Source organism: uncultured Hymenobacter sp. (assembly GCF_964243305.1).
In the GTDB taxonomy this organism is placed as follows: domain Bacteria; phylum Bacteroidota; class Bacteroidia; order Cytophagales; family Hymenobacteraceae; genus Hymenobacter.
The window spans coordinates 115344-229446 of record NZ_CAXTEF010000002.1 but is presented as its reverse complement, the minus strand read 5'-3'; the positions used below and the strand labels follow the sequence as shown (position 1 = coordinate 229446).

Below are 114103 nucleotides of genomic sequence, written 5' to 3'. Positions count from 1 at the left end.
TTTTAAAGAGTGGCCTACGAGGTGCTTGGGTTGGCGACCTTTTGCGCGTATTGCTCTAAAAGTGATAAATTCTGATAGACAGGGCAAACCAGTGCAACAAATTGCGTTGCTATTTCATTGCTATCAGAATATATGTCAAGCCAATAGCCTTCTTCGTCAAATTCTAGATGGTCAAGAAGCTGTGGGGCGTATTCTTCGACTATCAATGCGGCTATATCAACTAAGTTGCCATTGAAGTAAGGCGGCGGTGCCGAGTTGTATCTGTCAAAAAGGGTTTTGTAGGATAACAGTTCAGGTAAGTCAAACGCTGCTAGAATCTGGTACTGCTGCTCAGATGCATCACCTGCTACACCTTTAAGCGGTGTTATTTTGAATGAGTAATGATACTCCATGAGAACGCTGTTTCTTACCTAATATATAGCCAACAAAATACCCCGAAGCAGCCCGCCCAACTCTGCAAACGGAAACCGTTTAAAAAGTCAGCCTGACACTTCGGGGTATTTTCGGGCCGGCCCTGACGGCCGGCAACAACCTGCCTTACTCGGTGGCTTTGCGCACGTCGGCGGCGCGGGCGCCTTTGGGGTCGTTTTCGATTTCGAACTCCACCCGGTCGCCTTTTTTCAGGGTTTTGAAGCCTTCCATCTGAATGCTGGAGTGGTGGACGAACACATCATTGCCGCCGTTGTCGGGGCGGATGAAGCCAAAGCCTTTGTCGTCTTTAAAAAATTCTACGGTGCCGGTAATACGAGCCATGAGGAAATGAATGGTTGGGTTTCGGGCGAAAAGGTACGAATAAATCTGATTTTTCATCTTCCGGCCTCTGGCTCTCCGGGCTAGCCCGCGCTCACGGTGCGGCGGTAGAGCAGCCAGCCCAGCACGCCACACACCAGCACCAGGGCCGTGATGAGCAGGTCGCGGATGCGGCGGGCCGATTCGGCGGCCTGCACGTCGGCCAGCAGGTCGCGCTGGCGCAGGGCCTGCTGCCGCGACTTCTGCTCCAGGTTGAGCACCTGCTCGCTGAGTTCGTGCAGGCGGTCGGCGGCGGCGCTGCGGTCGTCGAGGTTGATATTTTGCAGGCCGGCGTTGGCGGTGGCGAGCTGACGGTTGACGCTGGCCAGCTGGCCGTTGGCGGCGGCGAGGCGGGCGGCGGCGGCGCGGGCGCTGGCCTTCACGGCGGGCACAATCTCATCGTCTTTGGCCACGATGCCGCGCAGGGTTGCTACCACTTCCTCCAGGTCTTTCTTCGACGGATTATTGCCAAACAGGCTGTTGCGCTGCTGCTCGGCCGCCCGGTAGTGCCGAATCAGGCTCTCGCGCTCGGCCAGCAGCCGCGGCAGCGGGTCGGGGGCGGGCGGGGGGGTAGGGGGCACCACGGCCGGCGGGGCCGCGGCGCCCGGCAGCGGCTGCTCGGCGGCGGGTACCCCGGTGGGCACCTGCTCCTGAGCCAGGGCCGCCGTCGCCGACAGCAGCATTCCCAAGAGGCTTAGCGCCGGCCCGCGCAACCAGCAGGCGGGATGGGTAAAAGAGAATAAACGCATCATAAAAGGCAGCGGAAGGAGGAAGGAAAAGATAAGCCGTCGACCGGCAGCAAGTTGCAAAAGTCGCTCAGTCGGCTCGAAATCCGGGCCCGCGGCAGTGGCCGGGGGCGCGGTTGCGGGCCGGGCGGCTATCTTTAACGCTTCTCCGGCCTCACCCGCCCTTTTCGTACTCCAGGATGCCCGACCGTTACTACCCCACCCTGGCCGCGCTGGCGGCCAATCCGTTGGCCGCGCCCGCCGAGCAGCTGCCGCGCCTGCGCAAGCTGCTCGACCAGGTGCTGCGCGAGGAAGCCGAGGCCGGCAACCGCATTTTCACCGACCTGAGCCAGGCCATCGGCCTGGCCGCCCACCACCGCCGGCTGCCCGCCGCCCTGCGGCGTGAGCTGCAAGCCCTGCGCCTGGCCGCCAACCTCGTGCTGCACGAAAGCTACCCCGGCACCCCGGCCGAAGCCGGCGCCGGCTTCGCCGCCCTGGCCGAGCTGGTGGAGCGGCTGACTGGCGTGGCCTACGACGGCGCCCGGCTGGCGGACCCGGCTTCGCGCTCACCGGCCGCGCCCGTGGCCATCCCTACCCCCCCCGCCGCCCCAAACCCGGCCGACCGGCTGGGCGCGACGGCCACGTTCCGGGCCACCTGGCCGGCCAATGCGGTGTGGCGCGTGCAGGTGCTGGAAGCAAGTCAAATCAGCCAGCAGCTGGTCGTGGAGCTGGAAACGCCCGCGGCGGGGCAGCCGGCTGGCCCGTTTCGGGTGGCGCTGCCGGCCGCTTACCTCGGGCTGCTGCCGCTGGCCGCGGCGCTGCATCCGGTGCTGCACCTGCTGGGGCCGGTGGCCTTGAGCGAGGGCCTGATTCAGCCGCGGCGGGTGGTGCTGGAGCCGGACTATCTGATTAACGTCACCACCATCGCCGAGTGCGCCCAGCAGGAGGGATGCGTGCCGGAGTGGGCCCTGCTCAAGGCATTTCAGGCCGATGAACCCTCGCGCCCGCTGGTGCTGGGTAATCTGGTCAATATGCTGCTCGATGAGGAAGTTAGCCACGCCGCCCGGCAGGCCAGCGCCTTGGTGGGGCAGGGGGGGGTAGGGAATGAAGAGCCGCAGCCGGCGGATTTGGCTACCGCAATGCCTCCCGATGTGGCCGCGGAGTTTGAGCTGGAAAGCTTTCTGCGCCAAAAGCTCTTCCGCGCCGCGCCGCTGCACCTGAGCACGCTGCCCGAATTTCAGACCCGCACCGGCGTGCCCGAGCTGCTCCAGGATTTGCGCCGCCACCACCGCACCCTGCGCGAGGCGCGGGCGCAGGGCTTCACCGCCCCGAGCCGCACCGGCTACCAGCAGGCGCCGCTGCGGCCCGAAGACTGCGCCCTGGAGCCGGCGTTTCTCTCGGCCACGTATGGCTTGCAGGGGCGCCTGGATTTGCTGCACGAAAGCGCCACCGGCTACGACCTGATTGAGCTGAAAAGCTCGACCCGCGTGCCCTGGGCTCAGCCCTGGGCCAACCACGCGGCGCAGGCCCAGCTCTACCGCCTGCTGCTGGAATCAGTCTACGGCGCCGAAGAAGGCCGGGGCCGCACCAGCATCTTGTACTCGAACGCGCCGGCCGGGCAGCCCGCCGTGCGCCGCGTCGACCAGGACGCCACCCTGATTGACCAGCTGCTGGCGGCTCGCAATCAGCTGGTAGGCACTGAGTTGCTGCTGGCCCGCGCCACTGGGCCCGCCGCCACGGCCCGCCTGCTGGCCCCGGTGCTCACGCCCGATGTGCTGAAGCTGCCCGGCTTCGGCCGCGAAAAGGCCCAGCGCACCGCCGCCGCCTGGGCCGGCGCCGACGCCGTGGAGCAAGCCTACTGCCTGGAGCTGACCCGCTTTGCCGCCCGCGAGATGCGCCTGACTTTGCTCGGCGAGGAAGCCCGCCCCGGCGACGCCGGCGGGCAGGCCGGCCTCTGGCGCCTCGACCCCAAGCGCAAGCAGCAGAATTTCACCTTGCTCGATGAGCTGATTTTAGTTGAAGACCACTCCGAAGCCAACGACGATGCCCGCCAGGGCTTGGGCCCGCACCTGGTTTTCCAACGTCCCGCCGGCGGCCCCGAGGTGAACTTCCGCGCCGGCGATACGCTGCTGCTTTACCCCTGCCGCCGCGCCGAAGCCAGCGCCGAACCAAGTGCCGAAACGTCCGCCATTCCCTACCCCCCCGTTGCCGCCGCACCCCACCTGACCGTACTCGATGCGCAAGTAGTGAAGGTGGTGTTGGCCGAAGACCTGGGCGCCGACGGCCGGGTGGTGCTCTCGGTGCGCAACCGCCGCCTAGCCCCGCGCTACCTGCGCGGCCATGCCCGCTGGGCGCTGGAGCCGGATACTTACGACACGTTTCGGCGCGAGTGGGCCGGGCTGACCGCGTTTCTGAGCTTGCCCCAGGAGCGCCGCGCCCGCCTGCTGGCCCGCCGCGAAGCCGGTCCGCGCCGGGCGGCGGAGCTGCCGGCCCTGCTGGCGCCGGCCACATCGGCAGCGGCGGTGGTGGCCCGCGCCCTGGCCGCGCCCGACTGGTTTGTGCTCTGCGGGCCGCCCGGCACGGGCAAGACCCGCGCCGTGCTTAAGGAGCTGGCCGTCAGTCTTTATAAAGAAGATAAGCAGGTGCTGCTGGCCGCCTACACCAACCGCGCGGTGGATGAAATCTGCGAGCAGCTGATTGCGGCCGGACTGCCTTTCATCCGGGTGGGCTCGCGGCTAGGCACGGCGCCGGTGTACCGGCCGTATCTGCTCGATAACATGCTGCGCGACTGTGCCAGCCGGCAGGCCGTGCGCGAGCGCCTCAAGGGCTGCCCGTTTTACGTGGGCACCGTGGCCAGCCTGCTGGGCAAGCCGGAACTGTTCACCCTCAAGCAGTTCGACGTGGCCGTGGTCGATGAGGCCAGCCAGGTGCTGGAAGCGCCGATGGTGGCCTTGCTGAGCAAGGTTCCCAAGTTTATTCTCATCGGCGACCACCGCCAGCTGCCGGCCGTGGTGGCCCAGGATGCCGCCGCCAGCGCCGTGAGTGCCGAGGTAGCCGACTTATTGGAACGCGAGCTAAGCCTGAAAAACCTGCGCAACTCCTACTTCGAGCGGCTGTTTAAGCGTGCCGAAGCGCACTGGCCCCACGCCCACGGCACGCTGGCCGACCAGTACCGGATGCACGATGAGCTGGCCCAGCTCGTCAATCAGGACTTCTACGCCGGCCAGCTACGCTGCCCCGCCACTTGGCAAACCGCGCCGCTAAGCCAGGCCCGCGCCCACTGGCCTACCCCCCCCGCCGCCGACGAAGTGCCGCCCGACGCCCTGGCCCAGGCCGTGCGCACACGGCGCCTGCTGTGGCTGCCCACGCGCCGCGCCGAGGTCGATTTTTCGATGAAGGAATCAACCCAGGAAGCCGACCTGGCCGCCCGCGTGGCGGCGCAGCTGGTGGCGGGCTACGGCGCTGATTTCGACCCCGAAACCTCGCTCGGCATCATCGCCAGCTACCGCAATCAGGCGGCCCTCATCCGCCGCCGCCTGGCCGAATTAGCTGAAAAGCTGGCTTGCCCGGCGCTGGCCCGCGTTGCCGTGGACACCGTGGAGCGCTACCAGGGCTCGCAGCGCGAAGTCATCATCATGAGCTTCTGCTGCCACCACGAGCACCAGCTGGAGCTGCTCGTAAGCCCCGACGACGAGGGCCGCGTCGACCGCAAGCTCAACGTGGCCCTGACCCGCGCCCGCCAGCAGCTCGTGCTGCTCGGCAACGAGGTGATTCTGGGCCGGGCGCCGCACCACGCGGCCTTGTTTGAGCGGGTGCGGGCGGCGGGCGGCGTGGTGACGGCGGGCTAGCCGTTCGGCCAGCGGGGAGGGGGTAGGGAATCAGCCGGGCAGCGCGGTCAGCACCCGCTTAATCAGCTCGTCGGGGCTGCCGTTGTGCCAGCGCCACACGATGACGAGGTCGTGCTCGGGGTCAATCCAGATGGTATTCTGGCCCGCGCCCAGGGCGGCGTAGCTCGTGGCGGGCGCGGCGGGCCAGGCCTTCTTTTCGGTGTTGAGCCACCAGAGGTAGCCGTAGTCGGGCCCGACCGGGCCGCGGGTGGTAGCCTGCCGCACCCATTAGCTAGCCATTGCAAGCCGCTTGGCTCGCGCCGCCACATAGCGCTTGTAGCGCCTCATCAGGACAGCGTGCGCCTTCTTCTCGACCAGTTCGTGCAGCAGCACACCACCGAGCAGGTTAATCAGCAGCGCCAGCGGCGCCACCCGCCAGTCGGTGTGGCTCAGGCGACCCGAGGCCAGGAGCGGGTCGAGCACGAATACGAGCGGCAGCTGCGCGATGTAGAAGCTGTAGCTGATGCGGCCCAGGTACTGCATGGGCCGGCTTTCGAGCCAGGCAAAGGCGCGGCTCTGGCGGGGCTGGGCCAGCACGGCCAGCAGCGCCACCACGGTGGGCACCACGAGCCAGTTGTGGGTGAGGCGGCCCGAAACCAGCGGCCCGGCAAAAGCCAGATAAACTGCCGTGAGGGCCAGCAGCGCCACCGCCACGCCCGGCCGCACCCGCCAGCCGAACCGAAACACCAGCAGCGCGCCCACAATGCCCGCCACGAACTCCGCTAGCCGGCTCGGCGGAAACGGAAATACCAGCTCGTAGCGCAACAGGCCCGCCCCCTGCGCCACGCCCAGCGCCGTGCTCAGCAGGGCCAGGCCGCCCAGCAACGCCAGCAGCGCCCCGCGCCGCCGGACGCGCAGCAGCAGCGGCAAGAGCAGCGGAAACAGCAGGTAGAAGAAGAACTCGTTGGCCACCGACCACGCCGCCATGTCGTACCACTGCATCGAGACCCGCGGGATATACGTCTGCAAAAACGTGGCGCTCAGTCCCACCAGCTTCCATGATGGAAGTGTGCCCTGCGCCTGACTGATAAACAGGCAGATAAGCAGGCCCACTAGAAAAACCGGGTAGATGCGGGCCAGCCGCTTGTAGAGAAAGCCCAGGTAGTAGCGCTTGCCCCGGAAATGGGGGGTAGGGAAATCCTTCAGATGGCTGTAGGTGAGCACGAAGCCGCTGAGCACAAAGAAGACGCAGACCCCCAGCCGGCCCTGCTGAATGACGTTGCCCAGGCGCGCCGGCAGGTAGGCGAGGGGCGTGCGGTGGGGCATGTCGAGGTGAAACACGAACACGTAGAGCGCCGCCAGAAACCGCAGGCCCGTCAGGCCTTTCAGCTCGCGCAGGGGGGTAGGGAAGTTAGCGGACATTCACCAGCTCGACCTCGAAGCGCAGCACGGCATTCGGTGGGATGGTGCCGCCGCCCTGCGCGCCGTAGCCCAGCGCCGACGGAATCAGCAGGATGGCTTTCTCGCCCTTGCGCATCAGGGCAATGCCTTCGTCCCAGCCCTGAATGACCTGCCCGCGCCCCAGCGTGAAGTCGATAGGCACGTTGCCATGCCGGGAGGAGGCGTCGAACACGGTGCCGTCGAGCAACTGGCCGGTATAAAGTACATCCACGGTGCGGCCCGGCTGGGCTTTAATGGCCGTCGGATTCGTGACTAATGGCACGTAGTACAGGCCCGAAGCTTGGCGCTGGGCAGTAGTCAGGCGGTTGTCAGCCACGTATTTTTTGATGGTATTCTCATCGCGCTGGCCGATGTCTTCGTCTTTCTTGCAGGCGGAAAGCAGCAGCGCAACGGCAGCTAACAGCAGGGTCAGGTAGCGGGCAACGAGGAGGGATGGACTTTTCATAGTTTATTTCTTTAAGGTGGAAAGCAAAAACTGGTCATCACCTCAGGCACTCGGCAGCGGAACAGGCTGCACTGTGGGCTGGAGCTTGGGCTTGTAGAAATACAGAATCAGAATGGGCAATAGCGTCAGCTCGGCCACGACCCCGAAGAGCAGGGTAAGCCCAATGAGAAAGCCGACGTAAAACGTTCCGTCGAAGGACGAAAACAGCAAGGTCGAGAAGCCACCCACCAGAATCAACGACGTGACAATCACGGCTTTGCCAGCTAATAAGTAGGTGCGCCGCACGGCCCGAAACAGGTTGGGCTCGTGGCCCAGCGTGAGGCGTAATTTGCTGATAAAGTGGATGGTATCATCAACGGCGATGCCGAAGGCGATGGTGAAGATGATGCTCGTGCTCACCTTCATGTTGACGCCGGCCAGGCCCATGACGCCCGCCACGATGAGAATCGGCACCAGGTTGGGCAGCAGCACCACCAGCGTCATGCGCAGCGACTTGAACAGGGCCAGCACGATGAGCGTGACCATGAGCACGTCGATGCCCATGCCGGTTATCATATTCAGGGTCAGGTCCTGGTTGTTTTTGTCGATGAGGTTGGCCGAGCCGGTGAGCCGGGTTTTCAGGACGGTAGAATCGAGGCTGGCCTGGGTGAAGCGGTGCAAATCGGCATTGAGCCGGCCGGCCGCGATGCTGCCCACGTCGGCCATGCGGCCCATGAGGCGGCCGGCGGAGGCGTCGGGCAGGGCGAGGGCGCTGAACTCGGGCTTCTTGCGGAAAAGCTTGATTTTAGTCTGGATGCGGCGCAGCTCGGCGGGCGTGTCGGGCAGGCGATACTCGGCCAGCCCGCCGCCGTTCAGGGCCTTGCGCACGGACTTCACCAGCGTCACGGGTGAGGCCTGGTAGCGCAGACCATAAGTGGTTTGCAGATACGTTTCGAGCTTTTCGGTCTGGCGCAGCACGTCGAGGTCGAAGACTTTCCTACCCCCCACCGGCTTCAGTTCCAGCTCGAAAGGCCGCACGCCGGCGAAGTTTTTTTCAAAAAAGCTGAAATCGAGCCGCACCGGGTCGTTTTTCGACAAGTCATCAAGCAAAGAGGAGTTGATGCGCAGCCGCGAGGCGGAGGCCACCGCGCCGACGATAATGAGGGCAAACACGGCCACAATCAGCTGCCGCCGCCGCAGCACCGCCGCGAACAGTCGCCCCAGCACGCCGTCCCAGCTGTGGCCCTCCTGGCGCGGCACCCGCAGCTCGGGCTTGCGCAAGAGCACCAGCATGGCCGGCAACAAGGTGAAACTCAGCACGAACGCCAGCAACACCGAGATGCCCGTGAACAGCCCAAAGTTGTATATCGGCCGGATGTTGCTCGTCATCAGGGTGAAAAAGCCCAGGCTCGTGGTCAGCGCCGACAAGCCCGAGCCGAACCCGGATTCCTTGATGGTGACGCGCAGGGCGTCTTTTTTGCTGGCCCCGTAGCCCAACTCGCTCACGTAGCGGCTGATGATGTGGATGGTATCGCTCATGCCCACCACGAAGAGCATCAGCGGCAGCAGCGCCGTCATCAAATCGATGCTCACCCCGCAGGCCGTCATCAGCCCCAGCCCCCAGATAATCGTGCCCAGCACCACCACTAGCGGCAGTACCACGCCCCACCAGGTCCGGAACGTGAGCCAGAGCAGCGCCGTGACCAGCAGAAACGAGAGGCTCATGAACACGACCATCTCCCATTTGAGCCGCTCGACGAACACCGACTGCGCGACGAGCTTGCCGGCGAAGTGCACCCGGTTTTCGGTGAAGCCCAACCCGCGCAGGCCCGCGTTCAGGGCCGTGAGCAGCGAGTCGCCGGGCGGCTTTTTCAGGTCCGGCACGGTCTCGAAGACCAGCGTTACGGCGCGGGCGTCGGGGCTGAACAGGTTGCCCACCAGGCCGGGGGTGCGGTAAATCAGGGTCGAGTCCTGGGCGCGTTGGGCCGGGTCGAGGGGGTAGGCGGCCGGGTGCAGGTACGGCAGGCTGAACACGCCCAGGCCCTCGACCACCGGGTTGGCGATGGTGGTGGGCGAGGTCACGCCGCGCACGTAGCGCAGGCGCCGGGTCAGGCGGGTGAGCGAGTCGACGCGGGTGATAAAGCCGGGCTCAAAGACGGTGTGGCCGGGGTCGGCTTCCAGGCCCAGCAGCACGTAGTCGTTGTCGTTGCCATAGCGGTGCGAGTAGTCGAGGTAGTAGTCCAGGTCGGGGTCGCCGACGGGGAAGAAGTCGTTGAAATTGTAGTTGAAGCGCAGCTGCGCCACGAAGAACAGGGCCAGCGCCGTGACGAAACCCAGGGCGCTGAGGGTGAGGTAGCTAATCCGGCGAAGCGGCATCGGAGGGTTGGAAACGCGGAGGGGGGTAGGGAGGGCGCCGGGCCAGGCCGGCGCGGCGCCCGAATATGCGCCCGGCGTTGTACTTTAGGGGCGTGACAAAAGCCAACCCGGCCTTTTCGGCTTTTGTTTCCCCAACCCAGCTTCTCCCATTTTTAACTTTCACTAAATCCGATGAAAAACGCCCTGCTCGCCCTCGCCCTGTTTGCCTTCGCCGGCACCGCCTCGGCCCACGACGGCCCCCCCACCAAAGGCAAGAAAACGGCAAAAGCCGGCGCCAGGAAAGAAGCCTGCGCCAAGATGGCCGCCGGCACTTCCTCGTGCTGCATGAAAGGCGGCGCCACGGCTACGGCCGCCGCCAAAGCCCCGGCCGCCGCGCCAGTTGCCAAGTCGCTGTAAGCAGTAGGTTGAAACTTAGTCTAATAAAAAAAGCCGCCTACATAGGCGGCTTTTTTTGTGCTGCTGGAAGCCAGCTGGCATCCCGCGTCAGGTCGGCAGGCATGATGTCCAACTTATATCGGAATAGTGCCTGAATGTGTGGCACAATCTCGGTTCGATTTACAGTTGTTGGGTGGCGCCGAAATTTGAGATAATGTTGGCAAGTCATTTTCTCAACCACTTCTCTAATAGTCGCAGATTGAAGCGTGTTGCCAAATTTGCTTGCTGCCTCTGCACCGGCAATTACTAGTAATATCGCCGAGAATCCTACCCCAGGGCCGGCAAAGAAAGCAGCCAGCGAAGCCAGCCCCGCCAGAACAAGCACCATCACAGTCGTGTCAGAAGGGCCAATAAATGACGGCTTGACACCCAGCGTAGCCTCAATAGAGTCAGTAATTTGTTGCCGTTGGCGCCGGCTGGCTGGGAGCAGGTCCGCCAGGCGCGTAGTGGGCGTGATGGTGGCCGGAGCAAGGTGGGAAGACAGGGCCCGGCGCAATTGATAGAATGCCTGTTGCGAGGTGCAGTCATCGGCGGGCGCAAGCTCGATTTTCGCAAGGACAGCATCACAAAGCTTACCGAAGGTGCCAACTTCTCGCAACTCACTAGCCTCAAAACTGAAACCAAACGACTTTTCAATCATACCGATTACGTCTTCAAGGTCTTCGGTATCGGTTTCGTTGAGTTGGTAAGTTGCCATGTTGGAAAGAAAAATGGGGGTAGGAAGGCAAGCTGCCAGAATCAAGCTGGCTCACACTGCAAGTTATAATTTTGCAACACTTTACACGTCCAGCTTATGCGCCAATACCTCGACCTGCTCCGCCACATTCTGGACCACGGCACCCGCAAAACCGACCGCACCGGCACCGGCACGCTCTCGGTGTTCGGGCATCAGATGCGCTTTAATCTGGCCGAGGGCTTCCCGCTGGTCACGACCAAAAAGGTACACCTGAAAAGCATTATCCATGAGTTGCTGTGGTTTCTCAAGGGCGACACCAACACGGCCTATTTAAAGGCCCACGGCGTCAGCATTTGGAACGAATGGGAGGACGCAGAGGGCAACTTGGGGCCCGTGTACGGCCGGCAGTGGCGGGCTTGGCACAAGCTGTACGAAGTCGCCCCTCGGCGTTTTGAGCGGCCCGCTCCCCGCATCGAAACTTCGTTTGATAAGGTCATCCGCCTCGACACTTCCGAAGAATTTGATTTGTTGGGGCAAGAATTTGCTTCGGCCCGCTTTGGCAAATACGTAGTGGTGCGCAGCCTCCGGGTGCCGCGGACTGACGGCAGCAGTCTGTCGCGGATTGCCCTCGACGTTCAGTTTTTAACCACCGGCTACGTCGCCACCAACTGCACCGTGCAGGCGGTGCGCGCCGGGCAGGTGCGCGACCTCTATGCGCCCGACTTTCTTGGCGTAGCGGCTACGGGCGATACCAGCCGCTTCGACCCGGCCATTGTTGAGCTGGTGCGGGAAACCTGGAAAGGCATTATCAAGCGGTGCTATGATCCCCGGCACATTGGGTTTGCCAATTACGGCGGGGCGGGAGTTTTCGTCGACAACCGCTGGCTCGTGCTGGAGCATTTCATTGAGGACGTGCAGCGCCTGCCCAACTGGTGGTTGAAAGTGGATTATCCCAGCGAGTATTCGTTGGACAAGGATTTTCACGCCACCAACAAGTATTCCCGCGAAACGTGTTTGTGGCTCAGTAAAGAAGAACAAAACCTGAATACGTCGCGCACGGCCCCGTTCGTGGCTACCACCCCGCAAGGAGAAGAGTTGTATTGCCTGAGCATTAGTTCGCTGGTAAATAAGTTCGGGTTAAAATCCGTGTGCATCAACAACTGCCTGCGCGGCAAAGCGCAGATGCACCACGGCTGGCAGTTTCGGCGCGTAACCTCCGATGGGGTAATACGCATTCGTATTTTCGACCAAATAAAGGAAGTGGTCAGTGCCATCCGGCATACGCCTCATTCGCGTCGCCTCATTATCAACGCCTGGAATGTGGGCGACTTGGAGGAGATGAAGCTTCCCCCATGCCACATGAACATGCAGTTCTACGTGGCCGACGGCAAATTGTCCTGCCAGCTCTACCAGCGCTCGGCCGACGTGTTTTTGGGCGTGCCCTTCAACATCGCTTCCTACGCTCTACTCACGCTCATGATGGCCCAGGTTACGGGCCTGCAACCTGGCGAGTTCATCTGGACCGGCGGCGACACCCACTTGTATCTGAACCACTTGGAGCAAGCCGAGCTACAGCTGACCCGCGCGCCGCGCCCGCTGCCGCAGCTGCGAATCAACCCGGCGGTGACCGATATTTTTAGCTTCCAATACGAGGATTTCCAGTTGGAGAATTACGAGCCCTGGCCGGCCATCAAGGCGCCGGTGGCGGTGTAGCTTTAGCGCGAAGTTTAGAAGAAGTAAAAAAGTAAGTTTCGCGAAGGGGCATCGACTTCGCGAAACTTACTTTTTTACTTCTTCTAAACTTCGCGTGAAATAATGGCTGCGCAACTCGTCAAATAGTACGCTGCCCACGCGCCGCACGGCCCGCACCGCCGCCACGTTGGCCGTGAAAACGGCGTCGGCCGCTAGCAGCTCTTTTTGCAAAAACAGCCCTTCGCGGCACTCCCGGCCAGTCGCCCGCGCCGCGCGCAGCACCTGGGCCCGGCGCACGCCGGCCACGCAGCCGGTTTCCAGCGACGGCGTAAATAAAACCTCGTTCTTCAGCCAGAAGATGGCCGCCGCCCCGGCTTCGGCCACGTGGCCGGCGGCGTCGCAGAGGATGATTTCATCGAGGCCGCGGCGTTGCCGCTCGTGGGCGGCGCGCACGTAGAGCCAGGCTTGCGGGCCTTTGCAGAAACTAAGGGGGGTAGGGATGGAGTAGGTTTCTAAGGCAAAATCAGCTCTGGCAATGGGTGCTTCGTCAAGCACAAAAGCTTCGGCGGTAGCCAGCCACTCAACCTGGTCGGTCAGGGGCGTGTAGCGACCACCGCCCGCGCGCCAGACTTGCAGGCGCAGGCGGGCAGCGGGCAGGCGCTGGGCCGCCACGAGGCGGGCCAGCGTGGCGCTCAGCGCTTCGTCCGAAGCCAGAGAGGGGGGTAGGGAAAGATGCAGCGCGGTGGCGGCTTGCTGCATCCGGGCCAGGTGGTCGGCGGCCAGGCGCAGGCGGTTGTTTTCCCAAATCAGCGTTTCAAAAAAGCCGTCGCCGAAGGCCAGGCCGCGGTTGGGCAGGGGTAGGGCGGCCGTGGGCAGCAGTTCGTCGTTCAACAGCACCATAGCTGGCAAGGTATAGCTGGCTGCTTTTAGCTTAAACCCAAACAAAAAAGGGACGAGCCGGCTGGCTCGTCCCTTTTCCTGCTTTAGCTGACCAGGGTGGCTATGCCTCAGCCAATCAAGGCCTTCTACCGCACCTGAATGCGGCGCACTACCGTGCCTTCGCGGTAAGTTACGCGCAGTAGGTAGGTGCCGGCGGGCAGCGCCTCTACGGCCAGCGTGGTCGCGGCGCCGCCGGTTAGGGCCTGGTGCCGCACGGGCCGGCCAAGCGCGTCGAGCAGGTCCAGGGTTTCGGGGTGGGCGGCGGGGTCGGGTTGTACGTGCAGCAGGGTGTGGGCCGGCACGGGCCAGGCGGCGGTGCGCTCGGCCACGGCGCGCGGGGCCGCCACGTGCAGCACGTTGGCCGCTGTGAGGCGGGCCAGGGCCACGGCCGGCTCCCCGCTCAGGCTGCTAAAGTCTCCGCCCGTCACGAGGGCGCCATCGGGTTGTACCAGCAAAGTTCGGACGCGGCTATTCGGGACGGCCGTGGCCGCGAAAGACGCATCGGCCTGCCCGTTAGGCAGCAGCCGCGCCAGGTTGGCGGGCACGCTGGCGCCGACGAAGAGCCCGCCGGCCAGCACCCGGTTGTTGGGTTGCAGCAGCAGGGTGTTGATGGTGCCCGTCGTGCCGGGCGGCACAAAGCCGGCATCGAGCGTGCCATCCGCATTCAGGCGCGCCAGGTTGGCGCGGTTAGCCCCGCCATAGCCCGTAAACCGGCCGCCCACCAGAACTTTGCCATCGGGCTGCACCACGAGGCTGTTGAGGCCGGAGAAAGTTGCAGCGTTCGTGAAAGCCGCGCCCACGAACGTGGCATCCACGGCGCCCGTGCTTCCCAGGCGCACCACGGTGCGGATATCGGTGGTGCTGCCATTAGGCCGGTAGGAGCCGGCCACCAGCAGCTGGCCGTTGGGTTGCAGCGCCATCGCCTGAAAAGTAGTCAGCTGGCCGGCACTGCTGCCGCTGAGGGCAAACGAGGCGTCGAAGGTGCCGTCGGCGAGCAGCCGCACGACTGACGAGCTAGCGCTGCTCAGGCTCCTGCCCACCAGCAGCCGGCCATCGGGCTGCAGCAGCAGGCGCAGGGGCCGGCTGGCGTCCGGGGCAGCCACGAAGCTGTTGTCGCGGTTGCCGGTCGGCAGAAAGCGGAGCACCGCAAGTTGAGTGGCGGCCAGCACGCGGCCATCGGGTTGCAGGGCCAGGTCGACGATGGTCTCATCGACGCGGTTGTCGGTGGCAAACGTGGCGTCGGGGGCGCCGCTGGCCTCAAAGCGGGCCAGGCGCCGCACCACCCGCCCGTTGATTTCCGAGAAGTTGCCGCCGGCCACCAGCTTGCCATCGGCTTGCCGCACCAGGGCGCTCACCGAGCCGGGCGTTTGCAGAAGCGGCTGGAAAGTGGGGTCCACCGTGCCGGTGCTGGTCAGTTGCACTAGGGTGCGGTCGGAAACGCTGCTGAAACTGGTGAAGCTGCCCCCGACCAGCACTTTGCCGCTGGCCAGCCGGGTGAGGGAGGAGGGGGCGCTGTTGGGGCCGGCGCCAACGCCAACCTGAAAGCTGTTGTCCAGGCTGCCGTCCGGGTTGAGGCAGGCTACACGGGGAAAGCCGGCAAAGTCCAGCCCCAGGCTGTTGATAAACAGAAGCTTGCCATCAGGCTGTAACTGCAGCGCATCCCCGAAGTAGGAGACGGTGCTGTAGGCGCGCAACTCGGCCGGCGGGTTAAAACTCGGGTCGAGCGCGCCGTTGGAGAGCAGGCGGGTTAGGCCCTGGTGTCCGTTGGCGATAGTTTGGAACCCGCCCGCCACCAGAATGCGCCCGTCGGGCTGCACGGCGATGTTGAGCACCTCGCTGCTGTTGCCCAGCGCCGCCGTGAAGCTGGCGTCGAAGCTGCCGTCGGCGTTGAGCCGGGCCAGGCCGGGGCAGGGATGGCCATCATAGGTCTCAAAATAGCCGCCAATGAGCAGCTGCCCGTTAGGAAGCCCGGCGATGGTTTCGACCTCGTTGGAGGCACCCTGCCCGGCGCGGAAGCTCGGGTCCACGGCGCCGGTGGCCGTCAGGCGCACGATGCCGTTGGCTACGGCGCCGTTAAAATGGTCGAACGGCCCGACCACAACCAGTTGCCCGTTAGGCAGCGGCAGCGCATCATCCACGAAAATAGAGCCGTCATTGGCAGTGGCGCCCGTGCCGGGGTTGAAGGCGGCATCACCGGTGCCGTCAGCGTTCAGGCGCAGCACCGATTCGCGCGTGAGGCCGCCCGCTGCCAGTTGAACGCCTAGCGAAATTAACACCAGCTGGCCGTTGCTGAGCACGCGCGGCCGGTAGGCCAGGGACGCCGCGCCCACATTCCGCTGGAAGTCTGCATCCAGCGTGCCATCGGCATTGAAGCGGCTCACGTTCGAGGCCGCCACGCCATTTATGCGCGAGAACGACCCGGCCACAACCCGCTTGCCATCAGCCTGCTCCACGGCCGAAAACACCGTGGCAGGGGCGTAGATGCTGGAGGTCGTGAAAGCTGGGTCGAGGCGCTGCGCGGTGGCGGGCAGCGCGCCGGTACCGGCCAGCAGTAGCCCCACAATGGAGAGTTGAAATTTAATCATTAAAACAGGTTGTTAATGAGAAAAAAGAAGCGTCGAAAGCAAAGATGCTCAGACAAATATACTTTTTAATGTAGCAAAAAGCGCTTGCCTGGCAGCGCCTTCACTACGCCCCGAAACTCCAGCGCCAGCAGCAGCGAAGCCACGGCGTGAATAGGCAGCTGCGCCTTCCAGGCCAACTCGTCCATGTGCACCTCCTTGACCGTGGCCAGCACGGTGATGAGGGCGAACTCCTCAGCCGTGAAGTCATCGGCCGAGTAGGAGGGGGTAGGGCGGAACTTGCCCGACTGGTGCAGGGCCGCGTCCCAGTTGAGCTGCTCTTCCAGGTCCTTGGGACAGGAATACAGCGCCGCCTTATTACTGCGAATCAGCGCGTTACAGCCCTCGGAGGCCACCGAGCCCAGGTTGCCGGGCACGGCCAGCACGTCGCGGTCGTAGCTCAGGGCCAGCTCGGCGGTGATGAGCGCGCCGCCCTTGATGGCCGCCTCCACCACCACCGTACCATCGCTCAGGCCGGCAATAATTCTATTACGGGCCGGGAAATTGTAGCGGTCAGGCGGCGTGCCGAACGGAAACTCCGTCAGCAGGCCGCCCTGCTCGCGCATCTTCTCGGCGGTTTTGCGGTGGGCGGCGGGGTAGATAATGTCCAGGCCCGTCGCCATGACGCCCACGGTGTCGAGGCCGTGCTGCAAGGCGGCGCGATGCGCCACGATATCAATTCCATAAGCCAACCCGCTGACTACCAGCGGCCGGTGCGGCAGCAAACCCGCCACCAGCCGCTCGGTTTGTTCGCGGCCGTAGTCCGTAGCCTGCCGCGTGCCGACAATGGCGACAGTTTTGGGCGCGTTCAGGTCGGCCGTGCCCTGGTAGTAGAGGATGACGGGCGCGTCGGCCAGTTGCTTGAGGCGGGTTGGGAAGCGCTTGGAGGTGTAGAAAATGATTGCGACGTTATCCTTTTCCGCCTTTTTCAGGTCGGCTTCCGCTTTGCGCAGCGCGGCTTCGCGAGCCTTGCCAGTGAGCGCCTGCACGGTCACGTCGCCTACCCCCGGAATGCGGCGCAGCTTGCCAGGGGGCATGGTGAGCACGGCCTTGGCCGAGCCGCCGTAGCTCATCAGCTGCCGCGTGAGTTGCGGGCCGATGCCGGGCAGCAGCGTCAGGGCGAGTTCGTGGAAAAGGGTATCGTCGTGAGGCATTGGTTGAAATGGCGCGGGGCTGCGCCCCGTGCCTATTATTACCCGGCCTCCGGCCGGGCCGCGCCGGTAGCAGCGTTAGGCGGTAGTTGTTCTGGTCTAATCGTTCTGTGGGCCAGAGGCCCACTCCTGGTCGGCACGGGGCGAAGCCCCGCGCCATAGCTACTGCGGCGCGCTCTTGCCCGCCGCGTCCACCTCCTTGCGCAGCTGCACCAGAAAGGCGCGCACCTTCTCCAGGCTCTGCACCACGTCAATTTTTTCCTTGAGCTGCGGGCCCTTCTGCTTAAGCATATCGCGGGCGCCGGGAATGGTGTAGCCGCGCTCCTTGACCAAGTGATAGATGGTGCGGAACACGTCGATGTCGGCCGGCGTGTAGAGACGGTTGCCCTTCTTGCTGCGGCGCGGGCGCAGCTCGTCAAACTCGGTTTCCCAGAACCGAATCAGCGACTCGGCCACTTTGAACTGGGCAGCCACTTCGCCGATGGTGAAGTACTGTTTTTCAATCTCGCGCTCTTTGTAGGGCATAGGCGGCGCCAGCGTTGGGCTGGCGGATGGGGGGTAGGAAAACGGAAAAACGAACTACGGCGCAGCGGCTACCTTTGCGAAACTACCTTTCGGCTGGTCTGCGAAAGCGGAAAAGCAGCTCGAAAAGTAGCGATAAATCCGGCTGCGGCCAGGGTTTTCAGTTTGGTTTCCGCCGTTCATATTTCCTTCCCGCGCCAGGCCCCGCTTGGTCGTCTTTCCCCTATGCCGCTTCCCTCCGCTTCCGCCGTCCGCCAGCAATTCCTGGATTTCTTTGCTTCCAAAGGCCACCACATCGTGCCTTCGGCCCCGATTGTGGTCAAGGACGACCCGACGCTGCTCTTCATCAACAGCGGCATGGCGCCGTTCAAAGACTACTTTCTGGGCAACAAGCCCGCGCCATTCAAGCGCATCGCCGACACCCAGAAGTGCCTGCGCGTGAGCGGCAAGCACAACGACTTGGAGGAAGTCGGCTACGACACCTACCACCACACCATGTTCGAGATGCTCGGCAACTGGTCGTTTGGCGACTACTTCAAAACCGACGCCATTGCCTGGGCCTGGGAGCTGCTGACGGAGGTTTATAAACTACCGAAAGACCGGCTCTACGTTACCTATTTTGAGGGTGACCAGGGCGACGGCCTCGGCCCCGACACCGAGACGCAGGACCTGTGGCGGCAGTACGTAGCCGAGGAGCGCATTCTGCCCGGCAACAAGAAGGACAACTTCTGGGAGATGGGCGACGTGGGCCCCTGCGGCCCCTGCACCGAAATCCACATCGACCTGCGCGACGAAGCCGAGGTAGCCCAGCAGTCCGGCCGCGACTTTGTGAACGCCGACCATCCGCAGGTCGTGGAAATTTGGAACAACGTGTTCATGGAGTTCGAGCGCCGGGCCGACAAGAGCCTGCTCAAGCTGCCCCAGCAGAACGTGGACACCGGCATGGGTTTCGAGCGCCTGATGATGGCCGTCTCGGGCGTGAAGTCGAACTACGACACTGACGTGTTTCAGCCCCTGATTCAGTTCATTGCCCAGGAAGTGGGCGTGGAGTACCACGGCACCGCGCCGGCCAAAGTCACCGACCAGCCGGCCACGGAAGACGAGAAAACCGACATCGCCATCCGCGTCATCGCCGACCACATCCGCACCATCGCCTTCACCATCGCCGATGGGCAATTGCCCAGCAACGTCAAGGCCGGCTACGTCATCCGCCGCATCCTGCGCCGCGCGGTGCGCTACGCCTTCTCGTCGCTTAATCAAAAGCAGCCCTTCCTCTACAAGCTCGTGCCGGTGCTGGCCGACCAGATGCGCGGCATTTTCCCCGAACTGAAGCAGCAGACGCAGTTTGTGCAGCGCGTGATTGAGGAAGAGGAAATTGCCTTTTTGAAAACGCTTGAGAAAGGTTTGTTGAAGTTGTTCGATATAATCACTGACATGTTCACTGATTATGCTGGCAGGACTATTTCTCAAGGAGAAAACTCGAATCCTGACACCAACATAATTCGAGCGAATTATATATTTAACAAGTATCGTTCGGAGTTAGCACAAGGATTAAATCTTAGTTGGGAGTCTCAAAAAGCCAACTCCATTCTAAGCCATAGTCAATCACAAGGAGATAAGGACACGGCTCAGTTAGATAATGAGTACGAAGAAATAGTAAATCAATTTTCGCAATCGCAACCTGGAATTAGCGGCGAAACCGCGTTCGAATTGAGCGACACCTTCGGCTTCCCGCTGGACCTCACGGCACTTATTGCCCGCGAAAAGGGCTTGAGCGTGGACGAAGCTGGTTTTCAAATAGAATTGCAAAAGCAGAAAGCCCGCTCGCGCAACGCCCAGGAAACCGAGCAGTCGGATTGGACCATCGTGCACGAATCCGAGGAGCAGCCCGCCTTTGTGGGCTACGATGTGGCCGAGGCGCCGGCCCGCATCCTGCGCTACCGGCAGACCGACAAAAAAGGCAAAACCGAGTACCAGGTGGTGCTCGACCAGACGCCGTTCTACGCCGAGAGCGGCGGACAGGTGGGCGACACCGGCTACCTGGAGTCGCCGCTGAGCAAGGTGCGCGTCATTGACACGAAAAAGGAAAATGACCTCATCGTGCACACCCTGCTGGAACTGCCCGAGGACGTGAGCGCCGACTTCCTGGCCCGCTACGACGTGGCCCGCAAGGAGCTGATTCGCAAAAACCACACTGCCACCCACCTGCTGCAAGCCGCCCTACGCGAGGTGCTCGGCCCCCACGTGCAGCAAAAAGGCTCGTTGGTAAACGAAAAGCTGCTGCGCTTTGACTTCTCGCACTTCACCAAAGTAACCGACGACCAGCTGCGGCAGGTCGAAACGCTGGTGAACGAGCGCATCCGCCAGCAGATTCCGCTCGATGAGCGCCGCAACGTGCCCATTCAGGAAGCCAAAGACCTGGGCGCCACGGCCTTGTTCGGCGAAAAGTACGGCGAGTTCGTGCGCGTCATCACCTTCGATAAAGACTACTCCGTGGAGCTGTGCGGCGGCACCCACGTGCGCGGCACCGGCGAAATTGGCTTCTGCAAAATCACGAGCGAAAGCGCGGTGGGCGCCGGCGTGCGCCGCATCGAGGCCGTAACCGGCCCCGCCGCCGAAGCCTACGTGAACCAGCAGCTGACCCTGCTGGACCAGGTGCGCGACGCGCTGGGCAACCCCCAGCACCTGCTCACGGCCCTGGAAAAGCAGGCCGAAGAAGTAGCCGCCCTGCGCAAGCAGCTTGAACAGTTTGAAACCCAGCAGCTGGCCGGCCAGCGCCAAACGCTGGCCGCGCAGTTCAAGCAACTGCCCAACGGCCTTCACTTCCTGGCCGCGCAGGTACAAGCTGGCTCGGCCGATGCGCTCAAGAAGCTGGCCTACGAGCTGCGGCAGGCCGCACCCCCTGCTAGGCCCGCCCCGGAGGGCACCGGCCTAGTCCTGGTGCTGGGCGCCGAAATAGAAGGCAAGCCCCAGCTGGCCGTGATGCTGGACGACGAAACCGCCAAAGCCGGCAAGCTCAACGCCTCCACGCTGGTGCGCGAGCTGGCCAAGGATATTCAGGGCGGCGGCGGCGGGCAGCCGTTTTTCGCCACGGCCGGCGGCAAGAACGCGGCGGGGCTGGCGGCGGCCATTGGGCGGGCGGAGGAGTTGGTTAATAATACCTTCAGGTAAACTGCTGAACTTATATCATGTCATGCGTGAACCTATTATTATCAAAGCTATAGCTTTCTCGATGCTAGCCGTGGACGTGGCCATTTGGTTGTTTCTTCAACTAGAGAGTAGTAAGGATACCCTTGTGGTGGGTTCAAGTTTACTTAGCGTGTCTTTAATGTGCGTATACCAATATTATCCTATTGAGGGAATAAAAACCCTATCAAGATTTTTATCAGCGGCGTCGACAATTTATTATATATTATGCACTTTATTTATTTTCTATTACCTCAGAGCTACCCGAACAAGTTTAGACTTTAATTACTCAATCTTTCTTTGGATATTACCAATATTATTTAATGTCATAACATATTATAATAGTTATTTTTACAAGAGATAATTTCACTCTCCGAACTCAATTTTCATTATGGCTTGGAACTCAATTAGTGAGCGGCTGACGACGTTGCCTCTCATACTGGCTGGCCCTATCCTGCGCCGGGTGGAAAAGGACATTGTGCCGGTATGGGTGCCATTGCAGTCATGCACGGTTTGCATGTAGAAGATGACCTCGCGCGGCTTCTGCTTCCTGATTCAAAGTAGTGTAGAATGTCAAATTTTAGTTTTATGCAAATCGTATTCGACGTATCCCCGGACCGCGTGAACTTCGCCCTTGAAGTGCTGCGCAGCTTGTCGTTTGCCCAAAATCCGCGTCCGCTGGAAGGCTCAGCCGTAGCCGACGATACAACCGACTACCTGCTGGCCTCGCCGGCCAACACTGAGCGGCTGCGGCTGGCCTACGAGCAGTTTGACCGGGGCGAGCGGATAGACTTTACGCCGCCCGCCGAATGACTTTCGCGCTGGCGTTTTTGCCCGTTGCCTGGGAAGATTATCAGCACTGGCAGCAGACGGATAAAGCGGTGCTGCGGCGGCTCAATGCGTTGCTGAAGGAACTACAGCGCACCCCGTTTGCCGGCACGGGCAAGCCGGAGCTGCTGCGGTACGACCGCGCCGGCACTTGGTCGCGGCGTATTACGGACGAGCACCGCTTGGTGTACCGCGTGGAAAGCGACGTAGTCTGAATTCTCCAATGCCGCTACCACTACGCGGCGAAGTAGCAATGGCGAGTCAGGATAAAACCACTGAAATAACAAGCAGCCGCTTACTTTGCCCTCGCTATGATAGAAGCAGACCTCGTTAAAAAGCACGGCAAAAAGCTGTTGGGTATGGCAGAGCACGGCCACCACGCGCCCACCTGGCGGGAGCGTATCCCCGAAATCCTGCTCGAAATCGGCATCATCGTCTTTGCCATCACGCTCTCCATCTGGCTGCACAGCTGGCACGAGCACTCCCTGGAGCGGGCCACGGCGCGCAAGTTTCTGACCGGCCTGCGCGCCGATTTGGTGCAGGACCTGCGCGAGCTGCGCTCGGACTCGGGGTCGTTTGTCACGCAGCGGCAGGGCTTTCGCTACTACCGCACCCTGACGCCCCGGACGCTGCGCCCCGACAGTCTGCTTTTCTACCGCTGGACGCTGCGCAACAGCACGGGCCTGGTGCCCAACAGCTCCCGGTTTGAGGGTCTCAAGTCGTCGGGCAAACTGGATGTCATTGAGAATGAGGAGCTGCTGACCAATATTCTGGACCACTACCAGGAGCAGGTGCCGGCCCTGGTGAACAGCACCACGCTCTACAACGACTACAAGCAGGCTCATTTAAGTAGCTACCTCGACCAGCACCTGCAACCCGACGAGGGAAATATCAGCGCCGTGATGGCCACGCTGCCGATGCAGAACTACCTGAGCCGCGACGGTGCCATCAACAACATTCTCGAAAAATACCACCAGGTGATGAACCACAGCCGCCAGCTTATCCGGCAGATTGATGCCCAGCGGTAGCGGCATTTAAACCGGATATCTGTAATGCTTAAGGCCGGGGCAGCGATGCAGCTACGGCCCCTACATTTGGCTTGCACTTACCGCCCCGCGCCCCATGACTGCCCTCGTCCTTCTCGGCCTCGCCATCCTCATCCTGTTTCTCTCGTTTGTCATCGTCCAGCAGGGGCAGGTGGCGGTGGTCACCATTTTCGGCAAGTACCGGCGCATCATGCTGCCGGGGCTGAACTTCAAGATTCCGTTTATCGAAACGGTGTTCAAGCGGATTTCCTACCAGAACCGCTCGCTGGAGCTGAACTTCCAGGCCATCACCGCCGACCAGGCCAACGTGAACTTCAAGGCCATGCTGGTCTACGCGGCCTTTAACCAGAGCGAGGAAGCCATTAAGAACGTGGCGTTTAAGTTCGTGGACGACAGCAGTCTGATGCAGGCGCTGGTGCGCACCGTGGAGGGCAGCATCCGCGCCTTCGTGGCTACGCAGCGGCAGGCGGCGGTGCTGAGCCTGCGCGGCGAAATCGTGCTCCACGTCAAGGACCAGCTTGATACGACGCTGGAGGGCTGGGGCTATCATCTGATTGACTTGCAGCTCAACGATATTGCCTTTGATGAGGAAATCATGCGCTCAATGGCAAAAGTCGTGGCCTCGAACAACCTGAAAGCTGCTGCCGAAAACGAGGGGCAGGCGCTGCTCATCACCAAAACCAAGGCCGCCGAGGCGGAGGGCAACGCCATCAAAATCGCGGCCGAGGCGGAGAAAATCGCGGCGCAGCTGCGCGGGCAGGGCGTGGCCTTGTTTCGGGAGGAAGTGACCAAGGGCCTGGCCCACGCCGTGCAGGAAGTGACGGACAATAACCTCGACCCGTCGCTGGTGTATTTTTCGATGTGGACCGAGGCCATCAAGCACTTTGCTGAGCAGGGGCAGGGCAACGTCATCTTCCTCGACGGCTCGAACGAGGGCATGAGCAAAAACCTGGAGCAGATGATGGCCATGCAGCAGCTCAGCCGCCCGCTAAAGTAGCGGCGCGAACCTGCCGGCCGCGGCGCCCCGGCGGGGCTTTCGGGCGCAGGAGGGGGGTAGGGAAATAAAAGAACTGAGCAAAGTCCTGCCGGAGCATATTAAAGTGCCAGGGTTGTCTTATATTTGGCCAGTTCGTTCCCTCTATATTCCCTACTCCCGCATGAAGAAAAACGCTACCCTGGCCGCGCTGGCGGCCCTTTTGCTGGCCGGCGCCGCCCAGGCCCAACAAGTGGCCGTGCCCACGTTCACCGACCCCGGCGCCTACAACAACTATATCGTGGGCGAGCAACGCGAGCTGCTCAAGAAAAACCTGCGCTACATCAGCAAGTCGGCCCACTCGGATAACGAGAAAAAGATTGCCAACCGCCGCCTCGATGTGGTGAAGCAGAACGAGCTGGCCCTGGCCCGGCTGGCCCGGCTCAAGGCCTACGACGGCGACAAGGACTTCAAGGACAAGGCCACCGAGGCGCTCTATCAGCAGCTGAAAGTGTACTCCGTGGACTACAAGCAGGTTGATTTTCTGGCCGCGACCCGCACGCAGAGCTACGAGAACATGGAGGCCTACTTCCGGGCGATGGAAGTGGCCGAGGGCAAGCTGGCCGCCGTCAACGATAGCGTGAACGCCGCCCAGCAGCGCTTTGCCCGGCACCACGCCATGACCATCAGCCGCGACCCGGAAGTGGAGCGGCTGGATAAGTATATCGAAGCCGTTTCGGCCGTCAACGCCTACCAGCACCAGGTTTATCTGGCCGAGTTCCGGCTCGAAAAGGCCAACGCCCGCGTGAGCGATGCGCTGGCCGCGCAGGATGCGGCGGCGTTTGAAACGGCTCGCCAGCAGTTAGTTGAAGATGCCAAGGCTGCCCAAACGGCGCTGGCCGCGGTGCCTGCCTTCCAGGGCAAGGACGCGCTCTATCGCGACGCTACCCGGCGCATGGCTGACTTCTACGGCGGGCTGGCCGCCAACCAGTACGTGCGGGTGAAGGAACTGGTGGAGAAGAAAAATACGCTCAGCAAGGCCGAGGCCACGGAATTCAACAGCTTCGTGGCCTTTTATAACAAGGAAAGCCAGCGCGTGGGGCAGGCGTATAATCAGGCGGCCAATGCGTTTCAGGCAACTTACATCCCGGTGTTTAACGACTAGCAGGGGGGTAGGGAATTGAGAAAGAGAAAGGCGGTCATGCAGAACGCAGCGCAGCGGAGTGAAGCATCTCGCCAGAGAGAGTAATCATTACTCACAACGGTTGAGTTAGCTCACCACGCGAGATGCTTCACTCCGCTGCGCTGCGTTCTGCATGACCACCTTATTTCTTTGGCGCTCCGCCCGGCGCATTCCCGTCCAACTTGCGACCTTTGCCGGACTATGGACGAAACCCTGCTTGCCCAATACCAGCCCGTCATCGGCCTCGAAGTGCACGCGCAGCTGCTCACGCACAGCAAAATGTACTCCTCGGATGAGAATGAGTACGGCGCGCTGCCCAACTCCAACCTCTCCGTAATTACGCTCGGCCACCCCGGCACGCTGCCGCGCGTCAACCGGGCGGCCGTGGACTTCGCCATCAAGATGGGCCTGGCCACGAGCTGCCAGATTACGCGCGAAAACCTGTTTGCCCGCAAAAACTACTTCTACCCGGATTTGCCCAAGGGCTACCAGATTACCCAGGACAAGACGCCGATTTGCCACGGCGGCCACGTCGATATCCGGCTCTCGGACGGCTCAACCAAGCGCATCGGCATCACCCGCATTCATATGGAGGAGGACGCGGGCAAATCCATGCACCTGGCCGGCGAAACCGAAACCCTGGTGGACCTGAACCGGGCCGGCGTGCCGCTGATTGAGATTGTGAGCGAGCCGGATATTCGCACCGCGGAGGAAGCCTACGCCTACCTGGCCGAAATCAAGAAGCTGGTGGTGTATCTGGGCGTGTGCGACGGCAATATGGAGGAAGGCTCGCTGCGCTGCGACGCCAACGTGAGCGTGATGAAAAAGCAGGCTGCGGAGTTCGGCACCAAGGTCGAGGTCAAGAATATGAACTCGTTCCGCAACGTGCAGCGCGCCATCGACTACGAGGTCGAGCGGCAGATTGACATCCTCGAAGCCGGCGGCGAAGTCGATTCCGAAACCCGCGGCTTCGACGCCACCACCGGCACCACCGGCGGGCAGCGCAGCAAGGAAACCCTCAACGACTACCGCTACTTTCCCGAGCCGGACCTGCCGCCGCTGGTGATTGACGATGCCTGGCTGCACCGCGTGGCAGCCGAGCTGCCGGCCCTGCCGCAGCAGCTCTACGCCCGCTTCACCGGCGAGCTGGGCCTGAGCGACTACGACGCGCAGGTGCTGACTGACCAAAAGGAGGTGGCCCTGTATTTTGATGAGCTGGCGCGGCTCCTACCCCCCTCTTCCGCCAAAGCGGCGGCCAACTGGGTGATGGGCCCGGTGAAATCGTATCTGAATGAGCAGGCCCTGGAAATGGTCGAATTTCCGCTTGACCCCGGCCAGTTGGCCGGCATTATTGAGCTGATTGATGCGGGGAAGCTGAACTATTCGGTGGCCTCCAAGCAGCTGTTTCCGCATCTTTTGCAGCACCCGCAGGCCAACGCCACGGGCGCCGCCCAGGAGCTGGGCTTGCTCATCGAGTCCAACGCGGGCGAGCTGGCGGCGCTGGTGCAGCAGGTGCTGGAAGCCAACCCAGCCAAGGTGGCCGAGTACCGGGCCGGCAAAAAGTCGCTCACCGGCATGTTCATGGGCGAGCTGATGAAGCTCACCGGCGGCAAGGCCGACCCCAAGCTGGCTAATCAGCTCCTGCGCACGGCGCTGGACGCGCCACAGTAGGCCGGGCGCCCTTGTTGGGAACCCGGCCGCGCTATTTTTGCTTTTCCCGACGCCGGCGGACTACCCGCCGGCTTTCTTTGCTAATGAACCGATTTATGAACCTTACCCTCGTGGCCGCCACCGTGCTGGGCCTCATCAATGCCTGCCAGAACGCCTCGGCCGCGGCCGGCTACGAAATCAGCGGGCAGCTTAAAAATGCGCCGGCCGGCACGGTGCTGCACCTTTCCGAACTGAACACCAACCAGTTTGTGGAGCGAGCCACGGCCAAAACCGACGTCAGCGGCAAGTTTACCTTCAAAGGCACGGCGCCCACGGCCGGCGTCTATCAGCTGCGCCTGGATGAGCCCAACCAGGTGCTGCTGTTGCTCGACAACCAAACCAAGGTGCAGCTCAGCGGCGATGCGCGCCGCCTGCCGGCCACCTACACCGTGCAGGGCAGCGCCGACGCCGCCGTGATGCAGCAGCTGGCGCGGGTGCTGACGGGCAGCCAGGCCCCGCTGGAAAAGCTGAAAACCCGCTACCAGTCCGCCAGCCAGGCCGGCAAATCTGATTCGATACGCGCGATTGAGCGCGCGTTCACTCTCATTCAGGAGCGCAGCAACGTTCAGATAAAGAGCATCATCCGCCGCAACGCCGGTACGCAGGCCGCCGGCTTCGCAGCCATGACCTTTGTGGACCCGGACACCGACTTCGCTTTTGCCGACTCCATTGCCGTCCGGCAGCGCACGGCCCAGCCCAATTCGCGCTTCACCAAGGAGCTGGCCGCCCGCCTGGAGCCGCTGCGCGCCACGGCGCCCGGCACGGCGGCCCCGGAAATCAACCTGCCCACGCCGGCGGGCCCCAAAGTAGCCCTAAGCAGCCTGCGCGGCAAGTACGTGCTCGTGGACTTCTGGGCCTCCTGGTGCGGGCCCTGCCGCCAGGAAAATCCCAACGTGGTGGCGGCTTATAACAAGTTCAAGGACAAGGGCCAAGGCTTCACCATCTACAGTGTCTCGCTCGACCAGGAAAAGGCGCGCTGGACCAAGGCCATTGCCGCCGACGGCCTCATCTGGCCCGGCCACGTCTCGGATTTGGCGGGCTGGAGTTCGGTGGCCGGCGAGGCCTACGGCGTCAAGTCCATCCCGCAGTCGTTTTTGCTCGACCCACAGGGCCGCATCATCGCCAAAAACCTGCGCGGCGCCGCCCTGGAAGCCAAGCTGGCCGAGGTGCTGAAGTAGTTAGTTGTCCGTTGCTGGTTGTCCTTTGTTAGTACCCAAAGCCTGGGCGGCTAACCCCAGGAGCAACGATAGTATAGAACGAGAGAAGCCCGGCCCGCATGGTCGGGCTTCTCTTGTTCTATAAGTCTGACAACTAGCAGTTAGCAACGGCCAGCTAACTCATAAACATGCGCTGCAGGCCGGTCCAGAGGCGTTTTTTCAGGCTCGTGTCGTATTCGAGCAGCTCGACTTCGGCGGCGGCCAGGTAAGAGAGATTGAGGCTGGTGAACTGCACGGGCTCGTAAATCTGGGTGGTGCGCACGGCCACGTCGAGCAGGTTGCGGCCGAAAGCCAGCACCCGGCCGGCCCCGATTTCGCGGCGCAGGCTGCTGAGCGCCACGGGCAGATGCGACTCGACATTGACCAGCACCACGTCGGCCATCACCAGGCCCAGGGCTTGCAGCAGCTTATTCAGAAACACGTTGCGCGGCAGCTTCCGGAACTGCTCGGCCGGCAGCCGGAACAAGAGCACCACGCCCTGCGCATTGTCGCCGAGCGTGCTGAACGTGGTGAGCATCACTGGCGGCACGGCCGGGGCTGGGGGCGGCGCGGCGGCCGGCGCGGGAGGGGGTAGGGATGCCGCAGCTGAAGCCGCAGCCGGGGCGGGCAGCGCCGCTTGGGCCGCGGCCGGGGGCGCGGTGGCGGGCAGGCTGGCCAGCGACGGCAGCTTGGGCGCGGCCGGGCCCGGCGGGGGGGGTAGGGAAGCGGCGCCAGCGGCAACAGGCGCGGTTGGGGCCGCGCTGAGCGGGGCCGCAATGGGCGCCGCGGGCAACTCAACTGGCTTGGGCGTGGCCCCCGGCGCCGCAGCCGGCAGCAGGCTCGCGCCAGGCGCCGGCTGCGGCGCCGAAATGGCCGGGGCGACCAGCGCCGCCGCTGCGTTGGCTGGTGCCGGTTGCGCGGCCTCAGCCGACGGCACGTAAAGCGTCACGTCGGTGTAGAAATTCTGGAGAAAAGCCAGCCTGCGTTCCTGCGACATAGTGAAATATATACTAACTACTTGAGCTGTTTAGGAAGTCGGCCAAAACACCCCAGAACGTCCTGCTGAGCCCCGCGAAGCATCTCGCGTGCCGCACTAATTCAATCGGGTGGGTAAGCTTATTTACTTCTCCGAGCGAGATGCTTCGCGGGGCTCAGCAGGACGGTCTTTCGACATGACGTCTTTCGACTTCCTAAACAGCTTCATTAGCTAACAGCTGATAGCTAATAGTTTAGGAACAACTACTCCAACTCAAAAATAGCCTTTAGCTCGCTGGCTTCGGTGGGCTTCATGCGGCCGGCCAGCACGAGGCGCAGCTGGCGGCGGCGCAGCGCCCCGTGGTAGAGGCTGATTTCTTCTTCGGTTTCGGGCGTGGCCTCGGGCACGTCGATGGGGCGGCCCGACTGGTCGACGGCCACGAAGGTCAGAAACGCCTCGTTGGTTTTCACCTTCGTGCCGCTGGGAATGTCCTCGGCCCACACGTCGATGTGGACTTCCATGCTGGAGCTGAACGCGCGCGTGACCTGGGCCTGCAGGGTGATGACGTTGCCCAGGCGAATGGCGTCGCGAAACGAGACATTGTCGACGGAGGCCGTCACGACGATGCGGTTGGAGTGCTTCTGGGCCGCGATGGCGCCGGCAATGTCCATCAGGTGCATCATGCGGCCGCCCATCAGGTTGTTGAGCGTGTTCGTGTCGTTGGGCAAAACCAGCTCAGTCATGATGACGAACGAGTCAGCGACGGGTTTCTGCTTGCGCATTTTCTGTCAGGGGTAGAGGGTAGGAGGGTAAGCGGGTAGGGCGGCGATGAACGGCAACTCCCCTCCTTTTTTAAGGAGGGGACGTTTTCACGAAGTGAAAACTGGGGTGGTTACTTTCGTTGAACAACAGCCGAACGGCTGGCGGTAGGGTAGGCGTCGTCGGGCGGGTATCGTTCAACGAAGGTAACCACCCCAGTTGAGCCTGTGGCTCAACGTCCCCTCCTTAAACAAGGAGGGGAGTTGGACGTTCTCCCGGCTCCCTACCCCCCTTGCTCAGCCCCAACCCTCCTGGCCTTTCAGCGGCACGAAGCGAAACTGCTCGAACTCCTCGCGCACGAAGCCGGCCTCGCTCTCGCGGGTGATGCGCACCATGCGCTGGCTGCTGGCGTCGCCCACGGGAATGACCAGCTGCCCGCCCGCCGTGAGCTGGCGCAGCAGCGCCGGCGGCGGCGCGGGCGCGCCCGCCGTGACCAATATCCGCTCGAATGGCGCCCGCTGAGGCAGGCCCAATGAGCCGTCGCCGCAGTACAGTTCGGCGCCGGTGGCCAACAGCTCGGGCTGACCGAGCAGGCGCTGGCGGGTGCGCGCAAACAAGACCGAACTCAACTCGATGCTGCACACGGAGGGCGTGAGCTGGAGCAGCACGGCGCACTGGTAGCCCGAGCCGGTGCCCACTTCCAGTACCCGCTGGCCGGGCTGCACGCGCAGCAGCTCGGTTTGGTAGGCCACGGTGTAGGGCTGCGAGATGGTCTGGCCCTCGCCAATCGGGAAGGCCTTGTCCTGGTAGGCGTGGGCCTCGAACTCGGGAGCGAAGAAGAGGTGGCGCGGCACCACGGCCAGGGCCCCGAGCACCCGCTCGTCGCGGATGCCGCGCTGGCGCAGGGCCTCGACCAGGGCGCGGCGCTGGCCGCGGTGGCGGTAGGTGTCGGCGGAAGGTTGAATGAGCCGGGTGGGGTGAAGCAGGCTGGAGAAGAGCAGATGCAGGGCAAGCAAAAGGCAGCCAAGCAGGCGCAAATAAACGCGCTGCCTGCCAAGCGCCCGCCCCGCGCCGCCAAAACGCCCAAGCTGGATGCAACGAAAAAACCCGCCGCGGCATCAGGTGGGTTACATTCCCTACCCCCCCGCCGTTGGCCAGGCCGCCGAAGGTGCGGCGGGCCTACGCTCTGCCTGCCCGCGCCCTTGCCCGGCCGGCCCAACTTCCCGGCGGGGCCCGCCCGCGCTACCTTTGCCCCGCGTGCGGCAGCCGGCCGGGCTGACGCAAAAGACGCAAGATTAATCCCTACCCCCCGCTTTGCAGCTTCTCCGCCGCGTTCAGTTCATTAAGCTCGTGGCCGCCGACTTCGGGGCGGCGCTGCTGGCCTGGATGGCGTTTTTTCTTTTGCGCAAATACCTGCTCAGCGAGATGACGCCCGGCTACCGCTTCGGCGAGGGCGACCTGTTCTACCTCTCGGGCGCGGCCCTGATGATTGCCCTTTTCTGGACCACGCTCTACGCCCTGATTGGGGAGTACCGCGACATCTTCCGCAAGTCGCGCCTGAGCGAGATAATTCGCCTGGCGCGGGTGTCGGTGCTGGGCGTGGTGGTCATCTTCTTTGCCCTGCTGCTCGACGATGGCGTGAGCAGCTACCGCCTCTACTACAAGACCGTGGCGGCGTATTTCCTGCTGCACTTCGCCCTGACGGCCATTTTTCGCACCCTGGCCGTGAGCAGCGTGCAGGGGCTGGTGCGGCGCGGCATCATCACCTTTCCGACCCTGCTGGTGGGCTCCAGCGCCCTGGCGCTGGACACGGCGCGCGAGCTGCGGCGCACCGGCCGCCACCTGGGGTTGCGGCTGGTGGGCTTCGCGCCGGTCGGCGATACGATTGCGCCCGATTTGGCCGCTGAGCTGCCCGCCGCCGGCCCCTATCAGCAGTTGCCGGCGCTGGTGCAGGCCCTGAAAATCGAGCAGGTCATTATCGCCATCGAGCCCCGCGACCACCTGCTGATTCAGCACATCCTGACGTTGCTGGAGGGCACGCCCGCGCGGGTCAGCATCCTGCCCGACCTCTACCAGATGCTGCTGGGCTCGGTGAAGGTCAACCACGTGTTCGGCACGCCGCTCATCGAAATCAAGCACGATTTGCTGCCCGTCTGGCAGGCCGTGCTCAAGCGGGTGCTCGATGTGGGGGCCTCGGCCCTGTTTCTGCTGCTGGCCTCGCCGGGGTATGCCGTCACGGGCCTGCTGGTGCGGCTGTCCTCGGCCGGGCCGGTGTTCTACCGGCAGGAGCGCATCGGGCGCCACGGGCAGCCGTTTCGCATCATCAAGTTCCGCTCGATGTACGTCGATGCCGAAGCTCAGGGCCCGGCCCTCAGCTCCGACCACGACCCGCGCATCACGCCCTGGGGCCGCTTCATGCGCCGCGTGCGCCTCGACGAGCTGCCCCAGTTCTGGAACGTGCTGCGCGGCGACATGAGTTTGGTGGGCCCGCGGCCGGAGCGGCAGTTTTTCATCGATAAAATCGTGGCAATCGCGCCCCACTACCGCCATCTGCACCGCGTCCGACCCGGCCTCACCAGCCTCGGCCAGGTCAAGTACGGCTACGCCGAAACCGTGCCCCAGATGGTGGAACGCCTTAAGTTCGACATTCTCTATATCGAAAACATGAGTTTGGCGATGGACTTCCGGGTGCTGCTCTACACGCTCAAGATTATCGTGGAAGGCCGGGGCAAATAGACCACAGATTGAGCGGATTTTAACGGATAGAACGGATTTTTTGTGGTTTCGCCTGTTCTATGCCCGTCTCTTGCATTTCGTAAAACGATAGAGCAAAAACCACAAAAAATCCGTTCTATCCGTTAAAATCCGCTCAATCTGTGGTCTATGTTCACCGGAATAATTGAAACCCTGGGCGCCGTCGAAACCTTCTCCGACGAAGGCACCAACCGCCACTTTACCATTCGCTCGCCCTTCGCTCGGGAGCTGAAAATTGACCAGAGCGTGGCCCACGACGGCGCCTGCCTCACGGTGGTAGCCGTGGATGAAGCGGCCGGCACGCACGTCGTGACGGCCATTCAGGAAACCCTGCGCAAAACCAACCTGGGCCAGTGGCAGCCCGGCCGGGCCATCAACCTGGAGCGCTGCCTGGCCGCCGGGGGCCGTTTCGACGGCCACATCGTGCAGGGCCACGTCGATGCCACGGCCGCGTGCGTGCAGGCCGACGACCAGCAGGGCTCCTGGCTGTTCCGCTTCCGGCACGCGCCCGGCCCGCAATATCTGACGGTGGAGAAAGGCTCCATCACCGTCAACGGCACCAGTTTGACCTGCTTCAACAGCACCGACAATGAGTTCTCGGTGGCTATTATTCCCTACACCTACGAGCACACCAGCTTCCGGGAAATCCGGGTGGGCTCGGTCGTGAACCTGGAGTTCGACATCGTGGGCAAGTACGTGGCCAAGCTGCTGGGGCGCGGCTGAGTTGAGCTGAAAGCAGGGGGTAGGAAATTTGGTAACCTGCTGGCCCAGGCTGCTTTGGGGCGGTTTCGCTTGCACCAGCTTGCGCACTCGAAATTGGGCAGGAGCGCTTGAATTTAGGTGAGTTGGTCTGCAACCTTCGCGGAGGGCCGGCGGTCAAGCGATAAACTGCCTACTTACCTACCCAACATGAAATACTTGTGTATTGCGGCGCTGGCCTGGGCGCCGCTGCTACTGGCCTGCTCTAAATCGGCCCCGGCTCCGAAGCTGCCCACCGGCCAGGGTTGCAGCGAAATCAGCTTCATTCCAGTGAGCGGACACAGCTTGAGCAGCGCTGAGGTACGAACGGCTAATAGCCTGTTCGCCAGCAACAACATCGATAGCCGCCACTTTCGCTACACGCGGTACGCGCGCGAATTGGTGCAAACCTACTTCCCGCCTTATGCCAGCTTTGACGAGCAGATGGTCAGCGTGGAGGAATACACCAACGGGCTGCGAGTCTTTACCGGGCAATCTAATTTCCTGTTTAAAAACGGCGTGTTCTCTTCCCGGGCCGGCGAGCCCACTGGCGGCACCAGCCTCGGCACCTCGGCCCAGCTGAAGGCGGGCCAGCTCCGGGGATTGTTCGTAGCCACTATCACCAAGTTCGACGCCGCCCGGCTGGGGGAGGTGCAGCGCCAGTGCGTGAGCGCTGAATTTGGGTATTATGACCTGAATGCCGGCACCAGCAACGCGCCCGAAAACCTGGTCAGGGCGTGGCGGGTGAGCATAAAGAATCAGGCGTACCCGTTTGCCTATTATCAGGATGGTGAGGGCCAGCTTATCTATTATGACAATGGAGTTCGCTCGTTCCGGTAGCCGGCGAGCGGTATGACGGCGGCGGCTCGCTTAGCTACTTGCGCGCCACAAGGTGCGGCTTGCTATGCTCGGCAATTGGCTGGCGGCCGGTGGCCGGATGTTTGTAGTTTGAACTGCTGGGGTAAAGCGAGGGGGGTAGGGATTCGGCCGGGCAACTTGCGGGCCGGCGCTGCGTTGAGCGCAACATCATTTCACCATTTCTCTAGTACCCGCCATGAGCAAACGCGAATTAATCGAGCCCCACGAGGGCGACAAGCGCTACGTGCGCCGCGACGAAGACGGCCAGTTCACCGAGTCCGATGACCTGAACCGCTCCCTTTCGCAGGACAATAAGCGGGATGCGGAAACGACCAGCAAGCCCGGCCAGGGCGACCAAGGCGACCGCCACACCGGTGATGAAAGCCGCAAGTAGAACGCCTGGGGCTTAACGAAGAATGAGGAATTGCTATGGCAGCAATTTCTCATTCTTCGTTAAGCCCCAGGCGCCGGTCCCAGCGGCGAAATAGTGTGGCGCCGGCCGCGCCGAGCAGCGCGCCAACCAAAGCGCCGCCCAGCACATCGGACGGGTAGTGGGCGCCGAGATAGAGACGGCTGTAGCTGAGCAGCGCCGCCCAGCCGAACAGCAGCGCTCTAAACCAAAAAAACCGCCTACCCCCCCCCGGCAGCCCCAAGGCCAGAAACACGGCCAGCGCTACGGAGTTGGCCGCGTGCGAGGACAGAAACCCGAATTGCCCGCCGCAGCCCGCCGGCAAATGCAGCAGCCCCTGCAAGCTGGGCTCGTGGCAGGGCCGCAGCCGCCCGAAATAAGGCTTGAACAAGCGCGAGGTAATGACATCGGCCAGGCCTACGGCCAGCAGCAGCAGCGGCAGCAGCCGCCACGCCCGGCGCCGGAAATACCAGCCCAGCCACAGCAGCAGCGCGGCATAGGCCGGCAGCCAGCTCAGCCGGTTCGAGGCGAAGCTCATCAGGGCGTCGAGGGCGGGCGTGTGGTACTCGTTGGCCCACAGCAGCAGGCGCCGGTCGAGGTCGATTAAATAAGCAATAATTTTAGATAACAAGTCATAATTTCACCTTCCGAAAGGTAAGTGAAATCCTGCGTTGACGGGGCTGCCGTACCCCATTGACTGTATCAAACTTTAGGGGTTTTATACCATGCTGCCAATCAAATCGGGCAGCGTGTTGAAGCACTACGGCGCTGCCGCGCTCTAGAACCTGGTCGTAGCGCTGAGTTGGGTCAGCTAATTGGGTGAAGTTCATGACGCAGGCCGAACCGAGGCTTATGGACACAATTGTATCCTCAAAGCACGGCATACAGTCGATGTGAGGCGCTATACCCTGACCGGGCAAATACTCATTGACGATAACTTGGTCTGGAGGACTAGTGAATATGCCCTCGGCGGCAAGCTGGCGAGCGTAGTAATCGCAACACTCTGGTAAAGCGCCGAGATACATCGAGTAGTCGATGCGGCGAGCTTTGTAGTCGTAGCGGTAGCCGTAATGCTGGACTCGGCGTTTAAGGTCGTCGAGCCACGGAGAAGCATCGAGCAAAGTCAGCAAGCGGGCTTCAAGGGGTGGAGAGACGTATCCCGGTAGGTAACGCAAGCCAACAGGGACTTGCTGCCGAGTTTCTACAGATGTTCTAACTGGGCTGAAAAGCGAGTAGCTCATAGGTAACCTCCTCTTCGCTTGGTGTTCCGAAGGAACTGGTTTGATAATAGACCGATTGGGTAGTATGCACCAACGAATGGGCGAAACTTATTTCTTGCCGCCAGGCGTAGTACTTGGCGTTGCGGTCAGTTCGATTAGGATTTTGAAAGAGAAAATACATCTTTGCGACCGGGCATTGCCGTCGCAACTCATGAACAAACACGGCTAAATTCATTGGGTTCAATGAAGAGCTAGCGAAAAGATACGACGCATTGATGATAACGGGGTTAGTAACCTGTATCTGCTCAACTAGGGTACCTAGGGCATCGGCCCACCGCGTGAAGTAGGTAAAGTGACTGCCATCGGCGAACAGACCGCTTGTCTCGAAAGTGCGTGCTTTATCGAGCATAGCCTGGGCAATATCAACGCCGACGTACCGGATGGGTAATGGCTGGTTGAACCGCTCACCATATAGGTCAGCCAGTGCCAGGGCGGAGGTCATAGGACCGCAACCTAGGTCAAGGAAAACCGGATGAGAGCCAGAGGTTGCTAGAAGCGAAGGTAATGAGTCAATGAGCTGCCCAAAAACATATCGACTAGTAAAGAAATGCTTCCGTAGGTTATAATAGCAATAAAGCAAAACCCGGTCTGCTGGGGCGGCAGGTGGTGAAACCGTGCGGCACTCGACAGCAAAATCAGCTTTACCGTACTCTAAAATGTGGGCGCGGATGTCAGCACTGGAATAACCTAGTGGGGCCGCGTGCCCACGGGTACGCGGGTCTTGGTTTACAGGATTAAGAATGTGGCGGCGAAAAATATCCTGGATAAATGCCGTGGGGAACAAAACAGTAGCCGCGTCAGCTGGGCGGATTAAAAGACTGCCGCCGGTTCTGCCTGCCAGCAACTCGGCCAAGGCAGGGTGCTGGAGAAAAGAATATGACTGCTGGTGCGTTGGGTCGCGGAAAAGGTTGCAGAAGGCCACATCTTCCGTTAGAAAATTGTATTGTTGAAGTTGGCGATGTCCTTGTTCTAGAAAGTTGTGGGCAACCTGCGTGACGGCAATTGTATGGTCAGCTTCCCCCTCAAATTGCGCTCGCAACAGTAAATCCATTACTTCGCGGAATACAGCGGTATAGTCGCGCTGAATGTTCAACAAGTTATTGAACAAGCGTTGAGCACGTAGGCGGAGGGTTATAGAGGAGGTTGGAGGCAATACATCAACCTCTATCAGGTTGAAACTGCCTGCTCGCTCGAAAACTGTGGCAAAAAGTAGCTGGGCTTGAGCGACCGGTGAGGTGAACTGCCAGCTAGCCTGCTGCTCCTCGTAAGGCGGGCAGGTGGTGAAGGCAGTGTAGCAGCGGTAGGCTTGTTGTAGTCCAGCTGGAGAATGTACATCAAGCGTATAAAGCGCCAATGTGAGGGCCTGCTGCTGGGTTTCGATTAGTTGGTCAAGGTCAGTGGTTGTACCACATGCGCGAAACAAAGGAGCAAATTCCTCGGTACTCATAATCTAGAGATTCATTCAGATTTGAGCAGTTGGCGCAACAGCGCCTGCTCGGCTGGGGTAAAGCTGGGGAGCAAAAGTTGCTGAAATTGCGTAGCATCGAATAAGCGCATCATTTTTAGTAGCGCGGTTTCATATACGGAACGTTCAGCGGCTACAGAGGTAGTGGGACTTAGATGTAAATTGGGCGCTACACGTGATTGCTCGGTGGAAGGCGGCACTCGGTTAGCTTCAGGTGTGGGAGCGGCACCGGCAACAGAAGCGGCCCGTAGCGGCAAGTCAAGTGTTGCAGCAGTGGGGGAGTCGGGTTGTAAGTAGTTGAGCGGGTCGTTGATAGGATGCCCCTCAGCGGCAAAGCGGAACACCGTTTCAATAATTGCGCGGTCAGAGAAAAGGCTAGGGTTGAAGCGTAGCCGATGTAATGGCTGCGCCAGGGCTTTCAATTCGGGGTCATGAATAGTTAAATTGGGGTCTTCACGGGTTAGACGGACGTAACCGTAGTAAAGGCCAAGAATAGCTAACAACCATTCCAATAGCGGTGTGGCATCAGTGAAAAGCCTACGGTTTACAGCTGTACCCAAAGCATCAAGAACCGCTTGCTTGTTGCTGTTGTCACGAGCACGGTTCGGGAACTGGCACAAAAGCACGAGCGCGGCGTAAGGTGCCTGTGGAAATTGGTCCAGGCCAGTGTTAGCGATAGCGGCCAACGCATTCTGGTAGTTAGTGCGAGTCTGGCTTAGCTTGGTAAGTTGGTCTCGGGTAGCAAGTAGGTAGTTCAGGCCCGACAGGGCTTTATCGGCAGCTGTCACTTGCCCGATTAGGCGGTCTAGCAGTTGCGTTGCCCACTCAAATGTGGCTTCAGCCCCATTATAGATGTCTGCTACCAAGGCAGTCATGAGCAATTGGCCAGCCGACCTAGGCAGCGAGTCACTTAACCTAAATAATGTTTTGAATAGGGCATCATTACCCTTTGCCGGCTCCACAAAGTTGATGGCGGAATTCAATAAGCTTAGAGCAAACGGCAACTCGATTGGATAATCCTGAACAGCCTGCCGGACGTTGGCTTGCAGTAAAGGAGCGTGTTTGAGGTAACTGAACAAGCCTAGCTGCTGGTCGAATTGCGCTAGGTTGCTAGTCCAACCAGATGCGGCAGAAGTAGCAGGTGGTTGGGGCGCGTCAGCCTCGTTCGGAAGAATAACGATGGCTAGCGGTGTCGCAAGAGTGTCGAGGTAGGCAACGTGTTCTTGGGGTAGAAAGAAATTTTTATACGTTTTAGCGTCGGCCTCAGCTTCCAGATAGGCATCTGCGTTAGCAAATAGCAGGCGGCGAATGCGGGAAACAGGCAACGGCTCAGCCAGGGCGAAGACAGTACCGAGTGATACGATATGGGAGATTTCCTCCGGCCGAAGCGTTAATTCAACCAGCACATCCTGCTCGGTAAAGCTACCAGGCTGGCCGAGGGTCAGCGGCAGGAAATCGGGATAATGGGTTAGCAGGTCAGGGGGCCGCCGTTGATGTAGCTCTGGGTCGGGGTCGAGGGCTACCGGCAGGAAGACGGCCCGGCTAAGGTAGGTGCCTAGCTTGCCGTGCGACAACTGCAGATAGTAAGGGCCAGTGGGCAGAACAATGGGCTCTTTAGTAGCAACTGGGTTGGGAATAGTTGCTGACTCAACAGGGTCGGGTGCGTCGCCCGTAATAATAGCAAGCAGTCCAGATTGGGCAGACGGAATTTCTGTAGCCGTGTCCGAAACCTTTTCGTCAGGCGCAGCACGGCTCGCATCAGCAGCGGGCGCTTTGGCGGGTGCGGCATGAGTAAGCGGCTCGTTGCTTCTATCCGATTGGTAATGAGAGCTTACTTCGAGAGCCGTTGGCAACTCATGCGGCGGCTGCCCAAGTGAGGGGAATAGCTCTGGGGCTGTTTGGGTGCGCGCGGTTCGGGCAGGCTTTACTGGTTTAGGTGATGTAAACACTGCCTCTTCGCGAGGGGAAACCAAACCGGAATGAAAAGGTGTGGGAGCTGCTAAGGGCGTAGCAGGTAATGCTGGGACGACCTCCACCTGAGCACGCTGAAATTCATCCAGCTGGTTTTTCAACTCAGCTCTGCTCAAGTCCTTGCCGCTACTACCCTGAATGACTAGGTCTCTCGCTTGACATAACCCCTGCAATATTTCCAGGCTGGCGTTGCCGAGATAAAGAGATTTTGAGCGAGGCATAGAGCGAGAATTAAAGCCGCAAGGTACCGCTATCAGAGGGCACGGTGAACGTAGGTATCGGGGCCGAAACCCTTTAGCCAGGTAGGCTTGTCCTGACCACTGTAAAGTAGGTAGAGCTTTTCGGTAGCGCGGGTACAGCCGACATAGTAGTGCTCAGGTGTTTCAATTTTTGGTCTAATCAGGGCGTATTCCATGCTAGGCATGATGACTACCTGAAATTCCAACCCCTTGACCGACTTGTATGTGGTGACCACGAAGTTTTGCATATTATCTCCTTCCTGTTCACGCTCATACTCGCTCATATCGCTATGAAAGCGGCTGATATGTAAGTCTAGTCGGTCTTTTTTAAGACGAACTTGGATTTTGCGATACCAAGCATCTACCTCATGCGTGTAGAAAAATAGGATGGCGACGTTGACTGATTCGTTGTCAATTAATAGATTATAAATTCGCTCAATAGTGTCGGCCTCATTTTCAGTTTGCAGAATGACTGGCCGGCGGTCCGTGCCGCCTTTGCCTTTGGGCATATGTTGCAAGGCGAGCGTGTCGCGGTTGCTAGGAGGCACAAATTGCCTGGCAAAGTCATAAGTTTCAAAATAATTGCGGTAATTAAACTGTAAAGCGTATTCGCTCACCTCCTGATGGTCGGTCAGCGCCAAGCAAATTTCTTTGCTAGTTGAGCCTTTATCATAAAACATTTGACCAGTGTCGGCGCCTACCGACAGGCGCTTGGTCAGCCCAGGTAAAGCCTCGTAGAGCGCACAGGGTAGGTCTTGCCCTTCGTCCACAAATATCTCGTCAAAGCGTTCCTTCTGCCCTTCCATTGCAGTCCGCATCTGAGCTACAGTATGCCGCTCAGGGTCAATATTAAAGTTGTCCGTAAGCCAACGGTACATAGTTTTTACTACTGGTTGAAGGGCGGGGTCAGCTATACCAAGCAGGCTATAGCGCAGAAGATGCTGATACGTAAGTAGCATGACGGACTTGCCTTTGTTGGCTTCGCGAGTGGCGCGGAGCAACGTGACGGTGGTTTTACCACTACCGGGGGGACCAGTGATGAGTAGGTGCCGGGGACCGTTGAACTTGATAGCCTTCAACATCTGGTCACCTCCGACTGAGCGGAGTAAATCCTCTTCAGTGATGACGTTAAACTTCTTGAATGGCATAAAATGTTGAATGCGAAAGTATCTGCGTTCGGCGTGTGGACCATCTGTTTTTTTATTAATCTACACCCAGTCCACGCCTTTGCGCAGCCAGGCCAGCGTCCGGCCCTCGGGCGAATCGGGGGCGGGCGCGGGCGGGTTGTAGGCCCAGCCGGTGCGGGGCGGCAGGCTCATAAGAATGCTCTCGGTACGGCCGCCGGTTTCGAGGCCGAAGCGGGTGCCGCGGTCGAAAGCCAGGTTGAACTCGGCGTAGCGGGCGCGGCGCAGGCTCTGCCAGGCTTCTTCCTTTTCCGAGTAGGGCAGGGCGTGGTTTTCGGCCATTAGTTGCGTGTAGCAGGGGCCGAACAGCTCGGCTACGTCCTGCCAGAAAGCCAGCAGCCCGGCGGCGCCGCCATCTTTGCCCACGGTCAGGCGGTCGAAGAAGATGCCGCCCACGCCGCGGGTTTCCTGGCGGTGGGGCAGGAAAAAGTAGTCATCGGCCCAGCGCGTAAACTTGGGGTAGTAGGCCGGGTCGTGCTTATCACAGACCGTTTTCAGGGCTTGGTGAAAGCGGCGGGCCTGGTTTTCATCGACGTAAATCGGCGTCAGGTCGATGCCGCCGCCAAACCAGGCCTCGCCGTTGCCGGCCTCGAAGTAGCGCACGTTCATGTGGATGATGGGCACGCGCGGGCTGCGCGGGTGCAGCACCACGCTCACGCCCGTGGCGTAGAAGTGCGGGTCGGGCATGTGGAGCTGCCGGGCGGCGGCCTCGCTCATCTGGCCCCAGACGGCCGAAAACCCTACCCCCCCCTTTTCCAGAATCCGGCCCTGCTCCAGCACTTTGCTGCGCCCGCCGCCGCCGCCTTCGCGCTGCCAGGGGTCGGTGAGGAAGGACCGCGGGCCACCGTCGGCGGCTTCGAGCTGCTGGCAGAGGCGCAGCTGAAAGTCGGAGAGCCAGGCTTCGATGCCGGGGCGGCGGGTCGGGGAGGAGGGGGTAGGAGACACAGGCGGCGCGAATTAGCTTTCCCGCAGAGGAACGCTGAGGAAGACGCAGAGGGGCGCAGAGGTGGGCGCCACGCTCGGCGGCCAAAGATACGCCGGGCCGGGGAGGCGTACTTTTGCCACCCCACCCACCTTGCCGTTCCTGATGCCCGAACCTGCTGCTTCCGCGCCCGCTGTCATTGTCGCCAACGCCGCGACGGCCCGCGTTTCGTCAGCGGCCAGGGCGGCGGCGGCGGCCTTTGCCTCCCCGGCTGCCGCGGCTGCCGCGCCCGCTGCTCCCGCCAATGCCCCCGCCCGCGAAATGTTCACCCGCGCCTACCGCCTCCTGCACACGGCCGCTGCTATGGCCGACCTCTACGAGGAGCAGAAAGCCGTGGCCGCCCGCTACGTCCACGCCACCGCCCGCGGCCACGAAGCCGTGCAGCTGGCCGCCGCTTTTCTGCTCACCGAGCACGACTACGCCGCCCCTTACTACCGCGACGATGCCTTGCTGCTGGGCCTGGGTTTGCGCCCGTATGAGCTGATGCTTCAGCTGCTGGCCAAACGCGACGACCCCTTCAGCGGCGGGCGCACCTACTACAGCCACCCGAGTTTGCGGCGGCCCGGCTTTCCGGTTATTCCCCACCAAAGCTCGGCCACGGGGATGCAGGCCATTCCGGCCACGGGCATGGCGCATGGTATCAAATACCTTGAGGCAGTTGGCAGTGAGCAGTTAGCAGTGAGCAGTGAGCAGGGGATAGAGAAAGGCCCCCAATTGTCAGATTCACTCAAGAAACACTGCTCACTGCTCACTGCTCACTGCTCACTGGTCCTCTGCTCCATCGGCGACGGGGCCATGACCGAGGGCGAGGTGTCGGAAGCCTTGCAAATGGCCGTGCTGCACCAGCTGCCCATCGTGTACCTGGTGCAGGATAATGACTGGGGCATCTCAGCTACCGGCCGCGAGATGCGGGCGATGGATGCCTATGAGTTTGCCGCCGGCTTCCCCGGTTTGCACCGGCTGCGGGTCGATGGGGCCGATTTTGAGTCATCATACGATGGGCTCAGCGACGCTTTTGCCCACGTGCGGGCCCGGCGCGGGCCGGTGCTGGTGCACGCGCGCTGCCCGCTGCTGGGCCACCACACCAGCGGGGTGCGCCGCGAAAAATACCGGCCTGCGGACAACCTGGCCCGGCACAACACCCTCGACCCGCTGCCGCGCCTGCACGCGCGGCTCGTGGAGCTAGGCTACGAAACCGCTGCTTTAGAAGCTATTGCCGCCGAGGCCCGCGCCCTGGTCGCGGCCGATTTTGCCGCTGCGCTGGCCGCGCCCGACCCCGACCCGGCCACCTTCGCCGACCACGAGTTTGCCCCACCCGCCGTGCTCGTGGAGGCCGGTGAGCGCCGCCCGGCCGGCGCCGAAAAAGTCCTGCTGGTCGATGCCGCCCTGCACGCGGTGGACGACATTTTGCGCGAGTTTCCCGAAGCCCTGTTCTACGGGCAGGACGTGGGCGGCGAGTTGGGCGGCGTGTTCCGCGAGGCGGCTTTATTAGCCAAAAAGTACGGCGATGGGCGCGTGTTTAACACCCCCATTCAGGAAGCTTACATCGTGGGCAGCACCGCCGGCATGGCGGCCGTGGGCGCGCGGCCCATCGTCGAGATTCAGTTTGCCGACTACATCTGGCCGGCGCTGAATCAGCTGGTCGAGGAGCTGAGCAAATCCTGCTACCTGACGATGGGCAAGTTTCCAATTCCGGCCCTCATCCGGGTGCCCATCGGCGCCTACGGCGGCGGCGGGCCCTACCATTCGGGCTCCATCGAAAGCACGCTGCTCACCATTCGGGGCATCAAAGTCGTGTACCCGAGCAACGCGGCCGACATGAAAGGGCTGCTGCGCGCCGCCTTTCTCGACCCCAACCCGGTGATTATGCTCGAACACAAGGGCTTGTACTGGAGCAAGTTGCCTGGCACCGAAGACGCCAAAACCTGGGAGCCGGCCGCCGGCTACGTCATTCCGCTGGGTGTGGCCATTGTGGCGCAGGCGGCGGCGGCCGAAAAGCAGCGCCGGGGCGAAACCTGCCTCGTCGTCACCTACGGCATGGGCGTGTACTGGGCCAAAACCGCCAGCCAACAATTTCCTGGGCAGGTCGAAATCCTGGATTTGCGCACCCTGAATCCGCTGGATATCGACGCCGTGCGCGCGGCCGTGCGCCGCCACGGCAAGGTGCTGGTGCTCACCGAGGAGCCCTTGCTCAACTCGTTCGCCGAGAGCCTGGCCGGCCGCATTCAGCGCGCGTGCTTCCAGCAGCTCGATGCGCCGGTCTTCACGCTGGGCGCCGCCAATTTGCCAGCCATTGCCCTGAATGTGGAGCTGGAAAGGATGATGCTGCCGAGCGCGCCGAAAGTGGCGGCGGCGCTGGAAGAATTGCTGGCGTATTAGGAAAATGGCGGGTTGCGCCAGACAAGGGGGGTAGGGAATTGGCGCTTGAGCACGAGCTGGCGCGGAGTTGGCGCGGGGCTGTGCCCGTGCCGCCTGGTCGCCGGCCTCTGGCCGGAATACTGCCAGTGCCGGAAGAATACTACTCGGCGAACAACCTCCGAGACTAGGAGCCGATGACCGCCTGGTGGCGCGGCCCGGCCGGAAGCCGGGTAGCAAGCAGTCACGGGGCAGAGCCCCGCGCCAATTCGGGCGGTAGAGATGCTTCGCTGCGCTCAGCATGACGTTCAATTGGTTTTCACCGACCTTTCCCTATCCCCCTTTAGAATGGATACCCAATGCCCAGATTGAAGGCGGTGGGGTTCTTGGTGTTCTGGCCGAAGTTGCGCAGCGCCCACTGCTCGCCGCTGGGCGCGGTGGGGTCGAAGATGCGCGTGGCCACGTCGAGGCGCAGGATGAGAAAGGTGAAGTCGAAGCGCACGCCAATGCCGGAGCCCACGGCAATCTGCTGGTAGAAGGAGTTGAGCTTGAACGTGGCGCCGGGGCGGCCGTCGTCGGCTTGCAGGCTCCAGACGTTGCCCACGTCCGTAAACAAGGCGCCCTTCACGAAGCTGTAGACCGGAAAGCGGTATTCGACGCTGCCTTCCAGCAGCAGTTCGCCGGGCTGCTCGCTCACGAAGTCGCGGATGAGGCGCACCGTGGGTGGCGTCGTGTTGGGGTCAATAATAATGGGTTCGCCGTTCTCGTTGCGCTCCGCGATATAGCTCGTGTAGGAGCCCGGCCCAAGGCGACGCGGACCCCAGGCGCGCAAGCTGGTGGAGCCGCCTGCGAAAAAGGAGCGGTCGTAGGGAATAACGAGTTGACCATCCTCGGTGCGACTGAGCGCGTGGGCCACGCCGCCGTTGAGGCGGTACACGAAGTAGGTGCGGGGCGTGAGGTGGAAGTAGCGGCGGTAGTCGGCGCTGAGACGGGCGAAATTGTACACCTGCAGACCTTCATCGCCGTCTCTGCGGGTGGCTTCGGCCAGGCGCTGGCGGTAGAGGCCGCGGGTGAGGCCGCCGACTTCGGCGCTCAGGCGCAGGTAGCGGGCATCGCGGGTTTGGTTAAAGTCGTTGGAATTGTAGAGGGAAGTGAGGGCCATGCTCGGCACAAGCTGCCGTACAAACGAGCGGTAGAGCGGCGAGCCCCGGCTTTGCAACTCGTCGAGCGCGGCCTGGTACTCATCGCTGATGTTGCTGGCATTAATCAGACTAATTACCACGGGCGAAAGCACGAACTGGTGAAATGCCGAGCGCTGCCAGAGGTAGTCGTAGCTGAACTCAATATTGGTGCGCGTGTATTCGGGCCGGTTCACGTAGGTGTCGCTAAGCGAAAACCGCGTTTTGGGATTGTACTGGGCCAGGTAGCTGCCTTGGCGGAACGGCAGCAGAAACTGCGGCAGCAGCAGCGAGGCCGTAGCGCCGAACTGCGCGGCGTAGCGGCTCTGGTCGGTGTTGACGCGGCCATCGGCCAGCCGCACGTACTGCCCCTCAAAGCCCACGCGGGCGCCCAGCTCCAGCAGTTCAGCCCCGCCAAACGGGTTGCGCCACTTCAGGCGCACGTTCAGGAAGGGGCCGAGCTTGTCGGCCACGAGCGTGCCGCCAAACTCAGTTGTTTCCTGAAATCGCTTGGCCGGCGCGGCATTCACCACGGCATCGAGCAAGCCCTCGTCGGGAGAGGTATGAGGTATGAGTTGGGAGTTATGAGCTGCCGAGTCGGCGGAGGCAGAGGGGGTAGGGACTGGGCTGCCGCCGCGCTGGTTGCGCAGGGCATCGGCGCCGGCCCCGGCGCGGGTAGGGCTGGCGCCGGCCGGCACGCTCACGCCCAGCGCGGTGCTGGTGGTGGTGTCGGTGGGCGCCTCCACTTTGCGGTAAGTGACGGTGTTGAAGCGAAACATATCCAGGTCGGCCAGCTGGCGCTGGGTGCGCTGGGTGTTGAGCAGGCTGAAGCGCTGGCCGGGCCGCAGCGTGAGCTTCTGGCCCAGCACCCGCGTGCTGTAGGCGAGCCGGTAAGCGGCGTAGCGCACCGAATCGACGAGGGTGGTGTCGCGCGGCGGGCGGGCGGGGCGCCCGCCCAGGCCGCCCGCCGTGCCCGCGCCGTCAGCGGCCGGGGTTCGGCCCGCGGGGGGGGGTAGGGAACCGGCCTGGCGCAGCGTGTCGGCCGCGCTGCGCGGCAATGGCGCGGGCGCGGCCGGCGCGGCGCCCACGCCGGTGCCGGTTGTGGCCTGCCGCAGCACCCGGTTGGCGCCGTTGTCGGTCACCATCGTCACGCGGCGCAAGCGGTACACGCGGTGGCCCTGGCCGGGGCCGGGGTTGGCAATGAGCGTGCGCAGCCGCACGGTGAAGGGCGCGAAGCTGGTGTCGGCTTCGAGCGTGATGTACTGCTGGCGAAAGTCGTAGTAGCCTGCGTTCTTGAGCTGCGTTTCCAGCCGCTGCCGCTCCTCCCCGATGCGGTCTTCGTTGTAGGTCTCGCCCACTTTCAGCAGCGTCTCGCCCTGGCCCTGGCGCAGCACCCGCGCCACCCCGGAGTCGGGAATAGTGGTGGTGAGCTGCGCGAGCACAAAGGGCCGGTTGCGCTCCACCTCGTAGACCAGCGCCACGCGGCGGTAGGGCACGGCCCGGTCGAGCGAGTCGTGGGGCCCGCTCCGCCCGATGCCCAGCGCCCGCAGCCCGCGCACCACCACGCTGCGCCGGTAGCGGGCCGTGTCGATGGCCCGCACCCGGCTGCGGAAATAGCCCTGCGTGCGCAGGTAGGTGCTCATCTGCTCGACGGTGCGGCGGGTCAGGGCCGAGTCGTAGACCACCGGCGCCTCGCCCAGGCGCATGATGGCGTTGCCCTTGTCCAGGGCCAACTGCCGGCGGTTGAGGGCCCGCTCGCGGCGGGCCAGCAACTGGCCTATCTGGGCCGAATCGGTGCCGGCCTTCGCCACCTGCTTCGTAAAGTCGTCGCGGATGGCCTGCTGCTTTTTAAGGATGCGCTCGCGGTTATAAAACGTGTAGCCGAGCTGGTAGATGGCCAGCTTGGGCAGCGGGAAGCGGCTGTTGGGCTCCTGCTGCACCAGCGTCAGCAGGCGGTCCTGCTCGGCCTGCGTGGCCTGGCCGCGCACCTCCACCCGGCTCAGCAGACGCTGCCGGGGCGCCAGCAGCCGGAAGGGCGAGCAGGCGGCCAGCCCCAGCAGCAGTAGCGCCAGCAGCAACGCCAGCCCCGGCAGCGGCCCGCGCCGGTCCGGCCCTGGCCGGAGCCGGCGTTTGAGCCGTTTCTTTGCCGGCTCACCGGGCAGGGGGGGGGTAGGGATTTTCAGCGGCAGCGGCACGAATGGTTTCAAAAGCAGTGGCAAAATACGTGCAGGCGCTGCACCACAAAAAGTACCGGCAGCGCTACGGCGCCTTTCTGGTGGAGGGCGGCAAGAGCGTGCGCGAGCTGCTAAGTTCGGGCCTCGCGGTGGAACACCTGCTCGTGAGCCCCGAGTTTGCCGCCCAGCTTGGCCCGCTGCCGCCCGCCGCCCCGCCGCCCGTGCTGGCCTCGGAAAGCGAATTAACCCAGCTCAGCACGCTCAGCACCAACCTGACGGCCCTGGCCGTGGCCCGCCGCCCGCCCGAGCTGCCCCTGCCCCCAACGCTTACCCAAACCCGCCTGGTATTGGCCCTCGACGCCGTGGCCGACCCCGGCAACCTGGGCACGCTCCTGCGCCTGGCCGACTGGTACGGCCTGCCCGGCGTGGTGCTCGGTGCCGGCTGCGCCGACGCGTTCGGGCCCAAAACCGTGGCCGCCAGCATGGGTTCCTTCGCCCGCGTGCCAGTCTGGGAGCGGGAGCTGGCCGACTGGCTGGCTTCCCTACCCCCCGCCGCGCCGGTCTACGGGGCCGACTTGCAGGGCGACAACGTGCACCGCCTGGACCTGCGCCCCGCCGGCGTGCTCGTCATGGGCAGCGAGTCGCACGGCCTGACGCCGGCCGTGGCCGCGCGCCTGAGCCGGCGCCTGCACATTCCGCGCGCGCCCGGCGGCGGGGCCGAAAGCTTGAACGTGGCCATTTCGGCCGGCATTCTGCTCGACAATTTCTTTCGGGAGCTGTAGTGCGAAGTAGCGCGGACTTTGTAGTCCGCGAGCTGAACAGCTCGTTCACTCGCGGACTACAAAGTCCGCGCTACTTCTACTTCCTACCCCCCTACAGTCCATTTAGCCCGCTCAACGTCAGCCCGAAGCTGAGCACCTGCGTTTGCGGACCGCGGTTTTCCTTGAACAGCTCGTTGAGGTTGTATTTGGCGAATAAGGTGAGGCTTCCTACCCCCACGTTGCCCAGCAAGCCATACTGAAACTCCTCCAGGTTGAACGAGCCGCGGTCCTTGTCCTTGATGGCGTCACCGTCCTGGTAGTACTTGACTTTGGTGTGCTGACCCAGCAGATAGCCCGCGAAGCCGCCCGCGCCGAGTTTGAAGGCCGGCCGGCCCTTGGCGTTGCGCAGCTGCATGGTCAGCAGCAGCGGCACGTTGAGGGTGGTGGTGGTGAGCTTGGATTTTTGCAGCTCGCGGCCCTCGGTTTCGCCCACCACCTCGGTGCGGCCGTTGGCACTCACCCAGCGGTTGTTGCCTTGCAGCATGTAGTTGTTGAAGGCAAATTCCGGCCCCAGGCTCAGGTACATCGGGCTGCGCCGGCCGCCCAGGCGCTGGGCGTAGCTCAGGCCAATATTGAGGTAGCGCGAGCCCTCCGGGCGCAGTTCCAGCGTGCCGGGCGCCAGGCCGGGCGCCGTGGCGTAGGCTTTTTTATTGACCAGCGCGTTCAGACCCACATCGAGGCGGAAGTCGCTGTTGTGGCTGCGGTTGAGGCGCTTTTCGCGCTTAATTGAGTCGGCACGGTGCTTGGACATAAATTCGCCGTCCTGGAACGTGTAGCTTTTTTTACCGTCGGTGTCAATGGTCACATTCATGCCGAACTTCTTGTTGAGCAGCACTTCCACGCGGTTGCGGTCGGGGCGGCTCTTGCGCGTGGTGACGCGGATTTGCTCGGGCAGGTTCTGGCCGGGCTGGTCTTTGTCGGGGTAAAAGTCGATGGTTACGCGCTCGGTTTTGGCCGTTTTGGCCGCCGCCTCGGCCTGGTCAATATAAGTGCCCAGGCGGCTGGTGAGCGAGTCGAGGTGGTAGTTCTTGAGCTGCCGCAGCTGGGCGGCATCGCGCACGAGCAGGGTCATGACCACGCCGTTGGGCAGCCGGACGGTGATGGTATCCTGAGGGGCGGCGGCCGGCCGTAGCGTGGGTGCAGCCGGCGGCGCGGCCTGGGCCGGGCGCAGGCTCAGGCCCAGTAAGAAGGCGGATACGAGCAGAATGGCAGGTTTCATAAAAAGGAGCCGAAGTGTAAAGGACAGGTTAGGAAAAAAGGAGGGGGTAGGGCCACCGCCGGGGCGGCCGGTCAGCAGCACAAACCAGGTTGAAAAGCCGCCGCGGCTACAGCTCCAGCGTTTTGCTCACGGTATGCTCGCCCACGCGGGCCTGCACGGTGAGGTTGCTGGGCAGCTGCTGGAGGACGGTGAGGCCCTGCCGGGCGGTGCGCACCACCCGGCCGGCCCCGCCCAGCACCTCACCCAGGCCGCCACGCAGCCCCCGGCGCCGGCCGGCACCGGCCGAAGCCGCCGCGACCGGCGTCCCGGTGCCCGCGGTGGCAATGGCTGGCGCGCCGGGCCCGCCGCCCCGGCGCACGTCCACCTCAATCACATTGGCCAGGTGAGGGGGGGTAGGCGCCATCGGTAAAGCGGCCCGGCTTGCGGCGGGCGCCGGTTGCGGCGCCGGGCTTGCCGCCAAGCCCGGCTGGCTGCTGCCTGGGAGGGTAGATGCGGCTGCGTCGGGCCGGGTTGCCTGGGTAGGCGGTGGGGGCGAAGAAAAAGTTTTGGCTGCTACTACCGGTTGCGCCGTCGCCGGCTGCCCGGCGCGTGACACCTCGCGAGCGGCGGGCGCGGCGGCAAGCAGCGCAGCCGGAGCGCTGGCTCTCAAGGCCTTCGGTTGCCGGCCGGGCCGGCCGGATGCCAGTGACGGCCGTTGCTTCGCCGGCTTAGCTTGCGCAATTGCCGCACTTCTGGCAGCCGATTCCTGCGCCGCGACCGGGCCAACTCCGACTACTGCCGGGCCACCGGGCTGGGAAGCGGCGCTCGCTGGGTCGGGGGTGGGTCCGGCTTCGTTTTTGGACTCGGGAGTCTGGGTAGTTCCCGCCGCTTTTGGCTGCGCCCTCGCCACAGCCGGGCGGTGGGCGGTGGCCGGGCGCCAGCTGCCCCAGAGGCTAGCGCCGCCCGCCACTAGCAGCAGCGCCACCACGGCGGCCAGCGCCAGCGGCCACCAGGCGGCGCGGCGCCGACGCCGGGGCGGGTGCAGCTCGTCTTCCAGCCGCTCCCACAGCGCGCGCGGCGGGGGCGTGCGGTGGTCGGCCAGGCCACCGCGAAACAGCTTGTCAATATCGTCGGGTTGCATAATATTCTTTGGTGGTGGAGGTGGAAGCGGGGGCCGGACCGGCGCCCAGCCAGCGCTGAAGCAGGGCCCGCGCCTTGCTGAGCTGCGATTTGCTGGTGCCTTCGGTGATGCCGAGCAGCTGAGCGATTTCCTGGTGGCCGTAGCCTTCCACGGCGTAGAGGTTGAACACGGCGCGGTAGCCGGGTGGCAAGTGCGCGAGCAAAGCCAGCAAGTCATTGGCCTGGAGCTGGGTGTCGGCCGTGGCGGGCGTCGAGAACCGGTGCGGGTCGGCCTCGTCCAGGGCCACTTGCAGGGCCTCGCGCTTGCGCAGCTGCCCCAGCGCCTCGTTCACCATGATGCGCCGCACCCAGCCCTCGAAGCTGCCCTCGTGCCGAAACTCCGGCAGCGCCCGAAACATCTTGGTGAAGCCGGCCAGCAGGGCTTCCTCCGCATCTTCCGGGCGCTTCAGATAGCGGCGGCACACCGAGAGCATCAGCCCGGCCAGCTGCTCGTAGAGCTGGCGCTGGGCGCGGGGCTCGCCCCGGCAGCAGGCGGCGATGAGGTCGGCTTCAGTCACGGCGGCGAAGGGGGTAGGGATTAAGCCAGGCGGGGCAAGGTGGCGGGTTCGGGGCGCTAGATGGGGGTAGGGAACGCAGGGTTGCCTGGGGTCGAAAAAAAGTATGTCCAGGACCCCGTGAGGCGGTCCGGTCCGACGCCCCAGGCGTCGGACCGGCGGCCATTCAATTTGTGAGAACAATTCCTGCCCCTTCTTTCGCCTCAACGGCCCGGCCTTCACCCGGTCGGACGCCTAGGGCGTCGGACCGGACCGTCTCACGGGGCCAACACCGTCAGCCGCAGGCCCGACGGGTGCTGCCGGTCGTGGTACACCGAAATGGTGGCCGGCTGAAAATCCTTGGCCTCCGCCTGCATGATGTTGACGAAGGTTTGCGGGTTGCGGTCGATGAGCGGAAACCAGGAGCTTTGCACCTGCACCAGCAGGCGGTGGCCTTTTTTAAAGGTGTGCAGCACGTCGTTCAGCTCGTACCTGACTTCCGCCACGCGGCCGGGCTGGAAGGCCTCAGGCCGCTCGAAGCCGTTGCGGAAGCGCCCGCGGATGGGCTCGGCGCGCACCAGGCGCTGGTAGCCGGCGCCGCTGGGTTTGGTCGAGTTGGGCGCGTCCGTCGGCAGCACGTCGATGAGCTTGACGATAAAATCGGCGTCGGTGCCGGTCGTGCTCACGAACAGGTCGGCCGTGAGCGGGCCGGCCAGGGTCAGGTCCTCACTCAGCGGCGCGGTTTGGAAGCTCAGCACGTCGGGGCGCTTGGCCGCGAAGCGCTGGTCTTCAATCATATACTCATTATTGCGCTCGGCGTGCACGCCCGCTGTGTAGGGCACGGGATTGGCCGGGTCGCTGCGGTAGGTGCTGGGTCTGGCCGGTCGCACAACTGGCTTAGTGAGGTGCGGACTTAGTATTTGATTTTTAAGGGCTTGCCGCCCCGGTGTTCCGGCAGTGTCAGTGAAAGCCAGCGTGAGGCTACCAGCCGGGTTCAGGTATAACATTTGGGTCTGGGCGGCGGGGGGCGGCCAGGCGGGGTAGGCTTTCCACTCGTTGGTGCCGGTGTCAAACACCGTGGCTTCGGCGGGATTAAAGCGGCCTTTATCTTTCAGGTAGAAGTTGAAAAACGGCGTTTCCAGGCTGTCGCGGAAGTGCTGGGCGGTATTTTCGCCGAAATCGAGCGGCCCGAACCGGCGCCACTCCGGCCGGGCCCAGGCGCCGTGGGTCCAGGGGCCCATCACGAGGCGGTTGGTGGCGCCGGGGTTTTGCTGTTCGATGGCCTGGTAGGTGCTGAGCGCCCCGAACAAATCTTCGGCATCAAACCAGCCGCCCACCACCAGCACCGCCGGCTGCACCTGCGTGAGCGCGGGGCGGATGTTGCGCGCCTGCCAGTAGGCGTCGTAGGTCGGGTGGGCCAGGTACTCGTTGAAGATTTTACCCTTTTGGTTGAAATACTGCGAGCCATTGGCGTTTTTAACTGGGCCCAGCTTCAGAAAAAACTGGTAGGCATCTTTAAAGTCAGCCGTGAAAACCGGCTTGTAGTCGGCCCCATCCGCTTGGCGCTGCCCGTCAAAATACTTCAGGAAGCTGAAGTTGTCGAGCAGGTAAAACGCGCCCTTGTGAAAGGCGTCGTCGCCGATGAACTCATCCGTCACCGGCGCCTGCGGCGACACCGCCCGGATGGCCGGGTGCGCCTGGGGCAGCGCCGCCGCGGCGTAGAAGCCGGGGTAGGAAATGCCCAGGATGCCCACGCGGCCGTTATTATTCGGCACATTCTGGAGCAGCCACGCCACCGTGTCGTAGGTGTCGGTGCTCTCGTTGGGGGCCGGGCCGGCGCGGGTTGCGGGGGCATTGGCGCCGGGCAGGGGGGTAGGGATGCTGGCGGGCCGGGCGGGGGTCATTTCCTCAAACTGCCCCTCGCTCTTATAGCGCCCCCGCACATCCTGATACACGAAAATAAACTTTTCCCGCGACAGCTCGGCGCTGGGGCCCGGTCCGCTCGGGCGGTAGTTGTCGGCGCCGTAGGGCCCGGCCGAGTAGGGGGTTCGCTCCAGCAGGAAGGGGTAGGGGCGGCCCGGCGCGGCATCGAGCGGCACATAGATTACCGTGTGGAGCCGGGTGCCGTCGCGCATGGCAATCGGGTGCTCCAGCTTGCGGTAGTGCTGGCGCGCGAAGGCGGCAGTGGTGGCGGGCAGGGGGGTAGGCGCCTGGGCCTGGGCGCCCGGCGCCGGGTCCGTCAGGGCCGCGGCCAGCAACGCCGGCAGCAGAATACGAAACATGGGGCAGGGCGGAAAAGGCGCGGCGGCCGGCGCCGTAATTGGAAGGATAAGAGCCGCCCAATACTACTGCCCGCCGGCGGCAACTCCCGCCCGGCGCTGCCGCTTCCTGCCCCCTGAGCCCGCCTGGAGCGAGCTTAGTACTGCCCCACCGAGAGCATGACCAGCGTGCAGGCTTCTTCGGTCTCGATGCCGCGGGCCTGAGCCAGGCGCTCCAGCTCCGGGTTTTCGGTGCCGGGGTTGAAGATGATGCGCTTGGGCCGCAAGTCGAGGATGTAGTCGTACCAGGCGGGCTGGTTCTGGGGCCCCACGTAGAGCGTGACCGTATCCACGTTCTCGGCGGCGGGCCGGTCGGTATGGATTGCCAGACCCGCCACCTGGCCCCGGCGGATGCCCACCGGCACCACCTCGTGGCCGTGGCTCTTGAGTTGCTGCACGGCCCGGAATGAGTAGCGGGCGGGGTTGTCGGAGGCGCCGAGCACCAGGGTTTTCTTGACCACGGATTTAATGGATTAAACGGATTGAAACGGGTTGGGAGACGAACAGAGGGGAAGAAGGCAGGCGCAGCGAGCTACTGAAGTATTTTTGGAGGATGCTGAGTCTGATTTGATATTTGGCTTGCGGCTAAACGGCCACCTGATGAATGCGTTTCGGCCCGCCTCATCTGAACTCGCCCCCTGGAACTAAGTCGGCTCCTGGCTTACTCATTTGTAGTTACTCAAATGAGTAAGCAGGGAAACAGCTCAGAAACCAGCCGCAATGGCTTCCGCCACCCGCTCACCGTCCATAGCCGCTGAGACGATGCCGCCGGCGTAGCCGGCGCCCTCGCCGCAGGGAAACAGGCCGCGCAGCGTCGGGTGCTCCAGGCTGCTGGTCGCGCGCGGGATGCGCACCGGCGCCGAGGTGCGGCTCTCGACGCCCACTATCTGGGCCGCGTTAGTTGAATAGCCTTGAATTTTGCGCCCGAAATTCTGGAATCCCTGGCGCAGGCGCTCGGCCAGCGCCGGGCCGAGCACGGCGTCCATCTCCACCGAAAGCAGGCCAGGCTGGTAGGAGGTTTCGAGCAGGGTAGGGGAAAGCTTCTTTTGCAGAAAGTCGCCCAGGCGCTGAGCCGGCGCCAGCTGCGTGCCGCCGGCCAGCGCGCAGGCGCGCTGCTCCAGCTCCTGTTGCAGGCGCAGGCCGGCCAGCGGGCCGTGCTCCCGCAGGTTCATGTCGGTTAGCTCGACGGCCGCCACGATGCCGGAGTTGGCAAAGCGCGAGTCGCGGCGGCTCGGGCTCATACCGTTCACCACTACCTCACCGGGCGCCGTGGCGGCCGGCACGATGAAGCCGCCGGGGCACATGCAGAACGAGAATACGCCCCGCTGCTCATTCCTGACCTGCGTTTGGTGCACCAGCGCGTAGGAGGCGGCCGGCAGCAGGCCCCTTTCGGGACGGCGGTACTGCGCTTCGTCAATGAGGCTTTGCGGATGCTCGACGCGCACACCCAGCGCAAACGGCTTGGCCTCGATGAGCACCCCGCGCCGGGCCAGCAGCTCGTAGATGTCGCGGGCCGAGTGGCCGGTGGCCAAAACTACGGCATCGGCTTCCAGGGCCTCGCCGGTGGCCGTTACGACGCCGCGCAGGCGGTTTTGGTCGATGATAAAGTCCTCGACGCGCGTCTCAAAGCGCACCTCGCCGCCGGCCGCCGTGATGGCGTCGCGCAGGGCCTGCACCACGGCGGGCAGCTTGTTGGTGCCGATGTGGGGGTGGGCATCAACCAGGATATCGGAAGTGGCGCCGTGCTGCACGAGCCGCCGCAACACCCGGCCCACGTCGCCGCGCTTGGTGGCGCGGGTGTAAAGCTTGCCGTCGGAGTAGGTGCCGGCCCCGCCCTCACCGAAGCAGTAGTTGGAATCCGGGTTCACCAGGTGCTCCTTGTTGATGGCGGCCAAATCGCGGCGGCGGGCCCGCACATCCTTGCCCCGCTCCAGCACGATGGGCCGGATGCCCAGCTCAATGGCCCGCAGCGCCGCAAACAAGCCGGCTGGGCCGGCCCCCACGATGAGCACCTTGCGCGTTGCTTTTTCAACATTTGGGTAAACAAACCAGGGCCCAAATAAATTGGTTGGCGGCGCCGAGCGGTACACGTCGGCGCGCAGGCGCACCAGCGGCTGGCGGCCCCGCGCGTCGATGGAGCGGCGGCGCAGGTGCACGAAATCGGCCTGGCCGGGGTGCAGGCCGGCGCTGGCCAGGATGGCTTCGTAGCGGGCCAGCTCGTCGTAGGCTACCTCGGGGGGAAGCAGTAATTCCAGCTCCTGCGGCGAAGCGGGGGTAGGTTCAGACATAAAGCAGGGGGTAGGGAAGGAAGTTAACCTTCAACTGGAAATGCTTTGCGCGGGGCAAAGTTGCATCTCAACAGCGCGCCGCCCTGATTGGTGCGCCGCGCAAGCTGGCAGGCTGGCAGCAAGCTGCGGCTTGCGTGGCGGCGCGAAGGCTGCCTGGGCCTGGCCAAGGGTGGCTGGCGGGCCCCCTAAACGAGGATGAGGTGCTCCACCTGCCTTAGCTGCTTCGCCCGGCCTACTTAATCCGGGCGCTGACGACGGTCAGCCAGGGGTAGCCTGGGCCCAGCGTAATGCAGGCGCTTTGCTCGTCAGCCGCGATTTTCCGGATTCTGACCAGCAGCACCTGAGGCTGGTTGAAGTCCGGGCCCAGGCCGTAGGCATAGTAGGCATTGCCGCCCCGCGAGGTGGTACCGGTTATCTGCTCCACCTCGGCCAGCTGGTTTTTAAACCGAAGCATTGGTTGGCCGCAATCTCCGCCTACGCCGAGCGCTTCTGCCTCGTACTCCTCGACCGATACCACGAGCGGTTCGACTTCTTTGTCAGGTTGGCAGCCCATCAGCAGGCTGATTAGGATTAGCAGCAGCGGGGAGCGTTTCATGGCGGCTGAAAGCAGGATGTGAAGCCATGACCTGCCGCCCGGTAGTTTGGTTGCACCAGCTTCTAATACTAAAGTGCCAAGCAATCCGCGCCGGGGTGATGCGGTGCGGATTCTGTAGCGCGAGCGCGCGAGTTGAACACCAGCCGAACAGATAACGGCTAAATGAGTCTCTGCCCTCCGCTCGCGGACTACAGAAGTCTACGCTACCTCACCCCGGCGCGGACTTAGGGAGCAGGATACGGCCGCCTATTCCGTCTTGGCTTCCTGCTCTTCCTGGGGCTTGCCAATCCACACCGACTTTTGATTAACAAATTCCCGCATACCCAAATGAGAAAGCTCACGCCCATAACCCGATTTTTTTACGCCGCCGAAGGGCAGTTCCGGCATCGACTTCACCAGGCCATTGACGAAGACGGCGCCGCTTTCCACTTGCCGGGCCAGGGCCTCGCCGCGGGCCAGGTCGCGGGTCCAGATGGCGGCGCCCAGGCCGAAGCGCGAGTCGTTGGCCAGGCGCAGGGCGTCGGTGGCGTTGCGAGCGCTGAAAATGAGGGCCACGGGTCCGAATAGCTCTTCGTGGTAGGCGCGCTGGCCGGGGCGGATGTTGGCGAGAATCATGGGGCGGAACAGGGCGGTGCCGGGCCTGCCCTGCCCGCCGGCCAGCTCAATGCGGGCGCCCTGCGCCACGGAGTCCTCTACCTGTTGGGTTAGCTCGTCGGCCAGGTCGGGCCGGGCCAGCGGACCATACTGCGTGGCGTCGGCGAGCGGGTCGCCGGTCTGCATCTGTTCCAAATGTTGCTTCATCATTTGAATAAACAGCCGCAGCACCGGCCGCTCCACGATGAAGCGTTTGGCGGCAATGCAGCTCTGGCCGGAGTTTATCATCCGGCTCTGGGCGGCCACGCGCGCGGCAGCTTCCAGGTCGGCGTCGGCCAGCACGATAAAGGCGTCGGAGCCGCCCAGCTCGAGCACGGTTTTCTTAATATGGGCGCCGGCCACGGCCGCCACGGCCGCGCCCGCCGGCTCCGAGCCGGTGAGCGTGACGGCCCGCACCCGGTCGTCCTGCACCAGCGCTTCTACCAGGTCGGCGCCGATGAGCAGGGTGCGGAAGGCGGCGGGGGGTAGGCCGGCATCGTGGAAGATTTTTTCCAGGGCCAGGGCGCACTGCGGCACGTTGGAGGCGTGCTTGAGCAGGCCCACGTTGCCGGCCATCAGGGCCGGGGCGGCAAAGCGCACCACCTGCCAGAACGGGAAGTTCCAGGGCATGACGGCCAGCACCACGCCCAGCGGCTGATGGCTGATGAAGCTGCGGCCGGCGTCGGTCTGAATCACCTCATCGGCCATAAACTCTTCGCCGTGAGCGGCATAGAACTCGCAGCAGACGGCGCACTTCTCGACCTCGGCCCGGCCGTCGGTCACGGGCTTGCCCATTTCCAGGGCCATGAGGCGGGCCAGTTCGGTCTGGCGCTCGCGCAGCAGGGCGGCGGCGCGGCGCAGCACGGCGGCCCGCTCGGCAAAGCTGGTCTGGCGCCAGGCGGCGGCGGCGCGGTGCGCCTGGGCGAGGATGCGCTCGGTCTTTGATTTAGAAAACGCCGCGAAGCGCCGCAGCACCCGGCCGGTATAGGGATTAATAGACGCAATAGCCATCGGGAAGGAAAAGGAAAAGGAATGGGAATGGGGAAGGGGTTGGGAAGGAGAGCCGCGAGCGGGCCTCAAAATCAGGACAGTAAACAAGCGAGCGGTGGGTGGGCCAGCACGGGGCGCGGCTTTGGCGGCGCGGCCGGCAGCCGCGGCTCCGGCCGGATTTCAGCCGGGCCTGCGCTTCTTAACTTAGAAGCTGTTTGAATTAGGTTTTTAGACCTGAGACGTGAGAATTATTTTGGCTACCCCCTGCTGGCACCTACTTTCTCATCTCTCAGGTCTAACGTCTCAGGTCTTGGTGAAATCAAGCAAAAAGATTAATTCAAACAGCTTCTTAAACGGCGGGCGGGGGTGGGTGGCCGGCGAAAAAAGCGGGTGCCAGCCCTGAGCCCGTCGCCCCGATTTATTAGTTTTCATATATTTATTTTTAATATTGCCTTCTGATTTTCCCGCCCACCGGGCCGGCCCAACTTCGGGCTTCGGCTTCCGTACCTTATTTTCGTTACGGCTAGCCGTAGCCGGGCGGCGCCCGGCCGCTCACTATTCTCCGCTTTCTGTGTCTGCTCTCACGCCCATCTCTACGCCCACTGCCGCCGAAGAAGAGCTGGTGCGCCGCTTATATGCCCGCGACGAAACCGCCCTCACCGTCTTCTACGACCGCTATGGGGAGGCACTCTACGGCGTGATTCTGCGCATCGTGAAGACGGAGGAAGTGGCCGAGGACGTGCTGCAGGAGTGCTTGGTCAAAATCTGGCACTCGTTTGCTTCTTACGACCCCGGCCGGGGCCGCCTCTACACGTGGGTGCTCAATGTCAGCCGCAACCTGGCCATTGACAAAATCCGCTCCCGGCAGCACCGCGTAGGTTCGCTTACCCAGGGACTCGACGGTAGTCTGGCCGCCCAGCGGCAGGAGGCCCCCGCCACCTTTCGTCCCGAGCACATCGGCTTGCAGGAAATTACCCTCAAACTAATTCCCGAGCAGCGCCAGATTATTGACTTGCTTTATTTCGGCGGCTTCACCCAAAGTGAGGTAGCCGAGGAACTGAACCTACCCCTGGGCACTGTTAAAACCCGGGCCCGCACCGCCCTGAAAGTACTAGCTAAATTGATTCGATAAGACTGTGGAAAAGGTGACTGCTTATATCGAATCCGGGGTGCTGGAACAATACGTGCTGGGCGAATTGTCGGCCGCGGAGCGCGCCGCCGTGGAGGCGGAGGCGCAGCGCGAGTTCGCCGTGCGGCAGGCTCTCGACGAGCTGCGCGCCGGCTTGGAGCTTTATACGCAAGCCCACGCCCAAACCCCGCCCGCCGGCCTGCGGGAGCGGGTGCTGGAGCGGGCCCTGCGCCAGACCCGGGACCAGGGCGTGCCGGCCCCTGCCGCCCCCGATGATGCCAATGACACGACTTCCCCGCTGCGCGTCAGCGCCCGCCAGGAAGCAAACGGGGCACCCTCGGTCCCTACCCCCCCCCTGGCCGCCACAGGTGGCGAGACGCCCAGGCGCCCGCTCTACCCGGCCACCCCGGCCGCGGAAACGGCTACGCGGCCACCGAACTGGGCCATTGCGGCTTCGGTGGCGCTGCTGCTGAGCTTGGCGGGCAACGCAGTGCTGTATTCGCGCTGGCAGCAGAGCGACGCCGCCCTGGTGGCCGTGCAGCAGGAGCAGGCCAGCTTCGCGGCCACCTCGCAGGCGACCAACCAGCAGCTGGCCGAAACCCGCCAGGAAGTAGCCGTGCTGCGCGACGAGCGGTTTCGGGTGGTGGCGCTGGCCGGCACCAAGGCTGCGCCCACGGCCCGCGCCCGCGTGTTCTACAACGCCGCCACGCAAGCCGTATTCGTCGATGTGCGCCGCCTGCCGGTGCTGCCCGCCGACAAGCAATACCAGCTCTGGGCCCTCGATAAGGGGCAGCCCGTGGACGCCGGCATCCTGGCCACGGCCACGGCCACCGGCGCGGGGATGCAGCAGATGAAGAATGTGACCCGCGCCCAGGCTTTCGCCATGACCGTGGAGCCGGCCGGCGGCAGCCCCACCCCCACGCTCAGCACCATGACCGTGCTGGGCGAGCTGAAGGCGGGGGAGAGCTGAGCGGAATTATAAACTATAAATTAGCCGGCGGCGATGGCCGGTTGATAAATTCCCTACCCCCCTCTACCTTCGCAAGGCTCCGGCCGGACAACAAGCAGCGGCCCCGCCGTTGGGGGTGTTCGGCCGGGCTTTTCGTTTTCCTACCCCCCGCCATCCGGCTACTATTCCCCGGTGGGCGCTGTCCGCCAGGTCATAACTTATAATTGTCGTAATTTATAAGCTACAATTTTTAATTTATTCTTATCACCATGCACGGTACCGTTCTTGCCTTACTCAAGCGCTACGTCCAAACGCAATATGACCACAGCACCTGGGTGCGGCTGGTAGAGCGGTCGGGGCTGGAATCGGGAGATTTCGACCACAAGGAAGTGTACCCTGATGAGCACGTGTATGCCCTGGTGGGGCAGGCGGCCGAGATGACGGGCATTCCGGCCGGCGAGCTGCACGAGAAATTCGGCGAGTACCTCGTGCCCGACCTGATGCACATGTACCAGAAGCTGGTGCGGCCCGAATGGCGGACGCTGGACATGATTGAGCACACCGAGCACACCATGCACGCCAAAGTGCGCCAGGAGCACGCCCGCCACGCGCCCCCGGTGCTGGAAGTGAGCCGCCTCAACGAAAACGAGCTGCTGATAACCTACGTCTCGGCCCGGCGCATGAGCGGGCTGGCCGTGGGCATCGTGCGCGGGCTGGCCACGTATTTCGACGAGGCCGACCGCATCGACGTGCTGCCCACCACCAGCGAGGACGGCGAGCGGGTGCAGATTCACGTTAGAAGGAATTGATAATAAGTAATGAGATGGTCATGCAGAGCGCAGCGAAGCATCTCGCCAGGAGAAGTAATCCGCTTGACCTCACGATTGAATTAGTCACCCACGCGAGATGCTTCGCTGCGCTCTGCATGACCGCCTAACTGCTCATTATTAATTGAAATAGAAGATGCTCGAAACAGGCCAACCCGCCCCCGACTTTACCTTGCCGGCCCCCGATGGCGGCGCACCCTTCCAGCTCAGCGCGTTGCGCGGGCGCCACGTGGTGCTTTATTTTTACCCCAAGGATGACACGCCCGGCTGCACCACGCAGGCCTGTGGCTTTCGCGACCAGTACGAGGAGTTTCTGGACCTGGGCGCCGAGGTGGTGGGCGTCAGCTCCGACTCGGCGGCCTCGCACGCGCAGTTTGCCCAGAAGCACCGGCTGCCGTTTCCGCTGCTGGCCGACACGGGCGGCGCCGTGCGCAAGCGCTACGAAGTGCCCCGCGCCCTGCTGGGCCTGCTGCCGGGCCGCGTCACGTTCGTAATTGACAAGGAAGGCATCATCCGCTACATCTTCAACTCGCTCAGCGGCGCCGCCGACCACGTGGCCAACACCAAAGCCGTGCTGAAGAAGTTATGAGTTAGAAATTATGAGTTATGAGTTGCCGTTCTGCCAACCCATAACTCATAATTTCTAACTCATAATTCATCTAATGGTGATGATGCCCGCCTTCGCCGGGCTTGCCGAACAGGTTGAGCAGCGTGCCCAGTACGTAGAGTACGGTCCAGCACACGTAGAGCCAGCCGAAGCCGGCGGGCAGGGGCTGCTCGGCGTAGAAGAAGCGCAGAATAAGCTGGGCGGCGGCACTCATCAGCAGGCCGGTGAAAGCGATGAACTGGTAGCTGTTGAGGGCCGAGGGGCGGTAGAGCTTGGAGAAATCCATAGGGGGTAGGCGGGCGGCAAGGCAGGCGGCTTGGCCGCAAAAGCAGATGGCAAGGTAAACCGGGCGGCGCTAACCCTAAGCTAACCCTGGGCCGGGGCCTGCGTAAGCCAGGTAAATCTTCCTCATCTTATTTTACTTTTCCGCCCCATGATTTTAGACAACATCTTAGACGACTTATCCGGCAATGGCACCACGCCCGACGAAGGCGAACACGCCCAGATTACGGAAAACAAGAATTTTCCGGTGAATGAGCAGCTGGAAAAACAAAAGGAGTACCAGCAGGACCAGAGTAACAACAAAGCCAGCAACGACCCCACCGCCGACCGCTACACCGGCGCCAACGGCTACACCGAGCGCTCGAACCAGAAAGACCAGCTCGAAAACCTGCACATCGGCGGCGGCGAAGGCCAGGCGCAGGGCGGCAGCGAGCACAGTGGCGCCGGCGAGCAGGCCCAGGGCCCCGGCTTCGAGGCCGAAGGCAGCTACGAGCTGGACCACGCCGGCAACATCCGCACCCGCGAGCAGGAGTTTGGCGAGAAAGCCCCCGGCGGGGCGGCCACGCCCGCCATCGGCGGCGAGACCATCAGCGACCAGTAGTAAATCAGCCGGGACTGGCCCTGCTTCATGGCCTCCGTACCACCTGGTGCGGAGGCTTTTTTGTTTGGCGCCGGGCGCAGGCCGTGGCAAGTAGAACTGCGGTAAAGTTCTATTAAGCGTCGGACTTGAACCGTAGCGAAAATTAGCTTTTCGCCAGCCTTATTGATTGGTAAATACTTAGATTTCACTTATATTTCGCAAATAATAACATTCTGGATGTCTTATACTACCAGCTAGCTGCTTTCCTCTGGTTTATTCTTAAATTATTACTATTTACTGCTCCAGCATTTCTCTTCTGATTTCCTCACTTCCCAACTTCTTTTATGACCCCTGATTCATTACCCTCCACTACCACCGAGAGCCTGCCGGCTTACAACCCGCAGCTCGATGCCGAGGACGCGGCCCTCTCGTCGGGCAACACCCGCCTGGGCATCATCGTCGGTGCGTTGTTTACGCTGGGCGTGCTCACCTACGCGCTGGCGCCGGCCAGCAGCGGCGGGGGCGGCGGCCTGGCCGCCGTCGCGCCCTCGTTTCTGCTGGAGGGGGCCAGCGTGACCGCCAGCCGCGAGGCGGAGGCCGCGCCCGCCCCAGCCGCCCCGGAGGAAGAGGCCGTTGCCCCGAAAACTGCCGTGGCTGCCGCCGCGACGGGAGCCCCCAAAACCGCGGCCCGGCCGGCGATGGCCGCGGCAGCTGCGGCCACGCCGGCGGCGCCCAGCCCTACCCCCCTCGTTGCAGCGGAAGTGGCAGCAGCCCCAACCGCGGCGCCGGTCCCGGTGGCCGAGCCCGTCCGCTCAGCGCCGGCCACGCTCACACTCTCGGGCCGCATTCTCGATGAGGAAGGCAAGCCCCTGGTGGGGGCCACCGTGCTGCTCAAAGGCTCGGGCAAGGGCACCAGCACCGACGCCAACGGCCACTACGAGCTGGAGGCGCCCGCCGGCGACAACAGCCTCATCTTCGGCTACGGCGGCTATCAGGACGAGGAAATGCATACCCGTGGCGCCCAGCCCACGAACGTGACCCTGACGCCCACGCCCGGCGTCAAGCGCCGCCGCCGGTAGGCAATCAGCAATGACTAATTCATAATTAGCAATGAGCTATTAGTTCTGATTGACTATCTCCGCTCTAATTAATAGAGGGGCAGGGGGTAGGAAAATAGCAAAGCCCCGGTAGGACCCAATCATCAGCGCAGGTGCCGATGATTGGGTCCTACCGGGGCTTTGCTGGTGTAAGGGGGGGTAGGGGGTTTTACCGCTGGGTCGCCCGGCGGGGAGGCATTACCAATTGTTCAGTGCTCATCGCTAATTGCTCATTGCTTTAGCGGGCGAAGCGCTTGCCGAACAGGAAGAACACCGGCACGCCCAGCGCTACCAGCCCCAGCCCGCGCTGCGAGAACTCGGCCGTGTCGGGCGCCACGAGCAGAATCAGGCAGAAGGCCGAGGCCGTGACCACGTAGAGCAGCGGCACCACGGGGTAGCCCCAGGCGCGGTAGGGGCGCGGCGCGGCGGGCCGGGTGCGGCGAAGCACGAAAATGCCGATGATGGTGATGACGTAGAACAGAATCACCGAGAACATGACGTAGTTGAGCAGCTGCCCGTAGGAGCCGCTCAGGCACAAGAGCGAGGCCCACAAACACTGCGCCCACAGGCTGCGGGCCGGCACGCCGGCCGCGTTGAGCCGGGCCAGGCCGGGAAAGAACAGGCCGTCTTTGGCCATCGCATAATAGGCCCGCGCGCCGCTGAGAATGATGCCGTTGTTGGCGCCGAAGGTGCTGAGCATGATGAGCACGGCCAGCACGATGGCCCCGGCCGGCCCGAGCACCGACTCGGCCACGGCGGTGGCCACGCGGTCGTCGGTGGCGTACATGATGCCGCGGCCGGCCACGGTGGTCGCGTCGGGCGAGCCCGCCAGGGGCAAAACCAGCAGGTACACCACGTTGCTCAGAATGTAGAGCGCCGTGACGATGGCCGTGCCGATGGCCATGCTGCGCACGAGCGTGCGCTCGGGGTTCTGGATTTCCTCGCCCGCGAAGCCGATGTTGTTCCAGGAATCGGACGAGAACAAGGAGCCGGTCATGGCCATGCCGATGGCCACGACCAGGGCAGTGCCGGAGATGGGCGTGCCCGCGCCGCCTGGGAGGCCCGTGGCGGCGCCCGGCGCGGCGTGGCGCGTGGCGGTCCAGAGGTCGGCGAAGTTGACCTGGATAGCTTCGTGGTTCAGCCCCAGCGTGGCGCCAAGCAGAATGAGCAACCCCAGCGCCACGAGCTTGGTCGAGCCGAGCACGTTCTGAATGAGCTTGCCGGCGCGCACGCCGCGGGCGTTGATGGCCGTGATAAAGACAATGAGCACGATAGCCAGCAGCTGCACGGTGCTGAAATCGAACGGCCCGGCTTTAAACAGAATATTCTTAACTGAAAAATACGGCAGCAGCACGCCCGTGAACTTGGCAAACGCCACGGCCACGGCCGCGATGACGCCGGTTTGAATGACCAAAAACAAGCTCCAGCCATACAGGAACGCGACCAGCCGGCCGAAGGCCTCGCGCAGGTACACGTACTGCCCGCCCACTTTGGGGAACATGGCCGCCAGCTCGCCGTAGCTCACGGCGCCGGTGAGGGTGATGAGGCCGGTGAGCAGCCACACCACCAGCACCCAGCCTGCCGAGCCGACCTGCCGGGCAATGTCGGCCGTGACGATGAAAATGCCCGAGCCAATCATGGAGCCCGTGACGAGCATGATGGCATCGAAGAGGTTGATGGCGCGCTGGAAATGCGGCGGGGCAGTAGCGGGCTTCGGGGGCGAGAGCTGCGGTTCGGTCATGGGGTAGGAGTAGCCCGGTGGTTAAAGCAGGGAAGATAGGGCGGGGCGTAGGAAGTGGAAGAAATGCGGACGTTAATTTGCGCGAAAGCCCACCGGGCCAAGCTGGTACGACCCGGCTAAACCCGGCGCGACCCTGCGCGAGCTAACGCGCGCTTCGTTCAGCCGTATCCGCTGCCCGGCGCCGGCTGCCGTTCTTTGCCTTTGCTGCCGCCTACCCCCCTTATTTCCCGCAAGTGTCCCGCAAGCTGCCGGCGCTGCTCACGGTCCTCGTGCTGCTGCTCGCCCTCACCACGTACGTTTATTACCGCCGCACCCTGGCCGCCGTGCCGCTGGATGCCTACGCCCTGGTGCCCGACGACGCGGTGCTCGTGCTCAGCACCTCTGACCACCCGGCCCTGGTGCGCCACTTGCAGGAAGCCCAGCTCTGGGACAACCTGACGGCCATCGGCTACTTCCAGCAGGCAGCCGGGCACCTGGCGCTGGCCGACAGCCTGGCCGGCGGCGGCAGTGCCCGCTCGGGCGGGCTGCTGCGGCTGCTGGGCCGCAAGCTGGTGGTGACCTCGCTGCACGTGACGGGCCCGGCGCGCTACGACTTGCTGTTTCAGGTGCCGCTGACCACCGTGCGCGAGTACCGGCAGGTGCGCAGCCTGCTCGACGCGCTGGGCCGCGACCGCCGCTACCGCCTGGCCCGGCGCGAGCTGGACGGCCACGAGCTGAGCCTGCTCACCGAAATCAGCTCCGAAACCAGCCTGACGGTGGTCAACTACCGCAACCGCCTGCTCGTCAGCAGCAACGCCGGCCTGGTGGAGGCGGCGCTGCGGCGGGCCGCCCGCCCGCCCGGCCCGGCCAACCCCACCGTGGCGGCCGACTTTCAGGAGCTGGACCTGCTGCGCGGGCGCGGCATCGATGGCACCCTGTTGATCAATTACCGGCGCCTGCCCACGCTGCTCGATGTGCTGCTGCAGCCCGGCCGCCCGCCCGCCGCCGACTACCTGGCCTCGCTGGCCCGCAACGGCCTGCTGCAAGTGCGCCTGGGCGGCAACCGCGTGCTGGCCCAGGGCTTCTCGAACCCCGAAACCGCCACCGACGCCCTGCACCAGCGCCTGCGCGGCGTGCCCACCGGCCCGCTGGCGCTGGCCGACATCATCAGCACCCGCACGGCCCTGCTGCTGCACCTGGCCGCCCCGCCGGGCCGCCTGCGCCCGCCCGCCGCGCCCGCTGCTTCAGGAGTTAGCGCGCTGGCTTCGGGCGTTCCGTTGGGGGTAGGGCTGAGCGCGGGGCTGAGTGCGGGGCCGGGCGCCCTGGCCGGGGCCGCGCCGGGGGCGGCGGCTTTCGTGGCCCGGCACGAGGCCGTGCTTGACAGTCTGCGCGCCACGCTCGGCCCGGAGGTGGCCGTGGCCTACCTGGCGGCGCCGGCGCCGGGCCGGCCGGCGGGGCAGCTGGCCCTGGTGCGCTGCCCGGCGCCGGCCCGCACGGCCCGGTGGCTGGGGCGCGAGCGGCGGGCGGCGGGCCTCTCGCCGGGCTTCACCCGCATTGGGCCCTACGCCCTCTACGCGGCAGGCTTCGAGGCCCGCGCCGTGCTGGGCAAGCTGGCCGAGGCCGGGCGCGGCGCCGAGGCGGAGGCCGGCCAATCGTTCGGGGCCGATAGCCGGGCAGCGGCGCTGGTGGGCAGCTACCTGGTGCTGGGTCCGGCCCCGGTGCTGCAAGCCTACTTGCAGGACGTGGCCGGCGGGCAGGTCTGGACCCGCTCGCCCGGCCAGGTGGCATTTCTGAATGAGCTGCTGCCCCAGGCCCGGCTGAGCGTCATCGTGGATACGCGCCAGGCCTGGAACGCGCTGCTCGGCCTGCTGCGCGAAGACCGCCGCGCCGGCCTGCTGCGCCACGAAACCCTGTTCAAGCGCCTGCCCCAAATGGCGTTGCAGCTGGCCCCCGCCGCCGAGACCGCGCCCGGTGCCCACTACTACACCCAGCTTTTGCTGCGCCACCCCCAGCAGGGGCCGGCCGCCACGCTCGCCAACGCGGCCACGGCCTCGCCGGGGCTGGCCTTCAAGCGCGGGCTGCGGGGCGCGCCGCTGCTGCTGCCGCTGGCCGGCGGCGCGCCCCGCCCGGCCGTGCTGCTCACCGATTCGGCCGGCGTGGCGCACCTCGTGAGCCCCGACGACGTGGTGCTGTGGTCCGACACGCTGGGCGCCGTGCCGGTGGCGCCGGCCCAGGCGCTGGCCCTGCGACCGAATGAGCCGCCCCACCTGCTGCTGGCCACGCCCCGGCAGCTGCACCTGCTCGGCGCCGCCGATGGCCGCGAGGCTCCGCACTTTCCGCTCAACCTGCCCGACTCGCTGCAAGCGACGGGGGTAGGGATTGCCGTCGCGGGGCCGGGCGGCGCTGCGGGCACCGCTGCGGGCACCACTGCGGGCGCCGCCGCGCCGCGCCTGCTGGTGGCCGCCGGCCGCCGGGCCCTGCTGCTGCTCGACGCCGACGGCCGCCTGTTTCCGGGCTGGCAGCCCAAGCGCCTGGATGCGCCGCTGGCCGGCGCGCCGCTGCTCTTGAGCGTGGGCGGGCGCGACGTGGTGCTGGCCCTGCTCGAAAACGGCTACGTCTATGCCTACGACCAGCAGGGCTCGCCCTGGCCGGGCTTTCCGCTGAGCGTGGGCGCGCGGCTGGCCGGCGGCGCCTGGGTGCGGCCCGGCGCCACGCTCAGCCGCACGCGCATCTCGGTGGTCAACCAGCACGGCGAGCTGGTCAGCTTCAGCCTCAGCGGCGAGGGGCTGACCCGCCGCCGCGTGGCCACCTGGAGCCGCACGGCCCGCTTCCGGCTCGTGCCGAGCCAGTCGGCGCCGGGGGGGGTAGGGAATGGGGCCGTCAGCCCCAGCGTCGTGGTGGTGCGCGAAGACGGCGGCCAGCTAGCCGTGTTCCGGCCCGAGGGTGGCCCGGCCATGCTCACCCAGGGCTTTCTGACGTCCGATGAAAAGCGGGTGCAGTTCTTTGACTTCGGCCGCGGCCGGCAGGTGCTGGCCCTCACGGAGCCGGGGCCGGGCCAGGTGTTTCTCTACGACGGCCAGGGCCGGCGCCTGAGCCGGGAGGCGCTGCCCAGCACCGGCAGCGGCGTCGGGCTCAGCCCGCCCGCCACGCCCGGTGGCCGCTACCAGCTCCTGCGCGTCGTGGGCCGGGAGCTGCGCCGGGCCGAGCTTTGAGGCAATAAGCAATTGATAATGAGGAAAGGAACGTCATGCCGAGCGCAGCGAAGCATCTTGCGGGCAGCACTAATCAGCCTGACCTCACGATTGGATTACTTTCCCGAGCGAGATGCTTCGCTGCGCTCGGCATGACGTTCCTTGGCTCATTATTAATTGCTCACTGATTCGTCAGCCAGCCTTTGCGCCAGAAGTAGTAGAGCTGGCCGCTGACGATGAGCAGCAGCAAGCTGATTAAAACCGGGTAGCCGTAGGGCGTCCAGAGTTCGGGCATGTTGAGCGGATACTCTTCGCCTTTGGGGCCGTGGCGCTGGAAATTCATGCCGTAGAGGCCCACGATGAAGCTCAGCGGGATGAAGATGGAGCTGATGATGGTGAGCACCTTCATCACCTCGTTCATGCGGTTGCTCTGGTTGGAGAGGTAGAGGTCGGTGAGCGAGCTGATGTTGTCGCGGTAGCTCTCGGCCAGGTCCAGGGCCTGGATGGCGTGGTCGTAGCAGTCGCGGAAGTACACCTTTATTTCTTCGGGCACGACCTCCTCGGGCAGGCGCAGCAGCTCGGCCATCTTGTCGCGCTCGGGATAAACGAGGCGGCGGAAGCGCACCACGTCCTTCTTGGTGCTCAGAATGGCGCTCAGCAGGCGCGGGGCGCGCTGGTCGCTGAAAATCTGTTCTTCCAGGGCCTCGATGTGGTCGCCGATGGCCGCCATCGTGGGGAAGTAGTTGTCCAGCACCACGTCGGTCATGGCGTAGGCCAGGTACAGCGAGGGGCGGCGCTTGATGAGGCTCGGGTTGGCGCGGATGCGCTGGCGCAGCGGGTCGAGGCAGTCGCTGTAGTCGTCCTGAAAGCTGAGCACGTAGTTCGAGCCGGTGAAGATGGAAAGCTGGTCATCGTCAATGCCTTGTTCGCCCACAAACTCGGTCATGCGCGAAACCAGAAACAGGCGGTTGTCATCAAACACTTCCAGCTTGGCCCGCTGGTAGTCGCCGAGCACGTCTTCCATTTGCAGCGGGTGCAAATCAAATTCCTGCATCAGGCGCTCCATCAGGGGCAGGTCGCCGTAGCCGCGCACGTCAACCCAGTGGCGCAGCTCGGGGCGGGCGCGCAGGCTGGCGAGCAGCGGGTCAAGTTCGGAGTATTCCTGTTCGCGCAGCGTGTTCTCGTCGTAGGAAAATAAAAACAGACGCGGCGGCAGCGCCCCCGGCCGGATGGTGAGCGTGCCGGGGCGCTCGCCCACGTTCTGCTCGCGCGCCTGGCGGGTGGCCTGCTGGTCGGTAATGCTCAGGCGCGGAGGGGCGTCGGCGGCCGGGGCGGTGGGGGCAGCAGCAGAAGGGTTCATGCGCAGGGGAGGGGGTAGGGAAACGGACGGGTCGGGGCGGCCGAACTTACGCAAAATGGCGCCGTTGCCCCGGCGCCCGCCGCGCCGCCGCGCCGGCCCGGCCGGCGGGCAGTGCCGTACTTTGGCGGCGAAACGCGCATTTTTGCCGCCGTGTTTCACCTCGGGGCACCGCTTTCCCGCGTAAAAATCCGAATAGGAATCTACTGTCCGCATCAGCGTTTAATTTGAAAGCACCCGCTTCCGCCGCCGATGGCGCGCCGCCTGCAGCGGCGCGGGGGGCCGGGCCGGCGACCCCGGCCTGGCAGCTCCACGTGGCCGAAAGTGGCCCCAGCGGCGACCCCGCCGAGCCGCGGCTGCCGCTGGCTTTCGCGCCCTTCCTGTTTTTAGAGCCCGCGCACCTGGCCCTGGCGCGGCCGGCCGGCCCGGTGCTCAGCTTCTATCTAGAGGAGCCCGGTGCCGGCCTCACCGTGGCCCTGCTGCACGTCGAGCTGAACTGCGGGGAGCCGGGCCGGGCCAGCAGTCCAGGGCAGGCGCCGTTTGGCGGCGTGCAGGCCACGGCCGGGCTGCCGGCGGCGGCGCTGCACCAGTTGCTCGACGGCGTAGAGGCGGTTTTGCGGCGGCGCGGGCAGCGGCGCCTGCACCTGCGCGGCCACGCGTTTTGCTACGACCCGGCCAATGCCGCCCGCCTGGCCGAGGTGCTGCGCCAGCGCCGCTACCCCGTGGTGCTGGCCGAGCAGAACTACCACCTCGACCTGCGGCGCGATTTCCTGACGCACCTGACGTACAACGAGCGGCACTGCGTGCGCCGCTGCCAGCGCGCGGGCCTGGTGGTGGAGCAGGAGCCGCCGCTGCTGCTGCCGCTGGCGTATGAGTTTATGCTACAGTGCCGGCAGGAGCGGGGGCACGGCCCGGCGCTGCCGCTGGCGCGGGTGCAGGCGCTGTTCGCGGCGTTTCCGCGCCAGCACCTGCTGCTGTCGGTGCGCACGCCTACCGGCGAGTGGGCCGCCATCGGCGTGGCCATTCAGGTTAGCCCGCAGGTGCTGTATGAGTTCTACGTGGCCAGCCCGCTGCGCTTCAATCAGCTAAGCCCGGCCGTGCTGCTGCACGGCGGCCTGCACGCCTTCGCCCAGGCTAGCGGCCTGCGCGTGCTGGATTTAGGCACCTCGACCCTGCCCACGGGCCCCAATGCCTCGCTGCTGCGCTTCAAGCGGCACCTGGGCGGCGTGGCCGGCCTGCGCCTGAGCTGGGAAAAACCCTTAGCAGGGGGGTAGGAGAAAGCGCAAAACGCCTGGGCGCTGCTGCTTATTTAGTGAATTAAAAGAAAGTCAGTTGTCCGGCTTATGCCTAGCTCATCCTGGTTGCGGTGCCAGCTCTAGCCGCTTTTCCTTCGTTGCTGACGCGCTGGCGTGACTTCGTGCGGGCCGGCGCCGGGGCTGGCGGCGCGGTGTTGGCCCGCGCCGTGGGTGCGCTGGCCCTCAACAAGCTGCTGGCCGTGTACGGCGGCCCCGGCGGCCTGACCTTGCTGGCCCAGTTCCAGAACCTGCTGGCCCTGCTCACGGCCCTGCCCAACGACGGCGTGCACGTGGGGCTGGTCAAGTACCTGGCCCCGCTGCGCCCTGGCCGCCCCCGGCACCGGGCCTGGCTCGGCGCGGCCCTGCTGCTGAGCGGCGCCACGGTCGGGGCCGGCCTGCTGGGCTTGGCCGCGCTGACCGCTCTGGGCCCGGAAAGGGGGGGTAGGGCGGCGGGCGGCGGGTTGGCCGCCGGGCTGCTGTTTGGGCTGGCCGTGCTGGCCGTCACGGGCCAAACCTTGCTGGGGCAGGCGCTGCTGGCGGCGGGCCGGCGGCGGGCGTTCGTGGTGGTGGCGGTGTGCATTAGTGCGTTGGGCACCGGCGCGGCGGCGGGTGCGCTGGCGCTGGGGTGGTCGGTGCCCCAGGTGCTGCTGGCCTACCTGCTGGGGCAGAGCCTGGCCCTGCTGCCGGCCGTCGGGCTGGCCCGGCGCGCGGGCTTGCTGCCGCTGGGCCCGCTCTGGCGCGGGCAGCCCAGCCGGGCGGCGCTGCGGGCGCTGGGGCGCTTCGTGGGCACGGCGGCCAGCGTGCTGCTGTTCGGCAAAGCCCTGGACTTTGCGGTGCGGGCCCTGCTGGTGCAGCGCTTTGGCCTAACCCAGACCGACCTGTGGCAGGCCGTGGGCAAGCTCTCCGACAACTACACGATGGTGGTCGCGGCCGGGCTCGGCAGCGTGTTCTATCCCCAACTGGCGGCGCTGGCCGGGCAGCCCGCCGCGGCCCGCGCCTACATCAGGGCCGCGCTGCAACTGCTGGCGTTGGCCCTGGCCGCCGGGCTGGGCCTGATTTATTTGCTGCGCGACTGGCTGCTGCCACTGCTTTTCGCCCCGCACCTGTTGGCCGCGCGGGCACTGCTGGGCCCGCAGCTGCTCGGCGATTGGGCCAAGTTTCTAACCTGGGTGGCGCTCTACCAGCTGCTGGCTCAGGCCCGGCTGCGGCGCTACGTGGCGGCGCAGGCCATCTCAGCGCTGCTCTACGTGGCCCTGCTGGCGGCGCTGCTCCCCGCCCTGGGCCTGCGCGGCGCCGTGCTGGCCCATGCTAGCCGCTACTGGCTGCTGCTGGCCGGCGCCGCACTGCTGCAATTAAGAATTAAGAATGAATAATGAAGAATTTCGGCCTACTTGCTAACCCTTGAGTTTTTGCCCTACCCTCTTCACTTCGCAATGCGCGCTTGCGCCATGCCCAATTCTTCCTTCCTCCTTCCTCATTCCTTATTAAGCGCAGCGTTGCCGCCGCTCGTTTCTATTGTGGCCTTGTGCCACAACCACGCCCGCTTTCTGGCCGAGGCGCTGGATTCCATCCTGGCGCAGACCTATCCGCGGCTGGAAGTCTGGCTCGTGGATGACGCCAGCACCGACGGCAGCGCCGAAATCCTAACGACCTACGCCGCCCAAAACCCCACCTGGCACCTGCTGCTGCTGCCCGAAAACGTGGGCAACTGCCGCGCCTTCAACCAGGCGTTCCGGCAGACTACGGGCGAATTCATCATCGATTTCGCCACCGATGATGTGCTGCTGCCCGCGCGCATCAGTCAGCAAATCAACGCTTTCCAAGCCCTTGGTGCCAGCTATGGCGTCGTGTATTCCAACGCCGAGCTGATAAATGAAGCCGGCGGCTCGCTGGGCCGGCATCACCGCCCCGATGCCGCCGGCCGCCTGCACCCGCGCCCGGCCAGCGGCTGGGTGCTGGCCGACGTGCTCGGCCGCTACTTCATCAGCTCGCCCACCATGCTCATGCGCCGCGCCTGCCTGGCCGCGCTCGGCGGCTACGACGAGGCGCTGGCCTACGAGGACTTTGACTTCTGGGTGCGTGCCAGCCGCGAGTGGCAGTTTTTCTACCTCGATGAAGTCACGACCCGCAAGCGCCGCCACCCCGCCAGCCTCGGCGCCCGCGCCTACCGCCCCAGCGACCCATTTGTGCTCTCCACGCTGGCCGTGTGCCAGAAGGCGCTGGCCTTGTGCCGTACCCGCCCCGAGCGCGCCGCCCTGGGCCGCCGCCTGCGCTGGGAACTCCTCCAGACCCTGCGCTACCGCCACTGGGCCGGCGCGCGGCGGGCCCTGGGGCTGCTGGCCCGGCTTTATGGCCGGAGCGAGGGGTAGGGATTTGACGGGCCAATGCCATAATTTTTTTCCTTTTCAAAACCTCGTTTTTACGGCCTGTTGTCCTGTTATGCCGTTACATTCACGTTAAATTTTATCTGCTTTCTGCCCCATTTTCCCCTACCCCCATGTTAGCCGCTACTATGACTTCGCGCAGCGAAGTTCTTCAGCACCTCGAAGGTTTTTTGCGCGAAAACCTCGGTACGTTTCTGCGCAAGGTGGAAGACTCCTGGCAGCCCGCTGATTTTCTGCCCGACTCGCGTCAGGAAAGCTTCTTTGACGAGGTCAAGCTGCTGCGCGAGAAAGCCGCCAGCCTGAGCTACGATTTGATGGCCGTGCTCGTCGGCGACACCATCACCGAAGAGGCCTTGCCCAATTACGAAGCCTGGTTTCACGAGCTGGACGACCTCAACCGCGACCGCGACAACGGCTGGGCCCAGTGGATTCGGGGCTGGACGGCCGAGGAAAACCGCCACGGCGACCTGCTCAACCGCTATTTGTACCTCTCGGGCCGGGTGAATATGCGGGAGATGGAAACCTCGACTCAGTTCCTGATTAACGACGGCTTCGACCTGGGCACCGCCCACGACCCGTACCGGGCCTTCGTCTACACCAGTTACCAGGAGCAGGCCACCAACATCTCGCACCGCCGCGTGGGCCAGCTGGCGCGCACAGCCGGCGACGATCAGCTCAGCAAAATCTGCGGCATGATTGCGGGCGACGAAAACCGCCACGCCCGCGTCTATAAAACGTTCGTGGACAAGATTTTCGAGGTCGACCCCAGCGAGATGATGCTGGCTTTCGAGGACATGATGCGCAAGAAAATCGTGATGCCGGCCCACTACATGCGGGAGATGGGCATTGAAATGGGCAAAACCTTCGGCCACTTCACCGACGCCGCCCAGCGCATCGGCGTCTACACCTCCGCCGACTACACCGACATTCTCGACTCGCTTATCCACGACTGGAAAATCGAGCACCGCACGGGCCTGACCAGCGCCGCCGAAAAGGCCCGCGAGTACGTCATGGCCCTGCCGGGCCGCCTGCGCCGCGTGGCCGACCGGATGCCGGTGCCCAAGCTCGAATACCAGTTCCGCTGGATTGGGTGATAGTTGGAGTTATGAGCTAAAAATTATGAGTTATGAGTTGGCCGTTTAGAGGCGCCTGCTGAGGCGTTGAACGACCAACTCATAATTCATAATTTTTAACTCATAACTACTTGAACGCCCTTCCAAAACGCTACGCGGCCTTTTATTTGGGCGGCGGCTTCCTTAGGCTCGGCGTAGAACCAGGCGGCGTCCTTGTTTAATTCGCCGTTTACGCGCAGCGAGTAGTAGGAGGCGCGGCCCTTCCAGGGGCAGGTGGTGCCGGCAATGCTGTCCTCAAAGAACTCCTTTTTGATAGAATCGGCGGGGAAATAGTGGTTGTTTTCCACCACCACTGTGTTGTCGCTCTCGGCCACGACGGTGTTGTTCCAGATGGCTTTCATGAATAGGGGGGTAGGGAATGAAGGAAAAAAGCTGTGCGTAAGTGGGTTGCGGGCTGCTATTGCGCTCCGGTTGCCCCGCAACGGAAGCAAGACTGACAGACGCCGCGCCAGCGCCAATGTTTTGCGGGCGCTTGACACGCCAGAAAACGAACATCCCAGCCGGCCCCGGTGTTTGCCTGCTCCATGATGATGACGAACAACGGGCGGCGTACCTTTAAATCAGGCCCGCCTCGCGAACTGTTCACTGCCCACTGCTAATTGTTAACTGAAATTATGGCCCTCGGCTTCCGCTTCCGCGATTTTGTGCCCGAAGATGCTCCTGAGCAGGGCTTCGAGCAACTGTTTAAAATTTTTATGCAGCTCGTCACCATCACCTCCGGCGACGTGGGTGAGGCCCTACAATGGCTCAACGAGCTGGACAAGCAGTACGGCCTGACCAACGACGAGTACGGCATGGGCAACTTCATCGAGGACCTGAAGAAAAAGGGCTACATCGATGAGAATGAGCAGGAAAAGGGCGGTTTCAGCATCACGCCCAAAACCGAGCAGGGCATCCGCAAATCAGCCTTGGAGGAGATTTTCGGCAAGCTCAAGAAGAGCAGCACCGGCAACCACCGCACGCCTCACACCGGGCAGGGCGACGAGCAAAGCACTGACCTGCGCGAGTTCCGCTTCGGCGACTCGCTGGAGTCGATTCAGATGACCGAGTCCATCCGCAACGCCCAGCTCAACCACGGCATGGACGGCGACGACTTCATGCTGACCGAGGGCGACCTGGAAGTGCGCGAAAATGAGCATAAGTCGCAGACCTCCACGGTTTTGATGATTGACATCTCGCACTCGATGATTCTCTATGGCGAGGACCGCATCACGCCGGCCAAGAAGGTAGCAATGGCGCTGGCCGAGCTGGTGAAGCAGAAATACCCCAAGGATTTTCTGGACGTGATTGTGTTCGGCAACGACGCCTGGCAGATTGAGGTCAAGGACTTGCCCTACCTGCAAGTCGGCCCCTACCACACGAATACGGTCGCGGGTTTGGAGCTGGCGATGGATTTGCTGCGCAAACGCAAGACGCCCAACAAGCAGATTTTCATGATCACGGACGGCAAGCCTACCTGCTTGAAGGAGGCCAACGGCTATTACAAAAACAGCTTCGGCCTGGATAGGAAAGTGGTCAACAAAACCCTAAACCTGGCCGCCGCCGCCCGCCGCGTCAAGATTCCGATTACCACGTTCATGATTGCCCAGGACCCGTATTTGAAGCAGTTCGTGGAAGAGTTCACGGAGGTGAATCAGGGCAAAGCCTACTATTCCGGCCTCAAAGGGCTGGGCCACCTGATTTTTGAGGACTACAAGAAGAACCGCCGCAAAACGCTGTAATTCCGGACTTTACATTTTATCTGTCATGCTGACGAAGGAAGCATCTTATCACGGTTGCTTTTGTCAGCTCTCATAATGTGACTGGCGCGGACGTGATAAGGTCCTTCGCGCTGCTCAGGATGACAATTAACTTCATGCCTTCCTACTCCCAACTTTCCGCTTCGGAACTCCAACAACTAACCACTCTGAGCCAGCTGCGCGCCAGCGGTTACCAGCCCCGCACCGTCAAAGAAGAGTTGCGCGCCAACCTGATTCAAAAGCTCCAAAACAAAGAAGAAGTATTTCCGGGCATCTTCGGCTACGACGAGACCGTGATTCCCGACTTGCAGCGCGCCATCCTGGCCGGGCACCACATCAATTTGCTGGGTTTGCGCGGGCAGGCCAAGACCCGCATCGCGCGCTTGCTGATTAACCTGCTCGACGAGTTTATTCCCGTCGTGGAAGGCTCCGAGCTAAACGACGACCCCTTGCAGCCGCTGTCGGTGTTTGCCAAAAACCTGATTGCCGAACGAGGCAACGACACGCCCGTGAGCTGGATGCCGCGCCTCGACCGCTACACCGAGAAGCTGGCCACGCCCGACGTATCCGTTGCCGACCTGATTGGCGATGCCGACCCGATTAAGGCGGCTACGCTCAAGCTGCCCTACTCGGATGAGCGCGTGATTCACTTCGGGTTGATTCCGCGGGCGCACCGGGGCATTTTCGTGATTAACGAGCTGCCCGACTTGCAGGCCCGCATTCAAGTGTCGCTGTTCAATATTTTGCAGGAAGGCGACATTCAGATTCGCGGCTTCAAGGTGCGCCTGCCGCTCGATATTCAGTTCGTGTTCACGGCCAACCCCGAGGACTACACCAACCGCGGCTCCATCGTGACGCCGCTCAAGGACCGGATTGACGCCCAGATTATCACCCACTACCCCAAGTCCACCGACATCGGCAAGCGCATCACCAAGCAGGAGGCGCGCATCAAGGAGGCGCAGCGCGGGATGGTGACGACAAACGAAATTATCTCCGACCTCGTGGAACAGGTGGCCGTGGAGGCCCGCGCCTCGGAGTTCGTGGATGCCAAATCGGGCGTGTCGGCCCGCCTCACCATCTCGGCCTACGAGCAAGTCATTGCCGCCGCCGAGCGCCGCGCGCTGGTCAATGGGGAGACGAAAACCTACGCCCGCATCTCCGACTTCATCGCGGCGGTGCCGGCCGTAACAGGCAAGGTAGAGCTGGTGTATGAGGGCGAGCAGGAGGGCGCGGGCATCGTGGCCGAAAAGCTCATGGGCAAGGCCCTGCGCACGCTCTTCCTCAATTACTTCCCTGACCCCGACAAGCAGAAGAAAATCAAGAACAAGCCCAACCCCTACAAGGAGGTGCAGGACTGGTTCGGCAGCGGCAACACGGTCGATATTCTCTCCGACGCCAGCCAGGCCGACTACCGCGCCGCCCTGGAGAAGGTACCCGGCCTGCGCAACATCGTCACGTTCCTGCACCCCAACGAGGACGCCGACACCACGCTCTTCCTGATGGAGTTCTGCCTGCACGGCTTGGCCGAGCACTCACTGATTTCGCGCAACCGCCTCACCGGCGGCGCGCAGTTCAAGGACTTGCTCTCGTCCATGTTTACCATGCCCAGCTTCGGCGAGGATGACGACGAAGACGAGGACGACAAGCCGCAGAAGGGACGGCGGCGGTAGTAGTGCTCTGTAGTAGTGCTATTCAAGCAATGTTTGAAAAAGGAGAGAAGCAATTCTCTCCTTTTTCATTTGCTGCGCCCAGGACCCGCAACGACGCCCCGCAATTTCCTACCCCCTCACCCTAGACCAAGGCCCGGCGTACTTTTGCTCCGCCGCCGACCCGGCCGCTTTTGGCGATTCCCTCGCCGCTGACCTACCCCCACTCACCAATGGAACCCCTGACTCCCTTGCACGAACTCGGCGAATTCGCCCTTATCCGCCGCTTGCAGCAGCACATCGAGCTGCGCCAGCCCAGCACCGTGCTCGGCATCGGCGACGACGCAGCCATCATTGCGCCGGCCGCCGGGCAGGAACTGGTGATGACGACCGATTTGCTGGTCGAGGGCGTGCATTTTGACCTGACTTTCAGTCCGTTGCGGCACCTGGGCTATAAAGCCGTGGCCGTGAACGTGTCGGACGTGGCGGCCATGAACGCCTTGCCCACGCAATTGGTAGTAGCCCTGTCCATTCCGGCGCGCTACTCGGTGGAGGCGATTGAGGAATTATATGAGGGCCTGCGGCTGGCCTGCGAGGCCTATAACGTGGATTTGGTGGGCGGCGACACCACGGCCAGCCGTGGCGGGCTCACCATCGGCATCACCGTGCTCGGGCAAGTCGAAGCTGGCAAAGCGGTGCCCCGCAGCGGCGGCCGGCCCACCGACATCCTCTGCGTGAGCGGCGATTTGGGCGGCGCCTTCCTGGGTTTGCAGGTGCTGGAGCGCGAAAAGCAGGCCTTCCTGGCCGACCCCGAAACGCAGCCGGAGCTGGACGCCTACGACTACGTAGTGGGCCGCCAGCTGCGCCCCGAAGCCCGGCTCGACATCATTCATGAATTGCGCGAGTTGGGCCTGACGCCCACCAGCATGATTGACATCTCCGACGGCCTCGCCGCCGAAGTGCTGCACCTGTGCGCCGCGAGTGGCACCGGCGCCCGCGTCTTCTCCGAATACCTGCCCCTGGCTCAGCCCACGCTCGAAGCGGCGGCCGAATTCAACCTTGATCCGCTCACCTGCGCCCTCAACGGCGGCGAGGACTACGAGCTGCTCTTCACCCTGCCCGTCGCCGAGCACGCCAAGATTAAGAATCACCCCGATATCACCGTCATCGGCCACCTTACCGAGCAGAACGACGCCGTAAACCTGATTACCCGCGCCGGGCAGGCCGTGCCGCTGCAAGCCCAGGGCTTCAAGCATTTCTAGACCACAGATTAAACGGATTTTAACGGATGAAATGGATTATCTTGGGGTCCGCGCGGGTGCATCGTGGAGATATTGGTCTGCTGGCGTGGGGCCCCAAATAATCCGTTTCATCCGTTTAATCTGTGGTCCAGGCCCAGCGAGTCGCGCCAGCCAGCGTCGCTGTTAGTATGGGTGCGCCAGTAGTCCAGCTGAATGGTGCGGCGGCGCGCGGCGCTGCTGGTGAGTTGCCGGCCCGCGCCGGCCCCGGCGCGGTCGAGGTAAGTTTCGTCCCAGCCCAGAATGTGGTGCGGGAATGCTTGCCCGAAGTAGATGGCCAGCGTGCGCGCCGGCTCACCGGCGTAAGTGAGGGTGTACGCCAGCACGGGGGTAGGAAATCCAAAGCGCCGATTGGCGGGCGCGGCGCCCAACGTGGCCGTAGCTTCGCGGACCGTCAGTGGTTGGTGCTGCAAGCGGCTGTAGACCGTGCCGGGCAGCAGGCGCAGCCGGCCGGTGGGCAAGGTGCTGGGGTTGAGCCGAATGCGGTTCCATAGCTCGTCTTCAAGCAGGGTGGGGGGTAGGGAAGTCTCGCGGTCGCCCTCGCTCTCGAAGTAGGATTTCTGGGAGACGGCGTAGCCGCCTTCGGGCCGCAGGTTGAGTTGGGTAAAAATGTGGCCGCACCACTCCTGCACCGAGGTGCTCGTCTTGAGCGTGTGGGGGTTGGCCGCCGCGTCCAGCGGCGTGTAGGTCGAGGTAAAGACCGAATACGGGTAGATGCCGGTGAGAAACTTCTTATCGAAATTCAGCTTGAGCACCGGCACCCGCTCGCCGGCCGGCGCCGCGCCGGGGCTGTCCAGCTTCACTTGCTTGGCGCGCGAAAGGTCCTCCGTCACGAAGATGAGCACGGCCGTGCCCTGGTGCAGCTCGCCGTAGCGGGCCTGGCGCAGGTCGTAGCTGGTCAGCTCGGCCTTGCCCTGGAGCCAGTAGCGGCCAAATTCGGGGGGTAGGGGCACGACGGTGGGCGCGGCGGGGGCAGCAGAGGCAGCAGCGGGTTTTGGCGGTGCCGGGGAGGAGCAGCCCACCGCGGCGAAGAGGACGACGCAACAAATCAGACGCATCATGGCGCAAGGTAGAAAATGGTAGGGTGCGGGGCTTGCCCCCGCCCGGCGTCCGCGCCATCAAGTAAAAGCAACATTGCTGTTCACGCGCCGGGCGGGGACAAGCCCCGCACCCTACCCCCTAATCCTCGGGGTAGGGCACGAACACGAATTTGGTGAACGTCTCATCCAGCACGAAGAGGCAGCAGAACTCGTCCGGGTCTTTGTAGTTCTCCTGAAAATACGCCACGCCATCGGCCTCAATCAGGCCCTGCTGCATGAACAGCTCCAGGTAGGAGGCAAACACGTGCCACTCCAGGTTCAGCTCGTCGGCATTGACGAGCAGCGCGCCGAGCGGCACCTCCCGCTTGGCAAACACGAAGATGGGATGCTTGGAAATATCGAGCTTGCGCACCTGGGCCGAGGCTTCGAGCAGCGTGTCGGAAACGGTGGCGAAGTCCTTGGTGATGGTGCCCAGGTATTTGCCGTTCAGCTCCGGGTCGTTGAAGTAATCCATGTTTAGACGGTTGCTTGGATAGGCTTCCAAATAGAATAAAAGACTAGTCCGTAAATAAACCCATTGCTTGCTGCGTTGATGAATAGTAATGGGTTACTATTAACATAATAGTAGCCTATAAGCAGCGTAAAAATCGCCAAACCATACACGCATGAGAACAGGGCAAAGCGCCAGATTGAGGACCCAAAGACCAGTTTTTTTATATATGATTTGGGAAGTTGAATAAACAGGACGTTAACAAACAATGAGAACCCCAGCGTATATATTGTCAAGAAAACAAAGTCGGAAAAGTAATCAAACCGCTCGTGTATAATCCGCATGAACAACTCATAAACTATCAATGCTGCCAACCAACTTATAATTACAGAAACCAAAGCAGCCTTTGAATAGCTTTTCATAAGTCGTTATTTATAATTACCGCAACTCCAACAGCACCACATTCTCCACGTGGTGGGTGTGAGGAAACATATCCACGGGCTGCACGCGCGTGACGTGGTAGGCGGGGTCGAGCAGTTCCAGGTCGCGGGCCTGGGTGGCGGGGTTGCAGGAGATATAGACGAGGCGGGGGCAGCGCAGGGCCAGCAGGCGCTGCACCACATCTTCGTGCATCCCGGCGCGGGGCGGGTCGGTGATGATGAGGTCGGGGCGGCCGTGGTGGGCGGTGAAATCCTCGGTGAGCATGTCTTTCATGTCGCCGGCCACGAACTCGGTGTTGGTGATGCCGTTGATTTCGGAGTTGACGCGGGCGTCCGCCACGGCTTGCTCCACGTACTCGACGCCGACGACCTTGGCGGCGCCGCGGGCCACGAAATTGGCAATGGTGCCGGCCCCGGTGTAGAGGTCGTACACCACGTCGGTGGGCTGAATTTGGGCGAAGTCGCGGGCAATTTTATAGAGGTTGTAGGCGCCCGCGGAATTGGTTTGGTAGAAGGATTTGGGGCCGACGCGGAAGCGCAGGCCTTCCATTTCTTCCTCGATGTAGGGCAGGCCGCGGTAATTCACCACTTCTAAATCGTGGAAGGTTTCGTTGCCCTTGTTATTGAGCACGTAGTTGAGCGAGGTAATCTGGGGAAACTTCGCCTGCACGGCATCCAGCAGCGGCTCGATGCTGGGGTGGGGCAGGTAGCATTGCAGCAAAACCATGAGTTGGCCGCTGCCCTGAGTCGAACTCTGCGCGGTGCGGATGATGAGGTTGCGCAGGTTGCCCACTTGCTTGACCATGTTGCCGAAGCGCAGGTCGTGGGCGCGGGCGTAGTCGCGGATGAAGAGGCGGATTTCGTTGCTCGGCTCGGGCTGGAGCCAGCAGTGCTCCACGTCAATAATCTTGTCGAAGCGGCCCGGCGTGTGAAAGCCCAGCACGTTGCGCTCGTAGGTCTGCGTGTCGTTGTTGATTTGCTCGGTGGTCAGCCAGCCGTTGTCGCTGAACGTGTATTCGAGCTTGTTGCGGTAGTACTGGCGGCTGGGCGAGGGCAGAATCTGCGGAATCTCGGGCAGCGCGACCTTGCCGATGCGGGTGAGCTGGTCCTCGACCTGCTGCTGCTTGTAGCGCAGCTGCGCGTCGTACCTGATGTGCTGCCACTTGCAGCCGCCGCACACGCCGAAGTGCTGGCAGAAGGGCGTCTCGCGCAGGCTCGAATACTGGTGAAAGTGGGTCGGCACGGCTTCCACAAACCGCTTCTGGGCGCGGGAGATGCGCAAATCCACGATGTCGCCGGGCGCGACGCCGGACACGAAAATCACGAGGCCGTTGAGTTTGACCAGGCACTTGCCCTCGGCCACCATGTCCTGGATTTCGACCCGCTGCAAGGCTTCGGCGGGGATGTTTTTGGCGGCTTTAGCGGCTTTGCTCATAGAATGGGCAAAGGTAGCGTTAGGTTTGCGGCCCGGCCGGCTGGATTTGGCGCGAAAAAGCGGTGGCCGGCCGCCACGCGTCGCGTCGGTGTCTTGCCGACGCTTGCCGGCCAGGAGGGGGGTAGGGAATCAGGCCGCTCAAACGAGCAAATCACCGTCCCAGCAAAGCCGCGTCGGCGCGCCGCAAAACGGTCCTTTTAACTCCTCACTTTTAACTTTTAACTCTGAAAATGCCCGTCATCCTCATCACCGGCGGCACGTCTGGCATCGGCCGGGCCTGCGCCCTGACCTTCGGCCAGGCCGGCTACCAGGTGGTGTTCACCGGCCGCGACGCGGTCCGGCTCGCCGACACGGCCCAGGCGCTGACGGCCGCCGGCGTGGCCCACCACGCCGTGCAAGCCGATGTGGGCGACGAGGCCGCCGCCGCCCGCGCCGTGGACGAGACCATCGCCCACTTCGGCCACCTCGACGTGCTGCTCAATAATGCCGGCCTCAGTATGCGCGCCCGCTTCCAGGATGCGGACCTGGAAGTCATCAAGCAGCTCATGCAAACCAATTTTTTCGGGGCTGTCTTCACCACCAAGTTTGCCCTACCCCACCTGCTGGCGAGCAAGGGCAGCATCGTAGGCGTGAGCAGCATCGCCGGCTACCGCGGCCTGCCCGGCCGCACCGGCTACTCGGCCTCGAAGTTTGCCCTGAATGGCTTTCTGGAGGCGCTGCGCACGGAATTATTGCCCCAGGGCGTGCACGTGCTCACGGCCGCGCCCGGCTTCACGGCCTCCAACATCCGCCACACCGCCCTGGCCGCCGATGGCCGGGCCCAGGGCGAGTCGCCCCGCGACGAGGCGCAAATGATGAGCGCCGAGGAAGTGGCTCAGCACCTGCTGGCGGCCGTGCAGCAGCGCCGCCGCAGCCTCGTGCTCACCAATCAGGGTCGTCTCACCGTCTTCTTGAACAAGTGGCTGCCCGGCCTGACCGACAAGCTCGTGCTGCGCCATTTCCAAAAGGAAGAGGGATATTAGTGAACAGTAAGCAGTGAACAGTAAGCAGTGAACAGTAAGCAGTGAACAGTAAGCCCCGGAGGGGCAGCCTATCGGTAGAGACAGGGGGGTATGAAAGCGCCAAAGCCCCAGCGGAGCGACCCAAACCGTCCGCGCTAAGAGCGCAATAGGGTAGTCGCCCCGCCGGGGCTTGGGGGCAGGCAAGGGGGGTAGGAAATCTACGGGTAGGTCGCCCCGCCGGGTCGGACCCCGCTGGGACTAACCACCAACTGCTCACTGATAACTGCTCACTAAAAATCACTCTACTTCCAGCACGTCGGTGGCGCGGATGAAGGCCTCGCGCTCCTGCCAGCGCACCCGGCACCAGATGTCCTGGCGGCCCAGCACCAGCAGGCGGTCGCCGACGGTGGCCGTGCTCAGCCAGGGCGCGCCGGCCGCCGGGCCGGCCATCAGGGCAGCGCCGGGCCGGGCCACGAGGGCGGCCGGCGCGGGCCTGAGCAGCAGGTAGGCGCCTGCGAGCAGGCCATAGCCGGCCAGCGCGGCCCACCAGCCCGGCCCGGCCCGGCGCCGCCGCAGCAGCAGAAAGACGATGCTCACCACGACCCCGGCTAGCATCGCCTGCAGGCCAGCGTAGTAGTAGCGCTGCCACTGCACCCGCAGCTCCTGCTGCCAGGTGGCGGGGTAGCCCACCAGCCGCTGCCGCGCCGCCAGCGCCACCAGCTGCCGCCAGGTGCGCAGGCGCGGCTGCCGGGCCTGGGCCATGCTCAGGTAGAGCAGCGCGGCGGCCGGCCGGCCCAGCTGCTGCTGGGCGTAGGCCAGGCGCAGCAAGAGTCGGGGCGAGGCCTGTCGGCCGCGCCACACCTGCGCCTTGTAGAGCGTCGCGGCAGAATCAAACTGACCGGCAGCAAAGAGCGAATCGGCCCGGCGCAGGGCCGGCCGGGATTTATTTTCCGGGCTCACCGCGCCGCTAAGGGTGCTGGGGGTCAAAGCCCAAGCCGGCGCCGGGAAAGCGAGCAGCAGCCCGAGCAGGAGTTTTTTTAGCGTCAAGGTTGTGTAGGTCGGCGACACCGCGTACTTTTGTGCCCACAAAAAAGGTAGCGCCTTTCTTGGGAATGCAAATAACGGTTCTGTAGCTCAGCTGGTAGAGCAGTACACTTTTAATGTACGGGTCCTGGGTTCGAATCCCAGCGGAGCCACGAAAACGCCCCTAGTAACTTGCTAGGGGCGTTTTTTATTTCGTGCCTACGCTCGTGCCTACGCCAGGGGTTGTTTTAAATGGAAGAAACTGCCTCTTTTCGCTTCGTTGGCCTCGATGGCTAGGCTCAGACGCTGATTACTTGCTTGTCCTTTAACTCGCCTGATTCATGAACAAACTGCGTTGCCCGAACTGTGGGTGCCAATTCGAAAGTCTAGTTCAAATTAGCGCTGGCATGACAGCTACGTTTGAAGACGCAGCAACCCTTTGCCCAAATTGTGGGCAGGAGGTTAATTTAGCACCCAGCGGAATAGATGGCACCTTTCGATTCGATGAGCATGGAAATGCAACGCAAATAGGCTTTATCAACCTACTGCGCAGTGTCAATCTACCTCCTACCTCTCTGACAGCACTAAAGGCTGTAGTAACGCAAGCGCAAGCAAGTAATGCTTCCCTACCCGACCTAACTCTTCAGGTTAGCAGAATCAGCCCAGAACTTGGAGAAAAGCTGAATAGTTTTTTTCAGAAACATCAGTACACTCTTATAGCACTTGGCTTGTTAGTGACCGTGCTAAGTTACTTTAAGCCAGATGCTCCTGCCACTGTCACGAATAATTACTATTTCAGTAAGCCTGAACTACCTAAGCAAGAAATTCTTACTCAACGGCCTCGGCTCAACGCTGCCCCGATCAAGCGTGGCAACAACTTAACCGCGCCTCTTTCGAAAAAAGCCAAGGCGCAAAAAAAGAACCGGCGCAAGTAGTCGAATGGCTCTAATCGTTGCCCACATCACAACCAGCCCACTGCATACTTGAAATTGACCATGCGTGATGGCTCCTACCTCACGGGCAATGTTGAGCCCAATTACCACCCAGATAACGGGTAAGTGTTTCCAAAGAATGGTTAAAATCTTAAACACAAGCAATCGTTATTTTTACAAAGTACGGCATTAATCAAAAAACCCTGCTACATCACTGTAACGGGGCTTTTCTTTGCCCGCACGGCCGGTCAGGAAACCAGCGGCGCGGGACTTGAGGTAAAGAAACGTGCGAGGTTTCGGTCTAAATATAGGCTAGCGCTTCCCCCTTCGCAGATACGCGCCATTAAATGCGATACTCCCGCTCCCGCCGCCGGTGTTTTGCGGTTTACCAACGGTTTCACCGTATTACATTACGACCTAGTACTTCCAGCTGCCCGCCCGTAAACCAGCGCGCTATGCCCCTGCCTTTGCTGCCACCCCTGTTTTTTGGGGAGGGGTAGGCCCCGCGTGCGGGTCTGGTGCGGGGCGCTGTCTGGGCGCGTTCCGGGCGCGTCCTGGGCGGCGCTACGTCTTTTTCACCAGGGCCATGCCGCACTTGGGGCACTGGCCGGGGGCGCCGGCCTGGCCGCCGTCGTTCATCGGGCACTCGTAGCGCACCGCGGCGGGCTTCAGCTGGCTGGCATTTTTAGCTTGCCAGGCCTGGAACTGCTGAATCTCCTTTTGCTGGGCGTCGATAATCCGCTGAGCCAGCTCCCTGAGCCTGGTGTCGCGGCCGTGGGCCACTTCGGCCCGGGCCATGTCCACCGCGCTTTGGTGGTGGGTGGTCATGAGCAGGTTGAAGTTCATATCGGGGTCGGCGACCATCGCTGGCATTTTCATCATGCCGGCCATTGAGGCCTTCATCTTGCTCGTGAACGGGTCGGCGGGGTTCTGGGGCTGGTAGTTGGTTGGGGCCGCGTCGAGGCGCCCGGCGATGGGCTCCAGGGCGGCAATTTCCTGCTGCTGGTCGGCCTTGATTTTGGTGGCCAGCTGGCGCATGGTGGCGTCCTGGCCCTCGCGCAGCTCGATGTCGGCCATCGCGACGGCGCCCTGGTGGTGGGCAATCATCAGATGGGCGAAGTCGTGGTCGGTGTTGCCGCGGGGCTTCTCGGCGCTCATTTTGGCCATCATATCGTTCATGGCCGCCAGCAGGGGCGAGTTGCCGCTCATCGGCTGGTGGTCTGGGCCGGCCATGTCGTCGGCCGCCGACGCGGGCACGGCGGCGGCCGTTGCGGCGGTAGTAGCAGCGGCGGTAGCAGCGGGCTTATCGAAGTTGCAGCTGCCCAGCAGCAGCGCACTGGCCCAGAAGGCGGTAAGGAGCAAAGCGGGCTTTTTCATGTTGAAGGACATGTTAAAGGAAAGGAGGGGGGTAGGGATTAGGAGAAACGAACCGACGCCGCGCCGGCGGCTAGGCGTCGACGCTAATCGTGAAGTCGGCGGTATGAATCTGCCCGCCGTGGTTGAATTGCAGAAACACCCGGTAGCGCCCGGCCTGCTCGAAGCTGGTGTTGAAGCGGATGGTCGGGCCCTGGTCGGCCTGCTCGTTGGGGTGCACGTGCAGGTAGCGCTCGGTGTCTTCGCTGATGACGACGACGTGGCCGAGCGCGCCGAGGTAGTGGTCGAGGTCCGTGACCGGCTGGCCCTTCTTGCGGAGCGTGATTTCGAGGCCCAGCAGCTGCCCGGTTTTCAGGGGCTTGTCAAATGCGAGCGCGGCCTGGTAGCCGCCCGCGCCGCGCCACTGCATCTGCGGCGCGCTGAACTTGACGGGCTTATACGGCGCGCCCCGCACCGTGAGGGGCTGGCGGCCGAGCTGGTGCCCGCTACCGGCCGGCGTGTAGTCCTGAAACAGCACGTAGTCGCCGCCCTGCGGGAAGGTAAACGGCGCCTGGTAGTCGCCCTGGGCCGTGTGCTCGGGGTGCTCGTGGTAGAACTGCGAAAGGTCCTTGCGGACGATGATGAGGTGAATTTTCTTTTCGTGCACCACGGCCAGCGGCACCGGCGCGGCCGGATTGGCTGCCTCCTGCGGCGCGAAGCGCAGCAAAGCGGCGCGGCCGGCCACGGGCGGCGCGGGCGCCACCTTGAAGGTCATCTGGTAGGTTTTGCCGTTGGCGACTTTGTCGGTGTGCTCCAGCTTCATGCCGCACTTCGGGCAGGTCTGGCCGGCCTGGGTGCTGGTCACCTCTGGGTGCATGGGGCAGGAGTAAAGGTGGCCGCCGGCGGGCCCGGCCGTGCCGGCGGCGGGCCCGGTCACGGTGTTGGTGGGGCTGCTGCTGGCGGCCTCGTCGGCCGAGCAGCCGGCCAGCAGCAGGGATAGGGGTAGGGAAATGAGGCCGACCGCCAGGGGCCGGAGTAGAGCAGAACGATTCATGTTTCGGAGAAAAAGCTTGCCGGAGAATAAGTCAGCCGGGCCCGGCGGCCCCTGGGCTATTGGACTAAAACTCCCGCGTTCAGTGCAGGATAGGAAAGCGGGAAGCTGACTTGTGGCGGTCGCAAAAACTGCCGGCCAGCCACGCAAAAGGCCCGCCCCGGTCATGGCGAAGCCAAGCCGGGACGAGCCTAGGCGCATCGGCCATCCTCAGACGGTCAGGGACCGCAGGAAAATGCGTAAGTCGGGGATTTTGGGGGGCAGGTGCTGCGACGGCAGCAGGCGCCCCGGAGCTGTGCGGTCCCAGGACTGGGTGGCGCGGGCCGGCAAGCCGAAGGAAAGCGCTTCCGGCAACAGGGCTGGCGCGGCGCTGAGCGGCTGCTTGGCCGCGGGGGCATCGAGGGCCGCGAGCAGGGTCGCGGCTTTCTGGCGGCAGCAGTTGTCGGCGCCGCCGGACTTGCCCGGCGCTTCAGGCGCGGCGGACGCCACCGCGGCCAGCAGGCTCGGGGCCGGCGGGGCGTTGCGGGCGGCGCGGGCTCGGCAGCAGGCGTGGCCGGGAAGCATGGGCGCCGGTTTGGCCGTCGGCCGGGGGGCGGGCCTGGTCGCCGAAGCCAGCTGTTGGCGCGAAGCGCAGTAGCACTGCCCCGCCAGCACGTTGACGAAGACGACCAGGAAGGTCATGGCCAGCCAGCGGCGCAGCAGGAACAGATGACGGAACATAACAGACCAACCAATTAAGCCGTCGCAAAACTACTCCGCGCCCACGGCAATGACGCAGTTTTAGTACTGTTTTAGCGGCCTGGAAGTTCCGGGTCCGGGCCGGCGGCGGCCCATTGCTAACGCCCCAAATCGGCTGCTGAGTACGCTGCTAGGCCTTCTGCCGGCAGTGAACCCCGGCCACTGGCCAGGCCCGGCCGGCCGGATTATGCAAGTGCCCGGCCGGATTATGCACGTAGTGCATGGCTGCCAATGGAGCCGACGGGTCAAGGTGAGAATTATGCAGGTTTAAGGTCGAATTCCGTACCGGCGTGGGCCGGCGCCAGCGGTTCCTTTGCAAAGAATTCTGGGGCCCGCGGCGGCAGGAAACCCGGCGGCCCTACCCCCTGTTTAGTCCCTCTACCCTATTCTTATCCGTGCTATGGAGCCCACCACCCAAACCGAAACCCTGGAAATCGAGGGCATGAGCTGTGCCTCCTGCGCGGCGGCCGTCGAGCGCTCCCTGAGCCGCACGCCGGGCGTGCAAAGCGCGCAAGTCAACTACGCCACCGAAAAAGCCACCGTTCACTACCAGCCCGGCCAGGCCAGCCCGGCCACGCTCCGGCAAGCCGTCGTGCAGGCTGGCTACGGCGTAGCCGCGCCGGCGCCGCCGGCCACCAGCGCGGCCGAACGGGCAGCCGAAGTTGACGGGCAAAAAGCCGCCGCCGACCGGCAGCTGCGGCGCCGCTTCGGCGTGGCGGCGGGCCTGACGGCCTTCATCATGCCGCTGAGTATGCTCATGATGTGGGGCCCGTTTGCGCGCCTCGTGCCGATGCCGGTGCTCAACTACGGGCTGCTCGTGCTCACGCTGCCGGTGCTGCTCTACAGCGGGCGCGCGTTCTACGCGGCGGCCTGGAACGCCCTGCGCCACCGCTCGGCCACGATGGACACGCTCATTGCCGTGGGCACGGGTGCCGCGTTTCTCTACAGCCTGGCCGCCACCGTGGCGCCGGCCTTTTTTACGGGCCAGGGCCTGCGGCCGGAAGTATACTACGACACTACGGCCACCATCATCGCCCTGATTCTGCTGGGCAAGCTGCTCGAAGCCCGCGCCAAAACCCGCACCTCGGCCGCCCTGAAGGCGCTGCTGGGCTTGCAGGCCCGCACCGCCCGCGTAGTGCAGCCCGACGGCCGAGAGACTGACTTGCCCATCGGGCAGGTGCGGGTCGGCGACCTGGTGGTGGTGCGCCCCGGTGAGAAGGTCGCCACCGATGGCCTCGTCGAAGCCGGGCAGTCGGCCGTGGACGAGGCCATGCTGACGGGCGAGAGCCTGCCAGTCGATAAAAAAGCCGGCGACGCCGTGTTCGGGGCCACGCTCAACAAAACCGGCTCGTTCCGCTTCCGCGTCACGAAGGTGGGCGCCGACACCGTGCTGGCCCAGATTGTGAAGCTCGTCGAAGACGCTCAGGGCAGCCGCGCACCCATTCAGCTGCTAGCCGACCGGGTCAGCGCGGTGTTTGTGCCGGCGGTCATCGGCCTGGCCCTGCTCACCTTCGCGCTCTGGTTTGCCCTAAGCCCCGCCGAGACGCGCCTGCCGCTGGCCCTGGTCAACTTCGTGGCTGTGCTCATCATCGCCTGCCCCTGCGCGCTGGGGCTGGCCACGCCCACGGCCATCATGGTGGGCACCGGCAAGGGCGCCGAGTTCGGCGTGCTAATTCGCAGCGCCGAGGCGTTGGAAAAAGCCTGTCAGGTGAACACGGTGCTGCTCGACAAAACCGGCACCATCACCCGCGGCGAGCCGGCCGTGACGGATTTCGTGGCGGCCCCCGGCCAGTCGGCCGCCCGGCTGCTGCCGCTGTTCGCCGCCGTCGAGCGCCGCAGCGAGCACCCGCTGGCCGGGGCCGTGGTGCGCTACGCCGAAGCCCAGGCGGCAGCGCCCGGCGCAGGCGCGCGGGCGCTGCCGCCCACCGTGGCCGACTTCCGGGCCGTGGCCGGGCAGGGCGCGACGGCCACGGTGGACGGGCGGCAAGTGCTCATCGGCAACCGGGGCTTGCTGGCGCAAGGGGGGGTAGGGATTCCGGCCGCCCTCGAAGCCGCGGCCGCCGTGCTGCTGGCCCAGGCCCGAACCGTGCTCTACGTGGCCGTGGACGGCCAGTCCGCCGGCCTGCTGGGCGTGGCCGACACGGTGCGCGAGACGTCCAAAGCCGCCATCGCGCAGCTGCAGGCGCGCGGCCTGGAGGTGATAATGATGACCGGCGACAACGCCCAGACCGCCGCCCAGGTGGCCGCCCAAGTGGGCATCGGCCGCTACGTGGCCGAGGTGCGGCCCGCCGACAAGGCCGCCAGGGTGCGCGAGCTGCAAGCCGAGGGCCGCGTGGTGGCGATGGTCGGCGACGGCATCAACGATGCGCCGGCCCTGGCCCAGGCCGACGTGGGCCTGGCGATGGGCGGCGGCACCGACGTGGCGCTGGCAGCGGCCGGCATCACCCTGATGCGGGCGGACCTGCGGGGTGTGGTGACGGCCATCGAGCTGTCGCGCCAAACCATGCGCACCATCCGGCAGAACCTGTTTTTCGCCTTTGTCTACAACGTGCTCGGCATCCCGATTGCGGCCGGCCTGCTTTACCCGGTCTTCGGCTGGCTGCTCTCGCCCATGCTCGCGGCCGGGGCTATGGCCCTCAGCTCGGTGTCGGTGCTGACCAACTCGCTGCGGCTGCGGGGCTTCAAGGTCGAAGAGGGGGGTAGGGAACCACTGAACCGGTAAGCGCGGAGTTCGGCGCCGGCTTAGCGCTGGCGGCCAGCGGCGCCTGGATTGGCCGGCCGGGGTCGGGCCCGGCGGCCAGCAGCCAGGCCAGGGCGTCGGCTTCCAGCTCAAAGGTCTGGTAGGTGTGGGGCAGGTGGCGGGTGGCCGCCACGACGGTGGTCATGGCCAGGCGGGCCAGCCCGTTCTGGGCCACGAGCACGGCGCCGCGGCGGTAGCCGCCTTCCAGCACGGCCCGCGGTAGCCACTGCTCCACCAGCCAGGCTTGCTCGGCAACTGAAAACGGGACCATCTCCTGCTGGTTAATCAGCGCCCGGTGCCAGCCCCGCCGCACCAGGGCCCGCAGCAGGTGGGTCAGCAGGGCCTGCAGCTGCTCGGCGCTGCGGGCGCCGGCGCGGTAGTCGAGCCGCAGGTAGTCGGCCGGCTCTTCCCAAATGCGGCCGGCCTGGTTTTCAAAGTAGATGGTGCGGGAAGCGGGTTGCATAAAGACAATCGGGCGTCAACTGGAGTGAGTTGAACTCGGAGCCCGACCACGAAGGTCGGCGCCGGCGGGAGCCGGGCAAACGCTCGTCGCCGGGTGGCGCGGGCCGCCCGCTGAACGGCGCAGCCGCGGGGGCCGGCGCTACCCGGCGGGCTAGGGGTTGGTGCTCCACAGCCCGGCTTCCTTGAGGAAGATGCGGCGGTTGAGCCGGAGCTGGGCCACGATAAACTCGGCCAAATCCTCGGGCTGCATCACCTTCTCCGGGTTGCCGTCGGTGAGCTGGTTGCCGATGGCCAGCTCGGTCGCCACGGTGCTGGGCGTGAGGGCTGAGACGCGAATGTTGTGCTTGCGCACCTCCTGCATCAGGGACTCGGTCAGGCCGAGCATCCCGAACTTGGAGGCGCTGTAGGCGCTGGTGCCGGCCGCCCCGCGCTGCCCGGCCGTGGAGGCGATGTTGATGATGTCGCCGGTCTGGCGCGCCATCATGCCCGGCAGCACGGCGCGGGTCACGTAGTAGGTGCCGAGCAGGTTCACCTGAATCATCCGCTCCCAGTCTTCCGGCGCCAGCTCCAGAAACTTACCGAAGGTGCCGATGCCGGCGTTGTTAATCAGAATATCAAGCGGGCCGAGCGCCGCCGTGGCCTGGGCCACGGCCTGCTCGACGGCGGCGCGGTCGGCCACGTCGGCGGGCACGACGGCCGTTTTCACGCTCAGCGGCGTCAGCTCGGCGGCTACTTCGCGCAGCTGCGCCGCCGAGCGGGCCAGCAGGGCCACGTGCACGCCCTCGCGGGCCAGGCCCAGGGCAATGGCGCGCCCGATGCCTTTGCCCGCGCCGGTGACGAGGGCGGTTTTTCCGCGCAATGATTCCATAGTAAGGTTGCGATTAAGTGAAGCTTAAGGTTGAGTTGGCGGAGGGGGGTAGGGATTAAAAGCCGGCTTACTGGCTGGGCCGCACTTTGGTTGGCGCGGCCCCCCGGCCGCTGGCGGCGGGCTGCGCGGGCCGGGCGGCTTGATTGCCGGCCCTCTGCCGGGCGCCGGGCCCCGCCGCCGAATCCCGTAACCACAGCATACTCACATCATAATCACGTACAGCGACCCCGCTGACACGGCCAGCCACAGCGCGGCGCCCAGCCCGAACGGCCGCAGGCCCACGGCCCGCACCACCGGCCCCGACAGCCCCGCCCCAATCAGAAACAAGGTCAGCGTCAGGCCCAGCTTGGCCCCGCGCACCAAAGCCGGCGCCAGCGCTTGCACGGCCGGCACGTAGGTGTTGAGCAGCAGGGCCAGGACAAAGCCGAGGATGAAGTAGGGCGGCTTGACCCTGACTTCTTGTTGCCGAAACAGCAGGGCCGTGCCCAGGGCCACGGGCACAATCCAGAGGGCGCGGGCCAGCTTGACGGTGGTGGCCACTTGCAGGGCCTCATCGCCGTAGGCCGCCGCCGCGCCCACCACCGAACTCGTATCGTGGATGGCCAGGGCGCACCAGAGGCCGAACTGCTGCTGGCTCAGGGCCAGCGCGTGGCCCAGGGGCGGGAAGGCGAACAAGGCCAGCGCGTTGAGCACGAACACCGTGCCCAGCGCGGCCGACATTTCCTCGTCCTTGGCGCCCAGCACCGGCCCCACCGCCGCAATGGCGCTGCCCCCGCAGATGGCCGTGCCGCAGGCAATGAGGTGGGCCAGGCGCCGGCTCAGCCCCAGCGCCCGCCCTCCGCAGTAGCCCAGCGCCAGGGTGCCCACCAGCGAGCCAACCGTGAACAGCAGTCCCTGCCGGCCGGCCTGCGCGGCCGCGTGGGCGTTGAGGCCAAAGCCCAGGCCGACGACCGAGCATTGCAGCAGCCGGGCCGTCAGGGCGCGGGTTTGGCGGGGGTAGGGATTGCCCAGGGTTTGGGCCAGCAGCAAACCCAGGCTCAGGGCCAGCGGCGGCGAAACCCCGGGCGTGAGGCACAAGCCGGCCAGCAGCACCAACCCAACCTGCGGCCCCGAAACCACCCGGCCCGCGACCCGGTACGGCCGGTGAAAGGGGCGCCGCCAGCCCCTCTGCCGCGGCGCGGCGGCCGGTGCGGGGGGGGTAGGGGCCGGGCTCGCGAGGGCTTTCGGGCGGGCGGGCGGGGTAGGGATGGCGGGGGGCGCGGGCATCAGCTCAGCAGCGGGTAGGACAGGCAAGGCGGCAAAATTACGCCCCTGCCCCCCGGCAGGGTAATTCAAAAAGGTGATTTGTAATTACCGCTGGTTATGGTGACTGGCTATAGTGGCTGGTTCAGCTCGCGCTGGCTGAAGCCCAGAAACCGCTGCGCCGCGGCGCTGAGCGGCTGGCCCTGCACCCACACGGCCTCGAACTGCCGGGCCAGGCGCAGCCCCTCAATGGGGACGATTTCGAGGCGCCCGGCGGCCAGCTCGCGGCCCAGCGCGCGCCGCGAGACGAAGCCCAGCGCCGCCGGCGCCGCTTCCAGATAAGCCTTGATGGCTTCGGTATTATCAAAGTAAAACGCGACTTGCAGGCGGCTGAGCGGCACGCCCCGCTCGCGCAGGGCAAACTCCAGCACTTCGAGCGTGCCCGAGCCGCGCTCGCGCAAGACCAGCGGCCGGGCCAGCGCTTCGGCCAGCGGCAGCGGCGCGGGGGGGGTAGGGGCGGGGCCGGGAGCGGGGCCGGCGGCCGGCGGCGGATTGGGCGGCGCCTCGGGCGGGGCGCGGCGCACGGCCACCAGTTCGTCGGGTAAGAGCAGCTCGTGGTGCAGGTCGCGGGAGCGGGAGCGGCCCTCGACGAAGCCCAGGTCCAGCTCGCCGGCCAGCAGGGCCTCGGCGATGCGCTCGGAGTTGGCGTTGCGCAGGGTGAGCTGCACCAGCGGGTAGCGGGCCTGGAAGGCGGGCAGCAGGCCCGGCAGCACGTACTGGCTCAGGGTGGTGCTGGCGCCCAGGCGCAGGCGGCCGGCGGCCTCCTCGGGGTTGCGCAGGGCGTGGAGCTGCCCGGCGAGCTGCAACTCGGCGGCGGCCACGGCCTCGGCGTGGGCCAGCAGCAGGCGGCCGGCCTCGGTGAGGCTGAGGCGGTTGCCGCGCCGCACCAGCAGGCGCTGGCCGGAGCTTTTTTCCAGCTCCTGCACGTGGCGCGTGACGGCGGGCTGGGTGATGAAGAGCACCTGCGCGGCTTTGGTGAGGCTCAGGTGCTGGCCCACGGCCTGGAAAACGCGCAACCGGAAGTCGGACATGATGGCAAGGTAACAGGGTAAAATGTCCGCGGGGCGTCCGCGCCGGGCCCAAAGGAGCAGCGCGCGGCCGGTAGCTACGTAATAAGTAAGCTCAACCAAACCCCGCGCGCTGGCAACCGTAAGCAGGGACCTACCTTAAATTCTGTTTTATCATGAACCCATCCAACCAATCCGCCGATTTCGGCGACGTTTCCAACCAGTCGCAGCCCCAGGGCCAGGACCAGAGCCAGGCCCCAGGCCCGGCAGCCGGGGCCGCCTCGCTGCTCGACCAGGCCAAGCAGCTCCTCAGCCAGGGCAACATGGCCGATTTGCTCAACCAGGTGCCCGGCTCGGTGAAAGACCTTAGCACCAAGGCCGTAACGGGCTTCAACAAGCTCAGCACGACCCAGAAAGTAGTGGGCGGCGCCCTGCTGGTGCTGGGCGTCGGCGTGCTGGCCCGCGGTGGCAAGAGCAAAAAGGGCAAGTCCGGCCAGGCCGACACGCTCAACGAGCTGCTTTACTTCGTCAATGACCGCGTGGAAGGCTACAAAAAGGCCGTGGCCGAAAGCCAGGATGCGCAGCTGCGCGGCTACTACCAGCAGTTGGTGGGCCAGAGCCAGCGCTTCAGCAAAACCCTGAACGACGAGCTGCGCCAGCGCGGCGGCGAGCGGCAGGACAGCACCACGCTCAAGGGCAAGTTCTACCGCCGCTTCATGGAGGCCGCCGCCACTATCACCGGCCACGACGAGACGGCCATCCTGGCCAGCAACGTGCACGGCGAGCAGTGGGCCATCAAAGCCTATAAGGAAGCCCTGAGCGACCACACCCTCTCCGGCGCCCTGCGCCAGGAAGTGGAGCGCCAGTACACGCAGTCGCAGAAAACCTACCAGGAGCTGAAGCGCCTCACGGCCCAGCAGGCGCAGGAAAAAGAGCACGCCTAAGCTGGCTAGTCGGCCCGGCCTGAGAGAGTAAGCTCTAATTAAAAAAGCGGGCCGTCGTTGTGAGACCCTGGTTCGGGCTTCGCAACGACGGCCCGCTTTTTTGCTGGGCTGCCCTATTAAGTTATAAGCTGAGTATAAGCGGCTTTAGTGAACAATGGTGTAGGGTGGGTCGGCCAGCGCCTTTTTGTGGCCCGGCAAATCCACGCTCCGCCCCTCGTGCACGCTCACCCGAATCCGGTTGGCGAGCTGGGTGAGGGGCAAATCGTTGCTGTCCTTGCCGAAGGGCTGCTCGATTTCCTCGGCAATCAGCTCCAGTCCGAGCAGGGCGTAGGCCCCAATCATGACGATGGGAATGGTGAAGTAGCCGTAGGTGTCGAGCAGCACGAAGGGCATGATGAGCAGGAAAATCGTGATGAAGCCCTTGATAAAGAAGCTGTAGGAAAACGGAATGGGCGTGGTCTTAATCCGCTCGCAGGCGCCGGTCACTTCCAGCAGGGTGCCGTGGTAGGGCTGGAGCTGGAGCAGGTGCACCGGCTCGAGCACGCCGGCCCCGCGCAGGCGCTCGTAGCTGGCTTGCAGCAGCGTGGCGAGCTTGGTCGGCAGGTGGTCGGCGGCCTGCAGGGCGTCGGGGAGCACCCCCGCGACGGCCTCCAGGTGGGCGTAGTTCATGTCGTCGCGCAGGTGGCCCTTGAGCGAGAGGGCGAAGTTGGACAGCATCCGGGCGTAGAAGATGCGGTGGCCGCCGCCGGCTTCGGCCGGCAGGGCCCCGCCGAGCACGGCGGCCAGGTTGCGGCAGGCATTAATCAGCAGGCCCCACTGCCGCCGCCCCTCGTAGTAGCGGTCGTAGGCCGTATTGGTGCGGAACACGAGCAGCAGGCTGAGCAGAATGCCCAGAAACGAGAAAAACTCGCGCTCGACTTAGAGAATAAACCGAAAGTACTCGAGCTGCGCCACCGTCACGGCGGCCACGTAGAGGCCGGTCAGGGCCACGCGGCCCAGCAGCACCCGGATTACCTTGGTCGTGTGAAAGTGCCAGAGGGCGGTCCACCAGTCGCCGGGTTTGTAAACTATCATAGTAGGCCTCCTAACGGGGCCGCGCCACTTTGCGTTGAGCCGGCGCCACAACCGGCGCCCCCGAACTCCAGGCGCGGGCCATCCAACCGGCCCGGCCAACTCCAGCAGAAGCGGGTCCCTGAAAAAGTGCAAACGCCGGGTTGCGGTGCCGGCTGGCACCGGACGGTAACTTAAGGTTAAATAAACCCGTATAAAGCCTTTCCTATTAATTTTCCGTCTCACTCTCTTAAAACATCATCTTAGTATATGAAAAAAACTTTGTTAATCAGAACGGCCCTCATTCTGCTGCCGCTGGGCGTCGCTTCGTCGGCCGCGCGGGCGCAGGATGCCACTGGCTTCCGCCTGGGCGTCAAGTTCGGGGGCACCTACTCGAACGTATCAGGCGACGACGTAAAGCAATTTACGGGCGCCAACTACAGCACCGACCTAGGGGATTACAAGCTGGGCTACAACGCCGGGGTAGGCATTCAAATCCCGGTTAGCTCGGATGGCTTCTTTGTCATCGCGCCGGAGCTGCTCTACAACCGCAAGGGCTACGAAATCACGTCGGATCGAAACACTGGCTTCGCAGCCGGCTCCAACATTTCGAGCATCGAAATCGAGCAGCAGCGCGTGCTGCACTACGTCGACCTGCCGATTCTGGCCCGCATTAACGCCGGGGGCCTCTTCTTTGAGCTGGGACCGCAGGTGAGCTACCTGTTCGGCTCGAAAAATAAGTCGCAGACGACGACCAAGTTCAGCAACGGCGACAAGGACAAGGTGGAAAATGATGGTCAGTTCCAGACGTATCTGGGCACGCTGCTCGACAACAGCGAGAAGTCAGACCTCTCGAACGTGGACATCAGCGGCGTGGCCGGCATCGGCTACCAGCTCACGAGCGGCCTGAACTTCAGCTTGCGCTACGCCCGCGGCTTTAACTCGATTATTGACTCCAAGAACTCGGACAACGAGCCCAAGGTGTTCAACAACGCCTTCACCCTGCAGGCCGGCTACCTGTTCCAGTTCGGCAAGTAGTTAGTCGTTGATTTAGATGAAAAAGCCGTCCCTGTTGCAGCGGGGGCGGCTTTTTTGGTTGGCGGTTGAGCCGGGGGAAGCCGCAGTGCTGGCTTTCCCCGGCCCAACTATTTCCGGTCAGATGAGTAGGCAGCAAGTAGTTGCCCGCTCCTCATCTCCCCCTACCTCACCCGTAACCTCCCATGCGCTCGTCCTCAGTCCCTACCCCCCCCCGCCCCGTTGCCCGCCGGCTGGCCGGCCTGTCTTTGCTCGGGGGCCTGCTGCTGAGCGGCTGCGGCATCCGCGAGCAGGTGCAGCAGGCCAAGGCCTTTAAGGACGTGGACGTGCGCCTGGCCTCGGTGACCCAGGCCACGGTGGCGGGCATCGACGTGACGCAGATGCGCCAGCCGGCCGACCTCAGCGCCGCCCAGCGCGCCACCATCGCCGGGGCCTACGCCAGCGGCAACCTGCCCCTGCGGATGCTGGTGAACCTGGAGCTGCGCAACCCCAACCCCGAAACCGCCGCCCTCAACGAGCTGGACTACCTCGCCCTGCTCGACGGCCGGCAGTTTGCCACCGGCCGCACCACCGAGCGCGTCGAAGTGGCCGGCAACGGCGGCGTGGCTCAGGTGCCCGTCACGCTGGAAAGCAACCTGCGCGAGGCCCTGGGCGAGCAGTCGGCCGCGAGCATTGCCGGCTTCGCCCTGGGGTTGGCCGACCGCGAGCGGGCGCCCATGCGCCTGACTTTGCGGCTGCGGCCCACCTTCATCACCAGCGGCGGGCGCCGTATCGCGCCGGCCGGCTACGTGAACGTGGAAAAGGAATTCACGGCCCAGCAGGTGCGCGAGGCCGTCCAGCGCCGGCCGTAGCGGCCGGGCCGTAGCAGCCGGGCCGGGTGGCGCCGGCAGTCAGCTCTGCAATTCCCTACCCCCTTACCAGTGGTTCAACGGCCAGCAGGAGGGTAGGGAATTTTTGGGTAAGAAGCGCCGGGCGTGGCCCGTCAGGCGGGTTTTGGTTAGCTCGACTATAACCAGCTATCGGCGGCGGCGTAGGCTGGTAAGCCGCTTGGCTGGGCGGGACTGGTTTTCAGTGCCCGCTGCTCATCTGACTTTGACTTTTATGGCTGCTTCCTCCTCGTCTGGCCGGCATCCGGTACTCAAGGGCCTGCTCGTGGTGCTGGCCCTGCTGGTGGTAGGCGCCGGCATTACCTACTTCGCCACCGACCGCGGCAAAAAGCTGCTGCCCGCCGTGGGCAAGGCCGTGCTGCCGGCCCTGGGCAAGCCTAGCTTCACCATCAGCAACATCACCCGCGAGCGGCTGCAGGCCCAGCTCAGCACCGAGGTGCGCAACCCGGCGCCCATCGACCTGAAAATTGACTCCCTGCGCTACGAAACCTTTCTCGACGGCGCCCGCCTGGCCAAAGGCCGCAAAGACCAGCCCCTGGTGGTGAAAGGCAACGCCACCAGCAAGCTGACCCTCCCCCTGACGCTGAACCTGCCCGAGTTAAAGGAAAAGGCCAAAACCGCCCAGCAGGACTGCGTGACGGTGCGGATGCGCGCCGTGCTCTTCGTCAACCTGCCCGCCGTGGGCACCAAGGAAATCCCGGTGGACATGAGCACGCGGGTCTACATCCCGAAATTGCCCAAAATTGAGGTGGCCGACGTCGACATCAATAAGCTGGGACTGAAGAAAGGCGAAGCCACCGTGACTTTGCGCGTGACCAACTATGAGTCGATTCCCTTCACCCTCAAGCAAGTAAACTACCGCTTCCAGGTCGAGGACGACCTCGACGTGAAGGGCCAGGAAACCAAGGACGTGACCTTCAAGAAAAAGGGCGTGCAGACCATGCCGATTCACGTGCGCTTCCAGCCCAAGTCCATGCCCAAGGTGTTGTTCAAGTCGCTCTTCAAGGCCAGGAAAACCGACTACAAGCTCAGCGGTACGGCCACCGTGGCGGCGGGCGCCGCCTCGTCCAAGGATGCCACGATGCACTTCAACAGCAGCGGCACGGTGAAGGACTTGAAGGAGGCGGTGAAGGCAGCGAAGAAGTAGGAAAGTAGGGCGTTGGGAGAAACGAAGGGGTAGGGACCGGCTCATAGTCATTAGCTACCTGCTGGAATGCAGCGAGCCGTGGCTACATCGGCACCGGCCGCCACCCAGGCTACGCCGGCCGGAGCGGCATCAGTAGGACTGACCCAAGCCACGGGGCGCGAGATTTTTAGGACTTGCGCATGAGTGCAAAACAAGTGAAATACATTCGTCTCCAACGATAGAACTATCTCATCTGTGGCCAAAGCATTTTCTAGTAGATGTACGTCTTTAAGCATCTCCTGACGAGCGGCATCAGAGCATTCTACTTTATGGGTGCGGTCAGTTAATCCGCTATCCGGTTCTGGACTTAACACATGCCACAGCTTTTCAGAGGCCATGCGCCTAAGCCATAATTTCGTAAAACGAGAATTGTGTTTCAGCCATTCTTGATATTGCGAGTAGGAGAGAACCACCTTGTGTTCATTCTCAATCATTAACTCTAATAGCCTCCGACAAGCATCAGATGTTGGGTGTTCACTTTCGCTAGCCGCCCGAGCAATATTAGTATCTATCACTAGGCGGCGGGGTGTGGGTCGCTTCATGAGTTAGCGGGCGCGGCTTTGCCAAATTTGCGCAGGCCTACGGCCGTCAGGTAGGCATCTTGGGCCTTCATTTCCACGTCGCCAAAATCTTCGGGCCACTCGCCATAGGCGCCGTCTTCGTCGGGCTGCACGTAAGTAACTTGTGTGGCGCCCTTGGCGTCGCGCGCAAACCAGTGCAGGGCCACGTCGGTATTCTTGATTTTGTCCTCCGCAATCAGCGTCTGCACCGTGAGCAGCAGCAGGCTGCTGTGGGTTTCCACAATCACGCGCACGCCGCGGTTGGCGGCATCGGCCAGTAGTTCGGCCATCACGACCTGCGCCCGCGGGTGCAGGTGCAGCTCCGGTTGCTCGATATAGACCAACTGTCCCTCCTGCGCCGCAATGAGTGCCACCAGTATCGGCAGCACCTGCGAGACGCCAATGCCTACATCGGCGATGTTTACCAAGTCGGACTTACGCGGCTTGGCTTTGCTGCTGGTGGGTAGGCGGTTGACGCTTAGCTCTACTTCGTTGGCGTTTTTAACTTTGGCTTCCACCGAGTTAGTTAAGCCGAGACGGCGAAGGTAATCGTTGAGCTTCTCTAATGCTTCGGTATTCTGCTGTTGCTGCCACTGGCTGATAGTGCCGGCGGCGTACAGGTCGAAAGTGCCTTTGATTTGACTTACAAAAAAAGTCGTTGAATAACTACGCTTTGGCGCGCCCCGCAGGCCGGGGATATGAAAAAGCATGGCTAGACTATTTTCTACTTGAAAACCGAATTCTACTCCGCCACTTATTTTTCCATCAGGCTCTGTGAAAACCAATTCAATGAACCCATTTCTTCGACGTGTGTAGCCAGTTCTCTTTTCATCACGGAACAGAGATTTGTAGAGCCTTCCTGAGAATTGGTTCTTTATGTTGTTCCAATCTAAGTTTGGACTAATGGTGAATCTATGAGACTGAAATGCAACATCTTGATTCACAATGCTAAAATTATCAGCTTCTCTGCCATATGTCACTTCTAGAAAGTTTAAGTAATCTTTGCTTGGAGGATACATATTTGGACTACTCATAACACCACTCACGCGAAAGGAGAATGAGTCGTTGCTGTTCATAATTTTACTTATTAACTCCCCCGCCGTTTCGGCTTGCACGTGCGCCCCACTCAACACGAGCGCGCCGGCCGGCTGATAGGGAGCTTCCATCGTCTGTTTAATCAGCAGCAGCGGCTGCATGATGCTGGACTTGCCGGAGCTGTTGGTGCCGGCCAGCAGCGTGAGCGGGCGCACGTGCAGCGTGGCATCGACCAGCGACTTGTAGCCTTTCACCTGAATCTGCTCGATGAGCATATAGGGCGGGCGAGCTGGGACGGGCGGTGGGGTAGGGGCAGCAGAGGTGCGTTTGGTAGCCATAAGGGACAAATTACGGGATTGACCACCGAAGCGACTAATAGTCGCTGGCTTGAACGGCTTCAACAACCTTTCGCCGCTTACCGCGTGCAACCTTCGGTTCTTCCTAGTCAACCCGCCATGCCAGCTGCTTCCTCAAAACCTCTCAGCCTCAGCGACCTGCTGGCCCTGGAGCGCACCCGCCTGGCCAACGAGCGTACCGTGCTGGCGTATCTGCGCACGGGCCTGGGCCTGCTCGGGGCGGGGGTCTCGCTCATCAACTTCTTTCGGGAGAATGCCTACGTCTGGGTGGGCGTATTTTGCCTGCCGCTGGGACTGGGCATCATCCTGTTGGGTTGGGTGCGGTTTCGGGCCCGGCGGCGGCACGTGGCGGCGGCCGTGGCGGCCCGCGTTCAGCCCGAGACAGTTCAGCCCGAAACAGGGGGGTAGGGAGCCGCCGCCCTGAGCACGTGAGCTACCGGGCCTGAGCCTGACCAAACACCAAAAGCCCGGCCACCACAAGGGCAGCCGGGCTTTCTGACGTTTAACTCCCACGAGGGGGGTAGGGATTTGGGCGGGCGCTACCCGGCGGCGGTGGTCGGCGTGCCGGCCACGGCTACATCGTGCGGCACGGCGTTGCGGCCCCCGAAAGCGGCGGCGGCGGCGCCCAGGCCCAGGCCCAGGGCCGCCAGCAAAGCGGCCCTGGACAGGCCCTCGGCGGCTTTGTCGCCCGCCTCGCGGGCGGTAGCTTCGGCTTTCACCTTGCCCTCGTCAAACTTGGCGCGGGCCTGTTTGGCGGTCGAAATCCAGTTATCGACCACCTGCTCGGACTCGGCGCGGCTCTTGCCGGTGCGCTGCATCACCACGTTGACGGCGGCGGTGCGGTCGGCGGCGTCGCCGATGTTGTCGGCGCGGCTGGTGAGGCGGTCAATCACGTCGTCGAAGTTGTCGCCGGTGGCCTGGGGGTTGGCGGCGCTCTGGCCGGCTTCGTTCCTGGCTTCCTGGCCGGCGGCGCGGGCCTGACGTGCCAGGTTTTCGGGGCTCAGCTCCGCTTTGCCGGTCTGGCGCAGCAGCGTACGGGCCTCGCGCTTGAGGTCGCTCACGTCGATGCCGCGGTCCTGCAGCTCGCCCTTGATGGCATTACCCGCTTCGGGGGCGACGGCGGCAATGCCCTTGCCCACGCCCGTCAGGGCCCGGCCGGCCACGCCGGTCACGCCGCCGATGATGCGGCCCACGGCGGTGGTGAGCAGGTAGAAGGTGAGCAGCGAGACCACGGCCCAGGTCAGCAGGCCGTGGAGCAGACCATCGGTTTTGCGCGGGATGCCGGCCAGGCGGCTGGCCACGCCGGCGCCCAGGTAGAGCGAGGCCAGTGTGGTGATGGCCAGCCAGATGGCGGCGCCGATGCCGAGGCCGGCCACGGGGTTGGACTCCTCGAGCGGGTCGATGGTGCCCAGGCCGATGCCCAGGCCCAGCAGGTTCAGGGACAGCTGGATGACGAGCGCCAGCACGGCCCCGGCCAGGATGGCGCCCCAGGAGATGCGCTTGACGACCGGCACGGCGCCGGTCGCGCCGGCACTGTAGTTGGCGGAAGAGCCGACGCCCGCGTCGGAAAAAGAGGCGACCACGCGGCTGTTGGGGTCATTAGGGTTAGCGGTGGGTGACATAAGGAAAGGGATTTAGGTTGCGGCAGCCGGTAGGGGCTACCTGAGTGGAAAGTGGAAAAAAGAAGGACGAGTAGCGTGGGCCGCCCGCACGGGGGTAGGGCGGTTCGGCATCTCATACGAACAGTAAGCTAAGGAGTTCGTTTTCAAGCTCATCAGTAGTGAGCAGCGCTTAGTTAACACATCCTGCTGAGCCTCGCGAAGCATCTCGCCCGGGGGAAGTAATTCAATCGTGCGGTCAAGTTGATTGCTTCCTCCGGCGAGATGCTTCGCGAGGCTCAGCAGGACGTTTCCTCTAATCCATAACTCCTAACTCCTAAATTCTAACCCCTACACCAGCGGCTGCCGCCGGTGCACCAGCCGCTGCTTAAGCCAGAGAAACGGCACGGCCAGCGCGATAATAAAGCCCCAGTCGGCCCCGAAGCGCACCAGCCCCTGCCAGGCCAAATCGGGACGGCCCACGGCCAGCCCGGCGCCGATGAGGGCGGCGGCCGGAATGAAGGCCATCGCGATGAGCGGCCCGGCCTGAAAGCTGCGCCGGAAGGCCGCCAGAATCACGACGCCCGCCAGCGCCCCGGCGGCGGCCACCAGCAGCTCGGGCAGGCCGGGATGCACCAGGTGCTGCACTTCGGGGTTGGCGGCCAGCTGGTCGGCGCTGCTCTCGCCGGCCGCGACCAGCGCCCTCATGGTGAGGGCGGCGGCGGCAATCAGCACGGCGTAGCCGGCCAGGGCCGACTTGAGCCCGCGGCCCAGCAGCGACCAGTGGCGCAGCACCAGGCCCAGCGGGACCTTGGTCATGGGGTCGAAGCCGGGCGCGATGATGGCCGAGGCCACGAAGGCCACGGCCTGCGGCACGGGCTCGGAGACCAGCCCTACGGCGCCGATGATGCCACCCAGCCCCATGAGCAGCAGATAGTTGGAGGTGATGCGGCCCTGGTGGCGCAGCCCGCTTTCCATCTCCTCCCAGATGGCCTCGTCGAAGTCATCGTCCACGGCCGCGTGCTCGGCGGGGGCAATGAAGCTGGTGGCCTCACTGGTGATGATGCTCAGCTCGGCGGGGTCCGGCACGGCGGCGCGGGTGCGGCGCAGCACCTCGTCGGCGCCGCGGTTGAGCACGTGCACGGTGAGCACGTCGCCCACCGGCTTGCGCGAAGCGCCGCGCAGCACGGTCAGGCCAATTACTTCCTTTACGGCGGCAAGCTGCGCTTGCAAATCATCGGTGATGGCGGGCGGCACGGTAAGTTCAAAGGTGCGGTGCATTCGGGAAGAGCGGGAAAAGAAAGGGGAGTAGGGAAAGGAAAGCTGCCGCGGGAAAGCAGCCGGCTGGTGCGCGGCTGGGCGCGACCGGCCGCGCACCAGCCGGCTTGCCCGCCGCCACGGCAAAGCGCGGGGAAAACGCGCGGCGGGGCTGGCTGGCGCGGGCGCCCGGCCGCCGGCCGGCCCCGCCACCCATAGGCCCGAAATAAGGGGGTAGGACGCGGTTGCCGCCCGTCGCTTACGTAAGGTTGGGGCGGGCGTTGGCCGGCGCCGGCGGCCGGCTAAACAGTAAACTGCCCTGGCTCAGGGGCGGTAAAACCCGGATAGCCAACGGGTCGGGCTGGCCGCCCGTCGCAACTTAACTTTTAAGCAGCACCAGCGTGCCGGCCAGAATCAGGCCCGCGCCCAGCGCGCCGCGCCAGGTCAGGGTTTCGCCCAGAAACCCCACGGCCAAAACCAGCGTCAGGGCCAGGCTCAGCTTATCGACCGGCGCCACTTTGCTCACCGGCCCCAGCTGCAAGGCCCGGAAATAGCACAGCCAGGAGGCGCCCGTGGCCAGCCCCGATAAAACCAGAAACAGCCAGCTGCGCCCCGAGAGCTGCGGCAGGCCGGCCGTAGCGCCGCGCGCCAGCACGATGCCCCAGGCCAGCACCAGAATCACGACCGTGCGGATGGCCGTCGCCAAATCCGAGTCAACGCCCCGCACGCCGACTTTGGCCAGAATAGCCGTCAGGGCCGCGAACCCGGCCGAAAACAGGGCGAAAGTCCACCAGGAAAAAGTCATGACGCGGCGCTTAAGGAGGAAGGATAAGGGAAGAATGAGCGAGTGGGCGGAGTTCGGGCGGAAGCGGGGGGGTAGGGAACGTGGGGGGGTAGGGAACGTGGGGGGGTAGGGAACGTGGGGGCGGGCACGCCGGGCCGCGCGGGCCGATGCTGCATACGCACGGGGCGGGCCAGCGGTGGGGCAGCCTGTTTTTGCGGCCTATTTCCGGCTTGAAAGGAGCCATTTTAGCTTCCGGGCGGTTATCCTTCGTGCTTGAAACTGACCTGCCCCCGGCCGCCGCTGACCCGGCCCGCTGGCGCCGCCCCGACCTGCTGCGCCTCGACTACGACACCTACCGCGCCCTGCCGGCCATCGCCAACTCCGACCTCTCGCGCCTGCGCGATGCCCTCGACGGGCGCCCGCCGCGCACCGGCGGGGGCGGCGGCGGCAATAGCGGCGCCCTGAGCTTCGGCACCGCCTTCCACACGGCCCTGCTCGAGCCCGACGACTATCTCCCCGGCCAGCCCGGTCTCAACGATACGCTGGTCTGGTGGCTGGTGGAAGGCGTCCGGCTCGTGCCGCAGCTGGCCGCGCTGCTCGAAAAAGGGCAGGCCGAGCCCAGCTGCGTGTTTCAGGAGCCCGAGACCGATACGCTCTGCAAGCTGCGCGCCGACCTCGTGCTCGACGTGCCCGGCCAGCCCTACACCATCGTGGACTTCAAAACCACCACCGCCCGCGACGCCGAACACTTCCGCTGGCAGTGCTCGGCCTACGACTACGACCGGCAGGCCGCCTTCTACACCGACGCGCTGCGCGCCGACCAGTTTCTGCTGGTCGGGGTGCAGAAAATCGAGCCCTTCGGCGTGTTTCCCCTCGAGGTGAGCCCGCCCCTGCTGGCCGAGGGCCGCCAGAAATATCAGCGCCTGCTGCGCCTGCTGCGCGCGCCCGGCACGGCCCCCGCCTACCGCGCCGAGGCCGTGCAGGCCGCCGTCGAAAGCCTGGGCCTGGACCCGGAATAAGCCGGCCGCGCCGCCGCTTCGCCCGTCCCCGCTACCTCGTTGCCGCACCGTCCGCAAATCACTGCTATCCGGCTCCGGCTTTTCGCCGGGCCGGTTTTTTTCGTTGGCAGGGGTGGCTGGCAGGGGTGCCGGCACTTTGCCAGCAAAACGCCGCCGGCCGCCGCTACCCGCTGGCTCGCGGTCCCTACCCCCCTGGCTGCTCAAACCGTGTCCTGCCCCGCCGCGCTCAGCTCGCGCAGCAGCTGGCGCAGCCCGGCCGGCTCGCGGATGAGCCGGCCGGCGTGCTGCACGGCGGCGGCTTCCTCGCGCAGGGCCCGCTTGAGCTGACGCAGCTCGGCCTCACGCTTTTTGCCGCTGCTGCCGGCAAAGCCCTGGGGGCCGTACTTCAACTCATTCAACTCCTTTTTAAGGCTGACTTGCTGCTGCCGCAAGGCCTGGGTGTAGCGGGCCAGCACCTCGGCCGCCGCCTCGCCGGCCGCCGCGGGGGCGGACTCAGCCAGCAGCTGGAGCAGGGCATAGAGGTCGCCGGCCTCGTAGGCGGCCGTGATGCGCTGCATCTGGGCCGTGCGGGCGGCCTGCCGGGCGGGGTCGGGCTCCAGGTCGGGGTGGTGGGCGCGGGCGAGCTGGCGGTACACGGTTTTGGCGTTGGCGGCCAGCTGCTGCTGGTCGGCGCGGGCGGCGGCCTCGGCCGCTTGCTGGGCGCGCTGGGCCTTGGTCAGGCGGCGGGCGCGGGCAGCGGCAGCGGCCCGTTCGGGCGGGGGCGAGGTGGGGTTGGCGGCCGGGTCAGCCGCAGTAGGGGGGGTAGGGATGTCAGCGGCGGGGCCGGCGTCGCTGGCGGCCGGGCCGGGGCGGCGCCCGGCCCCGGCGGCCGGGCCGTATTTGGTGATAATAGCTGCCTCATCTTCGCCAAACCGCGCTTCCAGCATTCGGGCATTAGCCAGAATGACTTCCTTGAGCTGCGCTTCCTCCGCCCGGCTGAAATAACCCAGCAGCAAGGCCTCTTCCAGCGGCGCGTACAGCGCCCGCCGGGCCGCCACCACGGCGGCAGCGGCCGGCCCGACCTGCTGCCAGTAGCGGCGGCGCGCCTCGGCCTGCTCCGTGCGCAGCGCCCGCAGCTGCTCTTGCAGGTTTCCCACCTCGATAATGGCCTGCCGAAACGCCTGCTGCGCCGGCGAGGCGGGCGCCGCGGCCGCCGCCTGGCGAGCGGGCACGGCCGGGGGCGTCGGGGGGGCGAAATCAGCTTTTTCCATTCTAAAGCAAAGGTAGCGGCCCCCTGAGTGGTGGGTGGGAGTGAGCCTTTGCTCAAGAGCCCGTGGGGATAGGAAATCGGCCGCGGTGAGCCCCCGCGCTTTCGTTACTGCCAGTCCGGCCACAGCTCAAACGCGACCCGGAACGTGTTGCAGTGCGCGTCTATGATGTCGGCTAGGCGCTCGGAGTAGCCGCCGCCCATGCTCACGGCCACCGGCAGCTGGCGCGCGTGGCACAGGCCCAGCACCAGCTCGTCGCGGCGGCGGCAGCCGGCCGGCGTCAGGGCCAGCTTGCCGAGCTGGTCGGTGGCCAGCACATCGACGCCGGCCTGGTAGAAGACGAAGTCGGGCTGCACCCGCGTCAGCAGGGGGGGTAGGGAATCGGCGAGCTGGCCTAGATACGCCTCATCACCGGTGCCCAGGGCCAGCGCAATATCCAGGTCCGACTGCTCTTTGCGCAGCGGATAGTTGGCGCCGGCGTGCATCGAGAAGGTGAACACGCGCGGCTCATCCCGGAAAATGGCGGCCGTGCCGTCGCCCTGGTGCACGTCCAAATCCACGATTAACACTTGCCGCGCCAGCCCGTGGGCCAGCAGGTGCCGGGCGGCAATGGCCTGGTCGTTGAGCACGCAAAACCCCTCGCCGCGGTCGGCAAACGCGTGGTGGGTGCCGCCGGCCAGGTTGAGGGCGCAGCCGGCGCCGCCGGGAGCGGCCAGCGCCTGCCGCGCCGAGCGCACCGTGCCGGCGCTGCTGCTCAGGGAGCGGCGCACCAGCTGCGGGCTCTGCGGCAGGCCCAGGCGCCGCACCTCGGCGGCCGAAAGCTGCCCCTCGCGCACCTTGCGCCAGTAGGCGGGTGTGTGCACGCGCAGGATGTCTTCCTCGGCGCAGAGGCCGGGGTCGTAGAAGTCCGCTTCACTGGCAATGCCCTGCCAGAGCAGCTGCTCGCGCAGGAGGCCGTACTTGGCGATGGGAAAGCGGTGCCCGGCCGGCAGGCTGAGCGTGTAAGCGTCGGACGTGGCAAGGCGCGGCATAGCGGGGCAGATACTGCGAACGCGCCGCCGGGGTTAGGGCAATCCGGGGGGGTAGGGACTCCCGTAGCTAGGGCGTGCTCTGCGGAGCAGATGGTTTCATAGCCCCCAAAAAAGCCGCTCGTTTCTGACGAGCGGCTTTTTGGCGTTCAGGGCGTTTAAGCTAAATAAGCTAAAGGCGGCGGCGGGCGGCGAATTTGATTTTTACAAAGTTGATTTTTACAAAAAAACCTCCGGCCATTACCGCCGAAGGTTTTTTCATTAATCACTACCAATCAACCCCAGTCTTACTCCACCGTCAGGCGCTTCACGACCTGACCCACGGCCGTTTGGGCGCGCACGGTGTAGATGCCGGCGGCCAGGCCGGTGAGCGGCAGCTCCAGCAGACCGTTGGGGCCGGCGGCCAGCGTGCGGCGCAGCACGACCTGGCCCAGGCTGTTGACCACTTGCACCGGCGTGGGCTGCCGGCCGCGCAGCGCGGCCGGCAGCAGGAGCGAAGCCGCGCCGCGGGCCGGGTTGGGGTAAACGCCGGCCAGCTGGGCCAGGGCCGCCGGGGCCGTGGCCAGGACCTGCGCCTGGGTGCTGAAGAGCACGGCGTAGCGGCCGGTGGCCGGGGCGGCGGCGTCCAGGCTCAGCGGCACGCGGGTCTGGGCCGTGAGGCCGGTGGCCTGGCCGGTGAGGGCGTCGCGCAGGTAGGCGTGGTAGCCGGCGGGCAGGTTTTGCAGCGCGTCGACGGCCAGCGTGTAGCGGCCGGGAGCGGTGGCGCTCAGGCTCAGGGGCACGAGCACGTCGGCGCCGGTAAGGGGGGGTAGGGCGTTGATGCTCAGGCCCCCGGCCGAAGCCAGGCTGAGCGGGGCGCCGGGGCCGGCCAGGTGCTGGGCGTCAAACCGGGCGTCGTAGGCGGCCGTGGCGCCCGGCTCGAAGTAGATGGCGGTCTGCTCGCCGCGGCCGGCGGCCGTGCGCAGGGCCAGCGTCAGGCTGGGGCGCTCCTCGGCGCTGCCGCGCTGGAAGGGGGTAGGGTCGTAGGTGGTGAGGCGGTCGGCGTTCTCGAACGTGACGCTGCCATTGCTGGCGCCGGCTGCCGCCCGCACGAAGAAGCCCTGGGCCACGGGCAGCACGTTGGTGCCGCCGTTAATGCCCACGCCGTTGTTGTAGGTAGCGTAAGTGCCCGTGTACTGGCCCGTGCTCTTGAATACGTAGAGCGCCGGCTCTATCTGGCTGCCGCTGACCGTGTTCCAGTCCAGAGCCGAGGGGTAGGGATTGCCCAGCAGGTGGTAGCCGGCCTGGTCGGCGGCGCTGCGGCCGAGGCCGCCCACGGTGATAGTGCCGTTGTTGAGCGGGCCCACGAAGTCCACGGTCACATCGTCGGCGATGTTGACGGAATAGCCGCGGCCCGGCTGCAGGCCCGCGCGCGCGTCGCCGGCCGCGAAGCCGTCGGCGGGCACGAAGAAGCCCTTGTCGAAGGTGAACCGGGCGTCGGTGGCGGGGCTGCCCTCAAGCAGGCTCTGGTCGTAGCCGAACACGTTGGGGAAGGGCTGGGTGGCGCGGGGCGTGGCCGAGGTGTTGTAGCCCTGATTGAGCACGGCCGTGAAGCCACTGCCGGAAGCCGAGTTCAAATCCGACACCGCCGTGCCGCTCACCGGCGGCGCGTAGTGGCGGTAGCCGATGTTCTGGCTATTAAGGCTGCCCTCGATGGCACGTTGCACGGTCACGGCGCCGATAATGATGCCAGGGTTGTTTACTACCTGGCCCTGTTCGCTGGCCAGCGAGAGCAGGGTCAGGCCCTGGCCAGTGGTGGTCAGGTTACCATTCAGGCTCAGGAGTCGGACCACGGCCGCCGGTGCGCGCAGGGTCGCGCCGTTGGGACCAATGCTCAGGTTGAAGAAGTTCGTGGCCGCGCTGCCGCCGATGGTTTGCGGGGTCGTGCCGGTCAGAGCAATTAACCCGCCGTAGGCGGCGGCACCTAGTCCAGTAATAAGGTTCCTGATTTCTCCCCCATTGTTGATAAAATCGCCCGCCACATTGAGCGTACTAGTGCTGGTCAGCGTGAGTTTCGCCCCCGCGCCCAGTGTAACGGCGCGGGCGGGCTGGGTGGTGCTGACGGTGGGCTGGTTGGCCGGGGTGCCCGGAATCACGACGTCGTCGGTGGCCGTAGGCACCCGGTTGGGCGTCCAGTTGGCGGCCACGTTCCAGGCCGCGGAAACCGAGCCGTTCCAGGTCAGGGCAGTCGGCAGGAGCGGCACCACCGGGCCGGGCGTGAGGAAGGCGGCCACGGCCGTGAGGTTGCCGCCCAGGCCGATGCGGCCCACGCTGCTGACCGTGCCGGCCGCCAAATCGACGGTGTAGAGCTGGTCGGCCGTGGTGCCGGTGGGGGCCGCCACCAGAAAGGCGGCATTGGTGTTGGGCGTCGCGCCCAGGTTGGTGGCAATGTCGAAGTCCACGCCCGCCGCGCTCACCGTCAGGCCGGTGCCGCTGCCCACGTTGCGGTAGGTGCCGGCGTTGGCGGCGTTGGTGCCGGCCGGGGCGTCGGCGGCCAGCGTGGCCCGCACCAGGGCGTTAGCGGCTTGGTCGTAGCCGTAGAGCACCGTGCCGGTGTTGGCGTCGTTGTCGTTGTTGGTGTAGGCCACGCCCGCGAGGGCCGGCGCGGTACCGTTGTCGGGGTTGGTCAGCGTCCCGTCGGTGATGGCTGCGCCATCCGCGGGGTTGAGGCGGTAGTTGGCCTGGTTGCTGGCACTCGTCACCCGGATGCGGTCGACGGTAGGATTAAAGTCGAAGCCGACAGCCGCGCCGGCCGCGCCTAGCTCCAGGCGCAGGGCCGCGCCCACGGCCGTGGCGGTGCCCGTGCTCACGTTGATGGTGTAAAGCTGGGCATTATTGCCCGTGGTGGCCGGCGCGGCGTCGTAGCCGAGCGCAAACAGCTCGCCGGTGGCGGGCCGGAAGTCCAGCCCCACCACGGTCTGCCCGGCGGTAATGCCGCCCCCGAAGTTGACGGCCGAGAGCAGCACGCCCGGATTCTGGGAGTCAAACGAGACAAGGTTGCCGCCGGCCAGGGCGTAGAGCAGCTGGCCCTGGGCGGTGCCGCCGGTGGGCGTGACGGCCACCTGGGCGGCGACGTCGCGGATTTCAAACGGAATCCCCGCAGGAATGGTGTTGTTGCCGTTGGCGTCGAGGCGGCGCGTGGCCACGCGCGTGGCTAGGTTGAAGGTGTAGAAGTTGGTGCTGCTGCCGCGCGCGCCGGGCTGGGTCACTTCCAGCAAGAAGCCTTCGTTGAGGCCCGTGGCGGGGTTGTAGTAAAAGTCCAAGTCCAAGGCCTTGGCCACGCCGAGCGGGTTTTCGCCTACGCCGTCATTGTTGAGGTCGACGCGCACCGCGCCCTGGGTGTTAAGCACGCCCGTGTTGGGTGGGTCCTGAATCGAGAAGATGCCGTTGTTTAGCTCGTCGATGTCGTAGAGCGTGGTGGTGGTGCTACCGGCGTAGGAATTGAGGTAAGCCACGGTGCCCACGCCTGGCGTCAGGGCCGCGTTGGGGTCGGCCGCTACCTGGGGGGTAGCGGCGGCGTTGCCGGGGTTATAGATCAGGGCTCCGTCGGTGGCGGCCAGGGCGCCGTTGTTGGGATTGAGGCGGAAGTTGGCCCGGTTGGAGCTGACCACCCGGATGCGGTCCACGGTGGGGTTGAAGTCAAAGCCGATGCGGGCCGTGGCGTCGCCTAGCGCGAGTGTAATGGGCCCCGCGCCGACGGCCGTGGCCGCGCCGGTCGTGGTGTTGAGCACGTAGAGGCGGGCTTCGCTGGTGGCGGCATTGTAGCCCAGGGCGAAGAGCTGGCCGGTGTTGGGCCGGTAGTCCATGCCGACCAGCGTCTGCCCGGCGGCCACGCCCGTGATGGGCAGCGGGGCCGGCACATCCACGAATACGCCGGGGAAGGGCGTCGGGAAGGGAAACGTCGTGTTGGTGGGCGAGATGGGCGCGCCCGTGGCTACGTCAAGGAAGATGAGGCCCTGCTGCCCGGCCAATACGCCCGCCGTGGGCACGTCGGCGGTGGCCGTGCCCAGCCCGTATACCACCGGCGCCTGCGCCCGCCCGGCCAGCGGGGTGGCCAGCCCACCCAGGCCCAGGCCCGCCAGCAGCGCCAGGCGGGAGCTGCGCCGGCCGGCGGCCCGCGCCAGCTCAAGAAAATCAAGGGAATCAACTAAAAAACCCCGGCCCGAAGCCGCTGGTGCAAGTAAGGGTGTGCGCATAGAGGAAGAGAAAAATGAGGAAAGTAAGAATGGCGGTGGAAAGATAATCGGCTGGCTGCGTTAACCCAGCGCCGGCCGCCGGCGGGGCCCGCTCCCCGCCCGCCCGAATGGCCGGACGGCTGTTTTTTTTGTTGCGCGCGTTTGGCCAGCGGCGGCCGGCCAAAATTATCAAATTAGTTGACTATTAACTATTTTTAGCCGGCGCGCGCCGCCTTGTTCAGAGGGCCGGCGGCAGCAGGTCCAGCACCCGCACGGCATCGCCCACGCGCAGGCGCCCGCCGCGCTCGATGCGGGCGGTGAGGCCGCCGTGGCCGCGCAGGGCGTTGTAGCCGCCGGGGCCCAGCTCCTCCTCCATGCGCGAGCAGGGGTGGCACTCGCCGGTGATGGCCAGCATCACGTCCTCGCCAATCTGCACGCGCCGGTCCTTGAGCGCCAGCAGGTTCAGGCCGCTGATGACCAGGTTGCGGCGCAGCCGGGCGGGGTCGAGCGGTGGGGCGCCCGGGCCCGGGCCCAGCAGCGCGGCCAGCACCGGCAGGTATTCGTGCTGGAGCAGCGTGAGCTGGCGCCGGCCGCCGGGCTGGGGCCGGGCGTGGTCGCCGACGAGATGACCATCAGTGAGCAGCTCGGCCTCCCGCAGGCTTTCCACGGGCTGGCGCCGCGCCGGCCGCCGCCCAATCCACTCCAGGCGCCCCACCTGGGGCAGCGTGCCCAGCAGCCGCGCAATCGGGGAACGCTGGTCGCCGGCGAAGGAAAGAGCCATGCTGATGGAGTTAGGAAATATGAGTTAGAAGTTATGAGTTGCCGGGGGTTTGGGCTGGGAGCGGGGGGGTAGGGACGGGAAGGTAATAGTAGAAAAGCCCGGCTGCCGGCAGCCGGGCTTTCACCGTTCGGGGGGGAGCTACGCCGCGCCGGCTCAGCTTTCGCTCACCACAATTTTCTCAATCTCGTCGTTGAGCTGGATTTGGTCGATTACGTCGAGGCCCTCGACAACTTTGCCGAAGACGGTGTGCACCCGGTCGAGGTGGGCCGTGTTCTGGCGCGAGTGTACGATGAAGAACTGCGAGCCGCCGGTGTTCTTGCCGGCGTGGGCCATGCTGAGCACGCCGCGGTCGTGATACTGGTTGCCGCCGCTGGTTTCGCAGTCGATTTGGTAGCCCGGCCCGCCGGT

96 protein-coding genes, 1 tRNA gene and 2 pseudogenes (1 of these 99 running past the window's edge) are annotated in these 114103 nt (G+C 64.2%); 42 read left to right on the top strand and 57 right to left on the bottom strand.

All coding sequences use genetic code 11. The annotated features are described in order from the left end of the window. Positions 1-14 precede the first annotated feature (14 nt). The 3 genes from ACFE70_RS02510 to ACFE70_RS02500 all read right to left on the bottom strand — a co-directional run bounded on the left by ACFE70_RS02510 (position 15) and on the right by ACFE70_RS02500 (position 1541). Positions 15-392 carry a hypothetical protein gene (locus ACFE70_RS02510; RefSeq protein ID WP_375416126.1) on the bottom strand — a complete coding sequence of 126 codons (378 nt, stop codon included), beginning with the start codon at positions 390-392 and terminating at the stop codon, positions 15-17. A 145-nt stretch (positions 393-537) separates the two neighbouring features. Next, on the bottom strand, positions 538-753 hold the full coding sequence (locus ACFE70_RS02505; RefSeq protein ID WP_375416125.1) for a cold-shock protein: 216 nt from the start codon (positions 751-753) through the stop codon (positions 538-540). Positions 754-833: 80 nt separating this feature from the next. Continuing rightward, the gene (locus ACFE70_RS02500; RefSeq protein ID WP_375416124.1) at positions 834-1541 is read right to left on the bottom strand and encodes a hypothetical protein; all 708 of its coding nucleotides are present in this window, start codon (positions 1539-1541) and stop codon (positions 834-836) included. A gap of 173 nt (positions 1542-1714) precedes the next feature. Between ACFE70_RS02500 and ACFE70_RS02495 the strand changes: the two genes are divergently transcribed. After that, positions 1715-5362 (top strand): DEAD/DEAH box helicase, encoded by a 3648-nt coding sequence (locus tag ACFE70_RS02495; protein ID WP_375416123.1) that lies wholly within the window; start codon positions 1715-1717, stop codon positions 5360-5362. A 30-nt stretch (positions 5363-5392) separates the two neighbouring features. On the opposite strand, the gene ACFE70_RS02490 is transcribed toward ACFE70_RS02495, so the two are convergent. The 4 genes from ACFE70_RS02490 to ACFE70_RS02475 are packed head-to-tail and all read right to left on the bottom strand — an operon-like array spanning position 5393 to position 9602. Further along, complete coding sequence (locus ACFE70_RS02490; RefSeq protein ID WP_375416122.1) at positions 5393-5626, bottom strand: hypothetical protein; 234 nt, start codon at positions 5624-5626, stop codon at positions 5393-5395. A 3-nt stretch (positions 5627-5629) separates the two neighbouring features. After that, complete coding sequence (locus ACFE70_RS02485; RefSeq protein ID WP_375416121.1) at positions 5630-6763, bottom strand: acyltransferase family protein; 1134 nt, start codon at positions 6761-6763, stop codon at positions 5630-5632. Further along, positions 6753-7247: an FKBP-type peptidyl-prolyl cis-trans isomerase gene (locus ACFE70_RS02480; protein WP_375416120.1), complete on the bottom strand. Its 495-nt coding sequence runs from the start codon at positions 7245-7247 to the stop codon at positions 6753-6755. The genes ACFE70_RS02485 and ACFE70_RS02480 overlap by 11 nt, the downstream gene beginning before the upstream one ends. A gap of 42 nt (positions 7248-7289) precedes the next feature. After that, complete coding sequence (locus ACFE70_RS02475; protein WP_375416119.1) at positions 7290-9602, bottom strand: RND family transporter; 2313 nt, start codon at positions 9600-9602, stop codon at positions 7290-7292. 171 nt (positions 9603-9773) lie between these two features. Between ACFE70_RS02475 and ACFE70_RS02470 the strand changes: the two genes are divergently transcribed. Then, entirely contained in the window at positions 9774-9998 is a 225-nt protein-coding gene (locus ACFE70_RS02470) for a hypothetical protein (RefSeq protein WP_375416118.1), read from the top strand. A 37-nt stretch (positions 9999-10035) separates the two neighbouring features. Here the strand turns inward: ACFE70_RS02470 and ACFE70_RS02465 are convergent, their stop codons facing one another. Beyond that, positions 10036-10734, bottom strand: coding sequence for a hypothetical protein (locus ACFE70_RS02465; protein ID WP_375416117.1), 699 nt, complete (start codon positions 10732-10734; stop codon positions 10036-10038). A gap of 96 nt (positions 10735-10830) precedes the next feature. Here ACFE70_RS02465 and thyA (ACFE70_RS02460) point away from each other — a divergent pair. Together thyA (ACFE70_RS02460) and thyA (ACFE70_RS02455) are read left to right on the top strand one after the other, a co-directional pair. Beyond that, positions 10831-11133: pseudogene (gene thyA / locus ACFE70_RS02460) on the top strand (thymidylate synthase); the annotation flags it as partial. Between the two features lie 768 nt (positions 11134-11901). Continuing rightward, positions 11902-12426, top strand: a pseudogene (gene thyA / locus ACFE70_RS02455) (thymidylate synthase); the annotation flags it as partial. A 66-nt stretch (positions 12427-12492) separates the two neighbouring features. On the opposite strand, the gene ACFE70_RS02450 reads toward thyA (ACFE70_RS02455), so the two are convergent. From ACFE70_RS02450 to ACFE70_RS02435, 4 genes are all read right to left on the bottom strand, one after another. Next, positions 12493-13305, bottom strand: a complete 813-nt coding sequence (locus ACFE70_RS02450) for an aminotransferase class IV (RefSeq protein ID WP_375416116.1) — start codon at positions 13303-13305, stop codon at positions 12493-12495. A 125-nt stretch (positions 13306-13430) separates the two neighbouring features. Beyond that, positions 13431-15929 (bottom strand): T9SS type A sorting domain-containing protein, encoded by a 2499-nt coding sequence (locus tag ACFE70_RS02445; protein ID WP_375416115.1) that lies wholly within the window; start codon positions 15927-15929, stop codon positions 13431-13433. A gap of 65 nt (positions 15930-15994) precedes the next feature. Continuing rightward, positions 15995-17119 (bottom strand): DNA-processing protein DprA, encoded by a 1125-nt coding sequence (gene dprA, locus ACFE70_RS02440; RefSeq protein ID WP_375416114.1) that lies wholly within the window; start codon positions 17117-17119, stop codon positions 15995-15997. Positions 17120-17278: 159 nt separating this feature from the next. After that, a complete protein-coding gene (locus ACFE70_RS02435) occupies positions 17279-17641 on the bottom strand; it encodes a MerR family transcriptional regulator (RefSeq protein ID WP_375416113.1) in 363 nt (120 codons plus the stop codon). A gap of 222 nt (positions 17642-17863) precedes the next feature. Between ACFE70_RS02435 and alaS the strand changes: the two genes are divergently transcribed. The 8 genes from alaS to ACFE70_RS02395 all read left to right on the top strand — a co-directional run bounded on the left by alaS (position 17864) and on the right by ACFE70_RS02395 (position 27742). Next, a complete protein-coding gene (alaS, locus tag ACFE70_RS02430; RefSeq protein WP_375416112.1) occupies positions 17864-20809 on the top strand; it encodes an alanine--tRNA ligase in 2946 nt (981 codons plus the stop codon). 603 nt (positions 20810-21412) lie between these two features. Continuing rightward, a complete protein-coding gene (locus ACFE70_RS02425; RefSeq protein ID WP_375416111.1) occupies positions 21413-21637 on the top strand; it encodes a hypothetical protein in 225 nt (74 codons plus the stop codon). Further along, complete coding sequence (locus tag ACFE70_RS02420; protein WP_375416110.1) at positions 21634-21867, top strand: Txe/YoeB family addiction module toxin; 234 nt, start codon at positions 21634-21636, stop codon at positions 21865-21867. The genes ACFE70_RS02425 and ACFE70_RS02420 overlap by 4 nt, the downstream gene beginning before the upstream one ends. Before the next feature lie 96 nt (positions 21868-21963). Further along, the gene (locus tag ACFE70_RS02415; RefSeq protein WP_375416109.1) at positions 21964-22680 is read left to right on the top strand and encodes a hypothetical protein; all 717 of its coding nucleotides are present in this window, start codon (positions 21964-21966) and stop codon (positions 22678-22680) included. Between the two features lie 94 nt (positions 22681-22774). Continuing rightward, the gene (locus tag ACFE70_RS02410; protein WP_375416108.1) at positions 22775-23695 is read left to right on the top strand and encodes an SPFH domain-containing protein; all 921 of its coding nucleotides are present in this window, start codon (positions 22775-22777) and stop codon (positions 23693-23695) included. 160 nt (positions 23696-23855) lie between these two features. Next, positions 23856-24836, top strand: coding sequence for a hypothetical protein (locus ACFE70_RS02405; protein ID WP_375416107.1), 981 nt, complete (start codon positions 23856-23858; stop codon positions 24834-24836). A gap of 219 nt (positions 24837-25055) precedes the next feature. Then, on the top strand, positions 25056-26525 hold the full coding sequence (gene gatB / locus ACFE70_RS02400; RefSeq protein WP_375416106.1) for an Asp-tRNA(Asn)/Glu-tRNA(Gln) amidotransferase subunit GatB: 1470 nt from the start codon (positions 25056-25058) through the stop codon (positions 26523-26525). Between the two features lie 95 nt (positions 26526-26620). Beyond that, positions 26621-27742 carry a redoxin domain-containing protein gene (locus tag ACFE70_RS02395; RefSeq protein WP_375416105.1) on the top strand — a complete coding sequence of 374 codons (1122 nt, stop codon included), beginning with the start codon at positions 26621-26623 and terminating at the stop codon, positions 27740-27742. Between the two features lie 154 nt (positions 27743-27896). Here ACFE70_RS02395 and ACFE70_RS02390 read toward each other — a convergent pair whose 3' ends face one another. The 3 genes from ACFE70_RS02390 to ACFE70_RS02380 all read right to left on the bottom strand — a co-directional run bounded on the left by ACFE70_RS02390 (position 27897) and on the right by ACFE70_RS02380 (position 30502). Further along, complete coding sequence (locus ACFE70_RS02390; RefSeq protein WP_375416104.1) at positions 27897-28757, bottom strand: hypothetical protein; 861 nt, start codon at positions 28755-28757, stop codon at positions 27897-27899. Between the two features lie 242 nt (positions 28758-28999). Continuing rightward, positions 29000-29518, bottom strand: coding sequence for an acyl-CoA thioesterase (locus ACFE70_RS02385; RefSeq protein WP_375416103.1), 519 nt, complete (start codon positions 29516-29518; stop codon positions 29000-29002). Between the two features lie 273 nt (positions 29519-29791). Then, a complete protein-coding gene (locus ACFE70_RS02380) occupies positions 29792-30502 on the bottom strand; it encodes a protein-L-isoaspartate(D-aspartate) O-methyltransferase (RefSeq protein ID WP_375416202.1) in 711 nt (236 codons plus the stop codon). Between the two features lie 307 nt (positions 30503-30809). Between ACFE70_RS02380 and ACFE70_RS02375 the strand changes: the two genes are divergently transcribed. From ACFE70_RS02375 to ACFE70_RS02360, 4 genes are all read left to right on the top strand, one after another. Further along, positions 30810-32231, top strand: a complete 1422-nt coding sequence (locus tag ACFE70_RS02375; RefSeq protein WP_375416102.1) for a sugar transferase — start codon at positions 30810-30812, stop codon at positions 32229-32231. A gap of 147 nt (positions 32232-32378) precedes the next feature. Beyond that, the gene (locus tag ACFE70_RS02370; RefSeq protein WP_375416101.1) at positions 32379-32972 is read left to right on the top strand and encodes a riboflavin synthase; all 594 of its coding nucleotides are present in this window, start codon (positions 32379-32381) and stop codon (positions 32970-32972) included. A gap of 186 nt (positions 32973-33158) precedes the next feature. Further along, a complete protein-coding gene (locus ACFE70_RS02365; protein ID WP_375416100.1) occupies positions 33159-33827 on the top strand; it encodes a hypothetical protein in 669 nt (222 codons plus the stop codon). A gap of 214 nt (positions 33828-34041) precedes the next feature. Further along, positions 34042-34239: a hypothetical protein gene (locus ACFE70_RS02360; protein ID WP_375416099.1), complete on the top strand. Its 198-nt coding sequence runs from the start codon at positions 34042-34044 to the stop codon at positions 34237-34239. A gap of 49 nt (positions 34240-34288) precedes the next feature. Here the strand turns inward: ACFE70_RS02360 and ACFE70_RS02355 are convergent, their stop codons facing one another. From ACFE70_RS02355 to hemF, 6 genes are all read right to left on the bottom strand, one after another. Further along, positions 34289-34885 carry a phosphatase PAP2 family protein gene (locus tag ACFE70_RS02355; protein WP_375416098.1) on the bottom strand — a complete coding sequence of 199 codons (597 nt, stop codon included), beginning with the start codon at positions 34883-34885 and terminating at the stop codon, positions 34289-34291. 1 nt (position 34886) lies between these two features. After that, complete coding sequence (locus tag ACFE70_RS02350; protein WP_375416097.1) at positions 34887-35384, bottom strand: alpha-ketoglutarate-dependent dioxygenase AlkB; 498 nt, start codon at positions 35382-35384, stop codon at positions 34887-34889. A gap of 82 nt (positions 35385-35466) precedes the next feature. Continuing rightward, on the bottom strand, positions 35467-36981 hold the full coding sequence (locus ACFE70_RS02345; protein WP_375416096.1) for a class I SAM-dependent methyltransferase: 1515 nt from the start codon (positions 36979-36981) through the stop codon (positions 35467-35469). A gap of 11 nt (positions 36982-36992) precedes the next feature. Beyond that, positions 36993-39191 carry a hypothetical protein gene (locus ACFE70_RS02340; RefSeq protein ID WP_375416095.1) on the bottom strand — a complete coding sequence of 733 codons (2199 nt, stop codon included), beginning with the start codon at positions 39189-39191 and terminating at the stop codon, positions 36993-36995. Positions 39192-39223: 32 nt separating this feature from the next. Beyond that, positions 39224-40357: a hypothetical protein gene (locus ACFE70_RS02335; RefSeq protein ID WP_375416094.1), complete on the bottom strand. Its 1134-nt coding sequence runs from the start codon at positions 40355-40357 to the stop codon at positions 39224-39226. A gap of 60 nt (positions 40358-40417) precedes the next feature. Continuing rightward, entirely contained in the window at positions 40418-41338 is a 921-nt protein-coding gene (hemF, locus tag ACFE70_RS02330) for an oxygen-dependent coproporphyrinogen oxidase (RefSeq protein ID WP_375416093.1), read from the bottom strand. Between the two features lie 142 nt (positions 41339-41480). Between hemF and ACFE70_RS02325 the strand changes: the two genes are divergently transcribed. Continuing rightward, positions 41481-43754 (top strand): thiamine pyrophosphate-dependent enzyme, encoded by a 2274-nt coding sequence (locus ACFE70_RS02325; protein ID WP_375416092.1) that lies wholly within the window; start codon positions 41481-41483, stop codon positions 43752-43754. A 319-nt stretch (positions 43755-44073) separates the two neighbouring features. Here ACFE70_RS02325 and ACFE70_RS02320 read toward each other — a convergent pair whose 3' ends face one another. Continuing rightward, positions 44074-47115 carry a BamA/TamA family outer membrane protein gene (locus tag ACFE70_RS02320; RefSeq protein ID WP_375416091.1) on the bottom strand — a complete coding sequence of 1014 codons (3042 nt, stop codon included), beginning with the start codon at positions 47113-47115 and terminating at the stop codon, positions 44074-44076. On the opposite strand from ACFE70_RS02320, the gene ACFE70_RS02315 reads away from it, so the two are divergent. Beyond that, positions 47106-47864, top strand: coding sequence for an RNA methyltransferase (locus ACFE70_RS02315; protein WP_375416090.1), 759 nt, complete (start codon positions 47106-47108; stop codon positions 47862-47864). The genes ACFE70_RS02320 and ACFE70_RS02315 overlap by 10 nt on opposite strands. Positions 47865-47955: 91 nt before the next feature. Here the strand turns inward: ACFE70_RS02315 and ACFE70_RS02310 are convergent, their stop codons facing one another. The 8 genes from ACFE70_RS02310 to ACFE70_RS02275 all read right to left on the bottom strand — a co-directional run bounded on the left by ACFE70_RS02310 (position 47956) and on the right by ACFE70_RS02275 (position 57619). Continuing rightward, entirely contained in the window at positions 47956-49122 is a 1167-nt protein-coding gene (locus ACFE70_RS02310) for an outer membrane beta-barrel protein (RefSeq protein ID WP_375416089.1), read from the bottom strand. A 106-nt stretch (positions 49123-49228) separates the two neighbouring features. After that, the gene (locus ACFE70_RS02305; RefSeq protein ID WP_375416088.1) at positions 49229-50242 is read right to left on the bottom strand and encodes a hypothetical protein; all 1014 of its coding nucleotides are present in this window, start codon (positions 50240-50242) and stop codon (positions 49229-49231) included. After that, a complete protein-coding gene (locus ACFE70_RS02300) occupies positions 50223-50798 on the bottom strand; it encodes an RNA polymerase sigma factor (RefSeq protein WP_375416087.1) in 576 nt (191 codons plus the stop codon). The genes ACFE70_RS02305 and ACFE70_RS02300 overlap by 20 nt, the downstream gene beginning before the upstream one ends. 254 nt (positions 50799-51052) lie before the next feature. After that, positions 51053-53056, bottom strand: a complete 2004-nt coding sequence (locus ACFE70_RS02295; protein ID WP_375416086.1) for a CocE/NonD family hydrolase — start codon at positions 53054-53056, stop codon at positions 51053-51055. A gap of 134 nt (positions 53057-53190) precedes the next feature. Further along, positions 53191-53553, bottom strand: coding sequence for a CoA-binding protein (locus ACFE70_RS02290; protein ID WP_375416085.1), 363 nt, complete (start codon positions 53551-53553; stop codon positions 53191-53193). Between the two features lie 243 nt (positions 53554-53796). Further along, positions 53797-55380 carry an NAD(P)/FAD-dependent oxidoreductase gene (locus ACFE70_RS02285; RefSeq protein WP_375416084.1) on the bottom strand — a complete coding sequence of 528 codons (1584 nt, stop codon included), beginning with the start codon at positions 55378-55380 and terminating at the stop codon, positions 53797-53799. 232 nt (positions 55381-55612) lie between these two features. Next, positions 55613-55975 carry a hypothetical protein gene (locus ACFE70_RS02280; protein WP_375416083.1) on the bottom strand — a complete coding sequence of 121 codons (363 nt, stop codon included), beginning with the start codon at positions 55973-55975 and terminating at the stop codon, positions 55613-55615. 246 nt (positions 55976-56221) lie between these two features. After that, positions 56222-57619, bottom strand: a complete 1398-nt coding sequence (locus ACFE70_RS02275) for an NAD-dependent succinate-semialdehyde dehydrogenase (RefSeq protein ID WP_375416082.1) — start codon at positions 57617-57619, stop codon at positions 56222-56224. A 550-nt stretch (positions 57620-58169) separates the two neighbouring features. On the opposite strand from ACFE70_RS02275, the gene ACFE70_RS02270 reads away from it, so the two are divergent. From ACFE70_RS02270 to ACFE70_RS02255, 4 genes are all read left to right on the top strand, one after another. Continuing rightward, positions 58170-58730, top strand: coding sequence for an RNA polymerase sigma factor (locus tag ACFE70_RS02270; protein WP_375416081.1), 561 nt, complete (start codon positions 58170-58172; stop codon positions 58728-58730). A 4-nt stretch (positions 58731-58734) separates the two neighbouring features. Then, on the top strand, positions 58735-59697 hold the full coding sequence (locus ACFE70_RS02265; RefSeq protein WP_375416080.1) for an anti-sigma factor domain-containing protein: 963 nt from the start codon (positions 58735-58737) through the stop codon (positions 59695-59697). A 248-nt stretch (positions 59698-59945) separates the two neighbouring features. After that, positions 59946-60485, top strand: coding sequence for a heme NO-binding domain-containing protein (locus tag ACFE70_RS02260; protein WP_375416079.1), 540 nt, complete (start codon positions 59946-59948; stop codon positions 60483-60485). Positions 60486-60639: 154 nt separating this feature from the next. Then, complete coding sequence (locus ACFE70_RS02255; RefSeq protein ID WP_375416078.1) at positions 60640-61092, top strand: peroxiredoxin; 453 nt, start codon at positions 60640-60642, stop codon at positions 61090-61092. Between the two features lie 70 nt (positions 61093-61162). Here ACFE70_RS02255 and ACFE70_RS02250 read toward each other — a convergent pair whose 3' ends face one another. Then, the gene (locus tag ACFE70_RS02250) at positions 61163-61396 is read right to left on the bottom strand and encodes a hypothetical protein (RefSeq protein WP_375416077.1); all 234 of its coding nucleotides are present in this window, start codon (positions 61394-61396) and stop codon (positions 61163-61165) included. Positions 61397-61543: 147 nt separating this feature from the next. On the opposite strand from ACFE70_RS02250, the gene ACFE70_RS02245 reads away from it, so the two are divergent. Together ACFE70_RS02245 and ACFE70_RS02240 are read left to right on the top strand one after the other, a co-directional pair. Next, positions 61544-61993, top strand: coding sequence for a hypothetical protein (locus ACFE70_RS02245; RefSeq protein ID WP_375416076.1), 450 nt, complete (start codon positions 61544-61546; stop codon positions 61991-61993). 323 nt (positions 61994-62316) lie between these two features. After that, complete coding sequence (locus ACFE70_RS02240; protein WP_375416075.1) at positions 62317-63051, top strand: carboxypeptidase-like regulatory domain-containing protein; 735 nt, start codon at positions 62317-62319, stop codon at positions 63049-63051. A 256-nt stretch (positions 63052-63307) separates the two neighbouring features. Here the strand turns inward: ACFE70_RS02240 and ACFE70_RS02235 are convergent, their stop codons facing one another. After that, positions 63308-64810 carry an APC family permease gene (locus ACFE70_RS02235; RefSeq protein ID WP_375416074.1) on the bottom strand — a complete coding sequence of 501 codons (1503 nt, stop codon included), beginning with the start codon at positions 64808-64810 and terminating at the stop codon, positions 63308-63310. A 233-nt stretch (positions 64811-65043) separates the two neighbouring features. Between ACFE70_RS02235 and ACFE70_RS02230 the strand changes: the two genes are divergently transcribed. Further along, positions 65044-68001, top strand: coding sequence for a hypothetical protein (locus ACFE70_RS02230; protein ID WP_375416073.1), 2958 nt, complete (start codon positions 65044-65046; stop codon positions 67999-68001). 160 nt (positions 68002-68161) lie between these two features. Here the strand turns inward: ACFE70_RS02230 and corA are convergent, their stop codons facing one another. Next, the gene (corA, locus tag ACFE70_RS02225) at positions 68162-69553 is read right to left on the bottom strand and encodes a magnesium/cobalt transporter CorA (protein WP_375416072.1); all 1392 of its coding nucleotides are present in this window, start codon (positions 69551-69553) and stop codon (positions 68162-68164) included. 11 nt (positions 69554-69564) lie between these two features. Here corA and ACFE70_RS02220 point away from each other — a divergent pair, with 11 nt between their 5' ends. From ACFE70_RS02220 to ACFE70_RS02205, 4 genes are all read left to right on the top strand, one after another. Further along, positions 69565-70611 (top strand): GNAT family N-acetyltransferase, encoded by a 1047-nt coding sequence (locus tag ACFE70_RS02220; RefSeq protein WP_375416071.1) that lies wholly within the window; start codon positions 69565-69567, stop codon positions 70609-70611. 92 nt (positions 70612-70703) lie between these two features. Then, the gene (locus ACFE70_RS02215; protein ID WP_375416070.1) at positions 70704-72005 is read left to right on the top strand and encodes a hypothetical protein; all 1302 of its coding nucleotides are present in this window, start codon (positions 70704-70706) and stop codon (positions 72003-72005) included. A 75-nt stretch (positions 72006-72080) separates the two neighbouring features. Further along, positions 72081-73001, top strand: coding sequence for a glycosyltransferase family 2 protein (locus ACFE70_RS02210; protein ID WP_375416069.1), 921 nt, complete (start codon positions 72081-72083; stop codon positions 72999-73001). Between the two features lie 128 nt (positions 73002-73129). Further along, on the top strand, positions 73130-74110 hold the full coding sequence (locus ACFE70_RS02205; protein ID WP_375416068.1) for an acyl-ACP desaturase: 981 nt from the start codon (positions 73130-73132) through the stop codon (positions 74108-74110). A gap of 95 nt (positions 74111-74205) precedes the next feature. Here ACFE70_RS02205 and ACFE70_RS02200 read toward each other — a convergent pair whose 3' ends face one another. Beyond that, positions 74206-74490 carry a DUF427 domain-containing protein gene (locus ACFE70_RS02200; RefSeq protein ID WP_375416067.1) on the bottom strand — a complete coding sequence of 95 codons (285 nt, stop codon included), beginning with the start codon at positions 74488-74490 and terminating at the stop codon, positions 74206-74208. Positions 74491-74763: 273 nt separating this feature from the next. Between ACFE70_RS02200 and ACFE70_RS02195 the strand changes: the two genes are divergently transcribed. The 3 genes from ACFE70_RS02195 to thiL all read left to right on the top strand — a co-directional run bounded on the left by ACFE70_RS02195 (position 74764) and on the right by thiL (position 78796). Beyond that, positions 74764-75870, top strand: a complete 1107-nt coding sequence (locus tag ACFE70_RS02195; RefSeq protein ID WP_375416066.1) for a VWA domain-containing protein — start codon at positions 74764-74766, stop codon at positions 75868-75870. A 134-nt stretch (positions 75871-76004) separates the two neighbouring features. Then, complete coding sequence (locus ACFE70_RS02190; RefSeq protein ID WP_375416065.1) at positions 76005-77558, top strand: sigma 54-interacting transcriptional regulator; 1554 nt, start codon at positions 76005-76007, stop codon at positions 77556-77558. Positions 77559-77767: 209 nt separating this feature from the next. Then, positions 77768-78796 carry a thiamine-phosphate kinase gene (thiL, locus tag ACFE70_RS02185; RefSeq protein ID WP_375416064.1) on the top strand — a complete coding sequence of 343 codons (1029 nt, stop codon included), beginning with the start codon at positions 77768-77770 and terminating at the stop codon, positions 78794-78796. A 107-nt stretch (positions 78797-78903) separates the two neighbouring features. Here thiL and ACFE70_RS02180 read toward each other — a convergent pair whose 3' ends face one another. The 3 genes from ACFE70_RS02180 to rlmD form a co-directional block, all read right to left on the bottom strand. Beyond that, complete coding sequence (locus ACFE70_RS02180; protein ID WP_375416063.1) at positions 78904-79893, bottom strand: hypothetical protein; 990 nt, start codon at positions 79891-79893, stop codon at positions 78904-78906. A 118-nt stretch (positions 79894-80011) separates the two neighbouring features. After that, entirely contained in the window at positions 80012-80386 is a 375-nt protein-coding gene (locus tag ACFE70_RS02175) for a hypothetical protein (protein ID WP_375416062.1), read from the bottom strand. Between the two features lie 414 nt (positions 80387-80800). Continuing rightward, positions 80801-82237, bottom strand: a complete 1437-nt coding sequence (gene rlmD / locus ACFE70_RS02170) for a 23S rRNA (uracil(1939)-C(5))-methyltransferase RlmD (protein ID WP_375416061.1) — start codon at positions 82235-82237, stop codon at positions 80801-80803. A gap of 230 nt (positions 82238-82467) precedes the next feature. Between rlmD and ACFE70_RS02165 the strand changes: the two genes are divergently transcribed. Next, a complete protein-coding gene (locus ACFE70_RS02165) occupies positions 82468-83259 on the top strand; it encodes an SDR family oxidoreductase (protein ID WP_375416060.1) in 792 nt (263 codons plus the stop codon). 276 nt (positions 83260-83535) lie between these two features. On the opposite strand, the gene ACFE70_RS02160 is transcribed toward ACFE70_RS02165, so the two are convergent. Then, complete coding sequence (locus ACFE70_RS02160; RefSeq protein ID WP_375416059.1) at positions 83536-84285, bottom strand: hypothetical protein; 750 nt, start codon at positions 84283-84285, stop codon at positions 83536-83538. A 76-nt stretch (positions 84286-84361) separates the two neighbouring features. On the opposite strand from ACFE70_RS02160, the gene ACFE70_RS02155 reads away from it, so the two are divergent. Together ACFE70_RS02155 and ACFE70_RS02150 are read left to right on the top strand one after the other, a co-directional pair. Then, a tRNA-Lys gene (locus ACFE70_RS02155) sits at positions 84362-84434 on the top strand. A 168-nt stretch (positions 84435-84602) separates the two neighbouring features. Then, positions 84603-85196, top strand: a complete 594-nt coding sequence (locus ACFE70_RS02150; protein WP_375416058.1) for a hypothetical protein — start codon at positions 84603-84605, stop codon at positions 85194-85196. Positions 85197-85757: 561 nt separating this feature from the next. Here ACFE70_RS02150 and ACFE70_RS02145 read toward each other — a convergent pair. From ACFE70_RS02145 to ACFE70_RS02135, 3 genes are all read right to left on the bottom strand, one after another. Continuing rightward, a complete protein-coding gene (locus tag ACFE70_RS02145) occupies positions 85758-86570 on the bottom strand; it encodes a DUF305 domain-containing protein (RefSeq protein WP_375416057.1) in 813 nt (270 codons plus the stop codon). Between the two features lie 70 nt (positions 86571-86640). Further along, positions 86641-87600, bottom strand: coding sequence for a heavy metal-binding domain-containing protein (locus ACFE70_RS02140; RefSeq protein ID WP_375416056.1), 960 nt, complete (start codon positions 87598-87600; stop codon positions 86641-86643). Positions 87601-87807: 207 nt separating this feature from the next. Then, the gene (locus ACFE70_RS02135; RefSeq protein ID WP_375416055.1) at positions 87808-88317 is read right to left on the bottom strand and encodes a hypothetical protein; all 510 of its coding nucleotides are present in this window, start codon (positions 88315-88317) and stop codon (positions 87808-87810) included. 418 nt (positions 88318-88735) lie between these two features. Between ACFE70_RS02135 and ACFE70_RS02130 the strand changes: the two genes are divergently transcribed. Next, on the top strand, positions 88736-91057 hold the full coding sequence (locus ACFE70_RS02130) for a heavy metal translocating P-type ATPase (protein ID WP_375416054.1): 2322 nt from the start codon (positions 88736-88738) through the stop codon (positions 91055-91057). Here ACFE70_RS02130 and ACFE70_RS02125 read toward each other — a convergent pair. From ACFE70_RS02125 to ACFE70_RS02110, 4 genes are all read right to left on the bottom strand, one after another. After that, positions 91017-91538, bottom strand: a complete 522-nt coding sequence (locus ACFE70_RS02125; RefSeq protein WP_375416053.1) for a hypothetical protein — start codon at positions 91536-91538, stop codon at positions 91017-91019. The genes ACFE70_RS02130 and ACFE70_RS02125 overlap by 41 nt on opposite strands. A gap of 150 nt (positions 91539-91688) precedes the next feature. Beyond that, positions 91689-92405 carry a 3-ketoacyl-ACP reductase gene (locus tag ACFE70_RS02120; RefSeq protein WP_375416052.1) on the bottom strand — a complete coding sequence of 239 codons (717 nt, stop codon included), beginning with the start codon at positions 92403-92405 and terminating at the stop codon, positions 91689-91691. Positions 92406-92606: 201 nt separating this feature from the next. Beyond that, a complete protein-coding gene (locus tag ACFE70_RS02115) occupies positions 92607-93671 on the bottom strand; it encodes a YeiH family protein (protein WP_375416051.1) in 1065 nt (354 codons plus the stop codon). 107 nt (positions 93672-93778) lie between these two features. Continuing rightward, positions 93779-94738 (bottom strand): LysR substrate-binding domain-containing protein, encoded by a 960-nt coding sequence (locus ACFE70_RS02110; protein WP_375416050.1) that lies wholly within the window; start codon positions 94736-94738, stop codon positions 93779-93781. Between the two features lie 152 nt (positions 94739-94890). On the opposite strand from ACFE70_RS02110, the gene ACFE70_RS02105 reads away from it, so the two are divergent. Then, positions 94891-95658: a PA2169 family four-helix-bundle protein gene (locus tag ACFE70_RS02105; protein WP_375416049.1), complete on the top strand. Its 768-nt coding sequence runs from the start codon at positions 94891-94893 to the stop codon at positions 95656-95658. Between the two features lie 144 nt (positions 95659-95802). Here ACFE70_RS02105 and ACFE70_RS02100 read toward each other — a convergent pair whose 3' ends face one another. Continuing rightward, the gene (locus tag ACFE70_RS02100) at positions 95803-96552 is read right to left on the bottom strand and encodes a bestrophin family protein (protein WP_375416201.1); all 750 of its coding nucleotides are present in this window, start codon (positions 96550-96552) and stop codon (positions 95803-95805) included. A gap of 24 nt (positions 96553-96576) precedes the next feature. Then, positions 96577-96732, bottom strand: coding sequence for a hypothetical protein (locus ACFE70_RS02095; RefSeq protein ID WP_375416048.1), 156 nt, complete (start codon positions 96730-96732; stop codon positions 96577-96579). A gap of 246 nt (positions 96733-96978) precedes the next feature. Between ACFE70_RS02095 and ACFE70_RS02090 the strand changes: the two genes are divergently transcribed. The 3 genes from ACFE70_RS02090 to ACFE70_RS02080 all read left to right on the top strand — a co-directional run bounded on the left by ACFE70_RS02090 (position 96979) and on the right by ACFE70_RS02080 (position 99777). Next, complete coding sequence (locus ACFE70_RS02090) at positions 96979-97746, top strand: porin family protein (protein WP_375416047.1); 768 nt, start codon at positions 96979-96981, stop codon at positions 97744-97746. 182 nt (positions 97747-97928) lie between these two features. Continuing rightward, on the top strand, positions 97929-98594 hold the full coding sequence (locus tag ACFE70_RS02085; protein ID WP_375416046.1) for a hypothetical protein: 666 nt from the start codon (positions 97929-97931) through the stop codon (positions 98592-98594). 250 nt (positions 98595-98844) lie between these two features. After that, positions 98845-99777 (top strand): LEA type 2 family protein, encoded by a 933-nt coding sequence (locus ACFE70_RS02080; RefSeq protein ID WP_375416045.1) that lies wholly within the window; start codon positions 98845-98847, stop codon positions 99775-99777. Between the two features lie 50 nt (positions 99778-99827). On the opposite strand, the gene ACFE70_RS02075 is transcribed toward ACFE70_RS02080, so the two are convergent. Together ACFE70_RS02075 and ACFE70_RS02070 are read right to left on the bottom strand one after the other, a co-directional pair. Continuing rightward, on the bottom strand, positions 99828-100331 hold the full coding sequence (locus tag ACFE70_RS02075; RefSeq protein WP_375416044.1) for a hypothetical protein: 504 nt from the start codon (positions 100329-100331) through the stop codon (positions 99828-99830). A 23-nt stretch (positions 100332-100354) separates the two neighbouring features. Then, entirely contained in the window at positions 100355-101749 is a 1395-nt protein-coding gene (locus tag ACFE70_RS02070) for an AAA family ATPase (RefSeq protein WP_375416043.1), read from the bottom strand. 117 nt (positions 101750-101866) lie between these two features. On the opposite strand from ACFE70_RS02070, the gene ACFE70_RS02065 reads away from it, so the two are divergent. After that, positions 101867-102175: a DUF202 domain-containing protein gene (locus ACFE70_RS02065; RefSeq protein ID WP_375416042.1), complete on the top strand. Its 309-nt coding sequence runs from the start codon at positions 101867-101869 to the stop codon at positions 102173-102175. Between the two features lie 131 nt (positions 102176-102306). Here the strand turns inward: ACFE70_RS02065 and ACFE70_RS02060 are convergent, their stop codons facing one another. The 3 genes from ACFE70_RS02060 to ACFE70_RS02050 all read right to left on the bottom strand — a co-directional run bounded on the left by ACFE70_RS02060 (position 102307) and on the right by ACFE70_RS02050 (position 105427). Then, positions 102307-103389, bottom strand: coding sequence for a hypothetical protein (locus ACFE70_RS02060; protein WP_375416041.1), 1083 nt, complete (start codon positions 103387-103389; stop codon positions 102307-102309). A gap of 327 nt (positions 103390-103716) precedes the next feature. Continuing rightward, complete coding sequence (locus ACFE70_RS02055) at positions 103717-104646, bottom strand: DUF389 domain-containing protein (RefSeq protein WP_375416040.1); 930 nt, start codon at positions 104644-104646, stop codon at positions 103717-103719. A 355-nt stretch (positions 104647-105001) separates the two neighbouring features. Next, positions 105002-105427 (bottom strand): EamA family transporter, encoded by a 426-nt coding sequence (locus ACFE70_RS02050; RefSeq protein WP_375416039.1) that lies wholly within the window; start codon positions 105425-105427, stop codon positions 105002-105004. A 248-nt stretch (positions 105428-105675) separates the two neighbouring features. On the opposite strand from ACFE70_RS02050, the gene ACFE70_RS02045 reads away from it, so the two are divergent. Further along, a complete protein-coding gene (locus ACFE70_RS02045; RefSeq protein ID WP_375416038.1) occupies positions 105676-106425 on the top strand; it encodes a PD-(D/E)XK nuclease-like domain-containing protein in 750 nt (249 codons plus the stop codon). Between the two features lie 200 nt (positions 106426-106625). Here the strand turns inward: ACFE70_RS02045 and ACFE70_RS02040 are convergent, their stop codons facing one another. The 5 genes from ACFE70_RS02040 to ACFE70_RS02020 form a co-directional block, all read right to left on the bottom strand. Continuing rightward, complete coding sequence (locus ACFE70_RS02040) at positions 106626-107675, bottom strand: J domain-containing protein (RefSeq protein ID WP_375416037.1); 1050 nt, start codon at positions 107673-107675, stop codon at positions 106626-106628. Positions 107676-107779: 104 nt separating this feature from the next. Further along, positions 107780-108703 (bottom strand): histone deacetylase, encoded by a 924-nt coding sequence (locus tag ACFE70_RS02035; RefSeq protein ID WP_375416036.1) that lies wholly within the window; start codon positions 108701-108703, stop codon positions 107780-107782. 284 nt (positions 108704-108987) lie between these two features. Beyond that, a complete protein-coding gene (locus ACFE70_RS02030; RefSeq protein WP_375416035.1) occupies positions 108988-112935 on the bottom strand; it encodes a DUF4394 domain-containing protein in 3948 nt (1315 codons plus the stop codon). Positions 112936-113152: 217 nt separating this feature from the next. Then, complete coding sequence (locus ACFE70_RS02025) at positions 113153-113695, bottom strand: MOSC domain-containing protein (protein ID WP_375416034.1); 543 nt, start codon at positions 113693-113695, stop codon at positions 113153-113155. Between the two features lie 153 nt (positions 113696-113848). Next, positions 113849-114103 carry the 3' portion of a peptidylprolyl isomerase gene (locus ACFE70_RS02020; protein ID WP_375416033.1) on the bottom strand. Its footprint extends 204 nt past the window's final position, so only the last 255 of its 459 coding nucleotides appear in the window; its start codon lies off the right edge, out of view; it ends in the stop codon at positions 113849-113851.

Coding starts and splice junctions, on each gene's coding strand:
- ACFE70_RS02510 (WP_375416126.1), bottom strand. CDS start 392: ATGGAGTATCATTACTCATTCAAAATAACACCGCTTAAAGGTGTAGCA.
- ACFE70_RS02505 (WP_375416125.1), bottom strand. CDS start 753: ATGGCTCGTATTACCGGCACCGTAGAATTTTTTAAAGACGACAAAGGC.
- ACFE70_RS02500 (WP_375416124.1), bottom strand. CDS start 1,541: ATGATGCGTTTATTCTCTTTTACCCATCCCGCCTGCTGGTTGCGCGGG.
- ACFE70_RS02495 (WP_375416123.1), top strand. CDS start 1,715: ATGCCCGACCGTTACTACCCCACCCTGGCCGCGCTGGCGGCCAATCCG.
- ACFE70_RS02485 (WP_375416121.1), bottom strand. CDS start 6,763: ATGTCCGCTAACTTCCCTACCCCCCTGCGCGAGCTGAAAGGCCTGACG.
- ACFE70_RS02480 (WP_375416120.1), bottom strand. CDS start 7,247: ATGAAAAGTCCATCCCTCCTCGTTGCCCGCTACCTGACCCTGCTGTTA.
- ACFE70_RS02475 (WP_375416119.1), bottom strand. CDS start 9,602: ATGCCGCTTCGCCGGATTAGCTACCTCACCCTCAGCGCCCTGGGTTTC.
- ACFE70_RS02470 (WP_375416118.1), top strand. CDS start 9,774: ATGAAAAACGCCCTGCTCGCCCTCGCCCTGTTTGCCTTCGCCGGCACC.
- ACFE70_RS02465 (WP_375416117.1), bottom strand. CDS start 10,734: ATGGCAACTTACCAACTCAACGAAACCGATACCGAAGACCTTGAAGAC.
- ACFE70_RS02450 (WP_375416116.1), bottom strand. CDS start 13,305: ATGGTGCTGTTGAACGACGAACTGCTGCCCACGGCCGCCCTACCCCTG.
- ACFE70_RS02445 (WP_375416115.1), bottom strand. CDS start 15,929: ATGATTAAATTTCAACTCTCCATTGTGGGGCTACTGCTGGCCGGTACC.
- dprA (WP_375416114.1), bottom strand. CDS start 17,119: ATGCCTCACGACGATACCCTTTTCCACGAACTCGCCCTGACGCTGCTG.
- ACFE70_RS02435 (WP_375416113.1), bottom strand. CDS start 17,641: ATGCCCTACAAAGAGCGCGAGATTGAAAAACAGTACTTCACCATCGGC.
- alaS (WP_375416112.1), top strand. CDS start 17,864: ATGCCGCTTCCCTCCGCTTCCGCCGTCCGCCAGCAATTCCTGGATTTC.
- ACFE70_RS02425 (WP_375416111.1), top strand. CDS start 21,413: ATGCAAATCGTATTCGACGTATCCCCGGACCGCGTGAACTTCGCCCTT.
- ACFE70_RS02420 (WP_375416110.1), top strand. CDS start 21,634: ATGACTTTCGCGCTGGCGTTTTTGCCCGTTGCCTGGGAAGATTATCAG.
- ACFE70_RS02415 (WP_375416109.1), top strand. CDS start 21,964: ATGATAGAAGCAGACCTCGTTAAAAAGCACGGCAAAAAGCTGTTGGGT.
- ACFE70_RS02410 (WP_375416108.1), top strand. CDS start 22,775: ATGACTGCCCTCGTCCTTCTCGGCCTCGCCATCCTCATCCTGTTTCTC.
- ACFE70_RS02405 (WP_375416107.1), top strand. CDS start 23,856: ATGAAGAAAAACGCTACCCTGGCCGCGCTGGCGGCCCTTTTGCTGGCC.
- gatB (WP_375416106.1), top strand. CDS start 25,056: ATGGACGAAACCCTGCTTGCCCAATACCAGCCCGTCATCGGCCTCGAA.
- ACFE70_RS02395 (WP_375416105.1), top strand. CDS start 26,621: ATGAACCTTACCCTCGTGGCCGCCACCGTGCTGGGCCTCATCAATGCC.
- ACFE70_RS02390 (WP_375416104.1), bottom strand. CDS start 28,757: ATGTCGCAGGAACGCAGGCTGGCTTTTCTCCAGAATTTCTACACCGAC.
- ACFE70_RS02385 (WP_375416103.1), bottom strand. CDS start 29,518: ATGCGCAAGCAGAAACCCGTCGCTGACTCGTTCGTCATCATGACTGAG.
- ACFE70_RS02370 (WP_375416101.1), top strand. CDS start 32,379: ATGTTCACCGGAATAATTGAAACCCTGGGCGCCGTCGAAACCTTCTCC.
- ACFE70_RS02365 (WP_375416100.1), top strand. CDS start 33,159: ATGAAATACTTGTGTATTGCGGCGCTGGCCTGGGCGCCGCTGCTACTG.
- ACFE70_RS02360 (WP_375416099.1), top strand. CDS start 34,042: ATGAGCAAACGCGAATTAATCGAGCCCCACGAGGGCGACAAGCGCTAC.
- ACFE70_RS02345 (WP_375416096.1), bottom strand. CDS start 36,981: ATGAGTACCGAGGAATTTGCTCCTTTGTTTCGCGCATGTGGTACAACC.
- ACFE70_RS02340 (WP_375416095.1), bottom strand. CDS start 39,191: ATGCCTCGCTCAAAATCTCTTTATCTCGGCAACGCCAGCCTGGAAATA.
- ACFE70_RS02335 (WP_375416094.1), bottom strand. CDS start 40,357: ATGCCATTCAAGAAGTTTAACGTCATCACTGAAGAGGATTTACTCCGC.
- ACFE70_RS02325 (WP_375416092.1), top strand. CDS start 41,481: ATGCCCGAACCTGCTGCTTCCGCGCCCGCTGTCATTGTCGCCAACGCC.
- ACFE70_RS02315 (WP_375416090.1), top strand. CDS start 47,106: ATGGTTTCAAAAGCAGTGGCAAAATACGTGCAGGCGCTGCACCACAAA.
- ACFE70_RS02310 (WP_375416089.1), bottom strand. CDS start 49,122: ATGAAACCTGCCATTCTGCTCGTATCCGCCTTCTTACTGGGCCTGAGC.
- ACFE70_RS02305 (WP_375416088.1), bottom strand. CDS start 50,242: ATGCAACCCGACGATATTGACAAGCTGTTTCGCGGTGGCCTGGCCGAC.
- ACFE70_RS02295 (WP_375416086.1), bottom strand. CDS start 53,056: ATGTTTCGTATTCTGCTGCCGGCGTTGCTGGCCGCGGCCCTGACGGAC.
- ACFE70_RS02285 (WP_375416084.1), bottom strand. CDS start 55,380: ATGTCTGAACCTACCCCCGCTTCGCCGCAGGAGCTGGAATTACTGCTT.
- ACFE70_RS02280 (WP_375416083.1), bottom strand. CDS start 55,975: ATGAAACGCTCCCCGCTGCTGCTAATCCTAATCAGCCTGCTGATGGGC.
- ACFE70_RS02275 (WP_375416082.1), bottom strand. CDS start 57,619: ATGGCTATTGCGTCTATTAATCCCTATACCGGCCGGGTGCTGCGGCGC.
- ACFE70_RS02260 (WP_375416079.1), top strand. CDS start 59,946: ATGCACGGTACCGTTCTTGCCTTACTCAAGCGCTACGTCCAAACGCAA.
- ACFE70_RS02255 (WP_375416078.1), top strand. CDS start 60,640: ATGCTCGAAACAGGCCAACCCGCCCCCGACTTTACCTTGCCGGCCCCC.
- ACFE70_RS02250 (WP_375416077.1), bottom strand. CDS start 61,396: ATGGATTTCTCCAAGCTCTACCGCCCCTCGGCCCTCAACAGCTACCAG.
- ACFE70_RS02245 (WP_375416076.1), top strand. CDS start 61,544: ATGATTTTAGACAACATCTTAGACGACTTATCCGGCAATGGCACCACG.
- ACFE70_RS02240 (WP_375416075.1), top strand. CDS start 62,317: ATGACCCCTGATTCATTACCCTCCACTACCACCGAGAGCCTGCCGGCT.
- ACFE70_RS02235 (WP_375416074.1), bottom strand. CDS start 64,810: ATGACCGAACCGCAGCTCTCGCCCCCGAAGCCCGCTACTGCCCCGCCG.
- corA (WP_375416072.1), bottom strand. CDS start 69,553: ATGCGGACAGTAGATTCCTATTCGGATTTTTACGCGGGAAAGCGGTGC.
- ACFE70_RS02210 (WP_375416069.1), top strand. CDS start 72,081: ATGCCCAATTCTTCCTTCCTCCTTCCTCATTCCTTATTAAGCGCAGCG.
- ACFE70_RS02205 (WP_375416068.1), top strand. CDS start 73,130: ATGTTAGCCGCTACTATGACTTCGCGCAGCGAAGTTCTTCAGCACCTC.
- ACFE70_RS02200 (WP_375416067.1), bottom strand. CDS start 74,490: ATGAAAGCCATCTGGAACAACACCGTCGTGGCCGAGAGCGACAACACA.
- ACFE70_RS02195 (WP_375416066.1), top strand. CDS start 74,764: ATGGCCCTCGGCTTCCGCTTCCGCGATTTTGTGCCCGAAGATGCTCCT.
- ACFE70_RS02190 (WP_375416065.1), top strand. CDS start 76,005: ATGCCTTCCTACTCCCAACTTTCCGCTTCGGAACTCCAACAACTAACC.
- thiL (WP_375416064.1), top strand. CDS start 77,768: ATGGAACCCCTGACTCCCTTGCACGAACTCGGCGAATTCGCCCTTATC.
- ACFE70_RS02180 (WP_375416063.1), bottom strand. CDS start 79,893: ATGATGCGTCTGATTTGTTGCGTCGTCCTCTTCGCCGCGGTGGGCTGC.
- ACFE70_RS02175 (WP_375416062.1), bottom strand. CDS start 80,386: ATGGATTACTTCAACGACCCGGAGCTGAACGGCAAATACCTGGGCACC.
- rlmD (WP_375416061.1), bottom strand. CDS start 82,237: ATGAGCAAAGCCGCTAAAGCCGCCAAAAACATCCCCGCCGAAGCCTTG.
- ACFE70_RS02165 (WP_375416060.1), top strand. CDS start 82,468: ATGCCCGTCATCCTCATCACCGGCGGCACGTCTGGCATCGGCCGGGCC.
- ACFE70_RS02150 (WP_375416058.1), top strand. CDS start 84,603: ATGAACAAACTGCGTTGCCCGAACTGTGGGTGCCAATTCGAAAGTCTA.
- ACFE70_RS02145 (WP_375416057.1), bottom strand. CDS start 86,570: ATGAAAAAGCCCGCTTTGCTCCTTACCGCCTTCTGGGCCAGTGCGCTG.
- ACFE70_RS02140 (WP_375416056.1), bottom strand. CDS start 87,600: ATGAATCGTTCTGCTCTACTCCGGCCCCTGGCGGTCGGCCTCATTTCC.
- ACFE70_RS02135 (WP_375416055.1), bottom strand. CDS start 88,317: ATGTTCCGTCATCTGTTCCTGCTGCGCCGCTGGCTGGCCATGACCTTC.
- ACFE70_RS02130 (WP_375416054.1), top strand. CDS start 88,736: ATGGAGCCCACCACCCAAACCGAAACCCTGGAAATCGAGGGCATGAGC.
- ACFE70_RS02125 (WP_375416053.1), bottom strand. CDS start 91,538: ATGCAACCCGCTTCCCGCACCATCTACTTTGAAAACCAGGCCGGCCGC.
- ACFE70_RS02120 (WP_375416052.1), bottom strand. CDS start 92,405: ATGGAATCATTGCGCGGAAAAACCGCCCTCGTCACCGGCGCGGGCAAA.
- ACFE70_RS02115 (WP_375416051.1), bottom strand. CDS start 93,671: ATGCCCGCGCCCCCCGCCATCCCTACCCCGCCCGCCCGCCCGAAAGCC.
- ACFE70_RS02110 (WP_375416050.1), bottom strand. CDS start 94,738: ATGTCCGACTTCCGGTTGCGCGTTTTCCAGGCCGTGGGCCAGCACCTG.
- ACFE70_RS02105 (WP_375416049.1), top strand. CDS start 94,891: ATGAACCCATCCAACCAATCCGCCGATTTCGGCGACGTTTCCAACCAG.
- ACFE70_RS02095 (WP_375416048.1), bottom strand. CDS start 96,732: ATGATAGTTTACAAACCCGGCGACTGGTGGACCGCCCTCTGGCACTTT.
- ACFE70_RS02090 (WP_375416047.1), top strand. CDS start 96,979: ATGAAAAAAACTTTGTTAATCAGAACGGCCCTCATTCTGCTGCCGCTG.
- ACFE70_RS02085 (WP_375416046.1), top strand. CDS start 97,929: ATGCGCTCGTCCTCAGTCCCTACCCCCCCCCGCCCCGTTGCCCGCCGG.
- ACFE70_RS02080 (WP_375416045.1), top strand. CDS start 98,845: ATGGCTGCTTCCTCCTCGTCTGGCCGGCATCCGGTACTCAAGGGCCTG.
- ACFE70_RS02070 (WP_375416043.1), bottom strand. CDS start 101,749: ATGGCTACCAAACGCACCTCTGCTGCCCCTACCCCACCGCCCGTCCCA.
- ACFE70_RS02065 (WP_375416042.1), top strand. CDS start 101,867: ATGCCAGCTGCTTCCTCAAAACCTCTCAGCCTCAGCGACCTGCTGGCC.
- ACFE70_RS02060 (WP_375416041.1), bottom strand. CDS start 103,389: ATGTCACCCACCGCTAACCCTAATGACCCCAACAGCCGCGTGGTCGCC.
- ACFE70_RS02055 (WP_375416040.1), bottom strand. CDS start 104,646: ATGCACCGCACCTTTGAACTTACCGTGCCGCCCGCCATCACCGATGAT.
- ACFE70_RS02050 (WP_375416039.1), bottom strand. CDS start 105,427: ATGACTTTTTCCTGGTGGACTTTCGCCCTGTTTTCGGCCGGGTTCGCG.
- ACFE70_RS02040 (WP_375416037.1), bottom strand. CDS start 107,675: ATGGAAAAAGCTGATTTCGCCCCCCCGACGCCCCCGGCCGTGCCCGCT.
- ACFE70_RS02035 (WP_375416036.1), bottom strand. CDS start 108,703: ATGCCGCGCCTTGCCACGTCCGACGCTTACACGCTCAGCCTGCCGGCC.
- ACFE70_RS02030 (WP_375416035.1), bottom strand. CDS start 112,935: ATGCGCACACCCTTACTTGCACCAGCGGCTTCGGGCCGGGGTTTTTTA.
- ACFE70_RS02025 (WP_375416034.1), bottom strand. CDS start 113,695: ATGGCTCTTTCCTTCGCCGGCGACCAGCGTTCCCCGATTGCGCGGCTG.